The organism is Glutamicibacter sp. AGC46 (assembly GCF_053543715.1).
The window spans coordinates 214,456-308,833 of the sequence record NZ_JBLVOJ010000025.1; the positions used below are offsets into that span (position 1 = coordinate 214,456).

The 94,378-nt window shown below is 61.0% G+C and carries 85 protein-coding genes and 2 pseudogenes; 67 read left to right on the forward strand and 20 right to left on the reverse strand.

The annotated features are described in order from the left end of the window. Window positions 1-39: 39 nt before the first annotated feature. The 7 genes from ACNPM8_RS15980 (at window position 40) to ACNPM8_RS16010 (ending at window position 7,988) form a co-directional block, all read left to right on the forward strand. Complete coding sequence (locus ACNPM8_RS15980) at window positions 40-777, forward strand: YggS family pyridoxal phosphate-dependent enzyme (protein ID WP_105658530.1); 738 nt, start codon at window positions 40-42, stop codon at window positions 775-777. A gap of 514 nt (window positions 778-1,291) precedes the next feature. Next, a complete protein-coding gene (gene nrdH, locus ACNPM8_RS15985) occupies window positions 1,292-1,522 on the forward strand; it encodes a glutaredoxin-like protein NrdH (RefSeq protein WP_013349130.1) in 231 nt (76 codons plus the stop codon). A 42-nt stretch (window positions 1,523-1,564) separates the two neighbouring features. Beyond that, window positions 1,565-2,050, forward strand: a complete 486-nt coding sequence (gene nrdI, locus ACNPM8_RS15990) for a class Ib ribonucleoside-diphosphate reductase assembly flavoprotein NrdI (protein WP_105661398.1) — start codon at window positions 1,565-1,567, stop codon at window positions 2,048-2,050. Beyond that, entirely contained in the window at window positions 2,047-4,185 is a 2,139-nt protein-coding gene (gene nrdE / locus ACNPM8_RS15995; RefSeq protein WP_105661397.1) for a class 1b ribonucleoside-diphosphate reductase subunit alpha, read from the forward strand. The genes nrdI and nrdE overlap by 4 nt, the downstream gene beginning before the upstream one ends. Window positions 4,186-4,399: 214 nt before the next feature. After that, on the forward strand, window positions 4,400-5,374 hold the full coding sequence (nrdF, locus tag ACNPM8_RS16000) for a class 1b ribonucleoside-diphosphate reductase subunit beta (protein ID WP_105658533.1): 975 nt from the start codon (window positions 4,400-4,402) through the stop codon (window positions 5,372-5,374). Window positions 5,375-5,906: 532 nt separating this feature from the next. Next, window positions 5,907-6,266, forward strand: a complete 360-nt coding sequence (locus ACNPM8_RS16005; RefSeq protein WP_146112901.1) for a hypothetical protein — start codon at window positions 5,907-5,909, stop codon at window positions 6,264-6,266. A gap of 450 nt (window positions 6,267-6,716) precedes the next feature. Then, window positions 6,717-7,988, forward strand: a complete 1,272-nt coding sequence (locus ACNPM8_RS16010) for an MFS transporter (RefSeq protein WP_448940193.1) — start codon at window positions 6,717-6,719, stop codon at window positions 7,986-7,988. A 613-nt stretch (window positions 7,989-8,601) separates the two neighbouring features. On the opposite strand, the gene ACNPM8_RS16015 is transcribed toward ACNPM8_RS16010, so the two are convergent. Next, window positions 8,602-8,805, reverse strand: a complete 204-nt coding sequence (locus tag ACNPM8_RS16015; protein ID WP_013349123.1) for a cold-shock protein — start codon at window positions 8,803-8,805, stop codon at window positions 8,602-8,604. A gap of 677 nt (window positions 8,806-9,482) precedes the next feature. After that, entirely contained in the window at window positions 9,483-10,418 is a 936-nt protein-coding gene (locus tag ACNPM8_RS16020) for an NAD(P)/FAD-dependent oxidoreductase (protein WP_448940194.1), read from the reverse strand. Window positions 10,419-10,494: 76 nt separating this feature from the next. On the opposite strand from ACNPM8_RS16020, the gene ACNPM8_RS16025 reads away from it, so the two are divergent. Further along, window positions 10,495-11,070, forward strand: coding sequence for a helix-turn-helix domain-containing protein (locus ACNPM8_RS16025; RefSeq protein ID WP_105661566.1), 576 nt, complete (start codon window positions 10,495-10,497; stop codon window positions 11,068-11,070). Between the two features lie 72 nt (window positions 11,071-11,142). Further along, the gene (locus ACNPM8_RS16030) at window positions 11,143-11,961 is read left to right on the forward strand and encodes a thioesterase family protein (RefSeq protein ID WP_448940195.1); all 819 of its coding nucleotides are present in this window, start codon (window positions 11,143-11,145) and stop codon (window positions 11,959-11,961) included. Here the strand turns inward: ACNPM8_RS16030 and ACNPM8_RS16035 are convergent. Continuing rightward, window positions 11,958-12,572: a uridine kinase gene (locus ACNPM8_RS16035; protein ID WP_332727678.1), complete on the reverse strand. Its 615-nt coding sequence runs from the start codon at window positions 12,570-12,572 to the stop codon at window positions 11,958-11,960. The genes ACNPM8_RS16030 and ACNPM8_RS16035 overlap by 4 nt on opposite strands. Before the next feature lie 95 nt (window positions 12,573-12,667). Between ACNPM8_RS16035 and ACNPM8_RS16040 the strand changes: the two genes are divergently transcribed. Then, window positions 12,668-13,405, forward strand: coding sequence for a lipoyl protein ligase domain-containing protein (locus tag ACNPM8_RS16040; protein ID WP_442904081.1), 738 nt, complete (start codon window positions 12,668-12,670; stop codon window positions 13,403-13,405). Window positions 13,406-13,464: 59 nt separating this feature from the next. Here the strand turns inward: ACNPM8_RS16040 and ACNPM8_RS16045 are convergent, their stop codons facing one another. Continuing rightward, window positions 13,465-13,743, reverse strand: a complete 279-nt coding sequence (locus tag ACNPM8_RS16045; RefSeq protein WP_105661390.1) for a glutaredoxin domain-containing protein — start codon at window positions 13,741-13,743, stop codon at window positions 13,465-13,467. 127 nt (window positions 13,744-13,870) lie between these two features. On the opposite strand from ACNPM8_RS16045, the gene ACNPM8_RS16050 reads away from it, so the two are divergent. Next, complete coding sequence (locus ACNPM8_RS16050; protein WP_332489397.1) at window positions 13,871-14,599, forward strand: SOS response-associated peptidase; 729 nt, start codon at window positions 13,871-13,873, stop codon at window positions 14,597-14,599. Here ACNPM8_RS16050 and ACNPM8_RS16055 read toward each other — a convergent pair. The 4 genes from ACNPM8_RS16055 to ACNPM8_RS16070 form a co-directional block, all read right to left on the reverse strand. After that, complete coding sequence (locus ACNPM8_RS16055) at window positions 14,596-15,108, reverse strand: hypothetical protein (RefSeq protein WP_448940196.1); 513 nt, start codon at window positions 15,106-15,108, stop codon at window positions 14,596-14,598. The genes ACNPM8_RS16050 and ACNPM8_RS16055 overlap by 4 nt on opposite strands. A 96-nt stretch (window positions 15,109-15,204) precedes the next feature. Beyond that, window positions 15,205-15,834: an MBL fold metallo-hydrolase gene (locus ACNPM8_RS16060; protein ID WP_448940197.1), complete on the reverse strand. Its 630-nt coding sequence runs from the start codon at window positions 15,832-15,834 to the stop codon at window positions 15,205-15,207. Next, complete coding sequence (locus ACNPM8_RS16065; protein WP_105661387.1) at window positions 15,834-16,919, reverse strand: S-(hydroxymethyl)mycothiol dehydrogenase; 1,086 nt, start codon at window positions 16,917-16,919, stop codon at window positions 15,834-15,836. Before ACNPM8_RS16065 ends, ACNPM8_RS16060 begins: the two co-directional genes overlap by 1 nt. A 177-nt stretch (window positions 16,920-17,096) precedes the next feature. After that, the gene (locus ACNPM8_RS16070; RefSeq protein WP_332727675.1) at window positions 17,097-17,540 is read right to left on the reverse strand and encodes a DUF1772 domain-containing protein; all 444 of its coding nucleotides are present in this window, start codon (window positions 17,538-17,540) and stop codon (window positions 17,097-17,099) included. 80 nt (window positions 17,541-17,620) lie between these two features. On the opposite strand from ACNPM8_RS16070, the gene ACNPM8_RS16075 reads away from it, so the two are divergent. The 4 genes and pseudogenes from ACNPM8_RS16075 to ACNPM8_RS16090 form a co-directional block, all read left to right on the forward strand. Continuing rightward, window positions 17,621-18,547 (forward strand): AraC family transcriptional regulator, encoded by a 927-nt coding sequence (locus tag ACNPM8_RS16075; RefSeq protein ID WP_448940198.1) that lies wholly within the window; start codon window positions 17,621-17,623, stop codon window positions 18,545-18,547. Between the two features lie 93 nt (window positions 18,548-18,640). Continuing rightward, entirely contained in the window at window positions 18,641-18,949 is a 309-nt protein-coding gene (locus ACNPM8_RS16080; RefSeq protein WP_286172116.1) for a DUF6504 family protein, read from the forward strand. A 36-nt stretch (window positions 18,950-18,985) separates the two neighbouring features. Next, window positions 18,986-22,441, forward strand: a complete 3,456-nt coding sequence (locus ACNPM8_RS16085) for a DNA polymerase III subunit alpha (protein WP_448940199.1) — start codon at window positions 18,986-18,988, stop codon at window positions 22,439-22,441. Window positions 22,442-22,544: 103 nt separating this feature from the next. Beyond that, window positions 22,545-22,925, forward strand: a pseudogene (locus ACNPM8_RS16090) (nucleotidyltransferase family protein); the annotation flags it as partial. 6 nt (window positions 22,926-22,931) lie between these two features. Here ACNPM8_RS16090 and ACNPM8_RS16095 read toward each other — a convergent pair. Continuing rightward, entirely contained in the window at window positions 22,932-23,372 is a 441-nt protein-coding gene (locus tag ACNPM8_RS16095; RefSeq protein ID WP_105658261.1) for a VOC family protein, read from the reverse strand. Between the two features lie 259 nt (window positions 23,373-23,631). Beyond that, window positions 23,632-24,999, reverse strand: a complete 1,368-nt coding sequence (locus ACNPM8_RS16100; protein ID WP_133833313.1) for an MFS transporter — start codon at window positions 24,997-24,999, stop codon at window positions 23,632-23,634. 80 nt (window positions 25,000-25,079) lie between these two features. Here ACNPM8_RS16100 and ACNPM8_RS16105 point away from each other — a divergent pair, with 80 nt between their 5' ends. The 5 genes from ACNPM8_RS16105 to pdxS all read left to right on the forward strand — a co-directional run bounded on the left by ACNPM8_RS16105 (window position 25,080) and on the right by pdxS (window position 30,310). Further along, on the forward strand, window positions 25,080-25,715 hold the full coding sequence (locus ACNPM8_RS16105; protein WP_448940200.1) for a winged helix-turn-helix domain-containing protein: 636 nt from the start codon (window positions 25,080-25,082) through the stop codon (window positions 25,713-25,715). 120 nt (window positions 25,716-25,835) lie between these two features. Next, the gene (thrS, locus tag ACNPM8_RS16110) at window positions 25,836-27,851 is read left to right on the forward strand and encodes a threonine--tRNA ligase (RefSeq protein WP_448940201.1); all 2,016 of its coding nucleotides are present in this window, start codon (window positions 25,836-25,838) and stop codon (window positions 27,849-27,851) included. Between the two features lie 23 nt (window positions 27,852-27,874). Continuing rightward, window positions 27,875-28,441: an HIT family protein gene (locus ACNPM8_RS16115; RefSeq protein ID WP_105661379.1), complete on the forward strand. Its 567-nt coding sequence runs from the start codon at window positions 27,875-27,877 to the stop codon at window positions 28,439-28,441. Between the two features lie 154 nt (window positions 28,442-28,595). Continuing rightward, the gene (locus ACNPM8_RS16120; RefSeq protein ID WP_105658266.1) at window positions 28,596-29,210 is read left to right on the forward strand and encodes a hypothetical protein; all 615 of its coding nucleotides are present in this window, start codon (window positions 28,596-28,598) and stop codon (window positions 29,208-29,210) included. A 197-nt stretch (window positions 29,211-29,407) separates the two neighbouring features. Continuing rightward, complete coding sequence (gene pdxS, locus ACNPM8_RS16125) at window positions 29,408-30,310, forward strand: pyridoxal 5'-phosphate synthase lyase subunit PdxS (RefSeq protein ID WP_105658267.1); 903 nt, start codon at window positions 29,408-29,410, stop codon at window positions 30,308-30,310. A 497-nt stretch (window positions 30,311-30,807) separates the two neighbouring features. Here the strand turns inward: pdxS and ACNPM8_RS16130 are convergent, their stop codons facing one another. Next, the gene (locus ACNPM8_RS16130) at window positions 30,808-32,910 is read right to left on the reverse strand and encodes a restriction endonuclease (protein WP_388022128.1); all 2,103 of its coding nucleotides are present in this window, start codon (window positions 32,908-32,910) and stop codon (window positions 30,808-30,810) included. A gap of 555 nt (window positions 32,911-33,465) precedes the next feature. Here ACNPM8_RS16130 and ACNPM8_RS16135 point away from each other — a divergent pair. The 3 genes from ACNPM8_RS16135 (at window position 33,466) to ACNPM8_RS16145 (ending at window position 36,965) form a co-directional block, all read left to right on the forward strand. Beyond that, entirely contained in the window at window positions 33,466-35,214 is a 1,749-nt protein-coding gene (locus tag ACNPM8_RS16135) for a hypothetical protein (RefSeq protein WP_402696136.1), read from the forward strand. A 284-nt stretch (window positions 35,215-35,498) separates the two neighbouring features. After that, entirely contained in the window at window positions 35,499-36,377 is an 879-nt protein-coding gene (locus ACNPM8_RS16140; RefSeq protein ID WP_388022124.1) for a class II glutamine amidotransferase, read from the forward strand. Between the two features lie 27 nt (window positions 36,378-36,404). After that, the gene (locus tag ACNPM8_RS16145; RefSeq protein WP_448940202.1) at window positions 36,405-36,965 is read left to right on the forward strand and encodes a dihydrofolate reductase family protein; all 561 of its coding nucleotides are present in this window, start codon (window positions 36,405-36,407) and stop codon (window positions 36,963-36,965) included. Between the two features lie 73 nt (window positions 36,966-37,038). Here the strand turns inward: ACNPM8_RS16145 and ACNPM8_RS16150 are convergent, their stop codons facing one another. Together ACNPM8_RS16150 and ACNPM8_RS16155 are read right to left on the reverse strand one after the other, a co-directional pair. Further along, window positions 37,039-37,806, reverse strand: a complete 768-nt coding sequence (locus tag ACNPM8_RS16150) for a GNAT family N-acetyltransferase (protein ID WP_388022120.1) — start codon at window positions 37,804-37,806, stop codon at window positions 37,039-37,041. Next, window positions 37,806-39,818: a M3 family metallopeptidase gene (locus ACNPM8_RS16155; RefSeq protein WP_448940203.1), complete on the reverse strand. Its 2,013-nt coding sequence runs from the start codon at window positions 39,816-39,818 to the stop codon at window positions 37,806-37,808. Before ACNPM8_RS16155 ends, ACNPM8_RS16150 begins: the two co-directional genes overlap by 1 nt. 76 nt (window positions 39,819-39,894) lie before the next feature. On the opposite strand from ACNPM8_RS16155, the gene ACNPM8_RS16160 reads away from it, so the two are divergent. Further along, window positions 39,895-41,112: a CapA family protein gene (locus ACNPM8_RS16160; RefSeq protein WP_332727545.1), complete on the forward strand. Its 1,218-nt coding sequence runs from the start codon at window positions 39,895-39,897 to the stop codon at window positions 41,110-41,112. Window position 41,113: 1 nt separating this feature from the next. Here ACNPM8_RS16160 and ACNPM8_RS16165 read toward each other — a convergent pair whose 3' ends face one another. Continuing rightward, complete coding sequence (locus ACNPM8_RS16165) at window positions 41,114-41,809, reverse strand: DUF6226 family protein (RefSeq protein WP_448940204.1); 696 nt, start codon at window positions 41,807-41,809, stop codon at window positions 41,114-41,116. Beyond that, a pseudogene (locus tag ACNPM8_RS16170) lies at window positions 41,793-42,833 on the reverse strand (aldo/keto reductase). Before ACNPM8_RS16170 ends, ACNPM8_RS16165 begins: the two are co-directional and overlap by 17 nt. Between ACNPM8_RS16170 and pdxT the strand changes: the two are divergent. The 9 genes from pdxT to ACNPM8_RS16215 all read left to right on the forward strand — a co-directional run bounded on the left by pdxT (window position 42,786) and on the right by ACNPM8_RS16215 (window position 52,414). Next, window positions 42,786-43,397: a pyridoxal 5'-phosphate synthase glutaminase subunit PdxT gene (gene pdxT / locus ACNPM8_RS16175; protein ID WP_105661372.1), complete on the forward strand. Its 612-nt coding sequence runs from the start codon at window positions 42,786-42,788 to the stop codon at window positions 43,395-43,397. The pseudogene ACNPM8_RS16170 and the gene pdxT sit on opposite strands and share 48 nt — an antisense overlap. Window positions 43,398-43,400: 3 nt before the next feature. Then, window positions 43,401-44,159, forward strand: coding sequence for a YebC/PmpR family DNA-binding transcriptional regulator (locus ACNPM8_RS16180; protein ID WP_105658275.1), 759 nt, complete (start codon window positions 43,401-43,403; stop codon window positions 44,157-44,159). 3 nt (window positions 44,160-44,162) lie between these two features. Beyond that, window positions 44,163-44,762 (forward strand): crossover junction endodeoxyribonuclease RuvC, encoded by a 600-nt coding sequence (gene ruvC / locus ACNPM8_RS16185; RefSeq protein ID WP_105658276.1) that lies wholly within the window; start codon window positions 44,163-44,165, stop codon window positions 44,760-44,762. 108 nt (window positions 44,763-44,870) lie between these two features. Beyond that, window positions 44,871-45,488: a Holliday junction branch migration protein RuvA gene (gene ruvA, locus ACNPM8_RS16190; protein WP_105661371.1), complete on the forward strand. Its 618-nt coding sequence runs from the start codon at window positions 44,871-44,873 to the stop codon at window positions 45,486-45,488. Window positions 45,489-45,514: 26 nt separating this feature from the next. Further along, window positions 45,515-46,564, forward strand: coding sequence for a Holliday junction branch migration DNA helicase RuvB (gene ruvB / locus ACNPM8_RS16195; protein ID WP_105661370.1), 1,050 nt, complete (start codon window positions 45,515-45,517; stop codon window positions 46,562-46,564). A gap of 187 nt (window positions 46,565-46,751) precedes the next feature. Next, on the forward strand, window positions 46,752-47,162 hold the full coding sequence (yajC, locus tag ACNPM8_RS16200) for a preprotein translocase subunit YajC (protein WP_448940205.1): 411 nt from the start codon (window positions 46,752-46,754) through the stop codon (window positions 47,160-47,162). A 60-nt stretch (window positions 47,163-47,222) separates the two neighbouring features. Next, window positions 47,223-48,947 (forward strand): protein translocase subunit SecD, encoded by a 1,725-nt coding sequence (gene secD / locus ACNPM8_RS16205; RefSeq protein ID WP_332486111.1) that lies wholly within the window; start codon window positions 47,223-47,225, stop codon window positions 48,945-48,947. Further along, entirely contained in the window at window positions 48,940-49,908 is a 969-nt protein-coding gene (gene secF, locus ACNPM8_RS16210; RefSeq protein WP_105658281.1) for a protein translocase subunit SecF, read from the forward strand. The genes secD and secF overlap by 8 nt, the downstream gene beginning before the upstream one ends. A 238-nt stretch (window positions 49,909-50,146) precedes the next feature. Beyond that, complete coding sequence (locus ACNPM8_RS16215) at window positions 50,147-52,414, forward strand: RelA/SpoT family protein (RefSeq protein ID WP_105658282.1); 2,268 nt, start codon at window positions 50,147-50,149, stop codon at window positions 52,412-52,414. A 27-nt stretch (window positions 52,415-52,441) separates the two neighbouring features. On the opposite strand, the gene ACNPM8_RS16220 is transcribed toward ACNPM8_RS16215, so the two are convergent. Then, a complete protein-coding gene (locus ACNPM8_RS16220) occupies window positions 52,442-53,065 on the reverse strand; it encodes a hypothetical protein (protein ID WP_146112900.1) in 624 nt (207 codons plus the stop codon). Window positions 53,066-53,125: 60 nt separating this feature from the next. Continuing rightward, on the reverse strand, window positions 53,126-54,484 hold the full coding sequence (locus ACNPM8_RS16225) for a DUF349 domain-containing protein (protein ID WP_133833327.1): 1,359 nt from the start codon (window positions 54,482-54,484) through the stop codon (window positions 53,126-53,128). Window positions 54,485-54,627: 143 nt separating this feature from the next. Between ACNPM8_RS16225 and hisS the strand changes: the two genes are divergently transcribed. The 4 genes from hisS to ACNPM8_RS16245 all read left to right on the forward strand — a co-directional run bounded on the left by hisS (window position 54,628) and on the right by ACNPM8_RS16245 (window position 59,448). After that, window positions 54,628-55,950 carry a histidine--tRNA ligase gene (gene hisS, locus ACNPM8_RS16230; protein WP_133833328.1) on the forward strand — a complete coding sequence of 441 codons (1,323 nt, stop codon included), beginning with the start codon at window positions 54,628-54,630 and terminating at the stop codon, window positions 55,948-55,950. A gap of 89 nt (window positions 55,951-56,039) precedes the next feature. Then, window positions 56,040-57,839, forward strand: a complete 1,800-nt coding sequence (gene aspS, locus ACNPM8_RS16235; protein WP_388022106.1) for an aspartate--tRNA ligase — start codon at window positions 56,040-56,042, stop codon at window positions 57,837-57,839. A 165-nt stretch (window positions 57,840-58,004) separates the two neighbouring features. Further along, complete coding sequence (locus ACNPM8_RS16240) at window positions 58,005-59,126, forward strand: hypothetical protein (RefSeq protein WP_146112899.1); 1,122 nt, start codon at window positions 58,005-58,007, stop codon at window positions 59,124-59,126. After that, on the forward strand, window positions 59,119-59,448 hold the full coding sequence (locus ACNPM8_RS16245) for a PadR family transcriptional regulator (protein ID WP_105661361.1): 330 nt from the start codon (window positions 59,119-59,121) through the stop codon (window positions 59,446-59,448). Before ACNPM8_RS16240 ends, ACNPM8_RS16245 begins: the two co-directional genes overlap by 8 nt. Here ACNPM8_RS16245 and dtd read toward each other — a convergent pair. Further along, window positions 59,445-59,882 (reverse strand): D-aminoacyl-tRNA deacylase, encoded by a 438-nt coding sequence (gene dtd / locus ACNPM8_RS16250; RefSeq protein ID WP_448940206.1) that lies wholly within the window; start codon window positions 59,880-59,882, stop codon window positions 59,445-59,447. The genes ACNPM8_RS16245 and dtd overlap by 4 nt on opposite strands. Before the next feature lie 55 nt (window positions 59,883-59,937). On the opposite strand from dtd, the gene ACNPM8_RS16255 reads away from it, so the two are divergent. From ACNPM8_RS16255 to ACNPM8_RS16385, 27 genes are all read left to right on the forward strand, one after another. Next, window positions 59,938-61,344 carry a replication-associated recombination protein A gene (locus ACNPM8_RS16255; RefSeq protein WP_105661360.1) on the forward strand — a complete coding sequence of 469 codons (1,407 nt, stop codon included), beginning with the start codon at window positions 59,938-59,940 and terminating at the stop codon, window positions 61,342-61,344. Window positions 61,345-61,528: 184 nt separating this feature from the next. After that, complete coding sequence (gene rpsD / locus ACNPM8_RS16260; protein ID WP_105658291.1) at window positions 61,529-62,155, forward strand: 30S ribosomal protein S4; 627 nt, start codon at window positions 61,529-61,531, stop codon at window positions 62,153-62,155. Window positions 62,156-62,280: 125 nt separating this feature from the next. Continuing rightward, window positions 62,281-62,652 (forward strand): DUF948 domain-containing protein, encoded by a 372-nt coding sequence (locus ACNPM8_RS16265; protein ID WP_105658292.1) that lies wholly within the window; start codon window positions 62,281-62,283, stop codon window positions 62,650-62,652. An 80-nt stretch (window positions 62,653-62,732) separates the two neighbouring features. Next, a complete protein-coding gene (locus ACNPM8_RS16270; RefSeq protein ID WP_105658293.1) occupies window positions 62,733-62,942 on the forward strand; it encodes a hypothetical protein in 210 nt (69 codons plus the stop codon). A gap of 19 nt (window positions 62,943-62,961) precedes the next feature. Next, entirely contained in the window at window positions 62,962-65,652 is a 2,691-nt protein-coding gene (gene alaS, locus ACNPM8_RS16275) for an alanine--tRNA ligase (protein WP_388022102.1), read from the forward strand. Beyond that, window positions 65,645-66,118 (forward strand): Holliday junction resolvase RuvX, encoded by a 474-nt coding sequence (ruvX, locus tag ACNPM8_RS16280; RefSeq protein ID WP_219844133.1) that lies wholly within the window; start codon window positions 65,645-65,647, stop codon window positions 66,116-66,118. The genes alaS and ruvX overlap by 8 nt, the downstream gene beginning before the upstream one ends. A gap of 45 nt (window positions 66,119-66,163) precedes the next feature. Further along, window positions 66,164-67,618: an endolytic transglycosylase MltG gene (gene mltG / locus ACNPM8_RS16285; protein ID WP_448940207.1), complete on the forward strand. Its 1,455-nt coding sequence runs from the start codon at window positions 66,164-66,166 to the stop codon at window positions 67,616-67,618. 73 nt (window positions 67,619-67,691) lie between these two features. Continuing rightward, complete coding sequence (locus ACNPM8_RS16290) at window positions 67,692-68,531, forward strand: shikimate dehydrogenase family protein (RefSeq protein ID WP_448940208.1); 840 nt, start codon at window positions 67,692-67,694, stop codon at window positions 68,529-68,531. A 29-nt stretch (window positions 68,532-68,560) separates the two neighbouring features. Beyond that, the gene (aroC, locus tag ACNPM8_RS16295) at window positions 68,561-69,760 is read left to right on the forward strand and encodes a chorismate synthase (RefSeq protein WP_448940209.1); all 1,200 of its coding nucleotides are present in this window, start codon (window positions 68,561-68,563) and stop codon (window positions 69,758-69,760) included. A gap of 13 nt (window positions 69,761-69,773) precedes the next feature. Then, entirely contained in the window at window positions 69,774-70,262 is a 489-nt protein-coding gene (locus tag ACNPM8_RS16300) for a shikimate kinase (RefSeq protein ID WP_105658299.1), read from the forward strand. A 79-nt stretch (window positions 70,263-70,341) separates the two neighbouring features. Next, complete coding sequence (gene aroB, locus ACNPM8_RS16305) at window positions 70,342-71,433, forward strand: 3-dehydroquinate synthase (protein ID WP_448940210.1); 1,092 nt, start codon at window positions 70,342-70,344, stop codon at window positions 71,431-71,433. Between the two features lie 4 nt (window positions 71,434-71,437). Next, on the forward strand, window positions 71,438-71,968 hold the full coding sequence (locus ACNPM8_RS16310; protein ID WP_105658301.1) for a tetratricopeptide repeat protein: 531 nt from the start codon (window positions 71,438-71,440) through the stop codon (window positions 71,966-71,968). A 110-nt stretch (window positions 71,969-72,078) separates the two neighbouring features. After that, the gene (gene efp, locus ACNPM8_RS16315) at window positions 72,079-72,639 is read left to right on the forward strand and encodes an elongation factor P (protein ID WP_013349066.1); all 561 of its coding nucleotides are present in this window, start codon (window positions 72,079-72,081) and stop codon (window positions 72,637-72,639) included. Then, entirely contained in the window at window positions 72,639-73,049 is a 411-nt protein-coding gene (gene nusB / locus ACNPM8_RS16320; protein ID WP_105658302.1) for a transcription antitermination factor NusB, read from the forward strand. The genes efp and nusB overlap by 1 nt, the downstream gene beginning before the upstream one ends. Before the next feature lie 713 nt (window positions 73,050-73,762). Then, window positions 73,763-74,332, forward strand: a complete 570-nt coding sequence (pyrR, locus tag ACNPM8_RS16325) for a bifunctional pyr operon transcriptional regulator/uracil phosphoribosyltransferase PyrR (protein WP_105658359.1) — start codon at window positions 73,763-73,765, stop codon at window positions 74,330-74,332. Next, entirely contained in the window at window positions 74,329-75,291 is a 963-nt protein-coding gene (locus ACNPM8_RS16330; protein ID WP_105658303.1) for an aspartate carbamoyltransferase catalytic subunit, read from the forward strand. The genes pyrR and ACNPM8_RS16330 overlap by 4 nt, the downstream gene beginning before the upstream one ends. A gap of 11 nt (window positions 75,292-75,302) precedes the next feature. Then, entirely contained in the window at window positions 75,303-76,607 is a 1,305-nt protein-coding gene (locus ACNPM8_RS16335) for a dihydroorotase (protein ID WP_448940211.1), read from the forward strand. Beyond that, complete coding sequence (locus tag ACNPM8_RS16340) at window positions 76,600-77,106, forward strand: PH-like domain-containing protein (protein WP_105658305.1); 507 nt, start codon at window positions 76,600-76,602, stop codon at window positions 77,104-77,106. The genes ACNPM8_RS16335 and ACNPM8_RS16340 overlap by 8 nt, the downstream gene beginning before the upstream one ends. Continuing rightward, window positions 77,107-78,276 (forward strand): glutamine-hydrolyzing carbamoyl-phosphate synthase small subunit, encoded by a 1,170-nt coding sequence (gene carA / locus ACNPM8_RS16345; protein WP_448940212.1) that lies wholly within the window; start codon window positions 77,107-77,109, stop codon window positions 78,274-78,276. Further along, window positions 78,276-81,554: a carbamoyl-phosphate synthase large subunit gene (carB, locus tag ACNPM8_RS16350; RefSeq protein WP_448940213.1), complete on the forward strand. Its 3,279-nt coding sequence runs from the start codon at window positions 78,276-78,278 to the stop codon at window positions 81,552-81,554. Before carA ends, carB begins: the two co-directional genes overlap by 1 nt. Beyond that, window positions 81,547-82,389 (forward strand): orotidine-5'-phosphate decarboxylase, encoded by an 843-nt coding sequence (pyrF, locus tag ACNPM8_RS16355; protein ID WP_448940214.1) that lies wholly within the window; start codon window positions 81,547-81,549, stop codon window positions 82,387-82,389. The genes carB and pyrF overlap by 8 nt, the downstream gene beginning before the upstream one ends. A 147-nt stretch (window positions 82,390-82,536) precedes the next feature. Continuing rightward, a complete protein-coding gene (gene mihF, locus ACNPM8_RS16360; protein ID WP_013349055.1) occupies window positions 82,537-82,872 on the forward strand; it encodes an integration host factor, actinobacterial type in 336 nt (111 codons plus the stop codon). A 3-nt stretch (window positions 82,873-82,875) separates the two neighbouring features. Next, the gene (gene gmk, locus ACNPM8_RS16365; RefSeq protein WP_448940215.1) at window positions 82,876-83,442 is read left to right on the forward strand and encodes a guanylate kinase; all 567 of its coding nucleotides are present in this window, start codon (window positions 82,876-82,878) and stop codon (window positions 83,440-83,442) included. 8 nt (window positions 83,443-83,450) lie between these two features. Next, on the forward strand, window positions 83,451-83,711 hold the full coding sequence (rpoZ, locus tag ACNPM8_RS16370; protein WP_286134300.1) for a DNA-directed RNA polymerase subunit omega: 261 nt from the start codon (window positions 83,451-83,453) through the stop codon (window positions 83,709-83,711). Between the two features lie 102 nt (window positions 83,712-83,813). Further along, complete coding sequence (coaBC, locus tag ACNPM8_RS16375; RefSeq protein WP_448940216.1) at window positions 83,814-85,040, forward strand: bifunctional phosphopantothenoylcysteine decarboxylase/phosphopantothenate--cysteine ligase CoaBC; 1,227 nt, start codon at window positions 83,814-83,816, stop codon at window positions 85,038-85,040. Between the two features lie 76 nt (window positions 85,041-85,116). Beyond that, entirely contained in the window at window positions 85,117-86,322 is a 1,206-nt protein-coding gene (metK, locus tag ACNPM8_RS16380) for a methionine adenosyltransferase (protein WP_448940217.1), read from the forward strand. Between the two features lie 9 nt (window positions 86,323-86,331). Continuing rightward, the gene (locus tag ACNPM8_RS16385) at window positions 86,332-88,293 is read left to right on the forward strand and encodes a primosomal protein N' family DNA-binding protein (protein ID WP_448940218.1); all 1,962 of its coding nucleotides are present in this window, start codon (window positions 86,332-86,334) and stop codon (window positions 88,291-88,293) included. On the opposite strand, the gene ACNPM8_RS16390 is transcribed toward ACNPM8_RS16385, so the two are convergent. Both ACNPM8_RS16390 and ACNPM8_RS16395 read right to left on the reverse strand, forming a co-directional pair. Continuing rightward, on the reverse strand, window positions 88,290-89,186 hold the full coding sequence (locus ACNPM8_RS16390; RefSeq protein WP_448940219.1) for an alpha/beta fold hydrolase: 897 nt from the start codon (window positions 89,184-89,186) through the stop codon (window positions 88,290-88,292). The genes ACNPM8_RS16385 and ACNPM8_RS16390 overlap by 4 nt on opposite strands. Window positions 89,187-89,196: 10 nt before the next feature. Then, window positions 89,197-90,204, reverse strand: coding sequence for a sugar-binding transcriptional regulator (locus ACNPM8_RS16395; protein ID WP_105658315.1), 1,008 nt, complete (start codon window positions 90,202-90,204; stop codon window positions 89,197-89,199). Between the two features lie 106 nt (window positions 90,205-90,310). On the opposite strand from ACNPM8_RS16395, the gene ACNPM8_RS16400 reads away from it, so the two are divergent. From ACNPM8_RS16400 to glpK, 3 genes are read left to right on the forward strand one after another with little or no spacing between them, the layout of a single operon-like run. Further along, on the forward strand, window positions 90,311-91,990 hold the full coding sequence (locus ACNPM8_RS16400) for an FAD-dependent oxidoreductase (protein ID WP_448940220.1): 1,680 nt from the start codon (window positions 90,311-90,313) through the stop codon (window positions 91,988-91,990). A gap of 59 nt (window positions 91,991-92,049) precedes the next feature. Next, the gene (locus ACNPM8_RS16405) at window positions 92,050-92,778 is read left to right on the forward strand and encodes an MIP/aquaporin family protein (RefSeq protein ID WP_105658317.1); all 729 of its coding nucleotides are present in this window, start codon (window positions 92,050-92,052) and stop codon (window positions 92,776-92,778) included. Between the two features lie 17 nt (window positions 92,779-92,795). Beyond that, complete coding sequence (gene glpK / locus ACNPM8_RS16410; protein ID WP_105658318.1) at window positions 92,796-94,316, forward strand: glycerol kinase GlpK; 1,521 nt, start codon at window positions 92,796-92,798, stop codon at window positions 94,314-94,316. The last annotated feature ends 62 nt before the right edge of the window (window positions 94,317-94,378 follow it).

The window sequence follows — 94,378 nt, forward strand, 5'->3', positions numbered from 1 at the left end:
CACCCCCAACACGTTTGTGACATCAAGAAAGTTGGCGCTTTGGCTTCGCAACCTGCCGCTACCCACGCGGCCACCATCGAGGATTTCACCCGCAACCTGGCTGCTGTCAACCAGAAGATCGCCGCGGCGGCGCTGGCTGCCGGCCGCGACGCTGGCTCGGTTCGGCTGCTGCCGGTCACCAAAACCATCGATTTCGAGCGCTTGGCATTGGCCATTGCTGCCGGTGTGGACACGCTGGGGGAAAATAAGGTCCAAGAGGCCCAAGGCAAGTACGAGCACTTCTGCGAGGATTTCCCGCACCTGCGTTATGCGATTATTGGTCCCTTGCAGACCAACAAGGCGAAGTTCGTGGCGAAGTTCGCTGATGAATTCCATGCCTTGGACTCGCTGAAACTGGCACAGACCCTGCAACGCCGTTTGGAGGCAGAGGATCGGACGCTTGAAGTCTTCATCCAGGTCAATACCTCCGGCGAGGAAAGCAAATCAGGCATCGAAGCTGCTGGGGCAGCGGACTTGCTTGGCGGGTTGGCGCCGCTGGATCGATTGACGCCAGTGGGCTTGATGACCATGGCCGCAAATACCAAGGACGAAGCATCTATCCGTGGCAGCTTTGCGTTGCTGCGCGAAACCCGTGACCAATTGCAGCAGGATGCTCCTGAAAGCTTCCAGCACCTGTCCATGGGCATGAGCGGAGACTACGAGCTGGCCATCGCCGAGGGGGCCACCGTCGTGCGTGTAGGCCAGGGAATCTTCGGTGCCCGCACCTACCCGGCCTAAGTCGCTTCTGCGTCGCCACTGAGCTTCGTTGCAAGGGCAGCTGGCAAATCGCCAGCTGCCCTTGCTGCGCGTTCTCCACAGCCGGTCGTGCGTCGGCCAAACTGTGGGTGCCAGGGGCGACACTACATGTAGTGGTGCACACCGTGTACCCCGAACTACATGGAGGGTGCAGAACACGCCGACGAACATCTCACAAGAAGAATTTTTAACCCACAGCGGACTTCTGCCAACCTGTGGACAAAGGTCTCGAGTCCGCGAGAAATCGCGGTTTAAACGGGGGTTAATATCCACAGTTCCTGTGGACGTTGCCGTGGATGAATGACATACTTGTAATACATCATGTTGTGGCCGCTTGACCCGCCAAACACAAGATGTAGTATTGAACCCGTCGGTGCGGCTCGCACCAGAAGCACCTCGAAACAGTGGTTTTGAGGCATCCGAGAGGATGGCTAGGACTTTTCCGAAAATCCGGGATCTTAGCCGAAACAAAGACTTTTTAAAGGGGATCAGGGACATGGCCATCACGGTTTACACGAAGCCTTCCTGCGTTCAGTGCAACGCTACGTACCGCGCGCTGGATAAGAAGGGTGTCGAGTACAACAAGGTAGACATCTCTCAGGATGCGGCAGCCTTGGAGCACGTTCGTGGCTTGGGCTACATGCAGGCACCTGTCGTAATCACCGATGACGATCACTGGTCGGGCTTCCGCCCAGACAAGATCGAGCTGCTGGCTCCAGCCAACTAATCAAGAATTCCATCCGCTAGCTTGTAGTGGAGGCGAAAAGCAATGTCACCTGCAGCGCTTGCCGATAGGCAACATGCTGAGGCCCAGGAACCGCTGGAACTCACCGATTCGAAACTGATCTATTTTTCATCTGTTTCGGAGAACACCAAGCGTTTCGTGGACAAACTTGAGATGGATGCCGCACGGATTCCGGTCTATGCGACCGAACCACAGCTGATCTCAACTGCACCATACGTGCTGCTCATACCCACTTATGGCGGAGAGCGTGGCAAGCGCTCGATCATGCCGCAGATCATGAAGTTCCTGCGGCATGAAGCGAACCGCGTGAATCTTCGCGGCGTGATCGGTGCAGGGAACACAAACTTTGGCGAGTACTACTGCATTGCGGCAAAACGCATTGCCGAGAAATGCAACGTACCCGTGCTTTACACATTCGAAATTATGGGAACCTCAGAAGACGTTCTCAACGTCAAAGAAGGGCTTGAAACCTTTTGGACACCAGCGTCGCAGAACCGGCAGCAACGATGAATAGCTCAAAGGAGCTCCCAGCCCAGTTCCAGGGCTTGAGCTACAACGACCTCAACGCCATGCTGAACCTTTACGGACCAGATGGAAAGATCCAGTTTGAGGTGGACCGCTACGCGGCTCGCCAGTACTTCTTGGACCACGTGAACAACAACACCGTGTTCTTCCATGACCTCGATGAGAAGCTTGAATATCTGGTCAAGCACGAGTACTACGAGCGTGAAACCCTCGATCAGTACTCGATGAACTTCATCCGGGATTTGTTCAAGCACGCCTTCGGCAAGAAGTTCCGTTTCGAAACCTTCTTGGGCGCCTTCAAGTTCTACACCTCGTACACGCTGAAGACCTTCGATGGCAAGCGCTACCTGGAACGCTACGAAGATCGCGTATGCATGGTTGCCCTGCACCTGGCACGTGGCGATGAAAAGCTGGCCATGCACCTGGTCGATGAAATCATCGAAGGCCGCTTCCAGCCTGCCACCCCAACCTTCCTGAACGCCGGCAAGGCACAGCGTGGCGAACTCGTCTCCTGCTTCCTGCTGCGCATCGAAGACAACATGGAATCGATTGCCCGCGCAGTCAACTCGTCGCTTCAGCTGTCCAAGCGCGGAGGTGGCGTTGCCCTGTCGCTGACCAACCTGCGTGAGCACGGTGCGCCGATCAAGCAGATCGAGAACCAGTCTTCCGGCGTCATCCCGGTGATGAAGCTTCTTGAAGATTCCTTCTCCTATGCAAACCAGCTCGGTGCACGCCAGGGTGCAGGTGCCGTTTACCTGAACGCACACCACCCGGACATCTACCGCTTCTTGGACACCAAGCGCGAAAACGCTGATGAGAAGATCCGTATCAAGACCCTGTCCTTGGGTGTTGTTATTCCGGATGTCACCTTCGAGCTGGCTCGCAAGAACGAAGATATGTACCTGTTCAGCCCGTACGACGTCGAGCGCGTCTATGGCGTACCGTTCAGCGAAATCTCCGTCACCGAGAAGTACTACGAGATGGTAGACGACGCTCGGATCAAGAAGACGAAGATCAGCGCCCGCGAGTTCTTCCAGACCCTGGCCGAGATCCAGTTCGAGTCCGGTTACCCGTACATCATGTTCGAAGACACCGTGAACAAGGCCAACCCAATTGCCGGCCGCATCACCATGTCGAACCTGTGCTCGGAAATCCTCCAGGTTTCCTCCGCTTCGGAGTTCTCTGACGACCTGAGCTACAAGACCGTCGGCAAGGACATCTCCTGCAACCTCGGTTCGATGAACATCGCCAAGGCCATGGACGGCAAGGATCTGGCTACCTCGGTAGACATCGCCATCCGTGCCCTGAGCGCAGTCTCGGACATGTCCTACATCGCCTCGGTTCCTTCGATTGCTGACGGCAACAGCAAGTCGCACGCCATCGGCCTGGGCCAGATGAACCTGCACGGCTTCCTGGCCCGCGAGCACATCTACTACGGCTCCGAAGAAGGCATCGACTTCACGAATATCTACTTCTACACGATCCTGTTCCATGCACTGACTGCATCGAACAAGATCGCCATGGAGCGCGGCGAGACCTTCGATAACTTCGAGAACTCGAAGTACGCCTCGGGTGAATTCTTCGACAAGTACACCGAGCAGGAATGGGTTCCAGCTACCGAGCGCGTGCGCGAACTGTTCGACGGCATGCAGATTCCTACCCAGGAAGACTGGAAGGCGCTGAAGGCTTCTGTCATGGAGCACGGCATCTACAACCAGAACTTGCAGGCAGTTCCTCCCACCGGTTCGATCTCGTACATCAACAACTCGACTTCCTCGATCCACCCGGTCGCAGCGAAGATCGAGATCCGCAAGGAAGGTAAGATCGGCCGCGTTTACTACCCGGCTCCTTACATGAACAACGAGAACATCGACTTCTACGAAGACGCTTACGAAATCGGCTACGAGAAGATCATTGACACCTACGCTGCCGCAACCCAGCACGTAGACCAGGGCCTGTCGCTGACCTTGTTCTTCAAGGACACTGTCACCACCCGTGACATCAACAAGGCCCAGATCTACGCATGGCGCAAGGGCATCAAGAGCCTGTACTACATCCGCCTTCGCCAGCTTGCGCTGGAAGGCACCGAGGTTGAAGGCTGCGTTTCCTGCGCACTGTAAGACCTTGATCCATTGACCGGTTAGCCGGGCAATGGCATCACGCAACAGCTGCCGCATGGTTTCGTCCAACGGCAGCTGTTGCATATCAAAACGACCTCAGATCGTGTCAGCGATCTGACAATAACTTGGGGCCTTGCTGTACAGGCGGCGTTCGAAAGAACGGTAGAGTTGTAAGCAAAGTTCTTAATACGATTTAGCTTTTCGATGAGGGGCAATGACCGAGAAGATTCAGCTCACCAACAAGGTTGAGGCAATCAACTGGAACCGTATCCAGGACGACAAGGACGTAGAGGTCTGGAACCGCCTCGTCAATAACTTCTGGCTGCCGGAGAAGGTGCCGCTGTCCAACGACATCCAGTCGTGGGGAACCCTGACCGAAGACGAGAAGCTGCTGACCATGCGCGTCTTCACCGGTCTGACCCTGCTTGATACCTTGCAGGGCACCGTTGGCGCTGTTTCGCTGATTCCAGATGCGATCACCCCACACGAAGAAGCCGTGTACACCAACATTGCCTTCATGGAATCGGTACACGCAAAGAGCTACTCCTCGATCTTCTCGACCTTGGCATCGACCAAGGAAATCGACGAAGCCTTCCGCTGGTCCACTGAAAATGTGAACCTGCAGAAGAAGGCTCAGATCATTGAGAGCTACTACCACGGCGAAGATCCACTGAAGCGCAAGATTGCTTCGACCCTGCTCGAATCGTTCTTGTTCTACTCGGGCTTCTACCTGCCAATGCACTGGTCCTCGCATGCGAAGCTGACCAACACTGCAGACCTGATCCGCCTGATCATCCGCGACGAAGCTGTTCACGGTTACTACATCGGATACAAGTTCCAGAAGGGTCTAGAAAACGAGACCGAGGAGCGCAAGCAGGAGCTGAAGGACTACACCTTCGAGCTGATGTATGAACTGTACGAAAATGAAGTCCAGTACACCCACGATCTCTATGATCCGGTAGGCCTGTCCGAGGACGTCAAGAAGTTCTTGCACTACAACGCCAACAAGGCGCTGATGAACCTGGGCTATGAGGCGATGTTCCCATCGACCGTGACCGATGTGTCGCCAGCGATTTTGGCTGCGTTGAGCCCGAACGCTGATGAGAACCACGACTTCTTCTCCGGTTCCGGTTCGTCGTACGTGATCGGCAAGGCAGTGAACACCGAAGACGAAGACTGGGATTTCTAATCTAGAAAATCTTCAGCCTAATTGGTGATGGCCAGCAGGCCCGGACTCATGCAGAGTCCGGGCCTGCTGGCATTTAAGCTGTTCCGAAGTTGACGTATCCGGCTGGGCTAACGGTACGTCAGCGGTGGACCGAGCAAGATCTTGGGGAGCCTGTGGTGTTGGAAACGCCAATGGTTATCACGTGCGAACCCGGTGCGTGGACAAATGTCCCGTTTGCGCGGTGAGCAGCGGTTATGAAATCTGGAGTTCGTTCTCGCAGTATCCCCATCGAGACAAGGACAACCGCCAGATCGCGGGGAATTATGGCTTGGGCGGAAGCAACCTGGCCCGCAACCGCAGATGAACGCGAAATGGCGAGATTTCGCAGGTATCGTGAGCAACGGGGTTTGACTAGCATCCACGCGAGTCCAGCCTCTTAAGGCAAAAACTCCTTCGGCCACAAAAGCAGAAGGGAGAGACCTCAGCACGGCGGTCGAATAATCAGATCGCTGAATCATTATGGTTCTCTGCCAAAGCAAGAATGGGGGTCCAAATGCCTAGCTTGCCAGGCAAACTGGAGCGATTGAAACACCAATTATCGGGGCTTGGCGAGGTCTTTATTGTGCCTCCTGCTGAAGATGGATACGTATTCTTGCGGTATGCCGACTCCCAAGAGCTATACGCATTCGACTGCACTTTCGAAGAAGTGCTCAATCACGCGGTTCAATCTGGTGGCGAAGAGATCTGGCCTCAACTCGAACCACTTGAAGCTCAAGTGGCGCTCTTCGCGGTGCACGTCATGGAAACGATCGAGACTGCGCCGGACAAGGCACGTATTTTGAGCTTTGGAGGCAGTGGTCTTGAGGCAGCGAAAGGTAAGCTGCCTACGGCAGCGATTCGTGAAAACGAGTAACTTGAGTAGGCGTAATAGCAATCTCGGTATGCTTCCACAGAAGCATGCGTCGCCGTTGCCCTATTCGAAAGGACCGATCTCACATACGGGTCCGAAATTTTGCGCCTTCGCCGACGGCTCAGCCAAACTGGGGTCTGAAGACCGCGAGATGGACTCCAATCCGGAGCCGCAGAGGTGTTCGCTGTTGATGTGAACCGTGAACTTAAAGTGGGACTGTCTGCTGACCCGGCAGAGCGATACGCCAGTATTATTCGAGCGTCGAAAGATGCGGATCCGCAATCAAGGTGAGTTACCTAGCCCATTGAATTGGAAATTCATGGGGATGCGACCACTCCGGCTATAGCCCAGCTTCGGTGGGTCCATAGTCATGCACAGCGGCGCACTCAACGCTCGGAGATAAATAGTAGATACTTAGACAGTACAGGTAGCTATAAATGCGGGGGAGTCAATGTGCAGATCGAATCCACTTCGGATGAACAGCGTTCATTGGATGACCAGCAGATTCAGCGGATTCGACGCAAGTCGATTTTCGTCCTCGCTGCGGGACAAATTCTTGGAGGTCTAGGCGGTGGCGCAACCCTGACTTTGGGGTCGCTGCTGATCGTAAGCATTTCCGGACTCGATGCATTGGCTGGCATGGCCGCGACCATGAATACTTTAGGTGCTGCCATCATGGCGTTGCCTTTGGCATTGCTTGCCCAGAAGTTCGGCCGGCGTATTTCGCTGTCGACCGGCGCATTGCTGGCAGCCAGCGGTGTTGTCGTCATCATTGCCGCAGCTTTTCTGAGATACTGGCCGTTGCTGCTGCTTGGAATGCTGGTTCTGGGAACAGGTTCGGCAATGAACCTCCAATCTCGATTCGCCGCCACCGACTTGTCCACCACGGCTACACGAGGCCGTGACCTTTCCCTGGTTGTGTGGTCAACAACTGCGGGTGCAGTCATCGGCCCGAATTTATTTGAACCTGGAGAAGAGCTAGCGCAGTTCATTAGCCTTCCACCGTTTACCGGCGGCTTTCTTATTGCGATGTGCGCCCAGCTGGTAGGGGTTCTTGTTTATTGGCTGGGCTTGCGTCCCGATCCGTTGCAGATCGCTCAGCGTCAGGCGGCTGCCCAAGCGAGCGAGGTTCAGCTTCGCCGCCGCGGCTGGAGCATCCTAAGAAACACTCCTGCTGCCAGGCATGCCGTGCTTACCGTCGCCTTGACTCATCTTTATATGGTGTCCATGATGTCGATGACTCCAATTCACATGCAGCATCAAGGGGCAAGCCTCACGCTCATCGGGATCACCATTTCGGTCCATGTTGCGGGAATGTATGCGCTCTCACCAGTCTTTGGCTGGCTCACAGATATGCTAGGTCCACGAACGGTCATCTTTACCGGGCAGGCGTTGCTAGTTACCGCAAGCATCTTGGTATGGAGCAATGCAGAGAACCATACCGTGACAACTTTGGCGTTGCTTAGCCTAGGCCTCGGTTGGTCGGCGTCGACGGTTGCAGGCGCAACGATGATTACTGGATCAGTTGGCCTTGCCGAACGTCCGAAGTTGCAGGGCACGTCGGACCTCTGCATGAATCTGGCTGGTGTGCTTGGCGGTCTCACCGCTGGCCCAATTTTGGCAGCTGTAGGGTTCCTCGGACTGGCCGTGGTGCTGTTGATTTTCGCGATGTTCATGATCGCTGTGAATATGAAGTCTAATAGCGCTGGAACTGTTCACGAGTAGGGTGCAAATCCAATTCGGTAATAGGCACTTCAAATGAAGGAGAGCATATTCATGGCAGGCAGAAGGCAGTGAATCAAAGTTGGGGGAGGGCCGGCTGGAATGGCCGCCGGTTTAATGCTGCTCGCAGCGGTGTGCCAGTAGCGGTTCATGAAAAGCACCGTGAGTTCCTCAGGGACTTTCGCGGTGGCACCATCTGTCCGTCAACTTTGCACGTGCTCGATGAACTGGGACTGGTGGGCGAATTCTTAGAATCGGGTTCAGCAAAGTTACCCAGGCAAGTAGTCCGGTCTCCAACGGATCGCCGGCAACCGTTCCTAACCTGTCGCGAATGCAGCTCCCTTTTCGATTCATTGCCGTGGCGCCACAGTGGAGTTTCCGCAATCTACTAGCCCGTGCAGTTGATAGTCGAATTCCGAGCTGAATTCCGGCTACCGATGCCGATAGTTGCTGCTTTCCGCTTGCCCCCGAAGCAGACGGAACTGCCAGGTAGATTGCTTGGCGTTGGGGTTCTTCGCGAACGACCTCCGGTCGAAGCCTGCAGCTAAGAACCGGTTAAAAGCAACAAAGGTGCAGTTCCAACCTTGCGGGGAACTACACCTTTGAAGAAAGTCTCTTAGCGAGCCTGGATGTTGGTTGCCTGTGGGCCCTTTGGACCAGCTTCCAGGGTGTACTCAACAGTCTGGCCCTCTTCGAGGCTACGGAAACCGAAGCTCTGGATTGCGCTGTAGTGTGCGAAGACGTCAGCCGATCCATCCGAAGGAGCGATGAAGCCGAAGCCCTTTTCAGCGTTGAACCATTTCACGGTGCCAGTGGCCATAGTGTTATATCCTTATTTATTGATTGGCCACGATGTGGCCTGGTTGCCGATCCGAAGTTCCGAATCGGAAAATTTAGGGGTTACCTCGCGCAGAGCTGCCGAGAACGATTCGCCTGCCGTCGATACGGAGAATCGAATACTGATTTTGCCGGTATCGGCCAAAACGGGGGTCGCTGCACTTGCTTAAACATCGTCGGATTCCAGGCTGCTAACGGGTAATGACCCCACGCTAGCGGAGTAGAACAAGGAATCCACAGAAAAGTGACGTACGGAGTCGTCGAGATGTTTTATCTGCAGTGAAGAAGAGAAGATGAAGAATTCGTTTCGATAGGAGCTCATTCGATCTGAAGATCGATGAACCGATTTGTAAAGCACAGACGATTTGTTGGCTGTGCTACAAATCCTACTGCTAACAATTACTGGCGGGGACTCACACCTGCAACCGTTGAGGTAACAAATCAAGCGTACCATTGATCGCTGGTCCGTGGGGCGTGATGCGTGATACTTGGGCGTTTTGGCAATGCAAATCGTTGCATCGACATTCGTTATTTGTCTGTTGACTAGTGTTTTAGTAAATATTATTTTTCCGGAAAATTGATGCGGGCTATTTTCATGCTCACCCTGCGGCCCTGGCTCTACCCCGTTTGGGCCGGTGCCCGAAGGGGTAGAGCCAGCAGTTACGGATTCGCTTGCGCCTGGACCTTAGCTAGCTGATTTCCGAGCAGATCCGCATTTATGGCTGCTCCGGCGATCGTTCCGGCTGCGGCTGCTGCCATGACCATCGCGCCTAGGTTGCTGGCATTCCCTGCCGCATAAACCCCTGGCAGGGCTGTGGCACCCATTTCATTGACCTGGATGAAGGTGCCAAGCGGGTGCTCGGCAAGCTGTCCGCCGAGCTTGAGATAGAGCGAGGCTTGTGCGTTCATTCGGCTTGCAACTACCAGAGCTTGAGCGCTGATCTTCTGGCCGTCTGCCAGCGTGACTGAATCCAGAGTCCCCTGGGTGTCGAAATCGATTGCTTTCACTGGCTGCTCAACCACCGGTATTCCCAATGCGGCAAGTGTCGCGCGATTTTCATCGTTCAATGCATCCGGGGTGTGGTTGACGAAGGTGATCTTCGAGCTGAGCTGGCTGAACATCATTGCTTGGTGCGTGCTCATGGGGCCGATTCCGAGTACCAGGATCTCCTGGTCACGCACTTCCCAGCCGTGGCAGTATGCGCAATGGATCGCGGTATCACCCCATGCTTGGGCCAGCCCCGGAATCGACGGCAAATCATCAATGAGGCCCGTTGCCAGCACGATTCGTTCGGCGCTAAAGGTATTCCCTGCAGCTGAGACGTTGAATCCGGTGTCCAGCGAACCGGTGAGGTTCTCCACCTCGCCTTCGATGATCCGCGCGCCATAGCTAATCGCTTCCTGCCGTCCGCGGGCCAGGAGGTCCAGCGGGTTGATGCCTTCGTTTCCCAGAACGTTGTGGGCATGCTGCGCTGCCGCGTTCCGCGGATTTCCCTCGTCGATGACCAGGACAGTGCGCCGTGAGCGGCCCAATGCGACTGCGGCCGCGAGCCCGGCACTGCCGCCGCCGATAATGATCGCTTCGAAATGTTCCATGATTCCTCTCCCTGCTATTTGTGATGTTGTGTCCACGGTATCGACGTTTTGCGCTGTGGGGTGTACCGTTTTGCGCATGACGCAAGAATTCGAAGTTGACCAAGTTATCCGCCAGCGCATAAGAACGTTGCGGCAGAACCTCGGCTGGTCGTTGGAATCGTTGGCGAGCAAGGCTTCCCTGAGCGTTTCCACGCTCAGCAGGATTGAAACGGGAGGCCGGCGTATTGCTCTTGACCAGCTGGTTCCAATAGCCAAGGCACTGAATACCAGCTTGGATGAGCTCGTATCGACCTCTGAAGCCGAGATTATTATCCGCCCGGAGCCGATTTCGATGCCCGGGATAACCATGTGGAAGCTGTCCACCGATGACGCAGTTAACGGGGTGAATGTGTCGAAAATGCGTTTCGACCCTTCGCAGGCGCCTGCTCCCACCGAGCTGCGTATTCATCCGGGCAAGGAATGGTTCACAGTGCTCCTCGGAGAAATCCAGCTAAAGCTAGGAGATCGCACCTATCACGTGAAGGCGGGGCAATCTGCGCAGTTCGACACAATGACTCCTCATGCCCTGTGGGCGGTCAATGGCATTGCCGAGGTGCTCGGAATCATGGATAATGCAGGCCAACGAGCCCATGAGCACGACACAGCCAGCTAGTTTAGTGATTCCAATTACTCTTGGATAACCTGAAGGCAGAGTATTGAACACTGCGATGCCAGGAGGGCAACGATGACGCACCAGCTCAACGAGGAGCTTGAACAGGTCCTAGCTGATGGCGATTTCTATTTCGAAGCACTCGGTGAAGGCCGCTATCGCTCGTCGTGGCATTCCCAAGGTGCGTGGAATCCCCATGAGCAGCACATGGGTCCCGCCTCTGGAATCTTGGCCTACGCCTTGGAAAATTTCCAGCCTCGTGAAGACATGCGCATCGCACGGATCAGCTATGAGATCCATGGCCTTATTCACGCCGGAGAATTCGAGATCTCAACGCGAATGGTCCGTCCCGGCCGGACGATCGAATTGATCGAGGCCGAAATGACGGCCAAGGGCCGCACCAGCATCGTTGCGCGCGCGTGGCGGGTGATTACGGGTGACACCAGTGCTGTTGCAGGGGTTGAAGACAAGGAAATCCCAGGCCCAGAGGCCTGCGCGGTGCGCGAAATCAGTGAGCAGTGGCCCGGCGGCTACATCAAATCCATCGACATGCGCGCCAATGATGAGCTGCGGCCGGGTCGAGGTTTTGCGTGGCTGCGTACTCCTTATGACCTCGTCGACACAGGAGACGCCACAGCGTTGTCCAGCTTGGTGGGAATGATCGACACGGCAAACGGTGTGGTGCCGCGCGTGGATCCGGGTGAAGGAACCTGGATCTACCCGAACGTGGATCTGCAGATCCACATGTACCGCGAGCCCGAGGGCAAGTGGCTGGGCCTGGATGTCCAGCAGAGCTTCGGCACAGACGGCATCGGCCTGACCTCAACGGTATTGCACGATGAAGCAGGCCCTTTCGGCCGTGCTGAACAGATCCTGACGGTCCGTTCGCGCTAGCTCGATGCGCCGGTTGAAAGCTTGGCCAGCAGCTTCTTGAGCTCTGGCTTGGACTTCAGCGTGAACTGGCGCTGGCGGTACTTTTCCCGGTCTGCACCGTGGGCCCGGAAAAGTGCATAGCCGCGCTTGACCAAGAACAGGACCGGTTTCCGGCGCTGTGCTACATCGCGCACGAACCGTCGAAGAGCAGTTACCAATGCAGGTTCGTCGACGTAATACGCTTGGACGTTAATGCCCTTGGCGCGCAGCGGCTCAAGGATTTCGTAGAGGAAGATGCCTTCGGCGACAATCGGCCCGTCTGCGCAAGCGATTTCACGATGCCCGTTGTAGCTCGAGGTCGTGATCGAGTAGTTGGGGACCAGAGTGGTACCGTGGTGGAGCAAATCATCGATAGCCTGCAGTGCGGCTTCCTGATTCCAGGTAGCCGAATTGTCCCAATCGATTTCGCCGTAACCGGTACGGGGGAAATCAACGGGATTCCCGTCTTCGCTGATCTGGCGGTAGAACTCGTCCAGTGGCAGGTGGGGTCGGCCGAATTTCGACGCGAGATAGGACTTGCCGGAGCCGGACGGTCCGCCGATCAGGATGACAGGGGTAGAAGAATTTGGCACGCCTTTTATTATGGCCCAGAAACCTCGGCCATCGGCAATCGGATGCTGTGACATCTACTCCGCCTGGAGCGAATTGCTGAATTAGACTCAGATTTATGAGTTTGTGGAACCCCCAGTCAGATGCGCCGTTATCTGTGGAAATCGAAAATCCTACCGGAGACCCGGCTGCTGACCTAGAACGTGGAGTGCAACTGCTGCGCAGCGTCCAATCTGGCGAAAGCGGCGCGCTGCTACGGCTCTATCGTCCGGACCCGACCCTGGCCTTCGGCCAGCGCGATGTGCGGCTAGAGGGCTATGAGGCGGCTCGTGACGTAGCGCAGCAGCAAGGCTTTGCTCCTTTGGTGCGCAAAGCTGGAGGCCGGGCCGCCGCGTATCACCGGGGTACATTGATCGTTGATCATATTGAGCCCGAAGCCGAGGCGGTGATGCGCCAGCAGAATCGCTTCGAGGTCTTCGCGCGGGTGTATGCCAACGCTTTCCAGCGCCTTGGCGTGAATGCGCAAGTCGGGCCAATCCCGGGGGAGTATTGCCCGGGAGATCATTCGGTGCATGGCCTCCCTGATGGGAAATCGCCGCGCAACTATCCAGTGAAGCTGGTAGGCACAGCTCAGCGTGTGGTTTCCGGGGCATGGCTGTTCTCTTCGGTCTTTGTTGTCGAGGATTCCGCGCCATTGCGGCAAGTCCTCGATGGGGTCTACCAAGCAATGGGCATTCCAATGGATCCCACGACGGTAGGCGCGGCTAATGATCTGCTCGCCGCTGTCACCACCGAAGCATTTATTTCAGCGCTGCTCGACGAATATAGCGAGCACGCCACGCTGCAAGGCATCTAGCACAGCTTAAAAAAGAATCGGCACCCGATGCGGGTGCCGATTTTGGTTCGCGGCCGGATCTAGGCGCCGACTCGCTCAACAACCTCGTCAATGCGCGGGTTGGTGGCTGCGGTGCCGTCCGGGAAGATCAGGGTTGGCACGGTTTGGTTGCCGTTGTTGAACGCCTCGACGATCTCTGCGGTGCCTTCGACTTCTTCGATATTCACCTCGGTGTATGCGACACCCTTCTGGTCCATCAGGCGCTTGAGGTTGCGGCAGTAGCCGCACCAGCTGGTGGTGAACATGGTGACTCCGCCGGCAGCGGGAACGTACTGGTCAAGGTTCAATTCGTTGCTCATACATGGTGTAACGGCAATGATGTTTACTTTGTTCCCGGAGGGGTAGAAAAAGTTCGCTGGATTCTTTTGCTCCGCTCGCTAGACTGGGGAGCAGATTTTCCTTGATGCCGGTTCTAAGGGGTAGGCGATGTGCGGACGATATGTGATGGCCAAAGCCATCGGCGATCTGGTGGCAGAGGCCGAGGCGGAAGCGGACGCCAATCTGGAACTGCGCCAGTCCTGGAACGTTGCTCCGACTACCGACGTGCCGGTTGTGCTCGAGCGGCTGATCGACGATGAGCTGCACCGCCAGATCCATGTAGCACGGTGGGGGCTGGTGCCAGGATGGGCCAAGGAGCTGGCGGTCGGGGTGCGCGCCTTCAATGCGCGCAGCGAGACGGCCAGCACCAAGCCGACCTTCCGTTCGGCGGTGAAGAAGCGCCGTGCCGTCGTCCCGGTGGAAGGGTATTACGAATGGAAAAAGGAAGGCAGCAAAAAGCGCCCCTTCTACGTGCATCGCGAGGATGGAAAGCTGATCTTCTTCGCCGGCCTCTACGAATGGTGGAAGGACCAGGACGGGTCCTGGATTCTTTCCACCTCGATCATGACCATGGATTCGCCTTCGGCGGAAGAGCCCGGGGTGCTCGGCGAACTTGCGGGCCTGCATGATCGCCTGCCCATTCCGTTGGGCAAGGAGATGATGGGCCGGTGGATGAACCCTGCCGAGGAAGACGGTGAAGGGCTGATCGAGCAGATTCGCGCCGAAGCTTTCGATGTGGCTTCCCAATGGACCATGCATGAGGTCGATACCGCTGTTGGCAATGTGCGCAATAATTCGCCGGAGCTGATTGCGGCGCACAGCAACTCGCTGTTTTAGCCGCGGATGGCTGAGCCGCTGGGCTTGGACCCGAGCCGGAACCCCAGGTAGCTGCTGGCCAGCAGGGTTCCTGCCACAAGTCCCAGCTCGCCCATGACGTGGGCTGCGCTGTCAGGAACGAATGCTGCTTCGCTCAGCGGGGCATAGGCGAACCAGCCGAAGGTTCGAACCTGGTTGTAGTCCCATAGCAGTGCTCCGATGCCACCTGCTGCCAACAGCAGCCCGGCGATCAGGAACCAGGCCTTGAACCGAGCGAGCTGGCGAAGCGATAAGCCGCCGGCAACCCCCAGCGCGCCAACGCCGAGCAAAGCCAGCACCCAACCGAGAATTTCGGCGGGACCCGGGCCAAAGTAGATTTCAGAGTCTTCGACCAGCGGTACATAGGATCCAGAGTAGAAAACTACTTCTTGTTGACTGTCCCACCACAGCACGACGATGCCGACGATGATGAATACTGCTGCGCCCAGGAATAAGGCAGTGGCGGACTTGTAGCGTTTATCTGAAGGCATGTATTTAATCTTGCCATCACCAGATGTTTTGCGCATCAACTTTAAACACGAGCGGCAGCCGGCTCTAATGGCCTGCTGCCGCTCGATGCGTGGTGCTTAGTGACCGCGCTTGATCCATTCATCCAGGTTCGGCGCTTCTGCACCGATGGAGGTGGCATCGCCGTGGCCGGTATTGACCACGGTTTCAGCTGGCAGGACCAGCAGCTTGGTGCGGATCGAATCGACGATCGTCTCGAAGCTGGAGTAGCTGCGACCGGTAGCCCCCGGGCCGCCGTTGAACAGGGTATCACCGCTGAACAGTACACCGAGGTCTTCAGCGTAGAAGCAGGTTGAGCCCGGAGAGTGCCCCGGGGTGTGCAGGGCGGTCAGCGTGGTGCCGGCGATGGTGAATGAATCGCCTTCGCTGATTTCTGCGTCCACATCGCGCTCGGGGTAGACAGCTTCCCAGAGCATGCGGTCTTCCGGGTTCAAGAACAGCGGTGCATCCACGGCGTCGGCGAATTCGCCAGCCGCGCGGATGTGGTCATCGTGCCCGTGGGTAAGCAGCACGGCCATGACTTCTCGATCGCCCACAGCTTCGCGGATCTTGGCTACATCATGTGCCGGGTCGATGACCATCACCTCGGAATCATCGCCGACGATCCAGACGTTGTTATCGACATCCCACGTCCCGCCATCCAGGGAGAAGGTGCCGGAAGTGACGACGTTCTCGATGCGGGCGGCCACTAGAGCTCCACCACCGAACGAAGCACGGTGCCTTCATGCATCTTGGTGAACGCCTCTTCGATTTCATCGATCGTGATGCGTTCGGTGACAAAGGCATCCAGATCCAGGCGGCCGAGCTTGTACTGCTCGACGAGCATCGGGAAGTCGTGGCTCGGCAGGCAGTCGCCGTACCACGAGCTCTTCAGCGAGCCGCCGCGGCCGAAGACATCGAGCAGCGGCAGCTCGAGCTTCATCTCCGGAGTTGGCACGCCTACCAATACGACGCGGCCAGCAAGATCGCGGGCGTAGAAGGCCTGCTTGTAGGTTTCCGGGCGGCCCACCGCGTCGATGACGACGTCGGCGCCGAAGCCGCCGGTCAGCGCCTGGATGGCTTCCACGGCGTCGACCTTGGAGGAATCCACGGTGTGGGTGGCGCCGAACTTCTTGGCGCCTTCCAGCTTGTCCGGGTTCACGTCCACCGCGATGATGGTGGTTGCGCCGGCCAGCTGCGCGCCGGCGATGGCAGCAGCGCCGACGCCACCGCAACCGATCACTGCGACGGACTCGCCGCGCTTGATCTCGCCGGTATTGATCGCTGCCCCGATGCCGGCCATGACACCGCAACCGAGCAGGCCTACTGCGGCCGGGTCGGCTTCTTCATCCACGATGGTGCACTGGCCGGAATGGACCAGGGTCTTTTCGGCGAAGGACCCGATGCCCAGCGCCGGGGAAAGCTCGGTGCCATCTTCCAGGGTCATCTTCTGGGTGGCATTGAAGGTGTTGAAGCAGTACTTCGGCTCGCCCTTGGCGCAAGCGCGGCACTGGCCGCAGACTGCACGCCAGTTCAGGATCACGCGGTCGCCGACCTTGACGTTGGTGACGTTCTCGCCGATCTGGCTGACTACTGCGGTGGACTCGTGGCCCAGCAGGTACGGGTACTCGTCGCCAATTCCGCCGAGCTTGTAGTGCAGGTCGGTGTGGCAGACACCGGTGGTGAGCACATCGACAACTACTTCTCCGGGACCCGGATCCGGAACGATGATGTCTACGACCTCTACGGGTGCGTCCTTGACGCGGGAAATAACGGCTTTGACCTTATGGGACATGGGATTTAGCTCCTGGAACGATTGGCTAGTGCTCTCTCGATGCTATCGGTGTCTCAGGTGCTAATCGAGCATTCGAGACACAATGACGCAGGCAGTTTCGCGCAGAGCCAATTTGTGCAGGTCGATCACGGGTTGCCCCCGGAATGGATGTGACGGGGCAGGAGTGCTGCATCCAGCTCAAACACCGCTGAGCAGGAGGACAGCGCCTAGGCTGGAACCCAGTGCTCGCGCGGCATTGGCCCTGATCCACCGTGGCTCATATTTCGCCCAAGCCAACGAATTCTGCTCCAGTCGCCGATTGAGCGGAACATTGACCCCGATGGTGAGCAGGGCACCGCTAAGCACTAGTGCCGCTCCGATCGATATGCGGATATTCTCGTGGACGATGGAGAGGGCAAGGCATCCGGTGCTGGCGAGCAAGCCGAGGAAGAACAAGCTCAGGAATGGGGGCCGTTGGGCGTATCTGTTCACGTGGACCATGAACGTGCTTGCGGAGCGATCATCCATTCGCGCTAGCGCAGGGAAGACCACGAGGGTGAAGGAAACGTAGAATCCGGCAATGATCAAGCCGGTCGCAATTGTCAGCAGTGGCAGGAAAATAGTAAGCAACGGCAGGTTCATGATTTCATTCAACAGATGTTGGGCAGGATTTTGAATGCTCAAGGCTCGACAATGCATACGCAATCGTCCAGAGTGGTGGCGTGAGACCCGATGCATTTTTCCCTTCTGGCCCACGGGCTCGTGAAGCCTTCATTCTCCGCATGTGCATGGAGGGCCAGTGGAGTGTTGCTGTTCGCGATCATTGCCCGCTGACGATTTTGGCGGTGCGCTCGGGATCCTGCAGGGTGCAACGAGGACAAAAGTCCGTGGTGGCGCGGCAAGGGGAACTGGTCGTCATTTGCGGATCAGCCTCCTATGAGGTTCGCTCGGCCAGCGCCCAGACTCTTCCGGCCGCGGCGCCTGGCAACTATGCCATTGCCCCGGGCCAGCAATGCCTGGGGCCATCGGGCCGAGCCATGGTCCAAGAGTTGCGCCATGGGGTGCGTGCATGGGGCAATTCGCCTAATGGCCCCGACCAGCTACTGGTTGGCACCTTCACTACGACCAGCGCTGTCGCTGATCTTGTCTGCGAGGGTACCGATCTGGCAGTTATCGATGACGACGCGGCGTGGCGATGGGCTGAACTGCTGGCGACCGAAGCCGAAAGTGCGGGTCCCGCCCAGCAGGTGGTATTGGACCGGCTGCTGGACATTCTGGCGATCTGCGCCTTGCAGCACTTGCCGGGAACCAGGGCGCTTCGCTCGGCGGCGCCAGGCATTGGGTTGGCGGTGGGGGCGATGTGGGCGCAACCAGCTCGAGCGTGGAGCGTGGAGGGGCTGGCCAGAACAGCTGCGATGTCCCGTTCGGCTTTTTCGCCAGCCTTCCGCCAGGCCATGGGCACCGCACCCATGGGGTACCTCACCAAATTGCGTCTGGGATTGGCTCATGATGCGCTGCTCGCCAGCGATGCACCGCTGTCGCAGGTTGCCCGTGATGTCGGATACTCTTCACCCTTTGCGCTCAGCGCTGCCTTTCGCAGGGCTTATTCAACCAGTCCGTCGGCGCTGAGATCCGCTGCACTTGGCTAACCCAAACTGTCGGTCGCGCTGACTAGTGTAACTGTCATTCGAACACGTGTTCGAATAGAATGGTTCTACTAAGTAAGGAGTGCACACGTGGGGATGTTCACCGAGTCGATCGAGGTTACTCGTGCAGCTGATGGAATGCCGTTGCGCGTGAGCTGGCAAGGGCAGGACTATCGCTTGGTGGCCGAGCCTCAGCGCTGGTTCGAACGCCGCAAATGGTGGGATGAAAACCTGCGGATTCCTCGCGGAGCCGGTGCGGGGATTGCCGACTATGAGATGTGGCGCCTGCAACTGGTCGCGGTGCGCGGATCCCGGCAAGTGCACAGCGTTGATGTGAGTTTTGATGCGCAAACTGAACGGTGGCGTCTGGTGCGTGTGCATGAGTCGCTGGCCCGCAGCGCCTAATTCCCCTGCAGGGGAACATATATTCGAAGGACCTCCATGAGCTTCACCCACCTGAACGTCAGTTCTTCCTATAGCGCCCACTACGGAGTCTCGCACCCAAAGCGGCTGGCCCAAGCGGCCAAAGCGCAGGGTGCCCAGATGCTCGCGCTGACTGACCGGGATGGGCTCTATGGAACGGTCAAGCATGTGGCGGCCTGCATGGCAGAAGGGCTGCACCCGATTCTCGGGGTGAACCTTGCCGTGCTCGATAACCACGGAGAAACCCAAGGGCGGATTGTCCTGCTGGCCCGTGGGCGCTGCAATGGCGCAGGGTATGCGGCGCTGTGCCGAGCCATCACCCTCGCGCACAGCACTGCGCACGGGGTTCCGGGGCTGAAAACCGAGCAGCTGGCACACCTGGGTGCTGCCGGGAACCTGATGATCCTGCTCGGCGGCGAATCAGACGTGGCCCGCGCAATCCTCAAGGGAAGCTACGCCCAAGCCCGGGCACTGCTTGCCAGCTGGAAGAAGCGGCTGGGAAAGATGCTGCGAGTGGAAATCACCACGCACCTCTCCAGCCCTGGATCGCGCTACAGCCTCGGTGAAGCAGCCCGCTTGCTGCGCTACGCCCAGGAGCGGGGGATCAGGGCCGTGCTCACCAACGCCGTGCGCTACGTGGACCCCGATGGAGCGGTTACCGCAGACATCCTGGACTCGGCGCGCGCCCTGCATAGCCTGAAGAACCTGGACTCCTGCCAACCCAATGGCCAAGGGTGGCTGAAAACCCCGCCCCAGATGCGCCAGCTGGCCAAGGAGATCGGCCAAGCCACAGAAAGGAGCTGGGCGCAGCAGCTTTTGCGGGAAACTGAAGCGCTCGCCGAATGGGCAGCGGCGGACCCGGTAGCCGATCTTGGATGGAAGCAGCCGGTGATCCCCGAAGCGAAGATCATCGGCCTGCACCGTCCGGCCATGCAAGAACTCACCGAGCGAGTCCATGCAGCGGTGCCTGGGCTCTTGCCGCACGCCAATCCCAGCCTCATTGAAAGACAGCTGGCTCTGGAACTTGGGGTGATCGACCGGCTGGACTTCGCCGGGTATTTCCTGACCGTCGCCGAAACCGTCAAGCTGATCACCGGCATGGGAATCCGCGTGGCCGCCCGCGGCTCCGGTGCTTCCTCGCTGGTGAACTACCTGCTGGGCATCAGCCAGGTGAACCCGCTGGCCCACGACCTGGTGTTCGAACGCTTCCTCTCCGATACCCGCACCACCCTGCCGGATATCGACATCGACGTGGAATCCGCACGCCGCCACGAGATCTACCGCGAGATCTTCTCCAGCTTCGGGGAAGAGCGCGTCAGCCTGATGAGCATGCAGAACGCCTACCGTGCGCGCGGCGCGGTCCGTGATGCAGGAGCCGCCCTCGGGGTAGAGCAGGAGCAGGTGGATGAGATCGCGAAGCAGCTCTGGCGCTTCTCCGCATCCTCTTTCCGCGAAGCGCTCACCGAGAAGCCGGAGCTGGCCGCATTGGCAGAACGCATTACCGATGACACCCAGCTCGATATCCTCATCGACGCTACCGAGCGCCTGGACCGGCTGCCCCGGCATATCTCCATGCACCCCTGCGGGGTGATCCTCTCCGACGCGAGCCTGCTGGACCGCCCCCCGGTCCAGCCCTCGGGCATCGGACTGCAGATGAGCCAGTTCGACAAGCATGACATGGACCTGATGGGCTTGATCAAGCTCGACGTGCTCGGTGTGCGCATGCAATCGGCCATCGCCTACACGCTCGAGGAGATCGCCCGCATGCACCCGGATAAGCAAGCGGCCGCCCGCGCCGGAGGGCACGCCGACGACAGCTATATCTCCGCTACCGGAGCGATAGACCTGTCCAGGGTGCCACTGGATGACGAACCAACTTTCGAATTGATCCGCTCCACCCATACGCTGGGCTGCTTCCAGATCGAATCCCCGGGGCAGCGCGAACTGATCGGCAAGCTCGCGCCCCGCGAATTCAACGACCTGATCATCGATATTTCCCTGTTCCGCCCGGGTCCCATGCAGTCGAATATGGTCAAGCCCTACCTGGAGCACCGCCACGGATTCGCCCCTGCCCAATACCTGCACGAGGATCTGATTCCGGCGCTCGCCGAAACCCACGGGGTGACCGTCTTCCATGAACAGGTGCTGCGCATGCTTGATGTGCTCACCGGATGCGGATTGGGCATGGCCGATGTCTACCGGCGCCTGCTGGGCAACCCGGAGAAGGAACCAGCCGTAGAACGTTATGTGCGCGCTGAAGCGGCCAAGCGCGGTTATAGCCAGGAAACCATTGACCAAGTCTGGGAGGTGCTCTCCGGCTTCGGCTCCTTCGGCTTCTGCAAGGCCCACGGGGCTGCCTTTGCCGTACCTACCTACCACTCGGCCTGGCTCAAGGCGCACCACCCCGAAGCTTTCCTTGCCGGGATCTGGGAGCACGACCCGGGCATGTACCCCAAGCGGCTGCTGGTCTCCGAAGCGCGCAGAATGGGCGTTCCCATCCTCCCGCTGGATATCAACCGATCCACCGGGCACTACCGAGTCGAACGAATATTCGAATCCGCTCCAGCGAAGGTTCCTGTGGTGCCCCGCGCACCCAGCTCGCTGCGCCCTGGGCGCTATGGAATCCGCCTGGCCTTCCGCGACATCCACCAGATGAGCGAACGCGAAGTGCAACGCCTGGTCGCAGGCCAGCCCTATGAGCACCTCGCCGATGTCCGCGCCCGCGCAGGACTCTCGCGACGCACCTACCAGAACCTTGCAGCGCTCGGAGTGTTCGATTCCCTATTGTCCGGGACCTCCCGTGCCGACACGATCGCCCACACGCAATCCATGGCGCACAGCTCCCTTCCGGCCAAATACCGGCCGGGACCCGGACAACTTGCCCTGGATCTGGGGCAGATCGAATATATCGACCAGACCGGCAAAGCACTGGATCCCGCGGAAGTAGTACGTACCGAATTGGACCTCATGCATCTGGACGCCAGCGAGCATCTGATCACCTCGTACCGCCAACGGCTGGCGCACCTGCCCATTACGCAGGCAGCCGAGCTGCTGCACCTGCGCAACGGAACCGAAGTTCTGGTCGCCGGGGTACGGGTGGCCACTCAGACTCCTCCCATGCGCGGAGGCAAGCGTGTGGTCTTCATTTCCGTGGATGATGGGACTGGCTGCATCGACGCCACCTTCTTCGATGACACGCAGCAGCGCACAGCGCCCTTGCTCTTCTCCACACGCATGCTGCTCATCCACGGGGTCACACGCCGTACCGGACCGCGCGGCATCTCCCTCCAAGCGCTGAACGCCTGGGACCTGCATCAGCCGGAGACCCTGCCTGCTGCAGGCTACCTCGCGGAGCTCACCCGGCCGCAACCAAGCTATCGGCCAAACCTCGGCGAGGGAGCACGCAAGATCGAAAGTGTCGGGGAACTTGCCAAACGGATGGAAGCTGAAGGCCTGGACCAGAGAGGGGCCTGATGAGCTAGTTCGCTGACAGGGTTTACCCAACAGATACATCGGGTCCAATAGGAGAGATACCTGATGTGAGGGGAGAACGGGCGTAAGCGCAGATGATTGGTGGCTCACTGCAGGTGCACTATCCCAAACAGTTTGGAACGTGCTCGAAGGCAAAGATCCGCAAAGAGGAATTCGTGACTACGACTTCATCTACTTCGATGAAGATACGTCCTGGGAGGCCGAAGATGCGCTCATTCGTGGAGCCAAAGTACTCTTCAAGGGCATGGACGCAGAAATCGAAGTACGCAACGGAGCATGCGTCCAACTTTGGTACGAAGAGCCCTTTGGGGCGCCGGCTATTCCATTCCTCAGCGTTAAGGACGCCATCGACCATTTCGCAGCGAAGACCTGCTGCTTTGCAGGCACTAGTGATGAGCCTGGGCAAATTAGTACCTATGAACCCTGGCCTGAACGGGAACCATCAAGGAAGATCACTGAAAACTGATAATTCTCAAACCGAGGAAACATGCCCATCGGCGTCGACGACAAATGACGGGTTGTGCACAAAATCCCAGCGGAAGCCATCCGGATCAGCCACACAGGCACTCTTGCCGCCCCACGGCTGCACCGTCGGTTCGGTGACAGAAGTCGCTCCCGCATCCAGCGCTCGCCGGTAGTGTCGGTCCACTTCTGCGTCAGAGTGCACGTTGTGTCCCAGTGAGATCGGTGGCGCCAGCTGGCTGTGCCCGACGTCGCCGTACTCGCTGGGCATCTGCTTCACATCCCAGAGGGCGAGCATCAAGCCATAGCCGGCACGGACAAAAGCGATTTCCGGGTGAGCTGGCTGGACCAGCTCAAACCCCAGGCCCTCGGTGTAGAACTTCGTGGAAGCACCGACATCGCGCACTCCGAGGGTAATGGCACTGATGACAGGTGGGGCCGGTTTGTTCATATTCCTAGGGTAGAAGGGGTTGAAAATGAAAGCCATGGGTTTGCGGATCTTCCAAGACTTATCCTGCCTCCTTATAGATAGATCCATTGCTCGTTGCGCAGCGCTTGATACCTCGCCTGGGCAATTGCATCGTCGGCTTGGTGCGTCAATGCAGAAGCATGGCGGTATCTTTTTTCGCTGCTGAAGATTCGCTTCCGGGCTGATCGCTTGAGCCGGAAATCGCTGGGCGACGTGGGATCGGAATTCACTTTGGATACTCCTATTCGGTGGAGGCCGCTGGGGCGGGGGATTGTTGAGGGGCGGATGCGCTGGTGAGTTCGGGCGATGCCGCCATCCAATGCTCAGGACGGGGTATGCGCCGTACCTGCGGTGAGAGCCAGGCCAAGACTGCTGCTAAGGAAACGAATGCCCCGAAAAATATCAGCGTTGGTCCCATGCCGACCGATTCCAGACCAAATCCGGTAAGCAGCGGAGATAAGGGCAAAGCGGCCAGTGCCATAAAGGTGATTAGGGAATTAGCGCGCCCAGACATTTGCTTCGGAATGGAGGCCATGAAGTATCCACCCACCGCAGCGTTGAGAGCTGGAACGCTGAGGAAGCTGATCATCAGCATGGTCCCCATCCAAAGCAGGTTCGTATTAAACCCGATGAGCAGCATGGCTACACCCAAAATGGTGAGACAGGTGCAGGTCAGTAAACCACTGCGGAATTTATCGATGAGCTTCGTTGCGACCAACGATCCGAGCAGCATTCCAGCGCCCATGAAGGTAGAAGTTAACCCGATAACCCAGGGTTCTTCGGAACGCTGTTGAAGTCCGTAGATCAGCGTTGTCATCAGCCCGTTGACGCCGATGTTGACGACCGTAATCAAAATCAGCAGAGCGCGCAGCTGTGGCCGGGAAAAGCACCAGTGCATGCCTGCCAGAATTCCGTGGGCCACTTCCTCTTCGGAATCATTGCTGGTGCCATTGGAATCTTGCCCAGATAGCTTGGCTGCCCGCAATGGACGACGCAGTGCAAATCCACTGGCCGCAGCGATCAGATTCAGGACACTGACGATGAGCAGGGCAATGCCACCGCCTAAGCCCAGAAGCACGCCGCCCAGGGGAGCGGAGCCGAGCATCAGCACCGAGTCGCGGCCTTGATTCGCGGCCATCGCGCGGCCGAGCTGTTTGGGGTGTACGAGATCCTTTAGGGCGGCATTGGTTGTCGACCCAAAGTACCCGCCGCGCAGTTCCATAAGGATGTGGGCAAGGCATAAGGAGGCAACCGGCAGTGAACCGACGCTGCTGCCCAGGGCCATGGCTGCTGTGATTGCAGCACCGGCGAAACTTCCTATGAGAATCATCCGAGCCTTGTCGGTACGATCCGCCATGGCTCCGCCGGCCAAAATTACGCTCGCCCGTGCTGCCATTCCCACTGCGGCCAGGGTTCCGGCCAAAACCGGGGACCCCGTAGCGGACAGCAAGATCAAAGGAAAGATGAACCCGTAAATACTGCCCGACAGCAAAGCCGTTGAGTCCGCCAGCAGCCACATCCGGTAGTTGCGCTGCACGCGCAAAGGCGGCAAAGGCTCCGTGATAATCGCTGTGGTGCCTGATGGATCGTTGGCCTGGATGCTGGTCATGGCACCAACTATAGATTCGCAAATAAAGTTGCGCAATAGAATTTGCGCAACTTTATTTGTGGGATTGCTATGCTGTGCTTATGAGCAACCATGAGCCACCGGTCACATTCACCACCCCCATGCTCAAGGCCATCGCAAACCCCTTGCGTCGGCAAATCCTTGACGCGCTTTCGGCAATGGAAACCGCACGCGCGGCAGACCTCGCGCAGGCTCTTGGCGTACCCGCGAACAAGATCAGTTTCCATCTGCGTGAGCTGGCCAAAGCCGACATGATCGTTGAAGTTCCGGAACTGGCGCGCGATAGGCGTGACCGCGTATGGAAACCTGCGGCTCGCGGCTATACGACCGGCAAAGTGGGAGAGCGCCCGGAGGACCAGACCGGGACGGCCATGGATGCCTACCTCAGCCAGGTGGTCCATGACGAGCAACGCCGCCTGCAAGCGACGCTTCGGCATGCAGAAAGGCACTATCGCGGCGAAGAGCCCGGGGAGATTAAAGCGCAGATGCAAACGAGCAACCTGATGCTTACCCAAGATGAATGCGACGAACTCATGCGCCGCATGGAAGAAGTGATTCCGGCTTTCCGCGAGGATCTGAAAAACGGCAAAGTCACCAGTTCGCAGCCCGCGGGCGATCGTGAAATCTGGCATGTCATGAGCCTGTTCAACGCAGATTCGCTGTTGAACGAGTCACAAGAGGGCGATCAATCTTCGTAAAACCCGAGGTAAACGCACGCTGAGGTGGGGTCCTGAACTAAACTGGATTCTGGCTGGCTGTGGCCAAGGTATGCCACAAGCTATGAAGCCATCACAGATTGAAAGGTAGAACCCGATCTCATGAGCGAGCAGCTGACTCTCACCATTGACGGCGAGCAGGTACAGGTGGACGCGGGAACGACCGGTCTGCAGCATTTTGCCAACGATAAAGACGTGGTTGTCATGCACGTCGATGGCGTATTGCGCGACCTGGCCCGCGAACTGGAAGCCGGAACCACTGTCACCCGCGTAACCATCAATGATCCAGAAGGATTGGAGGTGCTGCGCCACTCGACCGCCCACGTGATGGCCCAGGCTGTGCAGCAGCTGCGCCCGGACTCCAAGCTGGGAATCGGCCCCTACATCACCGACGGTTTCTACTTCGACTTCGATGTCGAGGACCCATTCACCCCAGAAGACTTGAAGCAGCTGGAAAAGATGATGCAGAAGATCATCAACCAGAACCAGCTCTTTGTCCGCCGCGAAGTTTCCCCGGAGGAAGCCAAAGCTGAAATGGCCAACGAGCCATACAAGTGCGAGCTGTTGGCCAAGGCCGACTCCGCCGACACTTCCGGCGAAGGCGTCACCGTTGAGGTGGCCGCTGGCGAAACCACCATCTACGACAACGTGGACCGCAAGTCCGGCGACACTGTCTGGAAGGACCTGTGCCGCGGACCGCACCTGCCGAACACCAAGCTGATCAAGAACGCCTACGCGCTGACTCGCTCGGCTGCCGCCTACTGGCTGGGCAGCGAGAAGAACAAGCAGCTGCAGCGCATCTACGGCACCGCATGGCCAACCAAGGACGACCTGAAGGCCTACCAGGAGCGCCTGGCCGAAGCCGAGCGCCGCGACCACCGCAAGCTCGGTGCCGAACTGGACCTGTTCTCGTTCCCCGATGAGCTGGGCTCGGGCCTGCCGGTGTTCCACCCCAAGGGCGGCATCATCAAGCGCGAGATGGAAGACTACGTGCGCGACCGCCACGTCGAAGAAGGCTTCCAGTACGTGGGCACCCCGCACATCTCCAAGGATGGGCTGTTCCACACCTCGGGCCACCTGCCGTACTACGCGGACACCATGTTCCCTGCGCTGCACATCGATGAAGAGCGCGATGAAGATGGCAACATCACCAAGCAGGGCCAGGAATACCGCCTGAAGGCCATGAACTGCCCGATGCACAACCTGATCTTCCGCGGCCGCGGACGTTCATACCGTGAATTGCCGCTGCGCCTATTCGAATTCGGCCACGTCTACCGCTACGAGAAGTCCGGCGTGGTCCACGGCCTGACCCGCGTGCGCGGTTTCTCCCAGGACGACAGCCACTCCTACGTCACCAAGGAGCAGACACCGGCCGAGGTTGAGCACCTGCTGAACTTCATGCTCTCGCTGTTGCGCGACTTCGGCATGGACGACTTCTACCTGGAGCTGTCCACCCGTGATCCGGAGTCGGACAAGTTCATCGGCTCGGATGAGCAGTGGGATGAAGCTACGGCCGTGCTGGAGCGCGTCGCCACCGAATCCGGCGTCGAACTGGTTGCCGACCCAGGCGGAGCCGCATTCTACGGTCCGAAGATCTCGGTCCAGGCCAAGGATGCCATCGGCCGTACCTGGCAGATGGGCACCGTGCAGTACGACTTCAACCAGCCAGCGCGCTTCGGTTTGGAGTACCAGGCTGCCGACGGTTCCCGCCAGGAACCAGTGATGATCCACGCTGCGAAGTTCGGTTCCATCGAGCGCTTCCTGGGCGTGCTCACCGAGCACTACGCAGGTGCCTTCCCCGCATGGCTCTCGCCGGTACAGGTTCGCGCGATCCCAGTGGCCGAGGCTTTCAACGACTACCTCGGTGAAGTTGTTGCCAAGCTCAAGGCGCAGGGTGTCCGCGTGGAACTGGATGACTCGACGGATCGCTTCCCGAAGAAGATCCGCAACGCGTCCAAGGACAAGGTTCCATTCGTGCTCATCGCCGGCGGCGAAGATGCCGATGCAAACGCCGTGTCCTTCCGCTTCCGCGATGGCAGCCAGGAGAACCAGGTTCCAGTCGACGATGCGGTAGCCCGCATCGTTGAAGCCATCAAGAGCCGCGACAACAACAACTAGTTCGGATAGGGAGTCCACCAAGCATGCAGGAACAAGCAGACCGGTCCGTCACCGACGACTTTGAACTCGCCGGAGTGCCGGATTCGTTCCAGCGCCTGTGGACTCCCTACCGGATGGCTTATATCAAGGGCGGGCAGGACCAGGTCAAGGATGAGGCCAGTTGCCCATTCTGCGCCGGTCCTGGGCGTACCGACGAAGAAGCGCTGATCGTGCATCGTGGCAAAACCTGCTACGTGATCCTGAATCTGTTCCCGTACAACCCGGGCCACCTGCTCGTGTGCCCGTACCGCCATGTGCCCAACTACACCGATATCACGGTGGAGGAAACGGCAGAAATGGCAGCGCTGGCGCAGCAGTCAATGCGCGTGCTGCGCAAGGTCTCCAACCCCGCCGGTTTCAACCTGGGCATGAACCAGGGCGAAGCCGGGGGAGCAGGCATCGCCGCGCACCTGCATCAGCACATCGTGCCGCGCTGGAACGGGGATGGGAACTTCTTCCCGATCATCGCGCAGACCAAGGCGATCCCGCAGACCTTGTCCGAGGTTCGCAGTGCCATTGCCGAAGCGTGGGACAGCGAAACCCCGAACTAGGCAATAGCTGGTACTTGGGCCCGGCAGAACATGGAAATGTTCTGTCGGGCCCAACGTCATTTAATGCAAAAGCCACGATGTTGGCCTGCTGCAATGCAAGACCAAATAGACTGTTGCGGCATGTTGGAGCAACTTCTTCCTGAAATGAGCATCGTTGAATATTCCCAGGTCCCCTGAACCAATCGGCACCATCGAAGAAATCCGCGACTGGATTATTAGTGGATCCGAGCATGAAATGCGTTTCGCCATCCAAGGTGCAGCCCGCTACTCAATCGGCATGATTGATCAGCTGCTCGAAGACCTGAGCTACGAGCATGATGCCAACTGCGACAGGTTCCTGCGCGGTTGGCTCGATACCCTGGATCCGCTGGAACGGCTCGCGGCGGCTGTGGCCACCGAGCACCACTACCAATTGAGCCTAGTTGCGATCTCGCAAGCGGCGGACCGGGCATTGGTGCAGGTGATGGAGTCAGTTAAACCGGCAATCGAGGACCTTGCCAAAAATTTTGAATCCGTCCATCAGCGTGCCAGCGACCCGGACCCCTCCTACACCAAACACTTCACTCCGCGATTGCTGGCATATGCGCAGCAATTGCGCTCCGTAGCCGAAGATATCAACGGCGACGTTCCGCTGGTGCAATTTATGTCTGAGGAAGTGGCGCGCATTGAAGCAGCTAATCCTGAAGGCTACGGTCAGCCAGCAAAATATCAAGTGTCGGATGCAATAGCGTCACGCCAAATATTCACCGGCAAAAAGCACTCTGACTAGTTGTTTAGTAGAGATTGCCAATGTTACGCACTAACTCGTAACTGATGGATAAATCTACTATCTGCCAATTATGACGCAACACGCGAGGTAATAAAGCAAAGCGATCCTACGATTACTGGCGTACCACCTCGCTTATATCCCCGAAATTCTGGGGCAAAAACGAGTCACCGCAGTGTCGAAAGGAACCCCTCCTCACCATGTCTACGAACAACCAGAACTCCGTCGTCGGTTCGGACCGCGTCAAGCGCGGCATGGCCGAAATGCTCAAGGGCGGCGTCATCATGGATGTAGTCACCCCAGAACAGGCACGCATCGCTGAAGATGCAGGTGCCGTGGCCGTCATGGCTCTGGAGCGCGTTCCTGCGGACATCCGTGCCCAGGGTGGCGTCTCGCGCATGAGCGACCCGGACATGATCGACGGCATCATCGCCGAGGTCTCCATCCCGGTAATGGCCAAGGCGCGCATCGGCCACTTTGTCGAGGCGCAGATCCTGCAGTCCCTCGGCGTCGACTACATTGATGAGTCCGAGGTCCTTTCGCCAGCAGATTACGAGAACCACATCGATAAGTGGCCGTTCACCGTGCCATTCGTCTGCGGTGCCACCAACTTGGGCGAAGCACTGCGCCGCATCAACGAAGGTGCCGCGATGATCCGCTCGAAGGGCGAAGCCGGCACCGGCGATGTTTCGAACGCCACCGGGCACATGCGCAAGATCCGTGCTGAGATCGCGAAGCTGGCCGCATTGCCAGAAGACGAACTGTACGTGGCTGCCAAGGAGCTGCAGGCACCGTATGAGCTGGTCAAGGAAATCGCGCAGACCGGAAAGCTGCCGGTGGTGCTGTTCACCGCTGGCGGCATCGCCACCCCGGCCGACGCTGCAATGATGATGCAGCTGGGCGCCGACGGCGTCTTCGTCGGCTCGGGCATCTTCAAGTCCGGCAACCCGGTCCAGCGTGCCGAGGCCATCGTGAAGGCAACCACCTTCTTCGACAACCCGGACGAGCTGGCCAAGATCTCCCGTGGTCTGGGCGAAGCTATGGTCGGCATCAACGTCGCCGATGTGCCGGTACCGCACCGCCTCTCGGAGCGCGGCTGGTAAGCGCCGACGTTCCCAGCATTGCAGGCCCACGCCACCGAATTCCCGGTGGCGTGGGCTTGACGTTCCCAGAGCAGTGAGTCGGGTGGAAACCGTAGTCTAAACGGCGTATCCGTCGATAAAGTTGTCTACAGTTGCATCTTGACAAGCAGTCACATACTAACGCTCCCACCGAGCCAATAAACGTCTGCTGAACATCCATCTCATGTGAGCAGATCGAGTGGGTCATTCCGCATTTTGGACTGAAACAAGGTGTATTGTCCGAGATTCATCGCTGTGTCGTGGAACCTCAGGCCAACCAAGGTCCACTGTCTTGATCTGTGTCGATCCAAAAATGAGTGGGCGTTTGTTCCACACTTTGCGAGTCATCTCGGAGAGACATCCAATTGCTGTTTCTATGAATGGACCAGCCTTCGTCTGGTATGTCTGAGGTGTCACTTGGACAGTCCAACTGATGGGTTCGCTTCATCTGTCGTATATGTTTTCCATGGCACCGTTACTCAAAGTGGCGCTTCGATTGCTTCCGCGATTGCTCGTAGACCTAATGCCGAGGAGCGAGGGCTACCAAGCTCGAAACTAGAAAATTTGGGATCGTTGTTCTCGTTTGTCTTCCGGACCGCACCCGGTGCGAGTTCTTGCAAGGTACTAAGGGCCGAGAGAACTTCACTAACCGAAGGCTTGACTTCACTTCGGCGGCCATCTCTAGATATGTCGCGAGGCGTGATCGGGTCACCTGATTCCTTTGCCTCTTCGGCAAGCTGCCCGACCACGTATGTGAGGACTGCGAGCTCACGTTGTTTGTCGGCAATCGCCTTCATAGTTGCGTCGACACCGCCGTTGGACTCAAATAACGCTCCCGATAATTCAGGTCCGATACCTAGCGCTAGCGCCTTGTCCGCGATGGCTCCAAGCATTGATGCGTCGATGAGAGTCCAGTTACGTGCCCGCGCCATATTCTTGATCGTGTCGCCGACAAACGCTGGGGCAATTACCGCAACGTGATCAGCATGATGTTGAACTTTATGTGATTCAAGTGCAACATCACTGACATCCGTGTGCGAGATGCTACCGCTGGAACGCGATTTGGCTTCGACAATTGAGGTACGTTTTGCACCCTTGTGGTCTCGCCATTTTACGAGTACGTCTGTGGTGCCTGAACCACTAAGTACGCGGGCATCGAATCCCATGAGAGTGAAGGCGTCACTGATTGCCCGTTCAAAGGCCTTCCCAGCCCCTCGTTCTTTCGCCATAGGCGTGCGGGAAAGTTCGTCTAATGACTCGGATAGGCTCGAAGAACAGAAAGCTGACTTGTTGTCTGATGCAGGGATATTTTCTGGATCAGAATCGGGCTGAACTTCTGGTTCTGCCAGGGGTAGCTCTTCGAGAAGAGCTACCCCTGTGGGAGTCGTCCGCAGGCTGCCATATTTCGGTGGCACTATGAGCCCCGTGTCCATAAGGAATGCCGCGATCCAGCGGGACTTATCCACATTTAGACCATGGCGTTTTGCTTCAGCATAGACATCGGCTCGAGTCGCGCCGCCCTCCGCCGCAAGGATCATCTCACCGACGAAACGCATATTGGCGTGAAGAATCCGGATGAAGTTAATGTTGCTGCCTGACTGGAGCCATGCACGAGCCGTAGGGGATGCTTGATATATACCTAGACCCACCTCGACGATGAGTCCCGAAGCTCGTAGGAAGGGCAACATTGAGTCCACGCTGGAACGTCGAAGACTGAATGTGTTGGCGATGAATCCGAGGAGTTCGGAACGACTGAGTGGATCGATCAACGCATTCACGATGACACGTAGATTTTCCACCTTGTTTGAATGAGTAGCCGGGCTCGGCACCCAGATATTGTAAGTGCTCCGAGACGACTGCAAACGAGTTCCATCGCTCAGTTCAGCCAGCAAGTTTTTAATCTGTATTGGCGCGGGCTCTATTGTTTCAACTGGAGCTGCTTCGATTTCAAGTGCTTCCGGGGTGACCAAGCGACAAGCCATCAACATCTCTTGGCCAATAGAAGTGATCATCCACCGTCGACCCGCGGTCGCCTCAATTGCACCGAGGGCATCGAGCCAATCTAGGCGCGCACGAACGCCACCAAGGCTTTTCCAGTCGGTGTGGTAAGCAGCTTTGAGGAATTCATCAACTTCCTCCACGGTTTCTGGTGAACTTGCAATAAAATTCAGTGATTCTGAGAGTAGCCGGAAACATCTTGCTAGTGACGTACCCAGAACGGATGGTGAACCGGTGATTAGATACTCATGGCCGACACCGGTGAGCACTAGTTTGGCGTCTTCCGCTCGAACGAGGCCTGCAGCCTTGAGGAATCTGCTGTACTCGCCCCACGTCAATGGCTCTCGTACGGCTGATGCTCCTGATCGTGATTCGGAATCCTTGAATACTGTGTCAGGTATATTCGGACGGGCATTCATCATGATATCCGCACCCGCTGCTTGCACTTGTGATACCAGCTCGAAAATAAGCTTTAGCCATGCGCGCTTCCCACCATGGAGCGAAGGTAAGCTCGCAGACTGTCTACGCCATAGGGCCCGTTGGTCTTCCACGGGAAAGTTCGCTTCGGTGATTGTCGATGACATGGATCAAGTCTATGGGAAATGATCACAATAATTATGGAAGTCATTTATGTAATCTCGAAATTGATTTGTGAATCTCGAAATGCGCATGAATAGATTGGATTTTGAAGATTGTTTCCATGCCTGTTGAACCATAACCGCATGTCGGGAAAGGCATCAAAAGATTTGGGTAAGGCACCAGACCAATCTGTCTAGTTACGATTGGATCGCTGGGAACCGCTGAAGATCTGTTCATTGAACCGATCAGCGCCACGGCAACCGAATGGGCCCCTCGATTAGTCGGTGCCTACATTGCTGCTGTGGGAACAGCTAGGCCTGTTAGTCTCACGGGGCCGCTCGGCAGCGAATGGAGTGAGTCTACGAATTCTTCGAGTTCAACCTCCCGCTATCGGTTTGCCTGGCCCCTACACGACCTAAGAATCTGCCTAGATCGTTGGTCGCTTGTAGCCTTTCGCTTCCCACCCAGAAGCGTACCGTGGCCTGCCGCCGAAGTTTGACCAGGGAAATCAATTGGAGAGCGGATCGCCAGATGCTCGAATTAATTCGTAGTATTGGATCATGCCAACCTATGACTGGCCGCTGATTCAGCAGCGAAGTGGCGACTCGATCGAGTCCCTTATTGCAACCCTCCTGCGCCGCGAATTCGTCGACGCGCGGCAGATTAATCCTTCGCAGGGGGATGGCGGGATCGACATCCTCCGCACATTACCCGACGGAGTTGAGATTTGGCAGGTCAAAGGCTTCACGACGTCGATTTCCAGTAATCAATTCGGCCAGGTCAAGAACTCTTGGAAACGATTCCTTGAGGAGCATGTCAGACCCGGTGGGAAGCCAATTATCCGCTATCACCTGGTCACGCCGTGGACCCCTACTGAGGAACGAGTCGCGGACTTCGACAAGCTCACTGCGGGCGTTGCATTCCCCTGTCAGTGGGCCGGTGATGCCTTCATTTCGGGGTTGGCAGACCGCTTTCCCGAGACTATGCAGCGGTTTACTTACGGTGAGGCGGTGTTGGAACAGTTCATTAGCCAGAAAGCCATGCTCGCTGCCTCGCCAGTTGAAAGGGGAGAGCCGTTGAAGATGCTTGATGCCATAGAGACCCGACAGGACGCACTCGATGCCCTCCGCAACACTATCCACGACAACTATCGGATGGAGCACGGCACCCGCACCGTATCCAGCAATCAGGAAATACCACTGCCTCACGAAGGCGATCCAGCGGTCTTTCACAGGATGACTTACCTTGGAGATTGCCGCTGGAAATACGAATCCGTTGTGCCTCGCACGCCCGAGGCCTCGAAAATTGACCCGATCTTCATGGACGTTGAGTTCCTGACGATTCCCGGGACACCCGAGCATGCCGCAGTCCAGGCTTGGGAAGCGTGGGGTACTGCGTTCAAAGACGTGCGGGTCCGGATAACAACCACAGGTGGTCCATTCGCTCATGAGGAAGCGGTGGAGTCCACAGTCTCCATTTTCGAAAGAAGTCATGCCAACATCCCCTTGCTATATCTGCGGTGTACAGAGAGCAACGGGCAACGCCGGTTCAGGATGCCACTGGAAGTTACCTCCCAAACTGTCGGTTCACAAACGGGCTGGCTGCGTCTGGTTCTCGATACGCCAGAGCGGTCGCTGAACTTAGAGCTGCGTTTCAAACCGGGAGATAACGCAGAAGCGAAAGTTCAAATGGGAAACGTCGATGGGCGTAATCCGGAGTCGGTCTGTGATGAGCTCGAGGAGTTATTTGGCATTCGCGAGAGCGACGTCATGTCCGTGGAAACTGAGGCAGGGAGCGCACTTCTCAGAGCGCATGGTGCTGTCCTCCCCTCTGCACTGGAGGCGATCTATCTTCCCGTCGCCCGTCACCTGACCCTGCTTCAAACACATACGTCTCCTGCACTTGTCATGCCTTCGGTCGTTGAGATCACCGACCGTCAATTCCGGCATCTCTCGCTCCTTGCCACTACGTACGGGGGCATTCCTCATCGCTGGAATTGGACGGAACTTACGTTCCAAGTTCCCGAGGGCGGTTTAGAGGTAGCATCCATTAAGAACGTAGTAACCAACGCTATCGCCGGCCGTGGCACCATCGTGCAGGTGGAAGCGCCCGTCTTCGCTCTCGGGAACCGGACTTACACCGTTGATCATCCCCTCGCGAGTAGTGTGCATTCAGTTCAGCTCGAACAAGGTGTTGACCTTGCAAGGCTAAAATCGGGGGACACGTTCCGGCTCGTGCCCGGAGCGGATGACTCGGTCACAACGGCGAAGGTTGTCGATTGGACTCCTGGAAGCATCCAGTTCGGCTAATTCTCTGCGAACTATTTCGTGAACAGGATGGCCGGGTCTGAGTTCAGCGTGTCCGCAGCCCACCCGTGCTCCAGTGCCAGCATGGGCCTTCGAGTGGCCATTCTGCTGTGGCGGCCCAGGCCAGGATGCACGGCGAACGTACCGAACACCGGCCAATGTCCATCGAGTCTGGCAACGGCGGAATCTGGCACGATGCAAACGGCCCAGGCCGGAATTGTCGGTGGATGCCGCCGGGCGTAGGTTGGTGGAACCCGGAATTCGCGCCGACCACAAGAAGCTGACATGTGCCGCTGGCTTCCTATCGGGGTTCCCCGATCGCCATCGCCGATATTCTCGTGCGTCCCACGCATTCGCTGATCGACCAGAGGCTGCATGCCCGCCAGCTCTACCTTCCCCTGGATGAGCTCGACTCCGGCTTCGCGGACCATGCCTTCCCGACCAACGGCGACGGGCTCGGCATGGCCTGGGCAGGGTACTCGGGAATGCTCGGACAGTACCGGCAGATCGGACCGGCCTCGGACAGCCAGAATCTGCGGCACCTGGCGGCGCAGATCGCCTTAGAATGCATCCTGGCCCATGTGTGCGCGGCGCCGGGCGGGACCATCACCGAGCAGAACTGCCAACCTTTCGTCGATAAGGGCTGGATTTTCCAGCACAACGGGTCAATTCCGGACTTCGACAGGCTCAAGCGCGAACCGACCTTCGACGTGGACCCGGTGCGCTATCCGGGAATACTGGGCAACGCCGATACCGAAGTGTGCTTCTATTCGGCATTGAGCTACGGGCTTGCCGATGATCCGATAGCTGGCCTGTCGCGCATGGTAGCCCGGGTGGAGCAGGCGCGCGCTGAGCATGCGATAGCAGAACCCTTCCGCGCGACCATCTGCGCCTCGGATGGCCATCAGCTGGTCGTGTTGCCCTGGGTTAGTCCGGACGCCGAAGACTCAATCGCGCCCTCGCTCTACCACGCCGACGGGCCGACCATGCTGCTTACCGAAGACGGGCAGGAAGACCGATTGCCGGAAAACGCCCAACTAGTGGTGTCCGAGCCATTGGAACTGCACTGGAGCCGCAATACCTGGCATGAAGTTCCTCCGGGAACCATCGGGGTCATGCGTACCGGAAGAGACCCGGTATTCGCACCCGTGGACCTTGGTATGTAGGTGCATTCCTGTGGCAAACTAAATGCCATGAGCCAGATTATTTTCGACGCGGCAGTAACCCTCAACGGCTATCTGGCAGATGAGAACCACAGCCTGCAGTGGCTCTTTGACGTGCCCGGGGCCCACGAACCCGACCCGGACCTGCTGCCCAAGAACGTCGGCGTTCATATCGAAGGCGCGAATACCTATAAGTGGCTGATCGAGAATGAGCAGTTCATCGAGAACCCGCAGAAGTGGCAGGAATACTATCAGGGGATCACCACCTACGTCTTTACCTCGCGGGACTTGCCGATTCCTGATGGTGCAGACGTGCGCCTGGTTAATGGCCCGGTCAATGAGTTCTTGCCCGAAATCCGCGAGACCGCGGGGGAGAAGAACATCTGGGTGCTCGGCGGAGGGGAGCTTCTTGGGCAATTCCTGGACATCGATGCGCTCGATTCCTTGGCATTGACCATTGCTCCAGCAGCGCTGCCAGCGGGTGCCGCCTTGCTGCCGCGAAGAATTGGCAGCGAGCGATTGGAACTGGCTGAAGCAAGGCAGGCCGGGCCGTTCGCTCGACTTGTCTATAGAGTTCTTCCGAACCGGTGAGCAAGCCTTAATGAACTCAACCGGCCACGGGAAATCCCGGGGCCGGTTGGGGTCCTGCCGTATTAGATGATCCCTACTGCTTCCAGGAGCGCAAGATCATGTGGCGTCCACGACCAAGGAGCTTGAGCCCATTGGCGCTGAAGAAGTCGGCGCTCGACGGCGTGGCGGCAGCGAGCAGCTCCTGCGGTACCTCATCGTCTGGCGGCGACAGCGGATTGATCATTGATCGCGACAGGCCATGGAGCAAGGCAGTGCCAACGCCATGGCGGCGATGTTCCTTGCCTACGGCCAAGGAATGCACCATGAGCTGGCCGTTCAGGCCCTGCTGGGCAAAGCCCCGGCCCACGATCTCTCCCTCGTCGGTACGAGCCAAGGCATGCTCGACGCGGCGCAATGCCGGATGCCCGCTGGAGAGCTGGGTGCTGGTCTCGCGCCAAAGGTTCGTCACATTCAGCTCGGCCGCATCAGCTCCCGTGGCCTCAGGCACGTTATTGCCCAAGCGGATCTTGCCGGTCCAACGATCCATTGGAATGGCCAATGGGCCGGCATGCCAGGAAACCTGGGCATTATCGGAGAAGCCGGTCGCCCTCAGCTCATCCGCGTGGGCGCCTGAGTTAACCCAAGCTTCCACACGCCGGGCGCCGAGCCGATGGCCTTCGGCTAGCGCCGGACGCAGGCCCGCCTGTTCTGGCTGTTCGGGGAACAGCAGGATCAGCCGCTTGCGTACTGGCTGCCATGCCCATGAGCATCCGTGGGTGGTAAAGATCTTGCCGCCGGTGGCGACTGCAAGTGCCTGATGCCAGTGGCTTAGTGCTTCCTGTGCGGAGGCAATAGTGGTCATTATTCTGCGTTCACCAATCCTCGACGGCGCAACAACGGTTCAACCAATGCGGTGCGGCCGCGGAATAATTCGTAGGACTCAAGGGGATCGCGCGTATTTCCGCGCGAAAGCAGTTCCTCACGGAACCGATTACCATTTTCGCGCATTAAGCCCCCATTTTCCTCGAACCACTGCACAGTGTCGGCATCGAGCACCTCACTCCAGATGTAGGAGTAGTAGCCAGCGGAGTATCCATTGGCGAAAATGTGCTGGAAATAACCGGTGCGGTAGCGAGGCGGAATCATTGCGGAGTCGAAGCCGGCGCCCTGAAGCACGTCCTGTTCGAACTGCAGCGGATCCTCGATAACAGTCCCGGCGCTGATGGTGTGCCAGGCCCAATCAAGGACACTGGCGGCAAGGTACTCAGTGGTTGCAAAACCCTGGCCCCATAGCGAAGCCGCGCGGATCTTCTCGATCAGCGCATCGTCCGATACTTCGCCGCTCTGGTGGTGGATAGCATAACCGGATACGACATCCTCGTGGAGCATCCACATCTCGTTGACCTGCGATGGGAACTCCACGAAATCGCGGGGGACCGAGGTGCCAGAAAGCGAAGCGTACTTTCCGCTGGAGAACATCCCGTGCAGCGCATGGCCGAACTCGTGAAACAGCGTATTTGCCTCATCCATGGACAGCAGAACCGGATCACCCGGCGCAGACGGGGTGATGTTCAAGGTGTTGGTGACGATTGGCCGCTCGTCCAGGAACGAAGCGGCATCGCGCAGGCTGGTCATCCATGCACCGCCCTTCTTGGTATTCCTGGTCAGGTAGTCGCCGGTGTAGAGCGCCAGCGGCTTGCCATCGGCGTCGAAAACTTCGAAGACGCGAACATCCTGGTGGTAGGTGGGAAGGTCGAACCGCTCGCTGAAGGTAATGCCAAACAGCTTGGTAGCGGTCGCGAAGACCCCATCGACCAGGACCCGGTCTAATTCGAAGTAGTTGCGCAGTGCCTCGGAATCCACCGAGTACTCCTCACGCAAGACCTGGTTGGAGAAGTATTTCCAATCCCACGCGTTGATTTCGGCACCGGCGATCTTGCCCAGCACCTGGGCTTCCTGGCGGGCATTTGCGGTGGCGGCCTTGGTTAGCTCGGCCAGCCGTTCTTCCACCGCAGCGGTGGAAGGTGCAGTGGCCTGGTCGAGCACGGTTTCTGCATGGTTGGCGAATCCGAGCAGAGCGGCGCGTTCAGCGCGAAGCTGTGCCATTTCGGCGGCCACATGGATGGTCGCGTTTTCCTCGGTGCCACGGCTGATCGAGGCATTGAACACCTTGCGGCGGGACTGGCTTGACGCGAGCGACTCCAGGACCGGTTGCTGGGTAGGCGAAACCAGCGTCAGCAAGTATCCCGATGCGTGGCCTGCTTGCTTGGCGGCTTGCGCAGCGGACTCGATCGCTTGGCTGGAAAGACCTGCGAGTTCCTCAGCATCGTCGAAGTGCACAGCGTGGGCATTCTGATTTTCCAGGACGAGGTCAGCGAACTGCGTGGAAAGCTCAGCGAGTTTGGCGTTCAGTGCCTTCAACTGGTCCTTTTCGGCGTCGCCCAAGCCTGCGCCGGCCAACTGGAAATTCTTCAGTGTTTGCTCGGCTAGACGGGCATCTTCACCCTGGAGACCCTCATAATTCAAAGCTTGTAGACGCAAGTACAAGGTTTGGTTTAGGTAAATCTCATCTTCTTGCCTAGTCCAGATCGAAGAAATCTCCGACTGAATCGCCCGCAGATCTTCGGTGCCGTGGGCGGAAATCACCGAGAAATACGTCATGAGCGCACGGCGCAGGGTCTGCCCGCTGGCTTCCAGCGCCAAGAAAGTGTTCTCAAAAGTGGGAGCCTGGGCATCGTCGATGATGCGCTGCAGCTCCTCACGCTGTTCGGCTGCGCCGAGCCGGACTGCCTCCAGGTAATGCTCAGCGGTGAGCTGGTCGAAGGCTGGCCATTGGTAGGGCCTGGTACTGGGAGTCAGAAGCGGGTTTTGCATAGGCCTAGGTTTTCATGGAAAACGTGATTTAGCTTGCATTTACACCCCAGATGCCCAGCTGAGCTAGGCTCGATGCATGCCCCAACGTGCACTGCCTGCATTTCTTCCGCTGAGCTCAACGCTGCTGGCCGCATTGCTGATTGGCGGTTGCTCTGCAGTCCCAAGCGATCACGCAGAACCAGCAACCCCGCAGCCTTCCGTCCAGGCCAGCGTTCCTGCCTCGCCGGAACCGGCTCCGAGTTCAGCCATAGCGGATGCCTCGGCCGCACCTTCGGCACCCGAAGAGCTATCGCTGATGGTTACCGGCGATGTACTGCTGCATCCGCAGCTATTGGATGAAGCGAAGCAAGCGGCTGGAGCGGAAACGGGCAACGGCGGCGACTACGATTTCAGCCCCTTGCTTGCGGGCCTGGCACCCTATGTCCAGGACGCAGATGTGGCGCTATGCAATCTGGAAACACCGATTGGTGTCCCTCCGTATTCGGGGTATCCGCGGTTCACGGTCCCAGATCGAATCCTGGCCGACCTCGGCGCTATTGGCTACGACGGATGCACCACTGCCACCAATCACACGGTAGATGCCGGGACGGCCGGAGTAGAGCGAACGCTGGACGCTCTGGAAGCGAATGGGCTTTTCGCGACCGGCTCCTACCGCAGTGAAAAAGAATCCGAGAAGCCATCGATCCTGGACATGGAAGGCGTGAAGCTCGGTGTAGTAACCAGCACCTATTCGCTCAATGGCTTGCCGGAAGAAGCTGACTGGCAAGTCGATACCGGGGTGGATGCGCAGCAACTGATCGCCAGGGGCAAGGCAACGCGCAAGGCGGGAGCGGACATCGTCGTGGCTGCCGTGCACGATGGGGCTGAATACAGCACCGAACCGACAGCGTCCCAGAAAAGGCTCGGTCGAGCCTTGGCAGAGTCCGGTGTCTTCGATTTCATCTACATGCACCACACCCACTCGGTATTGCCCATTGAGAAGCACGACGGAACCTGGATCGTCTACGGTTTGGGCAATTCCGTGGCAAAACACGCCACACCAACCATTCTCAACCGCGAAGGCATCAGCGTAAAGGCAACGTTTACCCAGGGAGCGCCCGGCGAATGGGATGTCAGCGAATTGCGGTGGGTACCGCACCAGCTCTCAAATGAACCTGTGGCCTGGTGCCAAGTCTTCGATGCTGCTGGATGCATACGGGAAGATGAAGCAAAAGCCTCCTTGAAGCGCAGCGAGGCCACAGTGAATGCCTATGGCGCATTCGACGACGGACTTCGAGAGTGGACGCTGGACTGACCTAGCGCAATGGCCAAGGTGCCCACACGCGGCTTGAGGGAAGAATTGCGCGTGCTCTGGCTAGCCGTGCCGGCGATATGTCTTCGAGGCCGCGGTACTGCTCGCCGAATCCTGTCCGGTCAACGTCGAAACAGTGCACGAGGCGGTCCATGCCTCGATCCAGGAACTCGCCGAATCCTCCGGACGCGGCGGCACTCACCTGGATCTCGAGTTCCTCAAGGATTTCTGGGACAACTTCGTCGCATCCATCGCAGCCGCACGGCGGAAATGTCGCGCGGTACAACGCGCCGAGCTCCAGGTGCACCGCGGGAAACGTGGTGAAGACCATGCCCAGTGGCGCGCAGCGCGAATCCATCGGAAATACGCGAACAGAGCGCACCACATGGCCCGGTTGAATCCGCATTTGCCTGGCCAGCCCGGGATCTTCGAAGCAACGCACCTCGAACTGCTCGCGCAGGCAATCCAGCAACGCCTGGGCTACCTGCGGCACCGGGGCAAAGCGTTGCACATGAGAGGTCAGCGAATAGCTCTCCGCTGGAGGCTGCTCATCCCAGCGCTGGCCATAGGGGATCAGCGCACCGTGCTCGTCGAAGTAATCCGCCACTTCGATATCTGGGCGCTGGTAGCCGTGAAGCATGTTTGGGTTCTCCGTTTCTGCCGCATGCAGGTATTGCGGGAATTCAGTGCCCGAACTCATCCGAATCGGTGAAGGGGCCAGCACCGGTATCCATGGCATTGATGGCGGCCATTTCCGCCTGGGTGAGCTGGAAGTCGAAAATGTCCAGGTTCTCGCTCTGCCGCCGCTGGTCTGCCGATTTCGGTGCCGCTGCCCGCCCGGACTGGACATGCCAGCGCAAGGTCACCTGCGCGCTGCTCTTCCCATGTGCTTGGGCGATCCGGACCAGGGCAGGATGTGAAAGGAGTCCAGATTTCTTGCGTCCCAGCGGGGAATAGGATTCGGTCCGAACGCCATGCTCGGTGTTGAAACCTTGCCAATCGACGCTTTGCCGTTCAGGATCAACCTGGATCTGGTTCAGCGCCGGCACGAGCCCCGAATCCAGGACGTTCTGCAGCTGGTAGGGCTTGAAGTTCGAGACTCCCGCAGCCCGGATCTTGCCCTCGTCTACTAGTTTGCCCAGCTCAGTGAAGGCTTCGACATAGGTGTTCTGCGGGGGGTTGGGCCAGTGGATCAAGAACAGATCCACATACTCAAGACCCAAGCGGTCCAGGGAGTTCTCCAACGCCTGGCGCACGCCTTGGGTCGAATGCTATTGCTTGTTGAATTTGGTGGTTACGAAAATTTCATCGCGATGAAGCCGGCTCTGTGCCAGGGCCTTGCCCACGGCGTCCTCATTCTCGTAGTTCTCCGCTGTATCAATGCGGCGGTAGCCCACGTCGAGGGCGGACAGCACCGCTGCGGCCGCCTCGTATCCACGCATGGGCCACGTGCCCAAACCGATCGAGGGCATGCTCACGCCACCGGCAAGTTCGAGGGAAGAAATATCAGCAATCATGTCCTTGAACCTACCAAGTTCCACCACTTGCCGGGAGGCGGCGTCGAAGAATCCGCGACACACCGGGAAACAAAACAGGCGCACGGCGTCTCTGGGTTTAACGTTATTTCGGCGCATTTTTCGTGCTGCCAACCACTGAACACCATGAAGGTTAGAACCATGCCGAAAATAGGCGTCCTCGCTCTGCAAGGGGATTTCCGCGAACATCTGGCCTCTTTGGAACGGCTCGGGCAGCGCACGCACATGGTGCGCACCGTCGTCGATTTGGAGCAGGTTGACGCGCTGGTGATTCCCGGCGGCGAGTCCTCGGTGATTGACCGGCTGTCCCGCAACTACGGGCTAGCTGGTCCCATCAAGGAGCGCATCGCAGCAGGCATGCCAGCCTACGGCTCCTGCGCCGGAATGATCATGCTGGCCGATCGCATCGAGAACCCTGCAATCTCGCGAGATGGCGCGGTACAGCAAAGCTTCGGCGGCATCGACATGACGGTCAAGCGCAACGCGTTCGGGCGCCAGATCGACTCATTCGAGCACCAGCTGGACTTCAACGGGCAAAATCTCGAAGCGGTGTTCATCCGCGCACCGGAAGCCGTGCAAATTGGCCCGGACGTGCAAGTGATCAGCACCGTTCAAGCGGGGACGGATCACGAACAGGGTAGAATTGTTGCAGTACGCCAGGGAAAATTGTTGGCAACCAGCTTTCACCCGGAAGTCACCGGCAGCACCGCTATCCACCAATTTTTCATCAATCTCACGCGAGGAGACGCTTAAAGCATGTCAGGCCACTCCAAATGGGCAACTACCAAGCACAAGAAGGCCGCGATCGACGCCAAGCGCGCCAAGGCCTTCGCAAAATTCATCAAGGGCATTGAAGTTGCCGCCCGTGCCGGCGGCGCCGACATGGCCGGCAACCCGGCACTGGAACTTGCTGTCAGCAAGGCCAAGAAGAACTCCGTGCCGATCAACAACATCGACCGCGCCGTCAAGCGCGGCGCAGGCCTGACCGGCGAGGTCGTCGACTACACCGAGATCATCTATGAAGCACGCGGCCCGCAGGGCTCGGCCCTGCTGATCGAGTGCCTGACCGACAACAAGAACCGTGCAGCCTCCGAGGTGCGCGTGGGCATCACCCGCAACGGCGGCACCATCGCCGACCCGGGTTCGGTCGCCTACCTGTTCAACCGCCAGGGCGTTGTCCGCCTGCCCAAGGGCGAGCTGACCGAAGACGACCTGCTGATGGTCGTGCTGGACGCCGGTGCCGACGAGATCATGGACGAGGACGAGAACTTCGCCATCGTCTGCGACCCTTCGGACCTGCGCGCTGTGGCCGCTGCGCTGGATGAAGCGGACATCGCCTACGAGTCCGACGAAATGGAATTCATTCCATCGATGAAGGTCGACCTGGACGTTGAAGGAGCTCGCAAGTTCCTCAAGCTCTACGACGCGCTGGAAGAACTGGATGATGTCCAGGGCATCTACACCAACGCTGATCTGTCCGACGAGGTTCGCGCCGCGCTGGACGAAGAGCAGTAAGGCTTGGCCTTACGTGTTGTTGGCGTCGATCCCGGCCTGACCCGTTGCGGTCTTGCCGTGGTCGACGTCGCCGCAAACAGGCAAGTTTCGCTGGTCGACGTCACCGTCGCCGGCACCCCTCCGGGCACTCCGCTCGATGCCCGGCTCTTGAAGATCGCCAACGCCATCGACGAATGGCTGGATCTGCATCAGCCCGATGTGCTCGCCTTGGAACGCGTGTTCGCATCGGCGAACGTCTCCACGGTCATCGGCACCGCGCAGGTCACCGGCGTTGTCATCACCGCGGCAGCGCGACGCGGAATACCCGTGGCCCTGCACACGCCGACCGAGGTCAAGGCGGCGGTTACCGGTTCGGGACAGGCCACCAAGGCGGCGATCGGCAAGATGGTTGCCAAGATCTGCCGGCTCGATGAACCGCCTAAGCCTGCCGACGCCGCTGATGCGGTGGCCTTGGCGATTACCCACGGCTGGCGCGGTGCGGCCACCGGCTCGAATGCCTCGGCCTCCGCGGCTAATGCCGGTGGTTCGTCGCAGCTGACCGGTGCGCAGCAGGCGTGGATTGCCGCCGAGGCGTCGGCCAAGCGCCGTGCAGTGCGCCGCTAGCCGGCCAGCACGGCAGCGGCCCCGACCCACCGGGGAACGCGGCGGATCGATATTCGTAGGTATCTTCGATAAACTGGGTTCGATCGAACATATATCCCAAGGAGTGGCATGATCAGCTCATTGACCGGCACCGTGCAGGCGGTAGCCCTGAATACCGCGGTAATTGACGTTAACGGCTTCGGGATGCTGGTCAATGCCACCCCCGGGACGCTGTCCACCCTGCAGGCAGGACGCGAGGCAACGGTATTCACCTCCATGGTGGTCCGCGAGGATTCGATGACCCTCTTCGGCTTCGCTACCGCTGAGGAACGCGATGTCTTCGAGGTCCTGGTTTCCGTATCGGGCATCGGGCCGCGCACAGGCTTGGCCATCTTGGCGGTGCACTCTCCGGAGGAAGTCCGCATCGCGGCGAACACCAAGGACACCGCCGCTTTCACCAAGGTATCGGGCATTGGCCCCAAGGGCGCGAGCCGCATCGTGCTGGAACTGAACGGCAAGCTGATCCCGACTGGCGCGCCAGTGGCTCCGGTTTCCGGCGGCGGCAACGCGAGCGTCTGGGAACCGCAGGTGATCGAGGCGCTGACCGGCCTGGGCTGGAGCGAAAAGGATGCAACCAGCACCCTGAAATCGCTGTCCAAGGCTGATCCAGATGTCGTTGCCACCGGCAACGTCGCAGAAATCTTGCGTGCTGCACTGCGCAGCATGTCCAGCGGAACCCGCGCCTAAGCGGTCTGCGAGAGGATCAACTGATCATGAATGACTCCACCGGGCTCACGAATGCCGGCAGCGAACCCGAGGAACGGGTAATCGAAGCGGCCCTGCGCCCGCGGAACCTCGACGACTTCGTGGGCCAGTCCCGAGTGCGCCAGCAGCTCTCGCTGGTGCTTGAAGCAGCGAAAATCCGCGAACGCACCGCGGACCACGTTCTGCTCTCTGGCCCGCCGGGCCTGGGCAAGACCACCTTGTCGATGATTATCGCCGCCGAGATGAACGCGCCATTGCGCATTTCCTCCGGCCCAGCGATCCAGCATGCCGGTGACTTGGCCGCGATCCTCTCGTCGCTGACCGAAGGCGAGGTGCTGTTCCTCGATGAAATCCACCGCATGTCCCGGCCGGCCGAGGAAATGCTCTACATGGCCATGGAAGACTTCCGCGTAGATATCATCGTCGGAAAGGGCGCCGGCGCCACGGCCATTCCACTGGAGCTTCCGCCCTTCACTCTCGTTGGCGCAACCACGCGCGCCGGACTATTGCCCGGCCCGTTGCGTGACCGCTTCGGCTTCACTGGCCATCTGGAGTTCTACGCGGTCAAGGAGCTTGAACTGGTTTTGCGCCGTTCGGCCATGATGCTTGATCTGAGCGTCACTTCGGCCGCGTTCACCGAGATCGCCGGACGCTCCCGCGGTACGCCCCGTATCGCCAACCGCCTGCTGCGCCGCGTGCGTGACTGGGCGCTGGTGCATAAGCTCGAAGAGATCGATGCCCAAGCGGCCGAGGCCGCCTTGGACATGTACGAGGTCGATGCACGTGGCCTTGATCGCCTGGACCGGGGTGTGCTCGAAGCCTTGTGCACCAAATTCGGCGGGGGACCGGTGGGGCTATCGACCCTGGCCATCGCCGTGGGTGAAGAAACCGAAACCGTCGAAACTGTCGCAGAGCCATACCTGGTGCGTGAAGGGCTGATGGGCCGGACCCCGCGCGGTCGTATTGCCATGCCCGGAGCCTGGGCGCATTTGGGCTTGGCGATGCCAAAGGATGCCATCTTCGCCAGTGCGCAAAGCTATGAAAACGATGAGGATTAGGCAAGCATTACTTCACTGCCCGCGTAAATGGTCTGCCGGTTCACCGTGACGCATTAGACTAAAGACGCCCGACCTATGCCCGTTTCGGGGCGAGGTGGGGCGTCTTTGCTGTATTACGCCAGAAATAGCCGCAACAGCATCCCAGAACTTCAGATCAAATCGCAACAATTCGTTAGCAGGTAAATACGTGAATCCCCTCGTAATCGCTCAGGCCGCTGGTGGCGGCTTCAACCCTTCGCTGATCCTGATGGTCGCGCTGTTCGCAGTGCTGATCTTCATGATGTTCCGTGGCCGCAAGAAGCAGTCCGCCCAGCAGGAGAAGCTGAAGAACAACACCGTGCCAGGCGCCAAGGTGATGACCAACTCGGGTATCTTCGGCACCGTCGTCGGCGTTGACGCAGAGGATCGCGTCCAGGTCGAGGTCGCGCCGGGCGTAGTGCTGAACCTGCACCGCCAGGCCATTGCCACCTTCCTGGACAAGGATGCAGCAACCCCGGCCGGGGCCGACGGCGCTGCAGAATCCACCAGCACCACCGAAACCCCGGAAGAGTCCCTGCGTCGCCTGAACGATGAGGGCAAGGACGAGCGCAACGCCTAAGTCCCGGGCAGCATAGCGGTGGCCTGAAGGCTAAGCCACCCAAACCAGAAAGCACAATAGATGTCATCAATCAGACCTGTTAAGCAGGCGCGCAAGGCGTTGCTATGGTTGCTGATCGTCTTCATCATCGCAACCGGCGTGTTGGTAGCCGGTGCAGCGAACGGTAAAACCGGATGGGGACCGAAGCTCGCCCTCGACCTCGAAGGCGGTACCGAGATGATCCTGGCCCCTCGGGTCCAGGGCGACGAAGCAATCAACCAAGAACAACTGGACCAAGCGGTTGAGATCATCCGCCAGCGTGTGGACGGTTCCGGTGTTACCGAATCGGAAATCACCACCCAGTCCGGTCGCAACGTTGTGGTCTCGATGCCCGGCACCCCGGACCAGACCACTCGCGATTTGATCCAGGCCTCGGCCAACATGGAGTTCCGCCCGGTGCTGATCACCGGCAGCTACGCAGCCACCCCTGAGGAAGATCGCACTCCCAAGGAAGACCTGCCAAAGCCTGAGGGCAAGCCAGAGAACCCATCGGACACCAACTGGATCACCGCAGAGCTCTTCCAGGAGTTTGAAGGCTACGACTGCGAAACCGAGCTCAAGGACCGCGGAGGCGACGCTGCGGACCCGGCCAAGCCAATGATCTCCTGCGATACCGACATGGGCGTCAAGTACATCCTTGGCCCACAGGAAATCTCCGGCGACAAGATCAAGGACGCATATGCGCAGCTCGCTCGCGGCGTCAATGGTTCGGTCACCGGCGAATGGGTCGTCGTCATCGAATTCGATGCCGAAGGCACCAAGATCTTCGCCGATACCACGCAGCGTCTGATTGCCCTGCAGGGTTCGCAGAACCAGTTCTCCATCGTGCTTGATGGCGAAACCATTTCGGCGCCAACCACCAATGCGGTGATCTCCGATGGCCGTCCGCAGATTTCCGGTGGCTTCACCCAGGAAACCTCGCAGGCGCTGGCCGAGCAGCTGAAGTACGGCGCACTGCCAATCAGCTTCGACATCCAGTCAGAGCGCCAGGTTTCTGCAACGCTGGGTGCTGACCAACTGACCGCGGGCCTCATTGCCGGTGTTATCGGCCTGGTCCTGGTATTCATCTACTCGCTGTTCCAGTACCGCGCCCTGGGCTTGGTGACCATCGCTTCGCTGCTCGTCGCCGGTGTGCTGACCTACCTCTGCCTGGTCCTGCTTGGCTGGGGCATGAACTACCGCCTGTCGCTGGCGGGCGTGGCTGGCTTGATCGTGGCGATCGGCCTGATCGCGGACTCGTTCATCGTGTACTTCGAGCGTGTTCGAGATGAGCTGCGCGAAGGCCGGCCATTGGCAAGCGCCGTGGATATCGGCTGGAAGCGTGCCAAGCGCACCATTCTGGCTTCCAAGGCCGTGAACGTGTTGGCTGCAGTAGTGCTCTACATCGTTGCCGTGGGCAACGTGCGAGGCTTCGCCTTCACCTTGGGCCTGACCGCAATCGTTGACCTCGTGGTCGTGTACGGACTGACCCATCCAACCTTGGTCCTGCTGGCACGCACCAAGTTCTTCGCCAACGGCCACCCGCTCTCGGGCATGGATCCATCGTTGCTTGGCGTCAAGCCGCTGTACCAAGGTGCAGGCAAGGTTCGCCGCTTCGATGAAAACGTTGTGGCAAACCGCGGCAAGAAGAATGCGAAGGCCTCGGCTGAGGCCGCCAAGCGCATGACGATTGCCGAGCGTCGCCGTGCACAGGCCGAACAGCCAGCCAGCACGCAGGCCAAGGCCCAGGAGGAGAACAATGAATAAGCTAGTCACTTGGGGCAACGAGCTCTACACCGGCAAGCGTTCCTACCCGTTCACCTCCAAGTACCGGTTGTGGTTCCTGATCGCCGGTATTCTGGTGATGCTGTCGATCCTGCTTCCAGTGGTCAAGGGCGGCTTCAACCTGGGCATCGACTTCCGCGGTGGTTCTGAATTCACCGTTTCGGATGTGCAGAACACTGATATCTCGATTGGTGAAAAAACTGTTAGCTCGGTGGCTTCGGGTTCCGAGGCAACGGTCACCAACATTGCTCCGGGCACCATGCGCGTGCAGACTGAGCGTTTGAGCGATGACCAGACCTTGGCCATCGCCGGCCAGCTCGCGGAGAACTACGGCGTCTCCAGCGATGAAGTTACCAGTAACTTCATCGGCCCAACCTGGGGTGAAGACGTTTCGCGCCAGGCACTGGTTGGCTTGGTAGTCTTCGTGGTCCTGGTGGGCTTGCTGATGGCTGCCTACTTCCGAACCTGGAAGATGTCGCTGGCAGCGATCGTCGGACTGATTACCGTGGTGATCGTGACTGCGGGCATCTACTCGCTGTCCGGTTTCGAAATCACGCCCAGCGCGATCATCGGCTTCCTGACCATTCTGAGCTACTCGCTGTATGACACCGTGGTGGTTTTCGACAAGGTCCGCGAAAACACCAAGGACTACACCCAGCAGTCCAAGCGCACCTTCGAGCAGCTGGTGAACCTCGCTGTGAACCAGACCCTGGTTCGCTCGATCAACACCTCGGTCGTTGCCGTGCTTCCAGTGGCCGCGATCCTATTCATCGGTTCCTACCTGCTGGGTGCCGGTACGCTCAAGGACCTGTCCTTGGCGCTGTTCGTCGGTATCATCGTCTCGGCCCTGTCGACCTTGTTCGTGCAGGCGCCAATGTTCCATTGGCTCCGCCACAAGGACGACGACGTGGTAGCGCACGATAAGAAGATGGCTGCTGCCTAAACCGATCCGAAGATCTGAATTTGGTGCTCCCAGCATTTGCTGGGGGCACCAATTCGCTTAAGCGGGAAGATGCGTAATTAGTTGTCACCGCCCGAACGTGCTATAACGTTTGAACTAAAGAAGGTGTTTTTTCAGTGCACGGCTACCAGTGATCTGGTGGCCCGGAACTACCGTTGGATTCCGTCGGGCTTCACGCAGGCTCGGTAAAGAATCCAACGGCAACGGGAAGGAGCGGGGCATGGCGAATACGCCTAACCTGAACAATTCGAAACGACGCTCTATCTCTCGTTTGGTGCGCTTTGCTGGCCGGGGGAGCACCCCGAGCACATCGCCGACCCTTGAACCGCTATTGCGCACGGTCAAGTCCAAGCATCCGAAGGCGGATTTGGACCTGCTGGTCCACGCCTACGAGGTCGCCGAAAAGTACCATGAAGGCCAGAAGCGCAAGAGCGGCGACCCGTACATAACGCACCCGGTCGCCGTCGCCACGATCCTGGCGGAGATGGGGATGACCGGCTCGATTCTTGCCGCCGCCTTGCTGCACGACACCGTTGAAGACACCGATTACTCCCTGGAGTCGGTTAAGAAGGAATTCTCCGAGGAAATCGCCATGCTGGTCGATGGCGTGACCAAGCTGGACAAGGTCACCTATGGCGATGCGGCCCCGGCAGAGACCGTGCGCAAAATGGTCGTGGCCATGTCCCGCGACATCCGCGTGCTGCTGATCAAGCTGGCCGACCGCCTGCACAATGCCCGTACCTGGCGCTACGTATCCCCGGAATCTTCCTCGCGCAAGGCGAAGGAAACCCTGGAGATCTTCGCACCGCTGGCACACCGTCTGGGCATGAACACCGTCAAGTGGGAGCTGGAGGACCTGTCCTTCGCTGCCTTGCACCCGAAGGTCTACCAGGAGATCGTCCGCATGGTGGGCGATCGCACTCCGGAACGTGAAAAGTACCTCTCCTCGATCCGCCAGACCCTTTCGGGCGATCTCGGCGATGTCGCCATCCATGCCTCGGTGTCCGGCCGGCCCAAGCACTACTACTCGATCTACCAGAAGATGATCGTGCGCGGCAAGGACTTCGACGATATCCATGACCTCATGGGCGTGCGCATCCTGGTGGATACCGTCAAGGACTGCTACGGCGCCCTGGGCGTCGTGCATGCGGAGTGGAATCCACTGCCTAACCGCTTCAAGGACTACATTGCGATCCCGAAGCTGAACCTCTACCAGTCGCTGCACACCACGGTGATGGGTCCTGAAGGCAAGCCGGTAGAGATCCAGATCCGCACCCACGATATGCACGTACGCGCCGAATACGGTGTAGCAGCGCACTTCCAGTACAAGCATGGGCAGACCGATAACTCCATGCTTTCGCCGGAACAGAATATGGATTGGCTGCGTTCCTTGATGGAGTGGCAGGCGGATACCGCCGACTCCGAGGAGTTCCTGGACGGCCTTCGCTACACGATCAGCTCCGCTGAAGTCTATGTGTTCACCCCCAAGGGCGACATCATGTCCTTGCCGGTTGGTGCCACACCGGTGGATTTCGCCTACTCGATCCACACCGACGTCGGCCACCGCACCATCGGCTCCCGCGTCAATGGCAAGCTCGTCCCACTGCATACCGAGCTCAAGCAGGGCGATGTGGTGGAGGTCTTCACCTCGAAGGCCGAAGGCGCTGGCCCATCCCAGGATTGGCAGAACTTTGTCCGCTCGCCTCGTGCCAAGGCAAAGATCCGCGGTTACTTCTCCAAGGAACGCCGCGAGGAGGCCATCGAAAAGGGCAAGGAGCTGCTGACCAAGGAACTGCGTCGCAACCAGCTGCCATTGCAGAAATTGATGACTCACGACCTGCTCACGGCGGTAGCCAACGAACTGCACCACACGGACATTTCGGCCCTGTACCAGTCCGTGGGCGACGGCCATACCAGTGCACAGAACGTCATTGAGCATTTAACGGCCCTGATTGGCCCTCCAGAAGCCGAACAGGTCGATGAGGAAGCGGTAGTCCGCCCAATGGCTCCCAGCCCGGCTACGGGCAACGACGCCGGCGTGATCGTCGAGGGCCTGGGGGATGTGCTGGTGAAGCTGGCGCGTTGCTGCACCCCGGTGCCGCCAGATGAAATCCAGGGTTTCGTAACCCGTGGCGCCGGAGTCTCGGTGCACCGCACCGACTGCCTGAATCTGACGCAGCTCGCCGAGCAGCCGGATCGACTGGTCAATGTCACGTGGGCCACCAAGCACCATGGCGTGTTCCTGGTGGAGATCCAGGTCGAAGCATTGGACCGCAAGTCGCTGCTCTCCGACGTCACCCGGATACTCTCCGAAAGCCACTTGAACATCCTTTCGGCCAGTGTGCAGACAAGCAAGGACCGTGTGGCAATCTCCCGTTTCTCCTTCGAAATGGGCGATCCCAAGTTCCTGAGCCACGTGCTGAACCAAGTACGCCGCATCGATGGCGTCTACGATGTCTACCGCACCACCGCAGGGTCCCGCCGCTAATAGCGCGGTGCACCCCGCGGCGGCAGCCTAGGCCGCTTGCGCCGTATCGGAGAAGGACTGGACCAGGCGCAGGGCCCGGGAGCGCTCGGGTGAGGGAACCTCAGATGCCAGGGCTTGTTTGATGGCGTCCAAAGTCAGGTAGGGATCTGCCAGCGCCGCGACTGTGCCCAGTACGCGGCTGGCAATGGGCAATGGATCGTATTTCGCGCAGTCGCAGGCGCTGCGCAATGCGGTGGTCACCCTGATGCGGCTGCGGAACACCATGTCCGTATCCGGCACCTGCATTTGGGCGAATTCCGCCCTCAGCCCGTGCCCGGGGTAGAACGGCCGATGGTAGCTCTTGGTGTAGATGCACAATGTGGACACTGACGGCAAGAGCCCATGGATCCAGGCTGCAGTTTGGCGAGCTAGCACCGCATCGCGGGCCAGCTCGCGGCCACAGGCGAAACCTGCAATCCGTGCCCGCACCGACGCGTTGACTCGGATGCTGCTGGGCAAAAAATAATCACCGAGGACCTCGATCAGCAGGCCGTTGTGGGCCATGGCGTGCAGCTCGTTGCGGGTGAACATCTCACCAGCGATCCACAGGTCCCCGGGAATGCGCAACGCGGCGGCGCGAGGTCCGGTAGCTGGGGAATTTCTCGTTTCCATAGAGCTACTGAACCAGTTCGCGCCGCCGCGTTGGCGGTGTGCAAGCGATCTGTGGATTACTTACTGGAAGTCGGCAGCCGACTTCTCCAAGGTGCTCAGCCACATGCGGCGTGCATCCAGGGCTTCCTGGGCTGTCGCGATCTGCTTGGCGTTGCCCTTGGCCTGTGCTGCTGCCAGATCATCTTCCAAGGCGGAGATGGTGTCCTGCAGCTGCGAGAGCATCGAGTTGGAGCGGGCCTTGGTCTCCGGGTTGGAACGGCGCCACTGTTCGTCCTCGGCACCCTTGACCGCGTCCTCGACCTGGCGCAGGGCCGATTCAATGCGCTGCAGGTCGTTGCGCGGCACCTTGCCGGCAGCTTCCCAACGGGTGCGGATCGAATCCAGCTTGTTCTTGGCAACAGCCAGATCCTTGATGGGAAGCAGCGCGCGCGCTTCTTCCAGCAGGGCTTCCTTCACCACGAGGTTCTGGGAGTACTCTTCATCGATCTTGGCGTTGGCCGCGGCGCGGGCCTGGAAGAAGACATCCTGGGCGGCGCGGAAGCGGCTCCAGAGCTGGTCGTCGTCCTTGCGCGAGGCACGGCGCGACTTCTTCCACTCGTCCATGAGCTTGCGGTACTCGGCGGCGGTAGCGGTCCAGTCGGTGGACCCCTGCAGCACCTCGGCGCGAGCGATCAGCTCTTCCTTCACTTCCTTGGCGGCCGCGTTGGTCGAATCCAGCTGCGAGAAGTAGGCCCGGCGATGGCGGTCGAAGGTGGTGCGGGCGGAGCGGAATCGCTTCCACAGCGCATCTTCGGTGGACCGTGGCAGGCGCACCGAGGAACGCTGCGAACCCTTCCAGGCGTCGAACAGCTCGTTCATCGCCGCCGAAGCGGTCTTCCACTGGATCTGCTCCGGGCGCTTGCCGGCCAGCTCTTCAGCCTGTTCGACGATGGCTTCGCGGGCAGCGAGCTGTTCCGCGCGAGCTTCGTCGTTGGCCTTGCGCTGTTCGCTGGTCAATGCCTCGACGGCTACGCGGGCATTCTCGAGGCGCGTTTCCAGCGCCGGGATGTCGCCGACCATATGGCGTTCGGCAACGGTGGCCGAGAGCGCCTGCACAGCCTTGCTGAGCTCGCCGGCCGGGGCCTTGGCAACGACGCGCTGCTCCAGGAGCATCAGCTGCGAGAGCGCGTCGTCGTATTTGCGCACGAAGTAGCCCAGGGCTTCGTCCTGGGTTGCGTCGGGGTATTGGCCCACTGGGAATTCGGCGCCGTCAATGATCACGAAGACGTGGCCGTCCTCGGTCACACGGGCGAACTTTGCCGCTTCGTCGAGGGGAGTGGTATGTGCGACGCTTGGCGCTACAACCGGCTTTGCGGCAGGCTTCTGGGCCTGTGGCAATGGGGTCTTCTGGCTGTCGTCGGATTGCTGACTGGTGGTCACCGCTGAAACTCTTTCACTTTACGAGCACTTGCTTTAGCCAACTCTACCTGTGACCTCCGCTTCTTAGTAAGCCGACGTGCACAGGTTTCTCGGGTTTCGGGCTATAAGATGGGTAGGTAGCCCAATTTGCACTAAGGAGTTTCATGGCACGCAAGGCCTCACTATCAGGTTTCCCGGAATGGCTTCCCGCCGAACGGGCAGTTGAACAGCATGTGCTCGATACCTTGCGCCACGTCTTCGAACTGCATGGATTCGCCAACATCGAGACCCGTGCGGTGGAAACCCGAGCGCAACTTCTGCGCAAGGGCGAAATCGACAAGGAAGTCTACGGACTGTCACGGCTGGCCGCGGAGGATGAGAAGAACGATCCCAACGCGTTGGCCCTGCACTTCGACCTCACCGTGCCTTTCGCACGCTACGTGGTGGAGAACGCAGGCCACCTGGCCTTCCCCTTCCGCCGCTACCAGATGCAGAAGGTCTGGCGTGGCGAACGCCCGCAGGATGGCCGCTTCCGCGAATTCACCCAGGCCGACATCGATGTCGTGGGCGATGGCACCTTGCCCTTCAGCTACGACGTGGAGCTGGCGCTGACGATTGCCGACGCGCTTTCCGCCCTGCCGATCGGTGATTTCCGCCTGCGGGTGAATAACCGCAAGCTGGCCGAGGGCTTCTACCGCGGTCTGGGCCTGGAAGATCCGGATGCAGTCCTGCGCGCCATCGACAAGCTGGAAAAGATCGGCGATGATGCCGTCGCCAAGATCCTGGTCGAAGAAGTCGGCGCCACCGCGCAGCAGGCCGCCGCCGCCCTGGCCCTGGCCAAGATCCGCACCATGGACACGTCCTTCGTGGAGCAGGTCCGCGCACTGGGCGTCAGCCACGAACTGCTGGATACCGGCTTGGATGAGCTCTCGCAGGTCATCGATGCCGCATCCAAGCGCGCACCGGGCAAGGTCATGGCCGATTTGTCCATCGCCCGCGGGCTGGACTACTACACCGGCACCGTGTACGAAACCGTGCTGGTGGGCCACGAATCCCTGGGTTCGATCTGCTCGGGCGGGCGCTACGAATCGCTGGCTTCCAAGGGCAAGAAGAACTACCCGGGTGTGGGCTTGTCCATCGGCGTCACCCGCCTGGTCTCGCGCATCCTTGCAGAAGAGTCCGTGACCGCAAGCCGTTCGGTGCCTTCGGTGGTATATGTCACCTTGGCCAACGACGAGTCCTGGCACGAAGCGCAGGATGTAGCCTCGCAGCTGCGCGAGCGCGGCATCGCCTGCGAGGTAGCAGCCAGCGCGGAGAAGTTCGGCAAGCAGATCAAATTCGCTGATCGACGCGGGATTCCGTTCGTCTGGTTCACCCATGCCGATGGCGCCCACGAGGTCAAGGACATCCGTTCCGGCGAGCAGGTCGCCGCGGATCCGTCCACCTGGATGCCGGCCGAAGCGGACCTGAAGATCGCCATCAGCTAGTTCTCGGGCATGATCGCCCGCCCGCGCACCAATCACGGTGCACTAAACTTCATGGGAAGAAACTTTCCCAACCGACCGAAAGGATCGTAGTGCTACGCACTCATCAGCTGGGCGTCTTGAACGCCGAGCACATTGGACAGCAGGTCACACTCACCGGTTGGGTCGCGCGTCGCCGCGACCACGGTGGTGTCGCCTTCCTGGATTTGCGTGATGCTTCGGGCGTGGCCCAGGTCGTCGTGCGCGATGAAGAGGACTTCCATCCGCTGCGCAATGAGTTCGTGCTGCAGATTCTCGGCACCGTCGAGCGCCGCCCGGAGGGCAACGAGAACCCGAATCTGCCTACCGGGCAGATCGAGGTCATCGCTGAGACCGTGACCGTGCTGAACACCGCGGCCCCGCTGCCATTCCAGGTCGACGAGCACGTCGAGGTCGGCGAGGAAGCGCGCCTGCGCCACCGCTACCTGGACCTGCGCCGCCCGACCCCGGCCCGCAACATCCGCCTGCGCTCCGAGGCCAACCGCGTGGCACGCAACCTGCTGCACGACCAGGGCTACATCGAGATCGAAACCCCGACGCTGACCCGCTCCACCCCGGAAGGCGCCCGCGACTTCGTCGTGCCGGCCCGACTGACCCCGGGCAGCTGGTACGCCTTGCCCCAGTCCCCGCAGCTGTTCAAGCAGCTGCTGCAGGTCGGCGGCTTCGAGAAGTACTACCAGATCGCCCGCTGCTACCGCGATGAGGACTTCCGCGCGGACCGCCAGCCGGAGTTCACCCAGCTGGACATCGAAGCATCGTTCGTCGAGGAAGATGACATCATCGAGCTCGGCGAAAAGCTGGTCACCGAACTGTGGAACCTGATCGACGTGCAGGTCCCGACCCCGATCCGCCGCATGGCGTACTCGGAGGCCATGGCCAAGTACGGTTCGGACAAGCCGGACCTGCGCTTCGGCCTGGAACTGACCGAAATGACCGAGTACTTCGCGAACACCTCCTTCAAGGTCTTCCAGTCCGAGTACGTCGGCGCCGTGGTCATGCCTGGCGGCGCATCGCAGCCGCGCCGCACCCTGGATGCCTGGCAGGAATTCGCCAAGCAGCGCGGTGCCAAGGGCCTTGCCTACGTGCTGATCAAGGAAGATGGCGAGCTGGCTGGCCCAGTGGCCAAGAACCTGTCCGAGGAAGAGAAGGCCGGACTGGCCGCAGCTACCGGCGCAGCCGCCGGAGACTGCATCTTCTTCTCCGCCGGCAAGAAGAACGAATCCCGCGCACTGCTCGGTTCGGTCCGTGTCGAGATCGGCCACCGCACCGGACTGATCAAGGAAGGCGACTGGGCCTTCGTCTGGATCGTCGACGCACCGATGTTCGAAGCTGCCTCCGACGCTGTCGCCTCGGGCGACGTAGCCGTGGGCGCTGGCGCTTGGACTGCTGTGCACCACGCGTTCACCAGCCCCAAGCCGGAGTTCATGGAAACCTTCGACACCGATCCTGCATCGGCCCTGTCCTACGCCTACGACATTGTCTGCAACGGCAACGAAATCGGAGGCGGTTCGATCCGTATCCACCAGCGCGACGTCCAGGAGCGCGTCTTCAAGCTCATGGGCGTAACCCAGGAGCAGGCTGACACCCAGTTCGGCTTCCTGCTCGAGGGCTTCAAGTACGGCGCCCCACCGCATGGCGGCATCGCCCTGGGTTGGGACCGCGTGCTGCAGCTGCTGACCAACTCGGAGTCCATCCGCGACGTCATCGCCTTCCCGAAGACCGGTGGCGGTTTCGATCCGCTGACCGCGGCTCCTGCGCCAATCACCCCGCAGCAGCGCAAGGAAGCCGGCATCGACTTCAAGCCTGAGAAGAAGAAGGCCGAAGAGACCGAAGCCAAGGCTGAAGCCAAGTAGGTTCACGCAGCTTCGTAACGCCGGATGGAACGCTTGAATGCGTTCCATCCGGCTTCTTTTTAACCTGGAATTAGCTCTTTTGGTGGACTATGAGTATTTTTAATACTAGGTTTGTTTTTGACTTAGTTTGCAGAACCAGTTCTCACGACCACTTTGGAGCGATACGTGCCAGCAGAAGAACCACACGATATCATCGAACGTTACCCAGAAGCGGACCAGGAATGGGCTAAAACCTTTTTCGCTTCAATGGTGTGGAACGACCTCACCAATGCGCAGGTGGCGCTCGAACTGGACCGCACCCTGAGCATGGTTCGCGATAGCGGGCAGCGGGCCGAGGAACTCTTTGGCCATTCGGGCGAATATGGTGCGACGCGGGCTCAATGTCTATTGACGCCAGAGCAGCGCGCGGACGCGGAACTTCCCGTCGAATCAAGTACTGCGCTATTGGCGGTTGTTGGGATGCTTGTTGGCCTGCTGTGCACTGGATTTGGAATCTGGATCGGGTTCCGCGATGGGTGGACCTCGAGTTCGTGGCACTACTGGCAGCTTTCTGCTCTAACTGCCGGGGCAGGGATCGCACTATCGGGATACCTGTGGTGGTTTAACCGATTGAAGGGGAAATTCGGCCTGTCCTGGATACTGGGACCGGTAGGTATCCTCGTGTCGGTTGGAGCTGCCGCTCTAATCGTGCAGATAGGAGGAAGCAATAATCTGCTGCCCCTGCCAAATTGGTTAGCTCCAATTCTTGGCGCAGGGCTGGTGGTTGCTTGCTTCTATCTGATGCCTGCCTATAAAGCGCAGAAAGCCGCTGGCGGGCAACAAATCCTTCTCGGCACCGACGAGTGGTTCGCGGAAACCACCAGACTGCTGCGCGGACGCTACGGCATGAGTCACAAGGAAGCCAATGAGTCGCTGAGTACTGCGCGAGAACATCTCGATGATGCGGCGACCCGAGGCGAAAAAGCTGACCCAAACCTTGAATTCGGAACGCCCAATGAATTCGTGATTGGGCTGGCAGTGAACACCGAAAAGGCGCTCAAGCGTCGTTGGCTTCTACGCCGCATGGCCACCTTGACCGTAGTCGCTTTATTCGCGGTCGGCGCGGTCGCTGGCCTGATGGATCCAGCGCGAAATGGCGGGGATATTTTCTTTGGGGTCGCAGTGCTGGTGTTTGCCGCGGTGAGCGTTTACGAGCTGCGTCCGGCTGACCGCAAGGCCTACGTCCAAGAGAAGCTCAAGGAACGAGCAGCCAATGCCCGGGCACTGCAGGAGCGCGACGATGACTAAGCCCGAAGGCTTTCCGGGTAGCTGGCAACGCGCCATGTTGCCGATGCTCTTACTCGCCGAACTCTCGGCTGGCCAGGCCCACGGTTATGCACTGGCGAAATCCCTGCAGGAACGCGGTTTCGGGCCGATCAAGGGAGCCACGCTCTACCCCGCATTGGCCAAACTCGAGGCCTCGGGTTTTGTTGAAACCCGCTGGGAAGAAGGCCAAGGTGGCCCGGGGCGAAAGGTCTACGAACTCTCCGCCACCGGACGGGTGGAACTAGCCGAGCAACGAGCCAGCTTCGACCAACTGACCCAACTGGTACAGAGCACCGGCCGCTAGGGTAGGTCTGCCGAGTCTACGATCATCGTGAACGGTCCGGTATTCGTTAGCGAGACATTCATCATCGCGCCAAATACACCGGTCTGAACGCTCGCACCCAATTCGCGCAGGTGCTCCACGAAGTAGTCGTACAACGGTTCGCTGATAGGACCGGGCGCCGCATTGGACCAGGATGGGCGACGGCCCTTGCGCACCGAACCGTACAGGGTGAACTGGCTGATCACTAGCAGTGGTGCATTCACCCCGGCGGCGGAGGTTTCATCCTCCATGATCCGCAGCTGCCAGATCTTTTCGGCCACCTTGCGTGCGGTCGCCTGATCATCCTCATGGGTCACCCCAAGTAGGATCACCAAACCGGGGGAGTCGAGCTGGCCGACAATCTGCCCTTCAACCTCAACATGGGCGGTGGCAGCGACCTGGACGACAGCGCGCATATGACGGACCTTTCAAAAGACGGTGGGGCCTCCAGAATATCGGTAGGCTTAGGGGGTGAGCGATTTGTTCGATTCCCTGTCCGATGAGCCACGCGATGCGCGTGAGCCCCAAGTCAACCGGCCCCGTCCGCCACTGGCGGTGCGCATGCGCCCGAAGACCTTGGATGAGCTCGTCGGCCAACAACACCTGCTAGGCCCGGGGTCACCCTTGCGACAGCTGGCCGAAAACCCTGAAACCGGGTTGGCTGGACCTGCCAGTGTGATCCTCTATGGCCCTCCGGGAATTGGCAAAACCACCATCGCGCACGTGATCGCCCGCGCCACCGACCGTAAATTCGTGGAACTTTCGGCCATCACGGCCGGTGTCAAAGATGTCCGGCGAGTCATCGAACAGGCCAAGGATGACCGCGATCTGCGCGGGATTACCACCGTGCTCTTCCTCGACGAGATCCACCGCTTCAACAAGGCCCAGCAGGACGCACTGCTGCCCGGCGTGGAAAACCGTGTCGTCGTTCTGGTAGCTGCGACGACGGAAAATCCCTCCTTCTCGGTGATCTCGCCGCTGCTTTCGCGCTCTTTGCTGCTGACCTTGCGTCCGCTGACCGACGGCGACCTGTCCACCTTGCTCGAGCGCGCTGTGGCCGACGAGCGGGGTTTCGACGGCCAGGTGCTCCTCAAGGAGGAGCAGCGCGACGCCATTGTCCGCCTGGCCCAGGGCGATGCCCGACGCTCGCTGACCGTGCTGGAAGCAGCCGGCGCGGTGGCTTGGAACGCCGCGGGCGCCGGCATCGATCCGCCGGTGCTGATTACGGACGACCATGTGCAGCTGGCCATGGACCAGGCGGTCCAGCGCTACGACAAGGATGGCGACCAGCACTACGACATCATCTCCGCGTTCATCAAGTCCATTCGTGGCTCTGATGTGGACGCGGCCCTGCATTACCTGGCGCGCATGCTCTCTGCGGGGGAGGACCCCCGCTTCATTGCCCGCCGCCTGATGATCTCGGCCTCGGAGGATATCGGCATGGCCGATCCCACCGCACTTCCCGTTGCCGTAGCAGCCGCTCAATCGGTGCAGCTCACCGGCATGCCGGAAGCACGGATCATGCTCGGGCAGGCAACGGTTCATCTGGCTACGGCCCCGAAGTCCAACGCTTCATACAATGCGATCAACGCCGCCCTGGCCGACGTATCCGAAGGCAAGGGTTCGCTGGTTCCCGACCACCTGCGTGACGCGCACTATCCCGGCGCCAAGCAGCTGGGCCATGGCGTGGGCTACATCTACGCCCATGATGCTCCGCACTCCATCGCAACCCAGCAGTACCTGCCCGATGATCTGGTGGGCACCGACTACTACACGCCGACCAATAACGGTGCGGAAAAAACCATAGGGTCCCGCCTGTCCCGTTTGCGTGAAATCATCCGGGGCAAGGATCCGCAGCGCTCCAAGGGCAAGCGCTGATTGTGCGCTAAGCCTCAGCGAAAGCTGCTGCCGTTTCGTGTAAACTTGATCTTTGGCTGGCAAGCCTTGTCCCGCATTCGAGTCATCGAGCGTGGAGGCAGGGTTGAAGTGAAGCAGGGACGCGACGCCCACACACTCTCCCACCTGGAGGCCAGTAGATACCGTCGCTAATCGAAAGGGACACATTATGGCTAACGCCCGTGCCCGCCGCACCGTACGCCTTTCGCGTGCGCTCGGCCTTGCATTGACTCCAAAAGCTGAAAAGTACATGGAGCGCCGTCCATACGGTCCAGGCCAGCACGGCCGCGCCCGTAAGAAGCAGGACAGCGACTACGCAGTACGTCTGCGCGAAAAGCAGCGTTTGCGTGCCCAGTACGGCATCCGCGAAGCTCAGATGCTGAGCGCCTTCAAGGAAGCTAAGCGCCTCGGCGGCGAAACCGGCGGTAACCTGCTGGCTCTGCTCGAGTCCCGTCTGGATGCCCTGGTTCTGCGTGCAGGCTTCGCCCGCACCATCCAGCAGGCCCGCCAGATGGTTGTTCACCGCCACATCCTGGTCAACGGCCAGCGTGTAGACCGTCCGTCCTTCAAGGTACAGCCGGGTCAGCTGATCCACGTACACGAGAAGAGCGAGAAGATGGTTCCATTCCAGATGGCTGCAGCAGGTGAGCACTCGAAGGTGCTGCCAGCCGCTCCTGCTTACCTGGACGTAAAGCTGGAAGCCCTCCAGGCTACCTTCGTGCGCACCCCAGAGCGCACCGAAATCCCAGTGACCTGCGAAGAGAACCTCGTGGTCGAGTACTACGCACGCTAAATCCGTGCGCTAGTTCCAAGCCCGCAACCGGAAACGGTTGCGGGCTTGTCGCTTAACTACCTATCTGGGCTCTGACTTCGATAAGGTGGACTGGCACCAAAAACCCAAAGCAGAAGAGGAAGCACATGTCGGGTTCGGATATTGCAGGGCTCATCGCCGCCGGCGCGTTTGTTGTACTAGTTGTGCTGCTGGCAGTGCCGATCATGAAGTTGGGCAAGGTGTTCGACGAGCTGCGCAAATCGATCAAGGACCTGGCCGACGGAACCACTCCGCTGATCGGCGAAGTCGCCAACACCGTGGCGACCACCAACGACCAGCTCAAGAAGGTCGATGCCATCACCAGCAACGTTTCTGACACCACCGCCAATGTGTCCGCGCTGTCCTCGCTGGTAGCAGCCACCGTTGGCAAACCGCTGATCAAGGTTGCCGCGTTCACCGAAGGCGTGAAGGTCGCGATGAACACCAAGCCAAGCGGCAAGGCTCGCCGCAGCCGCTAAGCAAGCAACGCTGTTTGATCGAACACGTATCGGCGCGCTGAATAGGATACGGCCAACTGGTGGCCGCCAAGGAGACTAGAATGAAAAAGCTCTTGTGGGTTTCGATTGGAGTGGGCGTTGGCGTGCTCGCGTCCAAGAAATACGCTGAAGTTTCATCCGGGGCGGCGCTAAACCGCCAGGTCGGCAAGTACACCGACCGCGCCTCGGAATATTGGGAAGCCTTCCGCCAAGGAATGAGCTCCCGCGAAGAAGAATTACGTTCCGCCTTGGGCGTGGACGCCGCTAAGTGAAGGGATCATCCGTAACACGATGAAAACGCAGGAAATTGCCCGTCGTTGGGTCGACTTTTTCGTCTCGAAGGGCCATACGGCGGTACCTAGTGCCTCGCTGGTCTCGGCCGACCCTTCGCTGTTGTTCACGGTGGCCGGCATGGTCCCGTTCATCCCTTACCTCACCGCGCGCGAAGAGCCCCCGTACTCCCGTGCGACCTCCGTGCAGAAGTGCATCCGCACCGGCGATATCGAAGAAGTGGGCAAGACCGCGCGTCACGGCACCTTCTTCCAGATGTGCGGCAACTTCTCCTTCGGCGACTACTTCAAGAACGAAGCCATCCACTTCGCCTGGGAGCTGCTGACCAGCTCCGTCGAAGACGGAGGCTACGGCCTGGACAAGGAACGCCTGTGGGTCACCGTCTACGAAGACGGAGACGAGAAGGACCTTGAAGCCCGCCGCATCTGGGAAGAAGAGATCGGCATGCCTACCGAGCGCGTTGTAGGCACCGGCAAGGAAGACAACTACTGGAATACCGGCCAGCCCGGCCCCGGCGGTCCATGCTCCGAGATCTACTACGACCGCGGCCCCGCCTACGGTGTCGAGGGCGGCCCAGCGGTCGACGAGACCCGCTACGTGGAAATCTGGAACCTCGTGTTCATGCAGTACCGACTCTCCGCGGTACGTTCCAAGACCGACTTCGATGTGGCCGGCGAACTGCCCAAGCGCAACATCGATACCGGCCTGGGCCTGGAACGACTAGCCATGATCCTGCAGGGCGTCGAGAACATGTACGAGACCGACCAGGTCCGTCCGGTGCTCGACAAGGCCGCCGAGCTTGCCGGCGTCACCTACACCTCCACAGAGGATCCAGCCGACCCGAACCACGCCACCGACGTGCGCCTGCGCATGATCGCGGACCACATCCGCTCCTCGCTGATGCTGATCTCCGACCAGGTCACCCCGGGCAATGAAGGTCGCGGCTATGTGCTGCGCCGGCTGATCCGCCGCGCCGTGCGCGCAATGCGCCTGATGGGCGTGGACACCGAGGTGCTCCCCGAGCTGCTCCCGGTATCGCGCGACGCCATGAAGGGCGTCTACCCCGAGGTGGAGGCCGATTTCGAGCGCATTGCCCGCATCGCCTACGCCGAGGAGCGCGCTTTCCGCCGCACCATCGCTTCGGGCACCACGCGCCTGGACGAGGCACTGGGCCACGCCAAGGAGGAAGGCAAGAACCTCTCCGGCGATGACGCCTTCACCCTGCACGACACCTTCGGCTTCCCGATCGACCTCACCTTGGAGATCGCCGCCGAAGCAGGCCTGTCCGTGGACGAGTCGCGTTTCCGCGAACTGATGAACGAGCAGCGCACCCGCGCCCAGAAGGACGCCAAGGCCAAGAAGGCCGGCCACGCCGACCTTTCGGTGTACACCCAGCTGGCCGAGGCCGGCAACGTGCACTTCACCGGCTATGACACCCTCGAAGGCGAATCCTCCATCCGCGGCATCATCCGCGATGGCCAGGTTGTGCCATTCGCCGAGCAGGGCCAGGAAATCGACCTGGTGCTCAACGAAACCCCGTTCTATGCCGAGTCCGGCGGCCAGGCAGGCGACAGCGGCCTGATCACCGGCGACGGCTTCGTGCTGGAAGTCACCGACGTGCAGGCCCCGGTCAAGGGCCTGAACGTGCACAAGGTCATCGTGCGCGAAGGCGAATTGCCAGCCGAAGCACTGGTTCGCACCCAGGTCGACGCGGTGCGCCGCCGCTCCGGCGAGCAGGCGCACTCCGCCACCCACCTGGTGCACGCCGCGCTGCGCGAGCTGCTTGGCCCAACGGCCACCCAGGCCGGTTCCTTCAACAAGGCCGGCTACCTGCGCTTCGACTTCTCCTGGGCCGAGGCGCTCTCCGCCGCGGCACGCAGCGAAGTCGAGGAGGTAGTGAACCTGGCCATCGCCTCGAACTACCAGGTCGTCACCAATGAGATGGCGCTGTCCGAGGCGAAGAAGCTGGGCGCCATGAGCCTGTTCGGGGAGAAGTACTCCAACGACGTGCGCGTGGTCGAGATGAACGGCGACTGGTCGCGCGAGCTGTGCGGCGGTACCCACGTGGACACCACCGCGCGCATCGGCCAGCTGACCTTGCTCTCGGAGGCTTCGGTCGGTTCGGGCAATCGCCGCGTCGAGGCCCTGGTCGGCATGGAAGCCTTCCGCCACGGAGCCGCCGAGCGCGCCCTGGTTTCCGAGCTCTCGGGCCTGTTCCGCGTTCCATCCAGCCAGGTGTCCGAGCGCGTCAACGACACCGTTGCCAAGCTGAAGGCCGCCGAGAAGCAGATCGCCGAGCTCAAGAGCCAGGCCATGCTGGCCCAGTCCGCAGCGCTGCTGCAGAAGGTCGCCACCATCGGCAGCACCCGACTGCTGGCCCACAACGCCGGGCAGATCGACTCGGCTGACGCCCTGCGCACCATGGCACTGGACCTGCGCGCCAAGCTGGGTTCCGAAGCCGCAGTCATCGTGCTGATCGGCGTGGCCAACGGCCGCCCGCTGGTGCTGGCTGTGACCAACGACGAGGCCCGCGCCAACGGCTTCAAGGCCGGCGCGCTGGTGCGCACCGCTACCGGCGTGCTCGGCGGCGGAGGCGGCGGCAAGGACGATATGGCACAGGGCGGTGGCCAGGACGCATCGAAGATCGATGACGCACTGGCTGCAATCCAGGCGGCACTGGCCAATGGCTAATGCCGCTCTCGGCGTCGACGTGGGCCTGGCCCGCGTCGGCGTCGCCGCATCTGATCCCTCCGGAATCCTCGCCACTCCGGTGATGACCCTGCGCCGGGATGCGAAGAAGAACTCGGATCTGCGGATGCTTCTGCGCATCATTGCCGATCGCGGCGTCACCGAGGTATTCATCGGGGAGCCGAAATCACTGGCTGGCAACGCGACCGAATCCACTAAAATGGCACGTGACTACGCGATTGCCTTGGCCCAGGAAGCTGCAAGCGCTAATATCGAGCTTGAGGTTTTCATGGTCGACGAACGCCTGAGCACCGTGAACGCGCATCGCTCGTTGCACGCCTCGGGCAAGAAGATGGAAGATCACCGCAAGGTAGTCGACCAGGTCGCGGCCACTGAGATCTTGCAGCAAGTGCTGGAAATGCGACGCAACAATGTGCGCGTACAAGCCAGCCGGATTGTGCTGCGCTAGCCCACAACAGCTAGGGCACCACAAAGACCCGAGAGATGAGAGTTGATGCGAGAAGAAGCCCGCCATGAACGGCAACGCGAAACGCATCGCGCGCTATACGAACGCTTTGCCGCCGGCACTGGCTTGCCGATCGAACAACCCTCAGAACCGGAACTGACCGGCACCGGGGATTACCGCCAATCGCTGGCGGCGGCCGAGGACAGCTGGCAGGAGCCCGCAGACCAGGAAGCCCCGGACGGGGAAGGAACCGACACCAGGTTCCTCCCCGCCCAGGCAGCCGCCTCCTCCGATGCGCCAGCATTTGCCGGGCACGAGGATGCCGCCCAGGAGCACTACCCGGAAGAGCCCGAAGCCGCGCAGCAGTCCGCGGTGCTCAGCGGCGATCCCCACGATGACCAAGCTGCCCAGGCCGCCGCCGCCGGCAAGGCCCAGCGGCGCAAGCGCACCAAGCGCAAGCGCAACCTGGTCATGCTGGCCACCGTGCTGATCTTCGCACTGGTGGTCGCCGGCTCGGTCTACTTCGTCAAGTCCGTGCTCAAGCAGTTCAACCCGGACGACTATCCAGGCCCAGGCGGCGCCGCGGTGGAATTCACCGTGGAAGATGGCTGGGGCTTGAAGATCATTTCGCGCAAGCTCGAGGAGCTCGATGTCGTCTCCAGCGACGGCCTGTTCACCGACGCCGTCGCGGACTCCGAAGCGCAGAGCAAGCTGATCCACCCCGGCACCTACCTGCTCAAGAAGCAGATGCCAGCGGCCGACGCGGCAGATATCCTCGTGAACCAGCGTCCGGACAAGGTCTTCTACATCGGGCTAAAGGCCAATATGCGCCTGGACGCGGCGATCAAGGAGATTGCCAAGGGCTCGGGACTGGCGGAAAAGGATCTGCAGGCGCTGGCCAAGAAGCCGCAGCAATTCGGCCTGCCTGCCTCGGTGCCGAGCCTCGAAGGCTGGCTGCACCCGGGGGAGTACCGCTTCCCGCTGAACGCCGACGCCGAAGAAGTCCTGGGCGAACTGGTCAAGGCCACCAAGGCTTCCCTGGAGCAGGCCGGCATCACCGACCTCGAAGAGGGCTACCGCACCCTGAAGGTCGCCTCGATCCTGCAGGCCGAGGCACGCACCCCGGACTACGCCACGGTCGCCGGCGCGATCGAGAACCGCCTGGACCCGGGCAACCGCGAAACCCACGGGCTGCTGCAGGTCGACTCCTCGGTGATCTACGGGCTGGACCGCTACTCGCTGCAGTTCAGCGCCCAGGAGAAGCAGGACGCGTCGAACAAGTACAACACCTATGTGCACACCGGCCTGCCGCCAACCCCCTTGGGCTCGCCGGCGAATTCTGCGATCGAGGCTGCTGCCCATCCGGAAAGCAACGGCTACTACTACTGGGTGACGGTCAACATCGAAACCGGTGAAACCAAATTCGCCTCGACCTACGCTGAGCACCGGCAGAACCAGGCAGAATTCCGCGCCTGGTGCAACCAGAATCCAGGAGTCTGCTAGCGCGGATTCCCGTGCTTGCCAGCCGCACTGCTGCCGCTGTGCGGGCAGCCACAAGCAGAAAGTCCATGAAGCCATGAAGCAGGCAGCCGTTCTCGGCCACCCCATCAGCCACTCCAAGTCGCCGGTGCTGCACCGCGCCGCCTACCAGCTGCTCGGCGTGCCGATCAGCTACAGCGCGATCGATCTGGAACCGGGGGATGCTGCCGGGCACGCGGCCGAGCTGCGCGCAGGAAACTGGGCGGGCTGCTCGGTCACCATGCCGCTGAAGGATGCGTTCGTGCCGCAGATGGATGAGCTGTCCGCCCGCGTGCAACGCCTTGGTGCGCTGAACACCGTGGTGGTCCGCGAAGACGGCACCCTCTACGGGGAAAACACCGACATCGAGGGCCTGGTCCAGGCCCTGGCGGATTTCGGGCTCGCCCGCAGCGCGCAAGCGATGGTCCTGGGTTCGGGCAACACCGCGCTGGCCGCCATCGAGGCCGCCGCAGAAATCGGCGCCCGGCAGCTGACGCTGGTGGTGCGCGCAGCCTCCCGTGCCACCCGCGCTGTCGAATTGGCCCGCGAGCTCGGGATGGAAACGTCCGTCCACGAGATTTCGGGCATCGGCCAGGAGCTGGCCGCCACGCTCAACGAGATTCCGCTGGTCTTCTCCACCCTGCCGCCGCACGCGGCCGATGACTGGGTGCCGGCGATCGGCGCAGGCACCGGAATCCTGCTGGATGTCGCCTACGATCCGTGGCCTTCGGCCTTGGCCCGGGCCTGGCAGGGAACCGTGATCAGCGGGCTGCATATGCTGGTGCACCAGGCGGTGGAACAAGTGCGGCTCTTCAGCGCCGATGCATGGGAGGAATCGCGTCGCATGGACGTCACAAATGCGATGTATGACTCTTTGGGTCTGGCCCGACACCAGTAATCAGTTCGTGCCATGGCAAAATAGATGACATGTTGCGTTGGTTGACCGCGGGCGAATCGCATGGCCCGGCACTTGTTGGAATTCTCGAAGGACTACCCGCCGGAGTATCGGTGGATAGCGAAGCAGTGCGAGAGGCACTGGCGCGCCGACGCCTCGGCTATGGCCGCGGCGCGCGCATGAAGTTTGAAAAGGACCAGGTCACCTTCCTTGGAGGTGTCCGCCATGGCAAGACCCAGGGCGGCCCGGTAGCCATTGAAATCGGCAACACCGAATGGCCCAAGTGGGAACGCGTGATGAACGCTGATCCGGTGGACCTGGATGAACTGGCCTCGATGGCGCGCAATGCGCCACTGACCCGGCCGCGGCCGGGGCACGCCGATTTCACCGGCATGCAGAAGTACGGCTTCGAGGACGCCCGCCCGATCCTGGAGCGCGCCAGCGCCCGCGAGACCGCGGCCCGTGTCGCCTTGGGCACCGTGGCTTCCCGTTTCCTGAACGACTTGGGCATCCAGCTCGTTTCGCACACCACCGCCGTCGGCTCCGTGGCTGCCCCAGCCGATGCGCCGCTTCCCACGGCCGCCGACGTTGCGGCGCTGGATAACGACCCGCTGCGCTGCTTCCACCAGGAAACCAGCGAGGCGATGGTCGCCGAAGTCGATGACGCGCACAAGGCAGGGGAGACCCTGGGCGGCGTCGTCGAGGTCCTGGCCTACAACCTGCCTCCGGGCATCGGCTCCTACGTGCACTGGGACCGCCGCCTGGACGCACGCCTGGCCGCGGCCCTGATGGGCATCCAGGCCATCAAGGGCGTGGAGGTCGGCGACGGCTTCGCCACGGCCGCCCGACGCGGCGCGGCCGCCCACGACGAGATCGTGCACGCCGAAGACGGCAGCATCAAGCGCAACTCGAACCGCGCCGGCGGCATCGAGGGCGGCATGAGCATCGGCGAGGTGCTGCGCGTGCGCGCCGGCATGAAGCCGATCGCCACCGTGCCCCGGGCCCTGCGCACCGTGGACACCGCCACCGGCGAGGACACCACCGCGCACCACCAGCGTTCGGATGTCTGTGCGGTGCCGGCAGCCGGCGTCGTGGCAGAAGCAATGGTCGCCCTGGTGCTCGCCCAGTCCCTGCTGGAGAAGTTCGGCGGCGACTCGGTGGCCGAAACCAAGCGCAATATCGAGTCCTACCTGGCGAACATCCCGGGCAACCTGGGTTCGACCGGCGTCTAGGAAGCGCGCTTCAATGATCTACCTCATTGGTCCGATGGCCAGTGGCAAGTCCACCGTGGGCAAGTCACTGGCCACGGCCCTTTCTACGAGCTTTGCGGATTCGGACGCGGCCATTGTCGCCCACCATGGAACCATCGCGCAGATCTTCGCCGAGCACGGCGAAGCGCATTTCCGCGACCTGGAAGTCCAGGCGCTGTGCCGGCTGCGCACCGGCGTGGTCGCCACCGGGGGAGGCGCAGTGCTGCGCGAAGAGAACCAGCAGCTGCTTTCGCGCGGGACGGTGATCTACCTGGAGCTGGGTGAACAGGCCGCCGCCGAGCGCATCAAGGGCGACGGGCACCGCCCGCTGCTGGCTGGTGACCAAGCCCTCAACAGCTGGATCTCCGTTTACGAAAAACGCCGCCCCATCTACGAAATGCTCGCTGACGTGCACGTTCTGGTGGATGGAAAGTCCGTTCCGCAAATTATCGACGAGCTTTTGCCGCAGCTGGACGCCCTGTGATTAGCCTCACGAGATGCAACTTCTGGCCGAACGCACGCGTACGCTAGAAAAATCACCACCATCAGGAGGAACTAGACTGATGCCTATCGCACCGACCACTCTGAAGGTCACCGGAAGCACCCCAGGGGAGTCATACCCTGTCATGGTCGGCAACGGCCTGCTGGGCCACTTGCCCGAACTGCTTGGCCCCGCGGTCAAGAAGGTCCTGGTCATCCACCCGCGGGCCCTGCGCGCCACCGGCGACGTCGTGCGCGACGAACTGGCGAAGTCCGGCCTGGAAGCATTGACCGCAGAGATTCCGGACGCCGAAGAGGGCAAGCACATCCAGGTCGCCTCCTTCTGCTGGGAAGTGCTGGGCAAGAACGATTTCACCCGTTCCGATGCCGTGATCTCCGTAGGCGGCGGCGCCGTCACCGACGTCGCTGGTTTTGTCGCAGCCACCTGGCTGCGCGGCGTGAAGGTCATCCATATCCCTACCTCGCTGCTGGCCATGGTCGACGCTGCCGTAGGCGGCAAGACCGGGATCAACACCGCCGAAGGCAAGAACCTGGTTGGCGCCTTCCACCCGCCAGCAGGCGTGCTCGCCGATCTGGACGCGCTGGCCACCTTGCCGAAGAACGAGCTGGTGACCGGCATGGCCGAGATCGTCAAGTGCGGATTCATCGCCGACGAGCGCATCCTGGAACTGATCGAAGAAGATCCGGCCGATGCCATCGACCCGGCCAGCGACCGCTTGCGCGAACTGGTCGAGCGCACCATCGCCGTGAAGGTCGACGTGGTATCCCGCGACCTGAAGGAAGCCGGCGACCGCGAATTCCTGAACTACGGCCACACCCTGGCCCACTCCATCGAGCTGTCCGAACGCTACCAGATGCGCCATGGTGCCGCCGTGTCCATCGGGCTGGCCTTCGCCGCCGAATTGGGCCGCTCGGTAGGGTACACCTCTGACGCGGTGGCCGATCGCCACGTCGCGATCCTCAAGTCCCTTGGCCTGCCGACCACCTACCGCAATGACCGCTGGGCTGCACTGCTCGATGGCATGAAGCGCGACAAGAAGGCCCGCGGCAGCCAGCTGCGCTTCGTCGTGCTGGAAGAAATCGGCAAGCCGCGCATCTACGAAGTCCCCGATAACTCGCTGCTCTTCGCCGCCTACCAGGAAATCGGGGAGTAACTACATGGTCGACTACACCGCATACGCCATTGACGTCGCATCGGTAAACCGCGAAGGTGTCGGCACCGCCGTAGAGGGCGTGCTGATCGACCCCCAAACGCTGAAGCCCTACATCGCCGACGAGGCCGCGGCCGAGCAGCAGCTGCTGGTCGGTTCCCCTACCGACCAGGTCATGGTACTGCTGGCGCGTGGGGAGCTGGTGAAAGCCGGCGAGCTGATCGCTGAATCGCGTTTCGTGGATCCAACCAACGCCCACCTGCGTGTGCTGGACACCGAGCTGACCCGCATGCAGGGCGACTTCGATCGCGCGATCAACCGACTGCGCAAGCTGGCCGAGGAATTCGCCGGCACCGCATACGAGCCGCTGATCCACCACCACGCTGGCCTGTCCTTCTTCGCGAAGGGCGATTTCAAGGCGGCGGCAACCCGTTTCCGCAAGGCCCTGGATCTGCGCATCGCGCTGGACGACGACGCGTACCTGGTCAACGCCGCAAGCACCTGCATGCAAATTGCCGAGGAGCGCGCCGCGCAGTAATGCGCGCCACCGTGTGAAACCCTTTGTACCGCATGGTGCGTAGGGTAAACTTGGAGATGGATTTTTGATAATGCCGGCGCTAGCTGGCGAAAATAGAGGATTGAGGAACCGTGGCGGATACAACTGACATCAAGAATGGACAGGTCATCAAGATCGATGGCCAGCTTTGGACCATCATTGACTTCCAGCACGTCAAGCCAGGCAAGGGCGGCGCATTCGTTCGCACCAAGATGCGCAACGTCATGTCCGGGAAGGTCTTGGACAAGACCTACAACGCTGGCACCAAGATCGAGCTGGCCACCGTTGACCGCCGCGACTACCAGTACCTCTACCAGGATGGCGAAGACTACGTCTTCATGAACCTGGAAGATTACGACCAGATCACCGTGTCCGGCACCACCGTTGGTGATGCAGCAGGCTTCCTGCTGGAGAACCAGGAACTGACCATCGCCATGTACGATGGCAGCCCACTGTACCTGGAACTGCCAGCTTCGGTCATCCTGGAAATCACCTACACCGAGCCAGGCCTGCAGGGCGACCGCTCGTCGGCTGGCACCAAGCCGGCAACCCTGGAAACCGGCAAGGAAATCCAGGTTCCGCTGTTCGTTGAGCAGAACACCAAGGTCAAGGTCGACACCCGCACCGGCGACTACCTGGGTCGTGTCAACTAGTGAGAGCCCGCGCCAAAGCCCGTCGCCGAGCTCTTGAGTTCCTGTTCGAAGCCGAAGCCCGCGATGTCAATCCGCTGGCCGTAGCCATCGCACGACGGGAAAACTCGGATATCGTACTCAACGAGTACTCGCTGACGATCATCGAAGGCGTTACCGCACACCTGGACCGCATTGACGAAGTTCTCGAGAGCTACGTCAAGGACTGGACCATCGAGCGCATGCCAGCGGTTGACCGCAGCGCACTGCGCATCGGCGTGTGGGAGCTGCTTTACAACGATGACGTTCCCGATGCAGTAGCCGTGGCTGAAGCCGTGGTGAACGTCCGGGAATTGTCCACCGATGAATCGCCGGAGTTCGTCAATGGCGTTTTGGGTCGCATCCAGAGCGTCAAGGACACCCTGGTCGACTAATTCGATCCTCATCATTCCGAGCCCGGGCCGGATCCCCTTTCACGGGGTTCCGGCCCGGGCTTTTTTGCGTTAAGCCGTTGCCTGGCGCGGCTCGGCCCCGGGCAGGATCACAGCGAAGCAGGCGGAGCGGGTCCGGCAGGGGAGCGGGCCACCTGCACGGCAACCGGCTGGCCACGGGCTCGAATGCCGGGGGCTGGATGCTTTGCTGCTGGCTAGGCGCTCGGTCCTGCCATCCACGCTCGGACTGCTTGTCCTGCCGCACCATCCGGGTGAAGGGAGCGGGTCTGGCGTACCTGGATCTCCCGGGCTGATCCGGCGGGCTGGAACTCGGGTCCGCCGGGATCCGAGTTCGACGGAGCGGCGCAAATCCTGGATGAGCAGTACGCGCGGCATAGCGGGCCTGCAGATCTGCTGCGCGAATGCCTTGCCCGGACGCGCGGGCCGAACATGCACGAGGAATCCCGGGCCCACGCCACTTCGCGGGTGTGTCGATCGCAACACATCTGCGCGCGGGGCCAAGGCCAAGCGCAGGGATCTGCGTGGTTCTGCCGGTCGCATGAAGCCGCCGGCCGATCGCTGTGACCGATCCCATGCCCTATTCAGTGTCATGCATAGGTTTCCGCTAGGGAATCAGCTCCCGCTCGTGATAATTTGAGTTAGCAATATTCCTTTAAATCCCGTCCCGTGAGGCGGAGAAGGGAGAGGTGCACAGCATGAATGAAAATTCAGTGCCAGATGCTGCCCGCACGGTATTAACCGGCGACGACATCGAACGTGTACTCACTCGCGTAGCCTTCGAGATCATCGAGGCCAACAAGGGCACCGACGACTTGGTGCTCCTGGGCATTCCCAGCCGGGGTTTCCCGCTGGCACAGCGGCTGGCAGCGCGAATCGCGGCTACCGCCCCGGGCAACCTGGACCCGGCATCCCTGGTAGGCCAGCTCGACATCACCATGTACCGTGATGATCTGCGCCACTCCACCACCCGCACCCCGTCGCCGACGCGCCTGCCAGCAGGCGGCATCGAAGGCAAGGTCGTGGTCCTGGTTGACGACGTCCTGTACTCCGGACGCACCATCCGCGCCGCCCTGGATGCCCTGGCAGACTGGGGCCGCCCCCGCATCGTGCGGCTGGCCGTCCTGGTTGACCGCGGGCATCGGGAACTGCCGATCCGCGCCGATCATGTGGGCAAGAACCTGCCGACAGCCAAGAGCGAAAAGGTGCGCGTGCACTTGGCGGAAATCGATGGGAAAAACGAAGTCGTGATCGAGGGCGCCGCTTGAAACACCTGCTATCCACCGCGGACCTGACCCGCGAAGAAGCCATCGCCATCCTTGATATTGCCGAAGAGATGCGCGAGTCCTCGACCCGTGCCATCAAGAAGCTTCCGGCCCTGCGCGGTCGCACCGTGGTGAACCTCTTCTTCGAGGACTCCACCCGCACCCGGATTTCCTTCGAAGCCGCCGCCAAGCGATTGAGCGCGGACGTCATCAATTTCTCGGCCAAGGGCTCGAGCGTTTCCAAGGGCGAGTCCTTGAAGGATACCGCCCAGACCCTGCTGGCCATTGGCGCCGACGCAGTGGTCATCCGCCACCCGGATTCCGGCGCCCCGGCCCGGCTAGCGGCCACGGACTGGATTGGCCTGCCCATTGTCAATGCAGGCGACGGCACGCACGAGCATCCCACCCAGGCGCTGCTGGACGCATTCACCCTGCGCCGACAGGTGGCATTGCGCGATGGCACCAGCCCGGCAGGCCGCGGCCTGGACGGACTGAAGGTCGCGATCGTCGGGGATATCCTGCATTCGCGCGTGGCCCGCTCCAACCTGTGGCTGCTGAACACCCTCGGTGCCGAAGTGACGATGGTGGCCCCTCCGACCCTGCTGCCTTTCGGCGCCGGCTCCTGGCCCTGCGCCATCAGCTACGACCTGGATGCAGTGATCGCCTCGGGCGTTGACGCGCTGATGATGCTGCGCGTGCAGGGCGAGCGCATGAACGCCGCGTACTTCCCGAACCCCCGCGAATACTCGCGCTACTGGGGACTGGACGATGCACGCCTGGCACAGTTGGACGCCTCGGGCGCCGAAACCCTGATCATGCACCCGGGCCCGATGAACCGCGGCCTGGAAATCTCCTCGGCTGCCGCGGATTCGCCGCGCTCCACCGTGCTCGACCAGGTCACCAATGGCGTGGCCGTGCGCATGGCCAGCCTCTACATGCTCCTCTCCGGCGACCTGATCTGAAGGAAGAACCCATGAACTACTTGATCCAGCAGGCCTCCATCCTCGGCGGCGAACCAACCGACGTGCTCATCGTCGACGGCAAGATCGCGCAGATCGGCAGCATTGAAGCCACCGACCAGCATCAGGTGATTGACGCGAAGAATCTCGTGCTCTTGCCCGGGCTCGTCGACACCCACACCCACCTGCGCGAACCAGGCCGCGAAGATGCTGAAACCGTGGAAACCGGTTCGCAGGCAGCGGCCCGCGGCGGCTACACCGCCGTGCATGCCATGGCAAACTCGACCCCGGTAGCCGACACCGCCGGCGTCGTCGAGCAGGTCTACGAACTGGGCCGCAAGGCAGGCTGGGTGGATGTCCGCCCGGTTGGCGCAGTAACCGTCGGACTGGCCGGCAAGCAGCTGAGTGAAATCGGCGCCATGGCCGACTCGCGCGCCCAGGTGAAGATGTTCTCCGATGACGGCATCTGCGTCTGGGATCCGCTGCTGATGCGCCGCGCCCTGGAATACGTGAAGGCCTTCGACGGGGTCATCGCCCAGCACGCACAGGAACCGCGCCTGACCGAAGGCGCCCAGATGAACGAGGGCGAAGTCTCCTCGATCCTGGGCATGCCCGGCTGGCCCGCGGTCGCCGAGGAATCGATCATCGCCCGCGATGTGCTCTTGGCCGAGCACGTCGGCGCCCGCCTGCACGTGTGCCACGTGTCCACGGCCGGCTCGGTGGAGATCATCCGCTGGGCCAAGGCCCGCGGCATCCAGGTCACCGCGGAGGTCACCCCGCACCACCTGCTGCTCACCGATGAGAAGGTCCGCACCTACGACCCGGTCTTCAAGGTCAACCCGCCGCTGCGCCGCGAAGAAGACGTGATGGCGCTGCGCGCGGGCGTTGCCGACGGCACCATCGACGTGATCGGCACCGACCACGCCCCGCACCCCTCCGAGGCCAAGGACTGCGAGTGGGGAGCGGCCGCCATGGGCATGACCGGCCTGGAGACCGCTCTGTCCATCGTGCAGCACACGCTGTTCGACACCGGGCTGATGGGCTGGGAGGGCGTGGCCCGCATTACCTCGCAGGTGCCCGCGCAGATCGGCCGCGTTGCCGACCAGGGCCGACCGATCGCCATCGGCGAGCCTGCCAACCTGGTGCTGGTCGATCCGGCAGCCCGCTGGATCGTCGACCCGGCTGCCATGGCCACCAAGGGGCGCAACTCGCCGTTCGCCGGCATGGAGCTGCCCGGATCGGTGCGCGCGACCTTCTTCCACGGCCATGCCACCGTGCTCGATGGCCAGCTGGCTACCCCTAGGACGGCCAATGCCTGAGGGAGCCCTGACCCCGTTGATCTGGACGATTGTCGCGATCGTCGCAGGCGTGGGCCTGATCCTTTTCGGCTGGCGGAACCTCAAGGCCCGGCAGTCAGCGATCCCCGAGCCCTTCGAGGACTTCGCCGATGAGGTGGAGCACCATTTCGCAGGCATGTATGTGGTCACCACCCGGTTCGACGACTGGCTGGCGCGCATCGCGGTCCATGAGCTCGGGGTGCGCACCAACGCCACCTTGGAACTGGGACGCGAAGGGCTGCACCTGATCCGTTCCGGAGCGCGCGACGTGCACATCCCGTGGGAGCACTACGAGGACGTGAAGCGCAGCAACGGGATGATCGGCAAGGTCGTGGAGAAGAACGGCCTGATCGTCATCACCTGGAACAAGGACGGCTTCACCTTCGACACCGGATTCCGTCCCCGCTACCACGAGGACACCCCAAAGATCTATCAGTTGCTGGCGTCGCACAACGACGTAAGCCGAGCAGGAGACAAATAAGTGAATTCCCTGAGCAACCTACCAGCCGTGTTGGTACTTGAAGATGGCCGCATCTTCCGCGGGCGCAGCTATGGCGCCGTGGGCACCACCCTGGGTGAAGCAGTGTTCACCACCGGCATGACCGGCTACCAGGAAACCCTGACTGACCCGTCCTACGCGCACCAGATCATCGTGCAGACCTTCCCGCACATCGGCAACACCGGCGTGAACTCGCAAGATCCGGAATCCACCCGCATGTGGGCTGCCGGCTACGTGGTGCGCGACGCCGCCCGCCGGCCAAGCAACTGGCGCAGCGATCGCACCCTTGATGCTGATCTGGTCGAGTACGGCATCGTGGGCATCCAGGGCGTGGACACCCGCGCGCTGACCCGCCACCTGCGCGACGCCGGCGCGATGAAGTCCGGCATCTTCTCCGGCGATGACGCCGCGAAGACCGACGCCGAGCTGGTGGCCCTGGTCAAGGCGCAGCCGTCGATGGCCGGCCGCAACATCTCCGCCGAGGTTTCGGTGGACGCCGCCTACATCGTCGAGCCAGCGGACCACGGCTACGACGGCGAGGCCAAGCACACCGTGGCCGCGATCGACCTGGGCATGAAGTCGATGACCCCGCACCGCCTGGCCGAGCGCGGCCTGCGCGTGCACGTGCTGCCGTACAACGCCACCCTGGAAGATATCAAGGCCACCGGTGCTAACGGCGTGTTCTTCTCCAACGGCCCCGGTGACCCTGCCACCGCCACCGCCCAGGTGGAACTGGTCCGTTCGGTGCTCGATGCCGGCATCCCGTACTTCGGCATCTGCTTCGGCAACCAGATCCTGGGCCGCGCGCTGGGCTTCGACACCTACAAGCTGCGCTTCGGCCACCGCGGAATCAACCAGCCGGTGATGGACAAGGCCACCGGCCGCGTGGAAATCACCAGCCAGAACCACGGCTTCGCCGTCGACGCGCCCATCGAGGGCGCCGTCACCGCTCCGGTCGAACGCTTCGGCAAGGTCGAAGTCTCGCACTACTCGCTGAACGACCACGTGGTCGAAGGCCTGAGCTGCCTGGACATCCCGGCCTTCTCCGTGCAGTACCACCCAGAGGCAGCATCCGGCCCCCACGATGCCGCCTACCTCTTTGACCGCTTCATGACCGCGTTGGATTCCGCCGCAGAAAAGGACAGCAAGTAATGCCTAAGCGCACCGATCTGAAATCAGTTCTCGTTATCGGTTCGGGTCCGATCGTCATCGGCCAGGCCGCTGAGTTCGACTACTCCGGCACCCAGGCACTGCGTGTGCTCAAGGAGGAAGGCCTGCGGGTCATCCTGGTCAACTCCAACCCGGCCACCATCATGACCGACCCGGAATTCGCCGACGCCACCTACGTTGAGCCGATCACCCCCGAGGTCGTCGAGAAGATCATCGCCAAGGAACGCCCGGATGCGATCCTGCCGACCCTGGGCGGGCAGACCGCGCTGAACACCGCCATCGCCCTGGACAAGTCCGGTGCCTTGGAGAAGTACGACGTCGAGCTGATCGGCGCGAACATCGAAGCCATCGAGCTGGGCGAGGACCGCGAGAAGTTCAAGGGCGTCGTCGAGCGCTGCGGCGCCGAATCGGCCCGCTCGGTCATCGTGCACACCCTGGACGAGGCCTTCGCCGCCGTCGAGGAGCTGAACTACCCGGTAGTCGTGCGCCCGTCGTTCACCATGGGCGGCCTGGGCTCGGGCATGGCCTACAACCCGGAGGACCTGCGCCGCATCGCGGGCGCCGGCCTGCAGTACTCGCCAACCACCGAGGTGCTCCTGGAGGAGTCCATCCTGGGCTGGAAGGAATACGAGCTGGAGATGATGCGCGACAAGAACGACAACGTCGTGGTCGTCTGCTCCATCGAGAACTTCGATCCGGTCGGCGTGCACACCGGCGACTCGATCACCGTGGCCCCGGCCATGACCCTGACCGACCGCGAATACCAGAAGCTGCGCGACATCTCGATCGCGGTCATCCGCGAAGTCGGCGTGGACACTGGCGGCTGCAACATCCAGTTCGCCATCGAGCCTGACACCGGCCGCGTCGTGGTCATCGAGATGAACCCGCGCGTCTCGCGCTCCTCGGCACTGGCCTCCAAGGCCACCGGCTTCGCGATCGCGAAGATCGCCACCAAGCTGGCCGTGGGCTACACCCTGGATGAGATCCCGAACGACATCACCCAGAAGACCCCGGCTTCCTTCGAACCGGCCCTGGACTACGTGGTCGTGAAGGTTCCGCGCTTCGCCTTCGAGAAGTTCCCGGCAGCGGACAAGACCCTGACCACCACCATGAAGTCGGTCGGCGAAGCGATGGCCCTGGGCCGCAACTTCACCGAAGCGCTGCAAAAGGCGCTGCGCTCCCTGGAGCAGAAGGGCTCCGAGCTGTCCTTCGAGCCGATCCCGGAATCCGAGCACGAGGCCGTGCTGGCCTCGATCGTCAAGGGCTCGACCGAGCGCCTGTCGCTGGTCCAGCGCCTGCTGTTCTCCGGCGTGTCCATCGAGAAGCTGTTCGAGACCACTGCGATCGACCCTTGGTACCTGGACCAGCTGCAGCTGATCAACGAGGTCGCGCAGCTGGTGGCCGCGAACAAGCACCTGCCGGAGCACGTGCTGCGCGAAGCCAAGCGCCACGGCTTCTCCGATGTCCAGCTCGCCCAGCTCACCGGCAAGGCCGAATCGGTCATCCGCGGCATCCGCCATGCCCTGGGCGTGCGCCCGGTCTACAAGACCGTGGACACCTGCGCCGCCGAATTCGAGGCCTTCACCCCGTACATGTACTCCTCGTACGACGAAGAGACCGAGCTGGCGCGCCACGAGAAGAAGTCGGTCATCATCCTGGGCTCGGGCCCGAACCGCATCGGCCAGGGCATCGAGTTCGACTACTCCTGCGTCCACGCGGTGATGGCGCTGCGCGCCGAGGGCTACGAGACCGTCATGGTCAACTGCAACCCCGAGACCGTCTCCACCGATTACGACATCTCCGACCGCCTCTACTTCGAGCCGCTGACCTTGGAAGATGTCCTGGAGGTCATCCACGCTGAAGAGGAAACCGGCGGCGTGCTGGGCGTGTTCGTCCAGCTTGGCGGCCAGACTCCGCTGAAGCTCGCCGCCGAGCTGAAGGCTGCCGGCGTGCCGATCCTGGGCACCTCGCCCGAGGCCATCGACCTGGCCGAGCACCGCGGCGCCTTCCAGCAGGTACTGGATAACGCCGGGCTGGTAGCGCCGAAGAACGGCACCGCGGTGTCCTTCGCCGATGCCAAGACCATCGCCGACTCCATCGGCTACCCGGTACTGGTTCGCCCTTCCTACGTGCTGGGCGGACGCGGCATGGAGATCGTGTACGACGAGGCCAACCTCGAGCGCTACATCACCAACGCGACCGAAATCACCGTGGACCACCCGGTACTGGTGGACCGCTTCCTGGAAGACGCCATCGAGATCGATGTCGACGCCCTGTTCGACGGCACCGACCTGTACGTCGGCGGCATCATGGAGCACATCGAGGAAGCCGGCATCCACTCCGGCGACTCGGCCTGCACCCTGCCTCCGATCACCCTGGGCGCCGACGTGCGCGACCGCGTTGCCGCGGCAACCCGTGCGATCGCCCAAGGCGTGGGCGTGCGTGGCCTGATCAACATCCAGTTCGCCCTGGCCAGCGACATCCTGTACGTCATCGAAGCGAATCCGCGTGCATCGCGCACCGTGCCATTCACCTCGAAGGCTACCGGCGTGCAGCTGTCCAAGGTCGCCGCGCTGATCGGCGTGGGCCGTACCCTGGCCGAAATGCGCGGCAGCTACCTGCCAGCATCCGGCGATGGCGCGCACCTGCCGGAATCGGCGGCGATCGCCGTCAAGGAAGCAGTTATGCCGTTCGCCCGCTTCCGCACCCCGGAGGGCAAGGTCGTCGACTCGCTGCTCGGCCCCGAAATGCGTTCCACCGGCGAAGTCATGGGCATCGACAAGTACTTCGACACCGCTTTCGCCAAGTCGCAGGCCGCAGCGAACAACCCGCTGCCAACCGGCGGCAAGGTCTTCGTCTCGGTCACCAACCGCGACAAGCGCTCGATCGTCCTGCCGGTCAAGCACCTTGCTGACCAGGGCTTCGAGATCATCTCCACCGGCGGCACCGCGGAAGTGCTGCGCCGCAACGGCATCCCGACCCAGGTGGTCGGCAAGCTGCACGAAGGCGGGGAGTCCATTGTCGATTTGATCGTAGCCGGCCAGATCGGCCTGATCCTGAACACCCCGTCGGGCTCGGATGCACGTGGCGATGGCTATGAAATCCGCGCCGCCGCGACGTCTGTCGGCACCCCGGTCATCACCACCGTGGCGGAGTTCAACGCTTCGGTCCAGGCGATCGATGCCCTGCGCGAGTACGAGTGGGATGTCACCAGCTTGCAGGTGCACGACGCCAACCTGAACGCAGCGCGCAATGCCTGAGCCGATCCCATTCGGTCAGCGGCTTCGTTCAGCCATGCAGGCTTCCGGCCCGCTGTGCGTGGGGATCGATCCCCACCCCGCGCTGCTGGAAGCCTGGGGGCTGGAGAATACGGCCGAGGGCGTGCGATCTTTCTCACTGACCGTCGTGGAAGCGATGGCCGGTGCGGCGGCAATCCTCAAGCCCCAGGTGGCTCTGTACGAGCGTTTCGGGTCCAAGGGATTTGCCGCATTGGAAGAAACCTTGAGTGCTGCGAAGTCCGCTGGACTGCTCACGCTGGCCGACGCCAAGCGCGGGGATATCGGTTCGACCATGGCAGCGTACGCGAGCGCATGGCTCGATGATGCTTCTCCGCTGGCCGCTGATGCGGTGACGCTGAGCCCGTACCTGGGGTATGAATCGCTGCGTCCGGCACTGGATTTGGCTGCTGGAACCGGCAGGGGAGTGTTCGTTCTCGGACTGACTTCCAACCCCGAGGGGCCATCGGTACAGCACGTAGGCGGGGAAAACTCGGTTGCTAAATCAATTATTGACCAAGTCACTGCGGATAATGCATACGCAGGAGATTTAGGACATGTCGGGCTGGTCGTCGGTGCGACCATCGGGGATGCACCGTCCAAGCTCGGAATCGATCTGGCAGCTTCCAAGGCTCCGCTGCTCACACCAGGGCGCGGCGCCCAGGGTGCCACGGCCGCGGATATTGCCAAGTCATTCGCCTCAAGCTACGGCCAGGTACTGGGCACGAGCAGCAGGGACATCCTCAAAGAGGGGCCGAATAAGGCCGCTCTCAGGGAAAAAGCCCTGCGGGTTAGGGACGAATTGCTGGCAGCTCGCTAGCAAAAAATTCGAATAAGTGACATAGGCGCGTAGTGGCTATTAGAGTTTCTAGTAGCCACAACGCGTTTAGTCTTGCAAAAGCAGCGTTAGCTCGCTATGTTTCTCAACATAAGCCTTAGTCCACTACAACTGAAGGATGGCTGAACGATGGTACTGCGAGAACTCTCTGACGAAGATCGTATCCGCGCCCGCGCCAAGGCACTCGCCGCACGCACTCGTCGTGCAGAAATCAAGGCCGAGTTCAGTGCCGGCAAAATTTCCATCACCGAGGTACTAGACTTGGTATACGAAGATGAAGCCGTGGGACGCATGCGTGTCATGGACCTTCTGGAATCGGTACCGGGCGTAGGTGAAGTGCGCGCGGCAAATTTGCTGGAGCGACTTGGCATTTCCCCTTCCCGCCGTCTGCGCGGACTGGGACGCAAGCAGCGCACCGCAATCACCGAGCACTTCAAGCAAAGCCCGCCAAAAACGAAAGTGTAGTCAATGACCGCTGCGTCGGTAACTGTTCTAGCCGGCCCCACGGCAGTAGGCAAGGGCACCGTCTCTACCTACATCCGCGATAACTATCCAGATGTCTGGCTCTCGGTGTCCGCAACGACCCGAAATGCCCGGCCAGGGGAGCAGGATGGAGTCCACTACTTCTTCGTGGGCCCCGAGCGCTTCCAATCCCTGGTTGAGGAAGGCCAGATGCTGGAATGGGCTGTTGTCCATGGCCAGAACAGCTACGGCACGATTCGGTCGACGGTTGAAGATGCAGTGGCAGAGGGCAAGAAGGTTCTGCTGGAAATCGATCTGCAAGGTGCGAGGCAGGTCAAGGAGTCGATGCCCGAGGCAAAATTCGTCTTCTTGGCACCGCCATCATGGGAGGAATTGGTGCGCCGCCTTGTGGGACGCGGCACTGAAACGGCCGAGGAACAGCAGCGCCGCCTAGAAACCGCTAAACTAGAACTTGCAGCGGAATCTGAATTCGACGTGACCATCGTCAACGACGATGTCGCACGTGCCGCCGAAGAGCTTGTAGCCCTCATGGGGCTAAAGAACGACAAATAGGGAGTCCTGTGTCCAACCCAGAGGGAATCATTAACCCATCGATCGACTCGTTGCTTGAGACCAACGACTCGAAGTACGCCATTGTGCTGAACTCGGCCAAGCGTGCACGCCAGATCAACGCCTACTACGCGCAGCTGAACGAAGGCCTGTTCGAGTACGTAGGCCCACTGGTGGAAACCAAGCTGAACGAGAAGCCGCTGACCATCGCCTTGCGCGAGCTGGACGATAACCTGCTGAAGGTAACCGCAGCCGAGGTCATCGAAGACTAATCGAAAAGTCGGCGCCCCTGAGCGGGCGCCTTCTTTTTCGTTAAGCTCCTTTTTCTCCCGCACCCACCTCATTGCCGCACCGAATCCTCGAGGAAGTACTTCGTGAAGCGAATTGTCCTAGGCGTTTCCGCTGGTATCGCCGCCTACAAGTCCGTACTCCTGCTGCGCTTGCTGCGCGAAGCCGGGCACCACGTCGACGTGATCCCCACCCGGAACGTCGCCAACTTCGTGGGCAACGCCACCTGGGAGGCCTTGTCCGGAAATCCTGTCACCTCGAACGTGTTCGACGCGGTGGATTCGGTCAATCACGTGCGCCTGGGCCAGCAGGCCGATCTGGTGATGGTCGTGCCGGCCACCGCGGACGTCTTAGCCACGGCCGCTGCGGGATTGGCTGACGACCTGCTCACCGGAACCCTGCTGGCCACGCGGGCGCCGGTAGTGATGGCCCCGGCCATGCACACCGAAATGTGGCAGCATCCGGCCACTGCCGCGAATGTGCAGACCCTGCGGGATCGCGGCGTGCGGGTGATCGAACCCGCTTCCGGGCGGCTGACCGGCAAGGACTCGGGACCGGGCCGGCTTCCAGAACCCGATGAAATTTTCGCCGCAATCCAGGACCTGCTCGCCGAACCGGTGCTGGCCGGAGCCAAGGTGCTGATCACCGCCGGCGGCACCCGTGAACCGCTGGACCCGGTGCGCTTCCTGGGTAACCGCTCCTCGGGCCGCCAGGGTGTCGCGCTGGCACAGGCCGCCAGAGATGCCGGGGCCGAGGTCACGCTGATCGCCACCCATCTGGAAGTGCCCGCGCCGCATGGCGTGCGGCTGGTGCACGCCTCCAGCGCACTGGAGCTGCGCGAGGCGGTCTTCGACTGCGCCGAGGGCCAAGACGTGCTGATCATGAATGCCGCGGTCGCCGATTTCCGCCCGGCAAGAATCGAGAACTCGAAGATCAAGAAGCGCGATGAGCATTCGGCGCCGGTCATCGAACTGGTGCGCAACCCGGACATCCTCGCCGAGCTGGTCGCCGCGCGCGGACAGAATCCGCAATTGCCGCCGTTCATTGTCGGTTTTGCTGCCGAGACCGGCGATGAGCAGGGGACCGTGCTGGAGTACGGCCAGGCCAAGCTGAACCGCAAGGGCTGCGAAATGCTCGTGGTCAACGAGGTGGGCGCATCCCTGACCTTCGGGCAGGAAACCAATAGCATCCAGGTTCTTTTCGCCGATGGCGCCGACTCGGTGCAGGCTTCGGGCAGCAAGCTCGAGGTGGCCCGCGTGGTCATCGAACAGATTTCGAATGCAACAAAAAGTCATGCAGCTGTAACAAAGTGAGTGGCGCCATACGGTGCTTGTTCACGAAACGTACCAGATCTGCTTACCGGTCCCAGAGACCAGATAGAGTTATACGGTGACTTCAACAACCCCTGAACTTCGTCTTTTCACCTCGGAATCCGTGACCGAGGGCCACCCGGACAAGATTTGCGACCAGATTTCCGACGCGATCCTCGACGCCATGCTGGCGCAGGATCCGGACTCGAAGGTCGCCGTCGAGACCCTGACCACCACCGGGCTGGTGCACGTTGCCGGCGAGGTGACCACCAATGGCTACGTGGAGATCCCGGAGATCGTCCGCAAGACCATCCTGGACATCGGCTACGACTCCTCGGCCAACGGCTTCGACGGTGCGCGCTGCGGCGTGTCCGTGTCGATCGGCCAGCAGTCCCAGGAGATCCACGACGGCGTCTTCAACTCGCTGGAGTCGCGCGAAGGCACGGCCAAGGATACCCGCGACATGCAGGGTGCCGGCGACCAGGGCCTGATGTTCGGCTACGCCTCGGATGAGACCGACTCGCTGATGCCGACCCCGATTTTCCTGGCGCACCGCCTATCCGAGCGCCTGACCCAGGTCCGCAAGAACGGCCGCATGCCGCTGCTGCGCCCGGATGGCAAGACCCAGGTCACCATCGGCTACGACGGCGACAAGCCGGTCTCCGTGGACACTGTGGTCGTCTCCAGCCAGCACGCCGCCGAATACGAGCTGGCGACCCTGAAGGCCGACCTGCACGAAGAGGTTGTCACCCCGATCCTGGAGCGTTCGGGACTGGACATCTCGAACACCAAGATCATCCTGAACCCATCGGGCCCGTTCATCATCGGCGGCCCGGTCGGCGATGCCGGGCTGACCGGCCGCAAGATCATCGTGGACACCTACGGCGGCTTCGCCCGCCACGGCGGAGGCGCCTTCTCGGGCAAGGACCCTTCGAAGGTCGACCGCTCGGCTGCCTACGCGATGCGCTGGGTGGCCAAGAACGTGGTCGCCGCCGGCCTGGCACGCCGTGCCGAGGTCCAGGTGGCCTACGCGATCGGCGTGGCCCGTCCGGTGGGCCTGTATGTGGAGACCTTCGGCACCGAAACCGTTGATCCGGCCAAGATCACCAAGGCCATCAACGAGGTATTCGACCTGCGCCCGCTGGGCATCATCGAAGACCTGGACTTGAAGCGCCCGATTTACCGCAAGACCGCTGCCCACGGCCACTTCGGCCGCGAGGACAACGACTTCACCTGGGAGAAGCTGGACCGCGTCGAGGCCCTGCGTAGCTGGTTCAACGCCTAGGACCTGAGCGTGCAGCAAGACGCCCTCATCTCAGCACCCGAGCCGGCCCGCCTCAAGCGGGTTGCCCGGGTGCTGATTGATTCTTCCGTCCCGCACCTGGACCGCTTCTTCGATTACGAGATTCCTCCCTCGATGGCCCAGGATGCCGTGGCGGGGGTGCGCGTGAAGGTGCCCTTCGGGCCGCAGCTGCTCTCCGGATTCATCGTCGCGGTGCTCGAGGACCACGCCCCGGAGATGAAACTGCGGCCGCTGGCCAAGCTGGTCAGCACCCAGGTGGCGCTGTACCCGGAAATTGTGGCCGCCGCGCAGGAGATCGCGACCCGCTATGCCGGAACCCTGTGGGATGTGGTGCGTCTTGCGGTGCCCGCCCGCGCGGCCAAGGTCGAAAAAGAGGAATTGGCCACCGTCGCGCCGTTGCTGCCCGACGCCCCGAACCAGCTCTCCCGCTACGAGCACGGCGCCCAAGCGCTTGACGCCTGGGGAAGCGGCGAAACCCTGCGCGCCGTTGCCACCTGGGTGCCGAATTTCCACGGTGCCTGGCCAGGGTTCTTGATGGATGCGGCCCGTCCGGTGCTTGAGCGCGGCAAGCGCGTGCTGCTGATCGTGCCCGACGCGCGCGACCTTCGGCTGCTGGGTGGCTATCTCGATGAGCACTTCGGCGCCGAATCCTATGCGCGGCTGCAGGCCGACGACGGGCCGACTCCGCGCTACCGCAACTTCCTGCGTGCCATCGGAGGGCATGTGCAGATCGTCATCGGCACCCGTTCGGCGGCGCTATGCCACGTGCCCGGGCTGGAACTGATGATCGTATGGCAGGACGCGGACCAATCGCACCGCGAACAGCGCGCACCCTACCAGCACAGCCGCGAGGTGGCGTTGCTGCGCAGCCAGCAGGCAGGCATCTCCCTGCTGATCGCATCGCCATCGCGCTCAGTCGAAGCCCAGCGCCTGGTGGCGACCGGCTGGGCCACCGAACTGAAGGTTCCCCGCGACCTGTTGCGTGCGCAAACCGCCCGCATTGTGGCCACCACAAACGATTTCGAGCTCGAGCGCGACCCGGTGCTCGCCCGGGCCCGCATCCCTTCGCTGGCCTGGCGGGAAGCTACCAGGGCGCTGGAATCCGGCCCGGTGCTGGTGCAAGTGGCGCGCACCGGGTTCATGCCGGCGCTGGCCTGCCAGGACTGCCGGACCCCGGCGCGCTGCACTGCCTGCCAAGGCCCGCTGCACATCGCCGGCAAGGGCTCGCATGTGGCTTGCCGCTGGTGCGGCGAGCAGTACCACGACTACCGGTGCGTGCACTGCGCCTCACCGAGGATCCGGGCCGCCAGCATCGGCGCCGACCGCACCGCCGAAGAACTCGGGCTGGCCTTCCCCAAGGTCAGCGTTATTTCTTCCACCGGAGCAAAACCCGTGGACAAGATTCCCGGCAAACCGGCGCTGGTGGTCGCTACGCCAGGGGTCGAACCATTTACCGAATCCGGCTACGCCGCGGTGCTGCTGCTCGATGCCGACAAGATGATGGCCCACGATTCGCTGCGCAACCCCGAAGAAGTCATCTCCCGCTGGTTCACCGCTGCTTCCATGGCGCGTGCCGACGGGGTAGTGGTGCTCACCGGCAATCCGAGCCCCGCCGGGGCCGCGCTGGTGCGCTATGACCCGGCGAGCTTTGCCGAACGCGAATTGGCCGAGCGCCGCGAGGTGGGGTTGCCTCCGGCAGTGCGCAGCGCAGTGATTTCGGGCCTGGGCGCCGAACGGCTGGTCGCGAACCTGGATCCGCAGACCCGGCAGTGCGTGCAAATCCACGGCCCGACGGTGATAGACGGGCCCCCGGCCCAGCACCGCTACGTGCTCTTCTTCTCCTACGCCGACGGGCCGGCGGTGACCATGGCCCTGCGCCAGCTGCGCGCGAGCATGTCCGCGGCCAAGGACCCGGTCGTGAATATCGCTATCGACCCGGACGACGCGCTCTAGGAGCCCGCCGCGGGATCCTCGGCCTGGCCGGTTGCCAACAGCTGCAGGAAGCCATCGATGGCGGCGGCGGTTTCGGGAGCCTTCTCGTAGTGGATCAGATGCCCGACGTTCTCGAGCATGACTAGTTGGGCGTTGGCGAAGCTGGCCCGCAGCGCCTCCTGCGTCTGCGCGGTGCCCAGTTCGTCTTGCAGGCCGCCGACCATCAGCGTCGGCAAGCTCAGCGCAGGGGAGTAGTCCCCGACCGTTGCGCTGACCGAGGCGCGGTACGACTGGGCCAAGGTGGCCCGCGAGTGGAAGCCGCCGAAGTAGGCGCGGTGCTGCTCGCGCACGTAGCGGCGGATTTCCGGGTCCCTGCTCTTGGTCATCACCAGGCTCATGGCATCGCTGAACAGCTTGGAACGCAGCAGCGGTTCGCCGATGCGGGCCGGAAGCTTGGCGCACACCTCGTAGTAGCCGCTGGTGAGCTTGGCCAGCAGCGCCTGGTCGGACTCCAACGCCGGCTCGGAGATCGGGTTGAGCAATACCAGCGAGGCAAAGCCGCGGACCGTGGCCAGCTTGGCGGCCACGATCGAGCCGAAGGAATGCCCCAGCAGGTGCACGGAGGATTCCAGCTGCAGCTCTTCGGCCAGCTGATTGAGCACCGCAGCGTATCCCTCGACGTCATGGGGCAGATCCGCCATCGAGGTCGAAGTGCCAAAGCCGGGAAGATCGGGAACGATCACCGTGTAGTGCTCCAGGTGCGAGACGATGCGCGCCAGCCCGTGGTGGGCTCCGCGGAAACCATGCACGGCGTAGATCACCCCGCGGGAGGGCTGCTGGGCCGGGTGGGTGTAGACCCGGATTTCTGCACCGTTCAAATTGTGGGTGGTCACTAGCTGCTGTCGTGGGGCCATGGCTTTAACCCTACCCGTCCAGCAGCGCCAGGGCGGTGCCTTCGTCGATCACCAGATCGGTGATCAGCCCGCCTTTGAGCGCACCGCGCACGGCCTGGAGCTTGCCGCGGCCGGCGACCACGCAGAAACGGGTCGGCACCTTGCGAAGGGCATCGAGGTTCGGGCCGGTGGAGCGGGCATTAAGCGAAATGTTCGAGCTGTTCCCGTCCTTGTCGAAGAACACCGTGGCCACGTCGCCGACCACGCCGATCTCGTTGAGCTCTTGGGTTTCCGCCTTGGTCAGGTAGCCGCCGCGGTAGACCTGCGAAGCCACGGCGGAGCCGGCCGAGCCCAGGGAGAATACCGCGAGACTCATCTCCTTCTGCACCTGCAGTACCCGGCGGATCGATGTTTCCTTCCACATTGCGTCGCGGGTGGAGGCCCGGTCGAAGAAGGCCGGGACCGGGAACTGCTCGGTGCGGGCGGTGAAGGCTTGGCCGAAACGCGTGAGGATGTCGCTGGCATAGCGCACGCCGCTGGTCACCGGATTAGCCGCTCCATTGAGCTGCACGATCTTCGTGTCATGGGTCGGGTGGGAGCCCAGCGCCGTGGACACCGACTGCATGGTCGATCCCCAGGCAACACCCACCGTCATCGAGGAGGAAACCATGCCGCCAAGCAGGTAGGCCGCGTGCGCAGAGACTCGGGCCAGCAGCTCGGAGTCATCCATGTTGCCGTCGGTGGGTACTACGTTGAAGCTGATCCCGTAGTGCTCGGAGAGCTGGTTTCCCAGCAGCGCCGACATGTTGGCGCTGGGGGAGATGCTGATCGAAACCATGCCGGTGCGCTTGGCGTGGGTGAGCAACCGGGAGACCGTGGACCGCGAGGTGCCCAGCTCCTTGGCGATCACTTCCATCTTCATATCCTGAAGGTAATACAGCTGGGCGGCGCGCAGCGCATCCTTGGCCTTGGGGGTGCTGTGCACAGATGTGCCAGTCGTTGCCCGCTTGTAGGTGCCCCCGGACGAGGATTTCATCATGATTCAGACCACTTCTGCACGTTTGTGCATTTTGTTTGACCGCTTTGCCGTTCAGTAACAAGACTAGCTTCAGACTCATTCAATATTTACATAAGGGGCACAAATCGTGATTCGGGAACAGCTAGCCAAACTGCGCGAACGTCCGCAGGCGCAGGTTCTGGTTGTTGGCGGTGGCATCAACGGCGTAGCGACCTTCCGCTACCTGGCCATGCAGGGGATTGATGTAGCCCTGATCGAGCGCGGCGATTACTGCCAGGGCGCTTCGGGTGCCAGCTCGCACATGATCCATGGCGGAATCCGCTATCTGGAGAACGGCGAGTTCCGCCTGGTTCACGAGTCGGTGCAGGAGCGCAACTCGCTGCTGGAGATCGCTCCGCACTACGTGAAGCCGCTGCAGACCACCATTCCCATCTTCTCCACCTTCTCCGGCATCCTCAGCGCACCGATGCGCTTCCTGTCCCACAAGTCGGGCAAGCCAACCGAACGCGGGGCGGCGCTGATCAAGGCCGGGTTGATCATGTACGACGTGTTCGCAGGGATCGGCGGACGCAACACCCCTTGGCATAACTTCAAGGCCGGCAAGGCTGCCCGCCAGGATCTGCCAGCACTGCGCGATGACGTCAAGTACACCGCCACCTATTTCGACGCCTCGGTGCACAACCCCGAGCGGCTGACCCTGGATGTGCTGCGTGAAGGCCTGAACGCCAACGACGAGGCCCGCGCCAGCAACTACGTTGAGCTGGCCGGCGGCGACGGCGGCACCGCGAAGCTGCGCGATATGCTCTCCGGCGAAGAATTCGACTTCGACGCCGATGTCATCATCAACGCCACCGGCGCGTGGGTGGATCTGACCAACAAGGACCTGGGCCGCGATACCAAGTGGACCGGCGGCACCAAGGGTTCGCACATCGTGCTGGATCACCCGGAACTGCTCGCCGCTACCGGAGGCCGCGAAATCTTCTTCGAGCATGAAGACGGCCGAATCGTGCTCATCTACCCGATGCTCGGCCGCGTGCTGGTCGGCACCACCGACCTCGAGCACGACATGAACGAGCCAGCGGTATGCACCGACGAGGAAGTCGACTACTTCTTCGAGCTGGTCCACCATGTCTTCCCGGGCATCAAGGCCACCAGGGAACAGATCGTCTACAAGTTCTCCGGCGTGCGCCCCCTGCCCAGCCATGACGACACCGCGCCAGGCTTCGTATCCCGCGATTACCAGATCAAGGAAACCCGCCTGACCGACGCGACCACCATGCTCTCGCTGATCGGCGGCAAGTGGACCACCTTCCGCGCACTGAGCGAGAACCTCGGCGGAAAGGCCCTGGAATTCCTCGGCGCCCGTGAAGTGAAGTCCACCGCCGGCGTAGCCATCGGTGGCGGAAAGAACTTCCCGGCCAACGAGGGCGAACTCGCCGCTTGGTATGCCGCGCGCGAGTCCAAGGCCGGCCGCGAACGCTTGCGCGTGCTGCTCGAACGCTACGGCACCGGAGCCGATGCCCTGCTGGAAATCATCGGCGGCAACGAAACCATGCTGGAGCACACCAACGAGCTGTCCTGCCAGGAGTTGGCCTACATGGCGAACCAAGAGCAGGTGGGCCGGTTGATCGATGTCTTCATCCGCCGCACCAACCTGGCCTTCCGCGGCCTGGTCACGAAGGATTTGGTAATCGAGGCAGCTAATTGCCTTGCAGAGCCGATGGGTTGGGACCAGTCCCAGACCCAAGCCGAGATCGACCATTCGCTCTCGGTACTCGCAGAAGCCCACGGAGTCACCCTGGTCTAACCTGCATCCAGGCCGGCGGCAAGGCGCCGCTGGCACTCGAAACCACTAAGAGGTCAACGTTGTCCACTCACGTGTTTCTCGCCGAATTAGCCGGCACTTTCATTCTCCTGCTGATGGGCGGCGGCGTCTGCGCGAACGTCGCCCTGAAAGGCACTCTCGGCAGCGCCGCGGGCTGGGTAGCCATCAGCTTCGGCTGGGGCCTGGGCGTCTATTGCGGCGTCTGGATAGCTGGGATCTCCGGAGCCCACCTGAACCCGGCAGTCACCCTGGGCCTGCTGGTCAACCCGGACGTTGCCGAGTACGCCCCCGGCGTCGCCAAGACCATGGCCAATACGCTGCTCTACTTCGCGGCGCAGTTCATTGGCGCCTTCCTGGGTGCCGTGGGCACCTGGCTGTCCTACAAGAAGCACCTGGATGATCCGCAGAACGCGGGCACGCAGCTGGGCGTCTTCGCCACCGGACCGGCCATCCGCTCCTACGGCTGGAACCTGGTCTCGGAAATCTTCGGCACCTTCGTCCTGGTGTTCGTGATCGCCGGACTGGGGCACACTCCTCACGAGCTTGGCCCGCTGGCTGTCGGCCTGCTGGTTGTTGCCATCGGCCTGTCCCTGGGTGGAGCCACCGGCTACGCCATCAACCCGTTCCGCGACCTCGGTCCACGAATTGCCCACGCCATCCTGCCGATCAAGGGCAAGGGCTCCTCCGACTGGTCCTACTCGTGGGTTCCGTTGGCTGGTCCAGCCATCGGCGGTATCCTTGGCGGACTTGCCGCCGCGCCAATGTTCTAGAAAGAGAGCAGTGAATCATGAGTGAAAAATTCGTCATCGCCATTGACCAAGGCACGACCAGCTCCCGCGCAATTGTCTTCACGCACGCCGGTGAGGTGCATTCGGTAGGCCAGAAGGAACACGAGCAGATCTTCCCGGCTGCCGGATGGGTCGAGCACGATCCAGCCGAAATCTGGAGCAACGTGCGCGAAGTGATTGGCCAGGCCCTGTCCAAGGCCAACCTGACCCGCCACGACATCGAGGTCGTCGGCATCACCAACCAGCGTGAAACCGCGGTGGTGTGGGATAAGAACACCGGCGAAGCCGTCTACAACGCGATCGTCTGGCAGGACACCCGTACCCAGGACATCGTCGACGAACTGGCAGCCGATGGCGGCCTGGAACGCTACAAGCAGACCGTTGGCCTGCCCCTGGCGACCTACTTCTCCGGCACCAAGATCAAGTGGATCCTGGACAATGTCGAAGGTGCCCGGGAGCGTGCCGAAGCAGGCGACCTGCTCTTCGGCACCACCGACAGCTGGGTGCTGTGGAACCTGACCGGCGGCGTGGACGGCGGCGTGCACGTCACCGACGTGACCAACGCATCACGTACCCTGTTCATGGACCTCAAGACCCTGGACTGGGACGAGAAGATCCTGGCTGACTTCGGCGTGCCGCGCTCGATGATGCCGCAGATCCGCTCTTCTTCGGAGGTCTACGGCTCCGTGCACACCAACCAGCTGCTGCGCGAGGTGCCCGTTGCAGGCATCCTGGGCGACCAGCAGGCGGCGACCTTCGGCCAGGCGGCCTTCACCGCAGGTACCGCGAAGAACACCTACGGCACCGGTTGCTTCCTGATCTTCAACACCGGCACGGAGATCGTGAATTCGACCAACGGCCTGCTGACCACCATGGCCTACAAGCTGGGCGAAAACGCACCGGTGTACGCCTTGGAAGGTTCCATTGCCGTGGCCGGGTCGCTGATCCAGTGGCTGCGCGACAATATCGGCATGATCGCTACCGCTCCGGAGATCGAGGAACTGGCAGCAAAGGTGGAGGACAACGGCGGCGTGTACATCGTTCCGGCCTTCTCCGGGTTGTTCGCACCATATTGGCGCTCGGATGCCCGTGGCGCGATCGTGGGCTTGACCCGCTATGCGAACAAGAACCACATCGCCCGTGCGGCCCTGGAGTCCACCGCATTCCAGACTCGCGAAGTCCTGGATGCGGTCAACGCCGACGCAGAGGTTCCGCTCACCGAACTGAAGGTCGACGGCGGCATGGTGGCCAACGAAGCCCTGATGCAGTTCCAGGCTGACATCCTCGGCGTGCCAGTGGTTCGCCCGAAGGTCACCGAGACCACCGCACTGGGTGCAGCCTACGCTGCTGGCCTGGCCGTTGGCTTCTGGAAGGACTTGGGCGAACTGGAAGACAATTGGGCCGAGGACAAGCGCTGGGAGCCAACCATGGATGAGGCTACGCGTGAGCGCAGCTTGCGCCTGTGGAAAAAGGCTGTCACCCGCACCTTCGACTGGGTCGACGAAGATACCAAGGCCTAAGCGCAACCGTGGCTTGGCCGGTTCCGAGCCGGCCGCAACCGGCAACGCCCGAATCACCCGGA

Excerpts from the sequence above, each read along its gene's own strand:
- nrdH (WP_013349130.1), top strand. The coding sequence starts at position 1,292 with ATGGCCATCACGGTTTACACGAAGCCTTCCTGCGTTCAGTGCAACGCT.
- nrdI (WP_105661398.1), top strand. The coding sequence starts at position 1,565 with ATGTCACCTGCAGCGCTTGCCGATAGGCAACATGCTGAGGCCCAGGAA.
- nrdE (WP_105661397.1), top strand. The coding sequence starts at position 2,047 with ATGAATAGCTCAAAGGAGCTCCCAGCCCAGTTCCAGGGCTTGAGCTAC.
- nrdF (WP_105658533.1), top strand. The coding sequence starts at position 4,400 with ATGACCGAGAAGATTCAGCTCACCAACAAGGTTGAGGCAATCAACTGG.
- ACNPM8_RS16005 (WP_146112901.1), top strand. The coding sequence starts at position 5,907 with ATGCCTAGCTTGCCAGGCAAACTGGAGCGATTGAAACACCAATTATCG.
- ACNPM8_RS16015 (WP_013349123.1), bottom strand. The coding sequence starts at position 8,805 with ATGGCCACTGGCACCGTGAAATGGTTCAACGCTGAAAAGGGCTTCGGC.
- ACNPM8_RS16020 (WP_448940194.1), bottom strand. The coding sequence starts at position 10,418 with ATGGAACATTTCGAAGCGATCATTATCGGCGGCGGCAGTGCCGGGCTC.
- ACNPM8_RS16025 (WP_105661566.1), top strand. The coding sequence starts at position 10,495 with ATGACGCAAGAATTCGAAGTTGACCAAGTTATCCGCCAGCGCATAAGA.
- ACNPM8_RS16030 (WP_448940195.1), top strand. The coding sequence starts at position 11,143 with ATGACGCACCAGCTCAACGAGGAGCTTGAACAGGTCCTAGCTGATGGC.
- ACNPM8_RS16040 (WP_442904081.1), top strand. The coding sequence starts at position 12,668 with ATGAGTTTGTGGAACCCCCAGTCAGATGCGCCGTTATCTGTGGAAATC.
- ACNPM8_RS16045 (WP_105661390.1), bottom strand. The coding sequence starts at position 13,743 with ATGAGCAACGAATTGAACCTTGACCAGTACGTTCCCGCTGCCGGCGGA.
- ACNPM8_RS16050 (WP_332489397.1), top strand. The coding sequence starts at position 13,871 with ATGTGCGGACGATATGTGATGGCCAAAGCCATCGGCGATCTGGTGGCA.
- ACNPM8_RS16055 (WP_448940196.1), bottom strand. The coding sequence starts at position 15,108 with ATGCCTTCAGATAAACGCTACAAGTCCGCCACTGCCTTATTCCTGGGC.
- ACNPM8_RS16065 (WP_105661387.1), bottom strand. The coding sequence starts at position 16,919 with ATGTCCCATAAGGTCAAAGCCGTTATTTCCCGCGTCAAGGACGCACCC.
- ACNPM8_RS16070 (WP_332727675.1), bottom strand. The coding sequence starts at position 17,540 with ATGAACCTGCCGTTGCTTACTATTTTCCTGCCACTGCTGACAATTGCG.
- ACNPM8_RS16080 (WP_286172116.1), top strand. The coding sequence starts at position 18,641 with ATGTTCACCGAGTCGATCGAGGTTACTCGTGCAGCTGATGGAATGCCG.
- ACNPM8_RS16085 (WP_448940199.1), top strand. The coding sequence starts at position 18,986 with ATGAGCTTCACCCACCTGAACGTCAGTTCTTCCTATAGCGCCCACTAC.
- ACNPM8_RS16095 (WP_105658261.1), bottom strand. The coding sequence starts at position 23,372 with ATGAACAAACCGGCCCCACCTGTCATCAGTGCCATTACCCTCGGAGTG.
- ACNPM8_RS16100 (WP_133833313.1), bottom strand. The coding sequence starts at position 24,999 with ATGACCAGCATCCAGGCCAACGATCCATCAGGCACCACAGCGATTATC.
- ACNPM8_RS16105 (WP_448940200.1), top strand. The coding sequence starts at position 25,080 with ATGAGCAACCATGAGCCACCGGTCACATTCACCACCCCCATGCTCAAG.
- thrS (WP_448940201.1), top strand. The coding sequence starts at position 25,836 with ATGAGCGAGCAGCTGACTCTCACCATTGACGGCGAGCAGGTACAGGTG.
- ACNPM8_RS16115 (WP_105661379.1), top strand. The coding sequence starts at position 27,875 with ATGCAGGAACAAGCAGACCGGTCCGTCACCGACGACTTTGAACTCGCC.
- pdxS (WP_105658267.1), top strand. The coding sequence starts at position 29,408 with ATGTCTACGAACAACCAGAACTCCGTCGTCGGTTCGGACCGCGTCAAG.
- ACNPM8_RS16130 (WP_388022128.1), bottom strand. The coding sequence starts at position 32,910 with ATGTCATCGACAATCACCGAAGCGAACTTTCCCGTGGAAGACCAACGG.
- ACNPM8_RS16135 (WP_402696136.1), top strand. The coding sequence starts at position 33,466 with ATGCCAACCTATGACTGGCCGCTGATTCAGCAGCGAAGTGGCGACTCG.
- ACNPM8_RS16145 (WP_448940202.1), top strand. The coding sequence starts at position 36,405 with ATGAGCCAGATTATTTTCGACGCGGCAGTAACCCTCAACGGCTATCTG.
- ACNPM8_RS16150 (WP_388022120.1), bottom strand. The coding sequence starts at position 37,806 with ATGACCACTATTGCCTCCGCACAGGAAGCACTAAGCCACTGGCATCAG.
- ACNPM8_RS16155 (WP_448940203.1), bottom strand. The coding sequence starts at position 39,818 with ATGCAAAACCCGCTTCTGACTCCCAGTACCAGGCCCTACCAATGGCCA.
- ACNPM8_RS16160 (WP_332727545.1), top strand. The coding sequence starts at position 39,895 with ATGCCCCAACGTGCACTGCCTGCATTTCTTCCGCTGAGCTCAACGCTG.
- ACNPM8_RS16165 (WP_448940204.1), bottom strand. The coding sequence starts at position 41,809 with ATGAGTTCGGGCACTGAATTCCCGCAATACCTGCATGCGGCAGAAACG.
- pdxT (WP_105661372.1), top strand. The coding sequence starts at position 42,786 with ATGCCGAAAATAGGCGTCCTCGCTCTGCAAGGGGATTTCCGCGAACAT.
- ACNPM8_RS16180 (WP_105658275.1), top strand. The coding sequence starts at position 43,401 with ATGTCAGGCCACTCCAAATGGGCAACTACCAAGCACAAGAAGGCCGCG.
- ruvA (WP_105661371.1), top strand. The coding sequence starts at position 44,871 with ATGATCAGCTCATTGACCGGCACCGTGCAGGCGGTAGCCCTGAATACC.
- ruvB (WP_105661370.1), top strand. The coding sequence starts at position 45,515 with ATGAATGACTCCACCGGGCTCACGAATGCCGGCAGCGAACCCGAGGAA.
- secD (WP_332486111.1), top strand. The coding sequence starts at position 47,223 with ATGTCATCAATCAGACCTGTTAAGCAGGCGCGCAAGGCGTTGCTATGG.
- secF (WP_105658281.1), top strand. The coding sequence starts at position 48,940 with ATGAATAAGCTAGTCACTTGGGGCAACGAGCTCTACACCGGCAAGCGT.
- ACNPM8_RS16215 (WP_105658282.1), top strand. The coding sequence starts at position 50,147 with ATGGCGAATACGCCTAACCTGAACAATTCGAAACGACGCTCTATCTCT.
- ACNPM8_RS16220 (WP_146112900.1), bottom strand. The coding sequence starts at position 53,065 with ATGGAAACGAGAAATTCCCCAGCTACCGGACCTCGCGCCGCCGCGTTG.
- hisS (WP_133833328.1), top strand. The coding sequence starts at position 54,628 with ATGGCACGCAAGGCCTCACTATCAGGTTTCCCGGAATGGCTTCCCGCC.
- ACNPM8_RS16245 (WP_105661361.1), top strand. The coding sequence starts at position 59,119 with ATGACTAAGCCCGAAGGCTTTCCGGGTAGCTGGCAACGCGCCATGTTG.
- dtd (WP_448940206.1), bottom strand. The coding sequence starts at position 59,882 with ATGCGCGCTGTCGTCCAGGTCGCTGCCACCGCCCATGTTGAGGTTGAA.
- ACNPM8_RS16265 (WP_105658292.1), top strand. The coding sequence starts at position 62,281 with ATGTCGGGTTCGGATATTGCAGGGCTCATCGCCGCCGGCGCGTTTGTT.
- ACNPM8_RS16270 (WP_105658293.1), top strand. The coding sequence starts at position 62,733 with ATGAAAAAGCTCTTGTGGGTTTCGATTGGAGTGGGCGTTGGCGTGCTC.
- alaS (WP_388022102.1), top strand. The coding sequence starts at position 62,962 with ATGAAAACGCAGGAAATTGCCCGTCGTTGGGTCGACTTTTTCGTCTCG.
- ruvX (WP_219844133.1), top strand. The coding sequence starts at position 65,645 with ATGGCTAATGCCGCTCTCGGCGTCGACGTGGGCCTGGCCCGCGTCGGC.
- mltG (WP_448940207.1), top strand. The coding sequence starts at position 66,164 with ATGCGAGAAGAAGCCCGCCATGAACGGCAACGCGAAACGCATCGCGCG.
- ACNPM8_RS16290 (WP_448940208.1), top strand. The coding sequence starts at position 67,692 with ATGAAGCAGGCAGCCGTTCTCGGCCACCCCATCAGCCACTCCAAGTCG.
- aroC (WP_448940209.1), top strand. The coding sequence starts at position 68,561 with ATGTTGCGTTGGTTGACCGCGGGCGAATCGCATGGCCCGGCACTTGTT.
- ACNPM8_RS16300 (WP_105658299.1), top strand. The coding sequence starts at position 69,774 with ATGATCTACCTCATTGGTCCGATGGCCAGTGGCAAGTCCACCGTGGGC.
- aroB (WP_448940210.1), top strand. The coding sequence starts at position 70,342 with ATGCCTATCGCACCGACCACTCTGAAGGTCACCGGAAGCACCCCAGGG.
- ACNPM8_RS16310 (WP_105658301.1), top strand. The coding sequence starts at position 71,438 with ATGGTCGACTACACCGCATACGCCATTGACGTCGCATCGGTAAACCGC.
- pyrR (WP_105658359.1), top strand. The coding sequence starts at position 73,763 with ATGAATGAAAATTCAGTGCCAGATGCTGCCCGCACGGTATTAACCGGC.
- ACNPM8_RS16335 (WP_448940211.1), top strand. The coding sequence starts at position 75,303 with ATGAACTACTTGATCCAGCAGGCCTCCATCCTCGGCGGCGAACCAACC.
- ACNPM8_RS16340 (WP_105658305.1), top strand. The coding sequence starts at position 76,600 with ATGCCTGAGGGAGCCCTGACCCCGTTGATCTGGACGATTGTCGCGATC.
- carB (WP_448940213.1), top strand. The coding sequence starts at position 78,276 with ATGCCTAAGCGCACCGATCTGAAATCAGTTCTCGTTATCGGTTCGGGT.
- pyrF (WP_448940214.1), top strand. The coding sequence starts at position 81,547 with ATGCCTGAGCCGATCCCATTCGGTCAGCGGCTTCGTTCAGCCATGCAG.
- mihF (WP_013349055.1), top strand. The coding sequence starts at position 82,537 with ATGGTACTGCGAGAACTCTCTGACGAAGATCGTATCCGCGCCCGCGCC.
- gmk (WP_448940215.1), top strand. The coding sequence starts at position 82,876 with ATGACCGCTGCGTCGGTAACTGTTCTAGCCGGCCCCACGGCAGTAGGC.
- ACNPM8_RS16390 (WP_448940219.1), bottom strand. The coding sequence starts at position 89,186 with ATGGCCCCACGACAGCAGCTAGTGACCACCCACAATTTGAACGGTGCA.
- ACNPM8_RS16395 (WP_105658315.1), bottom strand. The coding sequence starts at position 90,204 with ATGATGAAATCCTCGTCCGGGGGCACCTACAAGCGGGCAACGACTGGC.
- glpK (WP_105658318.1), top strand. The coding sequence starts at position 92,796 with ATGAGTGAAAAATTCGTCATCGCCATTGACCAAGGCACGACCAGCTCC.